Raw genomic sequence first — 112,449 nt, 5'->3', positions numbered from 1 at the left:
CGATGGCCTCCTCGATCTGCGCGACGATGTTGGGCTGGATGCCCTCCGCCGGCTCGTCGAGCAGGATGATGCGCGGGTCGGTGAGGAGCGCGCGCCCGATGGCGAGCTGCTGCTGCTGGCCGCCCGAGAGGTTGCCCCCGGCGCGCCCGCGGAAGTCCTTGAGCACCGGGAACATGTCGTAGACGAGCGCCTGCAGTTCGGCGCCGCGCCCGCTGGTGCGGGCGAAGCCGCCGAGCGCGAGGTTCTCCTCCACGGTGAAGCGCGGCAGGATTCCGCGGCCTTGCGGTACGTAGCCGATGCCGGCGCGGGCGCGCTCGTGGGTCTTCAGCCCGGCGAGCTCGCGCCCGTCGAGCCGGATGGCGCCGGCCGTCCTGTCGAGGAGGCCGAGGATCGCACGCATCAGCGTGGTCTTGCCCACGCCGTTGCGGCCGAGCACCGAGAGGAAGCCGCCGCCCGCCACCGAGAGCGAGACCCCGTGCAGGGACTGGGCGTTTCCGTAGAAGCCGTCGAGGTTCTGGATCTCAAGCACCGGCGATCCCCATGTGTCCGAGGTAGACCTCGCGGACCCGCGCGTCGGCGGAGATCTCCGCCACGGAGCCTTCCGCGAGCAGCGCGCCCTGGTGCATCACGGAGATCACGTCCCCGATCTCGCGCACGAAGCCCATGTCGTGCTCGACGACGACGATCGTGTGCTTGCCCTTGAGGCGCTGGCAGATGTCGGCGGTCTTCGCCGTCTCGTGGTGGGTCATGCCCGCGGTCGGCTCGTCGAGCAGGATCAGCTCGCTGTCCTGCGCGAGCAGGAGCGCGATCTCGAGCCATTGGGTCTGCCCGTGGGAGAGGTTGGCCGAGGGCTCGTCCAGCGCGTCGGCGAGGCCGACGAACTCCGCGAGCGCCTCGAGCCCGTCCCCGGCGGGCGTGCGCGCCCGCCGCAGGAGCGTCGCCAGCACGCCCGTCTCCCGGCACATCGCGACCTCGAGGTTGTCGCGCACGGTGAGCTGGCGGAAGACGCTCGGCACCTGGAACTTGCGGCCCACGCCGGCGCGGGCGATCTGGTGCTCCTCGAGCCGGGAGAGCTCGCGCCCGTCCAGCGTGATCGAACCGGAATCGGCCTTGGTCTTGCCGCAGATCAGGTCGAGCGCGGTGGTCTTGCCCGCGCCGTTGGGGCCGATGAGGCAGCGCAGCTCGCCCTTGGCGACCGACAGCCGAAGCCCGTTGAGCGCCTTGAAGCCGTTGAAGCTGACGCACACGTCGGTGAGCGCGAGATGCGGGGTCATGGGCGCTCTCCCGCTCCGGGCGCCGCGACGGGCGCGATGGGTTGCGCCGGCCGGGCGCGGGCGGCGGCGAGGCGCGCGCGTCCCATCTCGACGAGGCCGGCGAGCCCCTTGGGGAGGAAGAGGACGACGGCGACGAAGACGACGCCCATCACCAGCGTCCAGGACTCGAGGAAGGCCTCGCTCTCCGAGAGCGCGCCCTGCATCGCCGCGATGGCGATGGCGCCGAGCATCGCGCCGACGAGGCTCTGGCGGCCGCCCACGGCGCACCAGATGACGATGGAGAGCGAGAGCGACACGCCGAGGAAGGTCGGCGAGGCGAACTCCATCACCACCGTGTAGAGCATGCCCGCGAGACCCGCGACGGCGGCGGAGACCGCCATCGCCATGACCTTGTAGGAGGCGACGTCGTAGCCGAAGAAGCGCACCCGCCGCTCGTCGTCGCGGATCGCCTGCAGGATGAGCCCCGCCTTCGAGCGCGTCACCGCGAGGCAGGCGAAGAGCGAGAGCGTCAGGCAGGTCGCGACGAGGTAGTAGGTGGATTTCGAGTATGCGTCGAAGGTGATGCCGAAGAGGCTCAACTGCGCGAGGTCGGTGATGCCGTTGAAGCCACCGGTCCAGGCCTGCTGGTCGACGACGAGCAGGTTCGCCACGACGAGGCTCGCCAGCGTGATGATCGCCACGAACACGCCGGTCACGCGCCCGCGGAACATGAACCAGCCGAGCACCGCGGCGACGAGGGCCGGGGCGAGGAGCCCCGCCGCGATGGCGAAGGCGGTGGAGTGGAAGGGCACCCACAGCCAGGGCAGGGTCTCGACGTTGGTCCAGACCATGAAGTCCGGCAGCCCGTCCGAGCCCGTGTGCGTGGGCACCGTGCGCAGCTTGAGCGTCATCGCCATGCAGTAGGAGCCGATGCCGAAGCTCAGCGCGTGGCCGAGGTTGAGGATGCCGGCGTAGCCCCAGGCGAGGGCGAGGGACATCGCCAGCATGCCGAGCACGAGGTAGCGGGCGTAGCGGTTGAGGAGGAAGTCGTCGTCCACGAGGGCGGGGACGAGGAAGACGACGAGGCAGATCGCGGCGTAGGCGGCGATCTGCAGCCGGCCCTCGCGCAGGTGGTGTGAGGTTGCGCGCTTCGTCATGGCTCAGCTCCGGACCTTGGCGACGAACAGGCCCTGCGGGCGGAAGCGGATGATCACGACGATGGCGACGAGGACGAGCGCCTTGGCCACGGTGTCGTTCGTCACCCAGGCGAGCGAGCCGGTCAGCTGCCCGAGCAGCGCCGCGCTCACCACCGTGCCCAGCAGGCTCTGCACGCCGCCCAGCACGACGACGAAGAAGGCGTCGACCACGTAGGCCGTGCCCATCTCCGGCGAAACGCTCTTGAGCGGCGCGACGAGGGCGCCGGCGAGGCCCGCGAGGCCCGCTCCGTAGGCGAAGGTGAGGGAGTAGACGCGGTCGGCGTCGACGCCGAAGCAGGTGGCGGTGTCGCGGTCCTGCACCACGGCGCGCAGGCGCCGGCCGAAGTCGGTCTTGTACATCAAGGCCCAGGTCAGCGCGAACAGGGCCGCGACGACGACGAAGACGAACACCCGGTAGCCGGGGACCGTCACGCCCAGGATCGAGACCGTCGCGGTGAGCACCTCCGGCATCTCGACGTAGCGCAGCTCGCCGCCCGCGGAGAGGCGCACCACCTGCTGGAGGATGATGCCGATGCCCCAGGTCGCGAGGATCGTGTCGAGCGGGCGCCGGTAGAGGAAGCGGATCACCCCGCGCTCGACGGCCCAGCCGAACGCCCCGACGAGGAGGAAGACGAAGACGAGGCTCGACAGGAGCCCGAGGCCGAAGAACGTGTTCAAGGCCCAGGTGCAGTAGGCGCCGAGCATCAGGAACTCGCCGTGCGCCATGTTGATGACGCCCATCGAGCCGTAGATCAGCGCCAGGCCGAGCGCGACGAGCAGCAGGATCGAGCCGATGCCGAGCCCCGTCATCACTTGCTGAAGGAAGAATTCCAAGGCGACCTCCTCGCCGGGTTCACGGAAGGGGAGGGGGCGGCGCCGTGCGCCGCACCCTCGAGGGACGCTCCGGTCAGCCCTCGACGAGGCCGTCCACGGTGCAGACCTGCCCGGGATAGGCGGCGTAGGGATCGGGCCGCAGCCAGTCGGACGAGGAGCGCAGCACCTCGAACTGGCCGTCCGAGCGGGCGACCGCGATCTTGGGCCACAGCCAGGTGTGCAGGTTGTCCGGGTCGACGCGGATGCGGCCCTGCGGCGCCATCAGCTCCTCGCCGCGCACCGCCGCGCGGATGGTCGGCGGGTCGATGTCGCTCGCCGCGAGCTTCTCCACCGCCTGCTTGAACAGGTAGACCTGGAAGTAGGAGGGCTCCGAGACGAAGTGCGTGACCTTGTCCCCGCCCCAGCGGCGCTGGTAGGCCTCGACGAAGCGCTGGTTCTCCGGGCTGTCGTGGACCATGAAGTAGGGGGCCGAGGTGAAGTGCCCCGCCGCCGCCTCGCCGCCCATGGCCGCGACCTCGTTCTCGGAGGTGGTGAGGCTCGCCATCGGCATGGTCTCGGGATCGAGGCCGGCCGCGCGGTACTGCCGGTGGAAGGCCACGACGGAATCGCCCACGACGGTGGAGAAGATCACGTTGGGCCGCGTCGAGCGGATCTTGTTGATCACCGAGGAGAACTCGGAATGACCGAGCGGGACGTACTCCTCGTCCACGACCTCGCCGCCGAGCTCGGCGAGCAGCTTCTTGCAGTAGTTGTTCTCCTCCCTCGGGTAGATGTAGTTCGAGCCGATGAGGTAGAACCGCGGGCCGAAGGTCTCGAACAGCCAGGGGATGAACTCGTCCTGCTGCTGGTTCGGCACGGCGCCCGTGTAGATGACGTTCTTGGAGCACTCGCGACCCTCGTAGAGGGTCGGGTACCAATACAGGTTGTCGCGCCGCTCGAAGACCGGCAGCACCGCCTTGCGGCTCGCCGAGGTGTAGGAGCCGAACACCGAGACGCAGCGGTCGCCCACCACGAGCTTGCGCGCCTTCTCGGCGAAGGTCGCGGGATCGGAGGCGGGGTCCTCGACGATCGGCACGATGCGCATGCCGTTGATGCCGCCGGCCTCGTTGATCTCCTCGATGGCGAGGAGGGTCGCCTTGTTGAGCGATTCCTCGATGATGCCGGTCGTCCCCGTCAGCGAGAACAGGACGCCGACCTTGATCTCGCCGCCCTGGGCGCGCGCGAGGCCGGAATTCTTGCTCCAGATGTGCGGGAAGCCGGTGGCCGCGGCCACCGACGCGGCGGCGGCCCCTTGCAGAAACGTGCGCCTCTTCAACGTCATGTCACCCTCCGGTCGGACACGAAAAAAAGCCCCGTGCGGCCACGCGGTGCGTGGACGGCGACGGGGCTCCATTGCCAAGCTCGTATTGTGGGCGGCGGATCTGCCGCGGCGCGGGCGCGGGTCCTGCGCTGCGATGCGCGCGGACACGAAAAAGCCCAGCGAACCCGATCTCTCGGATTACGGCTGGGCTGCGACGCCTGCGATGTGAGCCGGCTCCGTTGCCGGCGGGGGACCGCTCTCGCGCGATCCCGGAAAAGACGCTAGCCGAGCAGTTCCTGCGAGTCAACGATGGCGTTGGCCACCGCGCCGATGGAGACGCGCCGAGACATCGCCTGACGGCGCATGAGCTGGTAGGCCTCGTCCTCGGTGACCGCGTTGCGATGCATGATGATGGTCTTCGCCCGCTCGACGCTGCGCATGTTGCGCAGGTTCTCGTCGAGCTTGTCGATGCGCCCGCGCAGGCGCTTCTCGTAGCGGAAGTGGTCGCGGGCGAGCGCCAGGGTGCACTGCACGCTCAGCGGGTCGGCGGGCAGGACGAGGGCGCCGTGCGCCGCGCAGTCGCGCATCAGGTCCGGCCGGAAGGGCGCATGCCGCGGCAGGAGGACGACGAGCGCCGATTCGGGCTCCCCGGGCAGCCAGGGCACGCGCCGCGGCAGGTCGTCGAGGAGAACGCAGAGCACCGCGTCGAACCCGAGCGGCAGCTGCGGCGGCGGCGGCCAGACGTGGTGCGGCTTGGCGCGCAGGCGCTGGAGCTCGCGCACGAGGTCGTCGCCGTGAGAATCGCGTTCGCAGACGACCGCGATGCTCACGTCGGCGAAGGGAAAGGCCGGCCCGATCCGCGCGGGCGCCTGGGCCCGCGCGGCGGGGGAGGGCGCGCGCGGGGCGTCCGCCGCGATCGCCGCGCGGCGGGCCGAGGACGGCGGGTTGCGATCGTGCATCGAGACCGGTCCTCAGGCGAAGGCGAGGCTGCGGGCGTAGCCGATCAGGTAGGGATCGGCGCGCACCCGGCTCGGCGACGAGTAGACGATGTCGAATTGGCCCTGCCGGTTGGCGCGCCCGATGCGCGTCCACAGGTCCGTGTGGCCGCACACCGGGTTGACGGCCACCTTGCCCTGTGGCGCGTCGAGCTCGACGCCGAGCGCGGAGGTGCGCAGGACCTCCGTGTCGAGCGAGTTCGTCAGCTCCAGCGTCTTGGCGAAGAGGTGCACCTGGAAGTAGGCCGCCTCCAGGCACATGTTGGTCGACTGGTCCTCGCCGTAGCGCTTCTTGTAGAGGTGCACGAAGGAGGAGTTGCGCGCCCCGCCGACGCCCTGGAAGTAGGGCGCGGCGGTGACGTGGCCCTCGCCGACGTCGTGGCCCATGGCCTGGATCTCGGCCTCGGTCGTGGTGAGGCTCGCGATGGGCATCACCTTCGGGTCGAAGCCGAAGTCGTGGTAGGTCTGGTAGAGGAAAACCGTGCTCTCGCCCACGACGGTGGAGAAGATCACGTCGGGCTGCGCCTCCTTGACCTCGCGCAGCAGCGGCGAGAATTCGCGGCGTTCGGCGTTGAGTCTGAGGTAGCGCTCGCCCACGACCTCGCCACCGCTGGCGCGCACGAGTTCGCCCATGATCCGGTTCGACTCGCGCGGGTAGACGTAGTCGGAGCCGATGAAGAAGAACCGCCGGCCGTACATCTCCATCAGCAGCCGGCAGAGCTCGACGCTGTTCTGGTTGGGTGCCGCCCCGGTGTAGATCACGTTGGGCGAGAACTCGAAACCCTCGTAGAGCGTCGGATACCACAGGAGCCCGTTGAGGCGCTCCACCACCGGCAGGACGGCGCGCCGGCTGCTCGAGGTGTAGCATCCGAAGATGGTGCTCACGCCGTCGTCCACCATCAGCTTCTTGGCGAAGCGCCCGAAGGCCCGTGATTCGGACCCCGGATCGTAGATCACCGGCTCGATCGGCCGCCCGTTGATCCCTCCCGCCGCATTGACCTCCTCGATCGCCGTGAGCGTGCCGCGAAGCTGCGTTTCCTCGATCACGGCCATGAAGCCGCTCTGGGAGAACAGGACGCCGACCCGCCACGGCTCAGTCGTCTGACTGGAGCTGCGCATTCTTGTCCCTCCATCTGGTTCGGCGCGGCCGTTCTGCCGTCGCGGCGGTCGCCGAAGATCGAACTCGGTCCGTGCACCCTTCCCGGCTTCTCCTCCCGTGCGCGCGCCGCGAAGGGCTCCCATCCCTCGCGGCCGCCGCCGACGACGCCGTCCCGCGCGGCGGGATCTCGGCGACGGGTCGGCGAGTGTGCGTGAGTTCCGTTGCGGAAGGCAACGGGTTCCGCGGTCTTCGCCACGTTCGGTGCTCCCGACCGCCGCGCCGCCGCTGGCCGGCGCGGCCGTCGAAAACGAAAAAGGGCCTTCGCATGGCTCCCGCGGGAGGCATGAGAAGGCCCTCTCGGCTTCGATGTCGCGCGGCCCCGTTGCCGCCCGTCGGCAGCGCTGCCGACAATCCGGTAGATTAGCCGACGTTCCCGACTTGTCAAATCCGCCGGGTGCGACTCACGCGGCCTTCGCGGCGGCGGCGGCATCGGCGGCGAAGCCGGCCTTGTGCGCGTAGCCCTTGACGATCGCCTCGCGCTCGGCGTGGCCGAGGACCGCGTCGATGTCCTCGAAGCCGTCCGGCGCCAGCGCCTCGACCGCGTCGATGACCCCTTCCGGCCCGCCGCGGCGATTGGCGCGCACGATCTCGGCGGTCTTGGGCAGGCGCTCCGCCTCGTAGGCGCGCAAGCCCGCCATCGGGTGGTCGCAGCCGGCGAGGCGATCGGCGAGGCAGCGCGCGTCGAGGATCGCCTGGCTCGCGCCGTTGGAGCCCACGGGGTACATCGGATGTGCGGCGTCGCCGAGCAGCGTCACGCGCCCGTGCGTCCAGCGGGGCAGGGGATCGCGGTCGCACATCGGGTACTCGAAGAACTCGGGCGTCGCCTCGATCAGCGCCGGGACGTTGAGGTGCCGGATGCGGAAGCGCTCGACGTGCGGCATCAATTCCTCGCGCCGGCCGGGGCGCGACCAGTCCTCGCGCCGCGGCGGGGGCGTGGTGCCGTCTCCCTGCCGCACCGCGACGGCCCAGTTCATCAGGACCATGCCCGGACGGTAGCCCTCCGCGATCGGGTAGACGACGAGCTTCTCCGTCATGCCGCCGGCGACGATCATCGAGCGGCCGGTTAGGAAGGCCGGCCATTCCGTGGCGCCGCGCCAGAGCATGATGCCGTTCCAGGTCGGCGGACCCTCGTGCGGGAACAGGCTCGCGCGCACGAAGGAATGGATCCCGTCCGCGCCGATCAACACGTCGCCGCGCGCGGTCCGCACGTGGCGGCCCTCGCGGTCGAAGAACCAGGCGACGACGCCCCCCTCGTCCTGCGCCCAGGCGCCGAGCCGGCAGCCGGTGTGGATCGCGTCCGCGCCCAGGCGCGCCTTCACCGCCTCGTGGACGACGCTCTGCAGGCGCCCGCGGTGGATCGAGAACTGCGGTACGTCGAAGCCCGCCTCGACGCCGCGGGGCTCGCGCCAGATCTCCTGGCCGAAGCGGTTGGTGTAGATCAGCTCGGCGGTGCGCAGCGCGACGCGGTCGAGAGCGGGGAGGAGGCCGAGCTTCGCGAGCTCCTTGATGGCGTGAGGGAGGGTGTTGATGCCGACCCCGAGCTCGCGGATCTCGGAGGACTGCTCGTAGACCTCGGCCTCGAGGCCGCGCTCCTTCAGCATCAGGGCCGTGGTCAGCCCGCCGATGCCGCCTCCGACGACGATCGCCTTCATCTCGCACCCTCATCCTTACGCAACGTTCGTTCGTGCCGCGCGATTAAAGCGCAGCCGCGCGCGGGAGTCCAAGAGAAGAAGCGCAACGTGGGAAACGGGTGCCCGTGACAAGCGCGCGGGGCCGCAATACGACTATGCGGACCGCGTCCGCTCCATGACGGGCGCACCGAAGCGGAAGGGGCAGGCGATGGCGGAACGCTCGTTCGCGCGCGAGGTGGAGGACCTGAAGCTCGGGGACGGCGAGGTCTTCCGGGGGGAGGGCATCCTCGCCATCACCAAGGCGCTCTTGCAGGCGGGCGTCTCGTATGTCGGCGGCTACCAGGGCGCGCCGATCTCTCACCTGATGGACGTGCTCGCCGACGCCGCGGACGTGCTCGACGAGCTCGGCGTGCATTTCGAGAGCTCGGCCTCGGAGGCGACCGCGGCCGCGACGCTGGCGGCCTCGGTCATGTACCCGATCCGGGGAGCCGTGACCTTCAAGTCGACGGTCGGCACCAACGTCGCCTCCGACGCGCTCGCCAATCTCGCATCGGGCGGGGTGACCGGCGGGGCGATGATCATCGTGGGCGAGGATTACGGCGAGGGATCCTCGATCATGCAGGAGCGCTCTCATGCGTTCGCGATGAAGTCGCAGATCTGGCTGCTCGACCCGCGCCCCAACCTCGAGACCATCGTGAAGATGGTGGAAGAAGGCTTCGAGCTCTCGGAAGTCTCGAACACGCCGGTCATGCTCGAGGTGCGCATCCGCACCTGCCACGTCCATGGGCACTTCAAGACGAAGGCCAACAGGAAGCCGAGCTTCACCCTGCGCCAGGCGCTGGAGAGCCCGAAGCGCGACGTGAGCCGCATCGTGCTCCCGCCCGCCTCCTATCTGCACGAGAAGGAGAAGGTCGAGAAGCGCTGGCCCGCGGCGGTCCAGTTCGTCAAGGACCGGAAGCTCAACGAGCACTTCGGCCCGGAAGAGGGCGAGACGGGCATCATCGTCCAGGGCGGCATGTTCAACAACACGATGCGCGCGCTCCAGATCCTGGGGCTCGCCGACGTCTACGGCAACTCGGCGATCCCGGTGCACGTGCTCAACGTCACCTATCCGCTGATCGACGACGAGCTGTCCGCCTTCTGCGCCGGCAAGAAGGCCGTGCTGATGGTCGAGGAGGGCCAGCCCGAATATCTCGAGCAGGCGCTCGCCCACATCCTGCGCAAGCGCGACATCCAGACGAAGCTGTCGGGCAAGGACGTGCTGCCGCTCGCGGGCGAATACACCACGCAGGTGCTCTTGAAGGGGCTCAAGGCCTTCTTCGCCGACCACGAGCGGCCGCTGCTGGGCAACGAGCCGCCGATCCCGGACCCGGAGCCGGTGCTCTCAGACCCGACGGTGAAGGCGCTGGCCGAGGTCGTGCCGCCGCGCCCGCCGGGTTTCTGCACCGGCTGCCCGGAGCGGCCGATCTTCGCGGCGATGAAGCTCGTCGAGAAGGAGCACGGCCAGCATCACGTCGCCGCCGACATCGGCTGCCACCTGTTCTCGATCCTGCCGCCCTTCGACATCGGCGCCACCACGATGGGCTACGGGCTCGGCCCGGCCTCGGCCTCCGCCTTCAACGTGGAGGCGGGCAAGCGCTCGATCTCGATCATGGGCGACGGCGGGTTCTGGCACAACGGCCTGAACTCGTCGATCGGCAACGCCGTCTACAACAAGCACGACGGCGTGATCATGATCGTCGACAACTACTACTCCGCCGCCACCGGCGGGCAGGACATCATGTCCTCTCGCGCGGAGAGCAAGCGGCGGGCGACGAACAACAGCATCGTCGACGCGGTGAAGGGTGTCGGCGTCGAGTGGGTGCGCCGGATCGACCACACCTACGACGTCGCCGAGATGCGCGACACGCTCGCCGAGGCGCTGACCACGAAGGAGAAGGGCCCCAAGGTCATCGTCGCTTCCTCCGAATGCATGCTCAACAAGCAGCGTCGGGTGAAGCCGCTCCTCGCCAAGGCGGCGAAGGAAGGCAAGCGGCTCGTGCGCGAGCGCTTCGGCGTCGACGAGGACGTCTGCACCGGTGACCATGCCTGCATCCGGCTGTCGGGCTGCCCGTCGCTGTCGATGAAGCACCTCGACGACCCGCTGCGGGACGACCCCGTCGCCTCGATCGACCACACCTGCGTCGGCTGCGGCAATTGCGGCGAGGTGGCGGAGGCCGCCGTGCTCTGCCCGTCCTTCTACCGCGCGGACGTCATCGTCAACCCGACGGGGCTCGACCGCTTCCTGGCGCGGGTGCGCCGTGCGGTGATCTCCTGGCTCGCCGCGCGCCGCGACCGGCGCCGCATCGCCTTCCCGTCCTGAGGCCGTGCCGATGACCCGTCACGAGACCTTCGCCGGCGCGCTCTCCACCGACCGCCCGATCACACTCGCCATCCTCGCCATGGGCGGGCAGGGCGGCGGCGTGCTCGCCGACTGGATCGTCGGCATGGCGGAGGCGCAGGGCTGGGTCGCCCAGTCCACCTCGGTGCCGGGCGTCGCCCAGCGCACCGGGGCGACGATCTACTACATCGAGATGGTGAAGGCCCCGCCCGGAGCCGAGCCGATCCTGGCGCTCATGCCCACGCCCGGCGACGTCGACGTGGTGCTCGCCGCCGAGTTCATGGAGGCGGGCCGCTCGATCCTGCGCGGGCTCGTGACGCCCGACCGCACGACGCTGATCGCCTCGACCCACCGCGCCTACGCGGTGGCCGAGAAGCAGAAGCCCGGCGACGGGGCGGCCGATCCGCAGGCGGTGGTGGCGGCCTCGGGCGTCGCGGCCAGGCGGGTGATCGCCTCGGATCTCGATGCACTGGCGGCGCGCAACGGCAGCGTCGTCTCCGCGGCCTTGTTCGGCTCGCTGGCGGGGGCGGACGTGCTGCCCTTCCCGCGTAAGGCCTTCGAGGACGCGATCGCGGCCGGCGGCAAGGGTGTCGCCGCGAGCCTGAAGGCCTTCGGCGCGGCCTTCGACCGTGCGCGCAATCCCGAGGCGCATGCCGAGCCGCCAGCGCCGGCGAAGCCCGATCCGCTCGCCGACGTCGGCCACGCGGGCTACGACGCGCTGCTGGCGCGGGTGCGCGCGGAGTTCCCGGCGCAGGCGCGGCCGCTGCTCGCCGCGGGCCTGCGCAAGGTGGTGGACTTCCAGGATCTCGCCTATGGCGGCGCCTATCTCGACCGCATGCGGGAGCTCCTCGCGGCCGACCGCGCCGCCGGGGGCGACGCAAAGGTCTACGCCTTCACGGCGGCCTGCGCCAAGTACCTCGCGGTCGCCATGGCCTACGACGACGTGATCCGCGTCGCCGACCTCAAGACCCGCGCCAGCCGCTGGGATCGCGTCGTCGGCGAGGTGGGCGTGAAGGCGGACGAGATCCTCTACACGACCGAGTTCATGCATCCGCGCATGGAGGAGGTGATCGGCACCATGCCCGCCGGCATGGGCCGCTGGTTCGAGGCGCGGCCCGGCCTCGTCGCGCGCCTCGACCGGTTCGTGAGCCGCGGCCGGCGCGTGCGCACGGGCACGATCCGCTGGTACCTCGCGCTCTACGTCGTGGCGGGCTTCAAGCGCATGCGCCTGAAGACGCTGCGCCACGCGCGCGAGACGGCGCACATCGACGCCTGGCTCGGCACGGCGCTGGAGGTGCTGCCGACGAACTACGCCCTCGCCGTCGAGATCGTCGGCGCGCGTCGCCTGGTGAAGGGCTATTCCGACACGCACGCCCGCGGCGAGGCGAAATTCGACCGCGTCCTCTCGGCGGTGCCGATGCTCGTCCACCGCACGGACGGCGCCGATTGGCTGCGGCGCCTGAAGCAGGCGGCGCTGATGGACGAGGCCGGCGGCGCGCTCGACGGCGCGCTGCGGACGGTGGCGACGCTGGAGGCGTGACTCGCGCCGGCCGTTCAGCCCGGCACGAACGCCAGGACGCGCACCGGGCTGCCCGTGCCGTTGACGAGCTTCAGCGGGGCCGCGACCAGGATCGCGCCCTTCGGCGGCAGGCGGTCGAGGTGGGCGAGGCTGGCGAGGCCGTAGCGGTTGGCCTGATGCATCAGGAAATGGGCCGGGAAGGGCGGGTTCATCTCCGTGGCCGCGCCGGCGTCCGTGCCCACGCACTCCGTGCCCCAACCCATGATGCCCTTGGAGACGAGGTACTCCATGCAGTCGACCGACGGGCCGGGCGAGTGCGGGCCGGTCTCGTCGGCGTTGAGGAAGGTCTCGGCGCTGTCGTTGCGGCGATGCCAGTCCGTGCGCATCAGCACCCAGCTGTCACGCTCGATCGCGCCGTGCTCGGCCTCCCAGGCCTTGACCCTCTCCGCCGTGAGCAGGAAGTCCGGGTTCTCGGCCGCTTCGCGCGAGCAATCGACGACGTTGACGGGACCCACGAAGTTGCGCGGCGGGATCGTGTCGGTCGAGCCGTCGCTCGTATGGTCGCGCCCGGAGATCCAGTGGATCGGCGCGTCGAAATGCGTGCCGGTGTGCTCGCCGAGCTTGAGCCAACGCCAGGCCCAGTAGGGGCCTTTCTCATTGTACCAGGAAATCTCGTGCATCTCGACGTTCGGCGTGTTCACGCCGATTTCGGGCGGCAGGTAGAGCACGGGCGTATCGGGCCCCAGCGGCGCGGAGAGGTCGACGACGGTGATGGACCCGCTCGCCAGCCCGGCGGCGAGGTCGGTGAGCGTCTGGCGTGCGGTCATTGGGGCCTCCCGGTGCCTCGTCGTTGCGCTCGCCGCTCCGGTGGCGTCCGGGCGGCGGGGCATCGTACGTGGGAGGTTCGCGAATGCAAGGAACGGCCGCGCTCGCGCGGCGGCGCGGACGCGCCTCAGCCGCCGCCGAAGCGCGCCCGCAGGTCGGCGCAGACGTCGCCGCGCGCCACTTCCGGCGTGAACCAGGCGATGTCGTAGGGCGCGTCCGCCGTGCCGAAACGGGCGACGAGGTCCGCCGGCTCGTCGACGTCCGGCGCCGCCTCGACGAAGGCGATCGAGAGGACGGCGCGTTCCGGCGCGCGCGCCGCGAGGTAGAACGGCACCGCCTCCGCGCCGACGTGGCCGGCGCCGGCGATCAGCACGGCCGGGGAGGGGGCCGCGAGGAGCGAATCGGCGAGCACGGCGTCGCGCAGGCGCTGGGCGAGGGCGAATCCGGGCACCGCCGCCTCCGACAGGAGCCCGCAATGACCATCGACGATCGCACGCTCCATGCGCACGCGCCCCGCCTCCGGCAGCGGCCGATCGAGCCCGAGGCGGGCGCGCTCGGCCGGCGCGAGCGCGTCTTCCTCGCCCCGCGCGAGCGCCGTCGTCAGGGCACGCGCCGCGTCGCCCGCGTGCAGCGTCCAGCCGGCGTCGAGGGCGGCGGCGAGGATCGGGGCGTACATGGCGAAATCCGGCCAGCCGCTCGCCTCCCAGCCGAGCGCCTCGCCGAGCGCGTCGACGTCCTCGGCCCGGGCGTCGGCGAGCGGCCCGCCCGCGTCGCGGCGGACCATCTCCAGCACGAGCCCGCCGGCGGGGGCCCGCGCCGCGGCGATGCCCACCGCCCAGGCCTGGAGGGCGTGGTGGTCCGGGTTGTCGTGTCGCTCGCCGAGGAGGACGATCTCGGCGTCCACGATGCGCGCGGCGACGTCCGCCGGCGCCAGCGCCTCGCCGGTGCGGGCGTCGTGGATCGCGCCGGCCAGCGGTGCGTCCGCGGGCGTCTCTCCGACGAAGGCGGGCGGCGCGGGCGACGCCACGGCCATCGACGCGGCGAGGAACGCGGGGGCGAGGAGGGCGGTCTCTATGATGCGCATGCGGAACACCTAGCGCGGTGCGACACGTCCGGCGAGGGCGGTGCATCGTCGCGACGAGTCGGGATCGAACGGCCACGCTCGCCGTGCGTTGTACCCTCGTATAGCGAGAGAGGAGTGCGGATGGCCGCGACCGAGACGTCCAACGAGCGTATCCCCTACGTCCAGCCACCCATCGAGGACTATGCACTCATCGGGGATTGCCACGGTGCGGCGCTGGTCTCGCGCACGGGCGCGATCGATTGGCTCGCCCTCCTGCGCTTCGACGAGGATCCGGCCTTCTTCCGCCTTCTGGACGGTGGGCAGATGGGCGACCACGGCGGGGGCGCCTGGGAGATACGGCCCGACGGCGTGCGCGAGGTCCACCGAGCCTATGTCGAGCGCACCAACGTGCTGCGCACGACCTTCGTCTGCGAGACGGGCGTGCTCGAGGTCACGGACTTCATGCCGGTGGGCCGAAGCCGCGCGGCGGGCGCTCACGACTATGTCGACCTCAACGCGCCGGGATGGCTGGTGCGCCGTCTCGCCTGCACACGCGGGCGCATCGGGGTGACGACGTGTTTCTCCCCCCGGGGGCCGCGCTTCTCCAAGGCCCCACCGACGCTCGAGGTGACCGGCGGGTGCATCGCGGTGCAGGGCGGGCTCATGCTGTGGTGCGGCGGCGAGATCGCGCCGCGCGACGACGGAGTCGAGATTCGGCACGAGATCGCGGTGGGAGAGGTGGTCCCCACGGTCCTCACCCACGTGACCCCGCTGTCCGACCCGCGTCCGACGGTCGATCATCTGCTCTCGGTCACCTGCGCCTTCTGGCGGGAATGGGCCGCGTACGTTCGGTATCGCGGGCCGCACGTGGAAGCCGTGACACGCTCTGCGCTCGCGCTGAAATGCCTCACCTACGCGCCGACCGGCGCGCTGGTGGCCGCCGCGACCACGTCGCTGCCGGAGACCCCGGGAGGGGAGCGGAACTGGGACTATCGCTTCTCGTGGCTGCGCGATTCCTGCTTCTCGCTGTTCTCCCTCGCGGTGCTCGGCTTCAGCGGCGAGGGGACGCGGTTCTCCGAGTTCCTGACGCGGCGCTGCCTGCGGGAAGGCTCGGCGATGCGCATCATGTACGGGCTGGAGGGGCAGCCCTTCCTGCCCGAGCGCACGCTGGACGAGCTGGCGGGCTATCGCGGCGCACGGCCGGTGCGCGTCGGCAACGAGGCGGCCGAGCAGCGCCAGCTCGACATCTTCGGGGAGGTCCTCGACTGGGCGGACCTGCGCATGGCGCTCGGCGCGGATCTCGGGGCCGACGAGCGCGCGCTCGTGGCGTCCGTCGCGGATCACGTGTGCCGGATGTGGCACGAGCCCGATCAGGGGCTGTGGGAGGTGCGCTCCGGCCCGCAGCACTTCGTCCACGGCAAGGCGATGGCCTGGGTCACCCTCGACCGCGCGGCGAAGATCCTCGGCGACCGCCCGATCTGGCGCGAGAACCGCGAGGCGATCATCGCCGCGATCCTCGAGAAGGGCACCGCCGGCGATCCACCCTATCTCACGCAGGCCTTCGGCACCGACGCGGTCGACGCGGCGCTGCTGCAGATCCCGCTGCTCGGCCTGCCGATCGATGCGCGGATTCTCGAGGAGACGGTGCGTCGGGTCGAGACGGAGCTGAAGGTGGACGACCTCGTCTACCGCTATCGCGGCGACGACGGGCTCGAGGGCGAGGAGGGCGCCTTCATGATCACGAGCTTCTGGCTCGTGGAAGCCTACCTCACCGTCGGCCGTGGCGAAGACGCGCGCGCGCTGTTCGAGCGCCTCCTGGCGCGGGCCAACGACGTCGGCCTCTACGCCGAGGAGGTCGATCCGGATACGGGGACGTTCCTCGGCAACTTCCCGCAGGCCTTCACGCACCTCGCGCTGATCACGAGCGCGGCGTTGCTCCATCTCTACGAGATCGGCGGCGCGGAGGCGATCCGAGGGACCAACGCGGACCGCGCGCGCGCGCTCGTCGGGGCGACGGAGGGGGTGAAGGCGCTCGCCTACGCCCTCGTTCGCAATCGCTCGATGAAGCTGTTCTCCTCGCGCGAAAGCGTGCTCGCGCTGGATTGAGCCGGCGACGGCGGTTCGCCCGCGCGCGCGAGGCTTCCCTTCGCGGGGGCAGAAGCCATATGGGTGGACGGAGACGGACCGTCCCCGCGCACGCCCGCGCGCCGACCGATGCGAGAAGGATCGCCCTTGAGCGCCCGCCCCGATGCCGCCGCCGACACCGCCTCCCTCGACGCCGGGGCGTTCCGCGACGCGATGAGCCGCGTGCCGGGCGCCGTGCACGTGGTGACGACGCGCGGGCCGCAGGGGCGCGCGGGTTTCACGGCGACCGCCGTCACCGCCGTGTCGGATCACCCGCCGACGCTGCTCGTGTGCGCCAACGCCGGCAGCGAGAGCACGCGGGCGCTGGTGGCGAACGGCATCTTCTGCGTCGGCACGCTCGCCTGGGACGACGAGCCGCTGGCCAACGTCTTCGCCGGGCGCACGGAGCTGCGCGGCGACGCGCGCTTCGGGCAGGGGCGCTGGACGACGCTCGCCACCGGCGCACCGGTGCTCGAGAGCGCGCTCGTCGCCTTCGACTGCCGCCTCGTCTCCGCCGAGGTCGTGGGCACGCACCACGTCCTGATCGGCGAGGTGGTGGACGTCCGGGTGGGCCGGCACGCGCGCGCGCTCGTCTACCGCGAGCGCGCCTTCCACGGGCTGTGACGCCTATTCCGCCGCGTCGCTGCGCCCGCGGGCCTCGCGCAGCGCCGCCACCTCGCGCCGCAGCGCGCGGATTTCCTCGACGAGGACCGCGTTGACGTCCTGCATGGCGTTCGCCGCGGCGGCGACCTCGACGCTCGCCGCCTGCTCCGCCGCCCGCTCCGCGGCGCGCTCCTCCTTCGTCTCCTCCTCGTGCACGGCCTGCATGGCCGAGACCACGATGCCGATGAACAGGTTGAGCACCGTGAACGTCGTCACCAGGATGAAGGGCAGGAAGAAGGCCCAGGCGTAGGGGTAGACCTCCATCACCGGCCGCACGATGCCCATCGACCAGCTCTCCAGCGTCATCACCTGGAAGAGCGTGTAGGCGGAGGCCGCGATCGAGCCGAACCACTCGGGGAAGGAGCCGCCGAACAGCTTCGTCGCCATCACCGCGAAGACGTAGAACACGAGCGTGAGCAGCACGATCACCGACCCCATCCCCGGCAGCGCGCCGACCATGGCGCCGACGACCCGGCGCAGCGACGGCACCATGCTGACGAGGCGCAGGAGACGAAGCACGCGCAGCGCGCGCAGGACGGAGAATGCGCCCGTCGCGGGCACGAGCGCGATGGCGACCACAGTGAAGTCGAACACGTTCCAGGCGTTGCCGAAGAAGCGCAGCCGGTGGACGAGGAGCCGCGCCGCGATCTCGACGACGAACACGGCGAGGATCGCCCTGTCGAGCACGAGCAGCGCCGGCCCGACCCGCTCCATCACCGCGGGCACGGTCTCGAGCCCGAGCGTGACCGCGTTGACGAGGATGAGGACCATGATCACCCGCTCGACGCGGCGGGATTCGACGAAGGATTTCAGGCGGTCCACGGGGGTGAGTCTCCGATGCGCCGGGGAGGGGCGCGGCGAGGGGTGCGCGGCATCCGGGGAAGTGCGCATGCTGCGGCGTTTCGTCAAGCGGCTCTCGACGGCACTCGGCCCCGGCCCTCCGTGTTGACCCCCGCCCGCGATGCCCTTAACCAGGGGCCGCGGGAGCGCGTAGCTCAGCTGGTAGAGCAACGGACTTTTAATCTGTAGGTCCTGGGTTCGAGCCCCAGCGCGCTCACCACGCAGACCCCACCCCCGCATACGCCAACCCCCGTGCGACGCCCCGCAGCTCCGCGAGCCCTCGCATCCGCCCCGCCACCGGGTAGCCCGGCTGTGCGCCGCGGCCGATGTCGGTGAGGATGTCGTGGCCGTGGTCGGGGCGCATCGGGATGTCGGCGTCGGGGCGGCCGGCGGCGCGGCGGGCGGCCTCCTCGTCGAGCACGGCGGCGACGAGGGCGACCATGTCGACGTCTCCGTCGAGGTGCGCGCTCTCGTGGAAGGAGCCGCGCATCGATCCGTCCGACGGCGTGCCTTCCCGCGTGACGTTGCGCAGATGGAGGAAGTGCACCCGCGATCCGAGCCGGCGCATCATGCCGGGCACGTCGTTGTCGGCACGGGCGCCGAGCGAGCCGGCGCAGAGCGTGACTCCGTTCGCCGGGAGGTCGACGGCGTCGAGCACGCGGCGGTAGTCGTCCTCGGTGGAGAGGATGCGCGGCAGGCCCAGCAGGGGAAACGGTGGGTCGTCCGGGTGGCAGCACAGGCGCATGCCGAGCCGCTCGGCCGCCGGTGAGACCATCTCCAGGAACGCGATCAGGTTCGCGCGCAGGCGCTCGGGTCCGATCGCGGCGAAGCCGGCGAGATGGGCGCGGACGGTGTCGAGCGTCACCCGCTCCGCGTCGCCGGGGAGCCCCGCGGTGACGGCGTCGGCGACGCGTCGGCGGGTGGCCTCGCTCATCGCGGCATGGCGCTCCGCCGCGGCGGCGCACAGGTCGGAATCGTAATCCCCGGCGGCGCCCGGGCGGGCGAGGATGTGCAGGTCGAAGGCGACGAAGTCGAGCCAGTCGAAGCGCAGGCAGGTGCCGCCGTGGGGCAGCGGGTGGTGCAGCGCCGTGCGCGTCCAGTCGAGGACGGGCATGAAGTTGTAGCACACGACGGGGATGCCGGCGGCGGCGAGGTGCTCGAGGCTGGCGATCCACGCCGCGACGTGCTCGCGCCACGGCCCGCTCTGGCGCTTGACGTCCTCGGAGACCGGAAGGCTCTCGACGACCTCCCAGGCGAGGCCGGACGGCCCGCCGTCGGCGCGGCGTGCGATCGCCCGTTGGCGGGCTTCGATTTCGTCGGCGGTCCACGGGGCACCCGGCGGGACGTGGTGGAGCGCACTCACCACGCCCTCCACGCCCGATTGCAGCATGTCCTCGATCGTGCAGACGTCGCGGGGGCCGAACCAACGCCAGGTTTGTCTCATGGTGCGTGTCTCACGACGAGGCCTTCGTCCCGTGTCGGAGGCTCGGCCTGCGGCCGTCATCCGAAGGCGAGGCGCGGCAGGAAGAGGACGAGGTCCGGGAAGGCGAGGAGGACGGCGACGAGCGCCAGGATCGCGGCGAGGAAGGGCAGGGATTCGCGCACGTATTCCTCGACCCGGCAGCCGAGCAGGCTGCAGACCGTGTACATCGCCACCCCCACCGGCGGCGTCATCGAGCCGAGCGTGACGATCGTCATCATCAGGATGCCGAAATGCACCGGGTCGAACCCGACGCGCTGGACGATCGGCACGACGATGGGCGTGATCAGCAGGACGATGATGGTGCTCTCGAAGAACAGCCCCGCCACGAAGAGCGCCGCCAGGATCAGGCCGACGATCACGTAGGGATCGCTGAAGCCGTCGAGCAGAAAGACGGTCACCTGCTGGGGCACCTGCAGGAAGACGATGGCGTAGCCGATCATGCCCGACATCAGGATGATCAGCATGATGAGCCCGATGTCGGAGACCGCCCGGGCGAAGGCGCGCCCGATCGCCGCCGCGTTCATCGCCCGATGGGCGAGGACGCCGACGAGGATCGCGTAGACGACGGCGAAGGCGCCGACCTCCGAGGGCGTGAACACGCCGCCGCGGATCGACAGGAGCAGCAGCACGGGGAAGAGGAGGGCCCATTTCGCGTCGAGCGCCGCTCGCCCGAAGGCCCGCGCGGCGGGCGGCGCGCTCTGGTCGACGACGTAGCCGCGCTTTCGGGCGACGAGCCAGGCCGCGACCATCAGGAAGAGCATCATCAGGAGGCCCGGCACGACGCCCGCGAGGAAGAGCCGCCCGATCGAGACCTGGCCCACGTAGCCGTAGAGGATGAGCCCGATGCTGGGCGGGATCGTCGCGGTGATCAGCGAGGACAGCGCGATCACGGCGGCCGCGTAGCCCTTGGAGTAGCCCTGGTCGATCATCCGCGGGCCGAGCACGCGCGCCTGCATCGCCGCATCCGCCACCGCCGAACCCGAGACGCCGCCCATCAGCGTCGAGAGGATGATCGAGACCTGGGCGAGCCCGCCGGCGATCCAGGCGACGGTGACGTGGGAGAACTTGAACAGCCGCTCCGTGATGCCGCTCTCGTTCATCAGGTGGCCGGCGAGCACGAAGAACGGCACCGCGAGCAGCGGGAAGCTCTGCGAGACGGCGGCGATGCGCTGCACGCCGATCGAGGTCGGCATGATGTCCGACGTCAGGAAGAAGGTGAAGCCGGCGAGCCCGATCGCGAAGGCGACGGGCGCGCCGAGGAGGAGCAGGACGAGGAAGACGCCGCCGATGAGGAGCATGGGTCAGGGCTCCTGCCGCGCCGCGGGCTCGGCGTCGATGCGCGAGAACACGAGGAGCCGCCCGCGCGCCCGCTCCCGCCACGCCTCCCAGGCGTTGCCGAGGATGGCGAGGGTGAGGAACAGGCAGCCGACGGGCACGGCGATGGTCACCCAGGCGTAGGACAGGCCGCTGTCGCCGAAGAGCCGCTCGCGGTTGAGCAGCGTCAGCTTCGTGCCCTCGATCGCGATGATGGCCATGAACGCGATGAACAGGACCGCGAGCGCCATCTCGATGGCGAGGCGCACACGCGGGGAAAAGCCGCGTACCAGGAGATCGACCCCCAGATGCGCCCGCTCGCGCATGGCCCGCGAGGCCCCCACGAAGCACAGCCAGATGAAGAGCAGCTGCGCGAGGTCGACCGACCAGATCAGCGGCCGGTCGAAGAATCGCATCACCGCCGCCGCGAAGACGAGCACCGTGATGATGCCGAGGAGGACCGAGCCGACGACGAGCTCGAGCCGTGCGAGGCGCTGCGACATGGGCGTTCCTGGCTCCTGGGTCTCGCAATGCCGGCGTCGCTGGGAGGGGCGATCGGCGCGCACACGTCGACGGCGTGATCGTCCTGTCCGCCGCCGCCCCCGACCCCTCCCCACGAGGGCTGGTCGATTCACACACCTGCGGCACGTCGGATCGAACGGCGAACTCCGCCACACAGGGTGGAGGTATTCTCCTTCCCTGTAGGGGAAGGTGTCGCCGGCGAAGCCGGTGACGGATGGGGCGCGGCGCGAGCGACGCGTTCCGCGAAGCGGAAGTCGGCGTGCTCGCTGTCCCGCCGCATTTCGGCTTCGCCGAACGCGCGTGCCGCGCGCCCCATCCGTCTCGTCGGCTTCGCCGCCGATCCACCTTCCCCTACAGGGAAGGACAGGGCCGGCCGGCGTCCCCCGACCACCTCCCCGGCACAGGTCGCCGCCCGGAGCCGAGAGAGGGGCAGGAGATGTGAGCATCGGCCAGCCACGAGGGGAGGGGAGAACGGCGGCAGCCGGTATCCACGAAGGCGCGAGCATGCCTGCGCGGTGCGCCTCAATCGCCCGCGGCGATGGCCTGGAGCTCGTCGCGCAGGGCGCCGTAGCCGAGCTCGTCGTAGACCGACGCGGTCGCCTCGCGGAACGGCGTCGTGTCGATCTCGGCGACGTCGACGCCCTTGGCCTCGAGGTCGGCCTCGATCGCGGCGAGCGCGTCGCGGGTGCCGTACGAGGCGACGTCGCCGGCCTCGAGCGCCTCCTCGCGCAGGATGCGCTGGAAGTCCTCCGGCAGCGAGTCGAACCAGGCCGCGGAGGTGACGAGGCCGGTGATCAGGTTGATGTGGCCGGTCTTGGTGACGTGCGAGATCACCTCGTCGAGCCGCGCGCCGACGATGGCGGGGAGCTGCGCCTCGGCGGCGTCGATGACGTTCTGCTGGAGGGCGGAATAGACCTCGCCCCACGGCATCGGGGTCGGCGTCGCACCCATGGCGGAGATGGTCTCGATCCAGACCGGCGCGCCCGGCGTGCGCAGCCGCACCCCCGCGAGGTCGGCGGGCTCGGTCACCGGCATCTGCGTGAGCAGATGGCGCTCGCCCTGCCACCAGTTGAAGCTCAGCACCTGGTGGCCGGAGGCCCCGCGCAGCGCCTGGACCCATTCCTCGAAGCGGTCCGAGGTGACGACCCGGCGCATGCCGTCGTAGCCCGAGGCGAGGTACGGGGCGCCGAGCACGCCGAACTCGTTCTGGAACACGGCCAGGCGCCCGCCGTCGACGACCACCGCCACCGGCGCGCCGGCGCGGGCCTGCTCGAGCACGTCCTCGTCCGGGCCGAGCTGCGAGTTCGGGAAGAGCCGGATCTCGACCGCGCCGCCCGTCGCCTCGGCGACGCCGTCCCTGAAGGATTCGAGGCCGCGATAGAGCGGGTCGTTCACCGCGAGCGCGGTATTGACGTTGAGCGTGTAGTCCGCCGCGAGCGCAGGGGCGGCGGTGCCGACGAGGGCCGCGGTGAGGACCGCGGCGAGCGTACGATGCGTCATGTCTTCCTCCCTCCGCTGCTCCTGGACGGCAGCGTTCGATGTCTGTAGGCTAGTATGGTAGTCCACGAGGAGTCAACATGAACGGCCGGATACGTCTCGCGCCGGAGAGCTGGGAGGAGGGCATGCGCCCGCGCCAGCGCACGATCGGCCAGCGCATCTTCGAGGTGCTCAAGGCCGCGATCGTGCAACTCGACCTGCGGCCGGGCGACCTGCTCTCGGAATCCGAGATCGCCCGCGAGCTCGGGGTCTCTCGCCAGCCGGTGCGCGAGAGCTTCATCAAGCTCGCGGAGGCCGGCCTCGTCGAGGTGCGCCCGCAGCGCGGCACGTTCGTGGTGCTGATCTCGCAGCGCGAGGTCGAGAACGCCCGCTTCCTGCGCGAGGCGATCGAGGTCGCGATCGTGCGCAAGGCGGCCGCGGGCGCGACACCCGCGGGGATCGCGGCCGTGCACGAGACGATCGAGCGCCAGCGCGAGGCGCGGGCGCGGGCCGACGCCGCGCTGTTCCTGCGGCTCGACGAGGCCTTCCACTACGGGCTGGCGATGGCCGCCGACTGCACCCACGCCTGGCGCGTGCTGGAGACGCTCAAGGCGCAGATGGACCGCGTGCGCTTCCTCTCGCTCCCCGACGCCACTCCCGTCGACGTGCTCATCGCCCAGCACCAGGCGATCCTCGACGCCGTCGAGGCCGGTGCCCCGGAGGCGGCGGAGGCGGCGATTCGTGCGCACCTCGCGGAGATCCTGGTGTCGCTGCCCAAGCTCGCGGCGGCGATGCCGGATCTGTTCGAGGAGCGGGACGAGACGCGCCGTCCGGGCTGATCGGTGTCGACGGTCCGAAAGCGGTGGACACGCGGTTCTCCCTGGCCTACCCAGCCGCGTCGCGGCCCCGGATCGACGAGACATGTTCGGCAGGCGTAATCGGCCGTCCCGCGTTCAGCGCATCAAGACCTTCCTCTGGCCCGAGCGCGGCTTCCGCCGCTCCGGGCGGTACGTCGTCGCGCGGCTCTCCAGGCTGAAGACCTCGCCGCACGCGATCGCCGCGGGCTTCGCCTCGGGGGCGGCGGTCTCGTTCACGCCGCTGCTTGGGCTGCATTTCTTCCTCGCCTTCGTGCTCGCCTTCCTGACGCGCGGCTCGATGATCGCGGCCGCCTTCGGAACGGTCGTGGGCAACCCCGTGACCTTCCCGTTGATCTTCGCCGCGAGCTATTGGCTGGGGACGGTCATCACGAGCCTGGCGACGAGCGCGCCGCAGGACGCGTTCGAGGTGGTCGCCGAAGGCTTCGAGGAGGGCGCGGAGGCGCAGGCGGAGGCCGCCGCGGACGCGGTGCTCGACACCGCCGAGACGTTTCTGGAGCAGGGCTGGAGCTTCGCCGCCCTCGAGTACGTCTGGCCGACGCTGTCCACGATGCTGATCGGCGCCGTCCCTATGGCGATCCTGGCGTGGCTCGTCTCCTACGCCCTGGTGCGGGCCGGGTTGGGGGCCTATGCGGCGACGCGGCGGGGGCGCGGGCCGCGCGCCTGAGGTCGCCCGCGCCGGCGACGGCCGCGCGGCGCGACGACGATCGGCCCGTCGTCGTGCCCGGGCGACGGCCCGCGTTGCGGCATGGAGCGCCGTCCGACCCGGCGGCCTCGGGTCGGACGCTCTCCGTTCCCGATCCGTGGCGTCGATTTTTCCCGCGACCGGTCTCCACTCGTCCGGACGATGCTCTAGGGTGCGTGCCTGCGGCGGGGGGCGTGCGCGTGATGCGCGAGGAGGCGGGCGGTTGGCCGAGGACCAGGACCGGACGAGGGGACCCATCCTCGATCCTCGCGTCGGGGACGTCGAGGACGATGCGGCGAGCCCGCACGGGCGCTCGCTCGTCGCGCTCGCCGGGAGCATGCTCGTCGAGATCAACCTCCTCAAGCTCGCCCTGGTCACCGGGATCATGATCGTCCTGCCGTCGCTGCTCCTGGGCCTCGCGCCCCTCCTGGCGACGGGCTGGCTGCGGCTGCTGCCGCGCCAGTCGGCCGAGCTCGTGTCGGATCTGGCCGCGGGGCTGACGCTCGTCGCCGCGCTCGCCGCGGCGCTCCTGGGAGGGCGGCCGCTCTACCGCGCGACGGAGCGCAGCTTCTGGTCGCTCGTCTCCGTGGTCGTCCAGCCCGCCTGGGTGCTCGTGCGCGAGAGCCTGCGCCACCTCGTCGAGCGGGCCGCGCCGGGGCGGCTCGGGCCGGAGGCGCGGGCGCGCGCGGGTGTCGCGGCCACGCTCGCCGCCGGCCTCGTGCTCTCGGCCGCGGCGACCCTCGTCGTGCTCGAGGCCTGGCCGGCGACCCGGTGGGTGGGCAGCGTCGCCGATCTGCGGGCGCCCCAGCGGCTCGTCGCGCCGACCCTCGCCAACAGCGTGGTGATCGTCGGCGTGTTCCTGGCGCTCGCCTCCCTGGCCTGGAGCATCGCCGACGCCACGATGGAAGCCCCGCGTACCCGCACGGGCTTCGATCCCCCGGTGCCGGGACGGCGTCCCTGGCGGGTGGCGCACGTCTCGGATCTGCACACGGTCGGTGGGCCCTACGAGCGCAGGCTCGAGAGCGGGCGCGCCGGCCCGCGCGGCAACGAGGCCCTCGAGCGGACGCTCGACGCGCTGGTACGCACCGATGCAGCCGACCCGCTCGATCTCGTTCTCGTCACGGGGGACGTCACCGATGCCGGACGGGCCACCGAGTGGGCCGCGTTCCTCGACCGCGTCGCGCGACACCCGGCGCTCGCCGGCAAGATGCTGCTCCTGCCGGGCAACCACGACCTCAACATCGTGGACCGCGCCAATCCCGCGCGCCTCGAGCTGCCGGGCGGGGTGGGGCGAACGCTCAGGGAGATGCGCGCGCTCTCCGTGCTCGATGCGATCCAGGGTGAGCGGGTCCACGTGCCGGACCGGCTCCGGGGGGCGGTCGGCCCGACGCTGCGCGAGGCCTTGCGCCCGCACGAGGCGGCGATGCGCGCCTTCGCCGACCGGGGCGACATCCGCTCCGCCCGGCGCCTGTCGCGCCTCTGGCACGACCTCTTCCCCATGGTCGCGCCGCCGGAGACGCCCGACGGTCTCGGCGTCGTCCTGCTGAACTCCAACGCGGAGGCGAACTTCTCCTTCACCAACGCGCTCGGGCTCGTGTCGCACGCCCAGGCGCTGGCGATGTCCGCCGCGTTTCGCGCCCATCCGGACGCGCGCTGGATCGTGGCGCTGCACCACCACGTCGTCGAGTATCCCGGGCGGGCGCGGTTCGCCCTGCGGATCGGGACGGCGCTCCTGAACGGCAGCGCGTTCGTGCGCCGGCTGCGACCGGAGGCGGACCGGCTCGCCGTGCTGCACGGCCACCGCCACCTCGACTGGATGGGTCATTCCGGCCCGGTGCGGCTCGTCTCCGCCCCCTCGCCGGTGATGGGCGCGGACGACGCGGGCTACTTCTACGTCCAGCGACTCTCGCCCGCGCCGGACGGCGGGCTGCGGCTCCTCGCGCCGCAGCGCACGCCGGTCGGCGCGTCGTCGGCGCAGGCGACCGCGGACGCCGGGCTCCGCGCGCCGAATTCAGCGGGGGGGTGAGCGCCCGCTCCCGGCGCCGGCCTCGCGCGCGCCGTCAGGTCCGCGCCTTCTCGAACGCCGCCCAGGCCCTCTCGAAGGCAGCGAAGTCGAAGCCGGGGGCGCGCGCCGGGTCGAGCACCAGGCGCTCGGTCTCGCGCAGGCGGCGGATGCCGTCGTCGAGGCCGGCGACGACGTCGGGCGGGACCACGAGGGCGCCGTGACGGTCGGCGTGGACGAGATCGCCCTGGGCGATCTCGAGGCCGAGGACCGTCACCCGCTCGCCGAGGCTGCGCACGTGCACGAAGCCGTGGCTCGGCCCGACGCTGCCGGCGACGACGGGGAAGCCCCTCGGCAGGTCGCCGAGGTCGCGCACGACGCCGTTGGTCAGCGCGCCGGCCATGCCGAAGCCCTTGTGGATGGTGGTGTTGATCTCTCCCCAGTAGGCGCCGATGCAATCCGGAAAGTCGAGGTCCTCGACGACGGCCACGGAGGGCTTGGGGCCGTCGTGCATGGCGCGGTAGTAGGCCATGCGGCGCGCGCGGACGACGTCGGGCGGCTCCGTGCTCGGGGCGCGCGCCGCGATGCGGGCGGTGACCGCGAAGCCGACGATCGGCGGCTCGTCGGGGGCCGAGCAGATCATGGTGCCGCGGGTGAAGGCGGAGAAGCCGCGCCGGCCCTGCACCATCTCGATGGCGTTGCAGACCGTGGCGGTGTCGGCGCCGCGCAGGAGCGCGAGGAGATCGGGGTCCATCAGGCCTCCAGCCAGCGGCCGAGCGCCGCCGTGGTCTCTGGTGGTCGCTCCAGCGTCGGCAGATGGCCTGCGCCGGGGACGACGACGAATTGGGAGCGCACGAGCAGCGCGTGCATCTGCTCGTGGCGATCGCGCGGGCACAGCCGGTCCTCCTCGCCCATCAGCACGAGGGCGGGGCCGCCATAGGCGGCGAGCGCGTCGCAGCGGTCCGGGCGGTCGCGCAGGGCGGCGGACTGGCGGGCGAAGACCTCGGGGCCGAGCGCGAGCGCCATGTCCATGCACAGGTCGAGGACGGTCTCCATACCGGGCCCGTCCGCGAGGTAGTTCGGCTTCATCTCCTCGCGCATCACGCCGGCGAGATCGCCCGAGCGGGCGCGGGCGATCTGGCGTGCGCGGACGGCGCGCACGGCCTCGAGCTCCGCGCGGGGGTTGGTGTCGAGGAGCGCCAGCCGCTCGACCCGCTCCGGCGCCGCCGCGAGAATCGCCATGGCGACGATGCCGCCCATCGACAGGCCGGCCAGCGCGAAGCGGGGAGGGGCGAGCGCGAGCACGGCGGCCGCGAGCGCGTCGGTGGTGTCCGCCTCGACGAGGGGAGCGTGCAGCACCGCGCGCCCTGAGAAGGCGCCCATCACGGGGCCCCACAGGCGCGCGTCGCACATCAGGCCGGGCAGGAGGACGACCGGCGTCATCGCACCCGCCGCGCCCCCTCCGCCAGCGTCGCGAGCTTGGCGTAGGCGATCTCGGGATCGACCGCCCCGTAGCCGGCGAAGGTGCCGAAGCCGCAATCCGAACCCGCGATCACCCGATCGGCGCCGACGACGTCGACGAAGCGGGCGAGCCGCTGGGCCACGAGATCGGGGTGCTCGACGAAGTTGGTCGTGGTGTCGACGGCGCCGGGCACCAGAACCTTGTCGTCGGGGATCTCGCCGGCGCGATCCCGGAACACGGTCCATTCGTGACCATGGCGCGGGTTGGCGGTCTCGAACAGCACGTAGCGCGCGGGCACCCGCATCAAGAGCGGGAAGACCTCGGCCATGTCGATGTCGCAGACGTGGGGACCCTCGTAGTTGCCCCAGCAGATGTGCAGCCGGATGCGCTCGCGCGGCAGCCCGTCGAGCGCGTGCTCCAGTGCCTCCACGTGGGTGGCTGCGACCTTCAGGAATTCCTCGTCGGAGAGATGCGTGAACAGCATGTGGCGCGACAGCGCGAGGTCGGGGCAGTCGAGCTGCAGGTCGAGCCCGGCCTCGACGATGGTGCGGTATTCCTCGCGCATCGCCTCGGCCAGCGCCTCGAGATAGGCCTCGCGGGTCGGGTAGTGCGCGTTCTGCAGGAAGAGCGAGATCACGCCGGGCGAGGCCGCGTTCATGAAGCCGCGCGCCGCGCCGTGTTCGGCCATGGCGGCCTTGAGGTTGGCGATGTCCTTCTGGAGCTCGCCCTGGCCCTTCGAGCGCACGGGCGCGACGCATTGCGGGCGCGCGTAGGTCGGCGTGCCGCCGGACTTCGCGAGCCGCTCCAGGAAGGAGGGGAAGAGCTTGAGGTCGGCGGGGGCGTTGCGCGGGCTGTCGCCGTCGAAGCCCTCGTATCGGTCCTTCACGTAGGTGGCGTAGGAGATCTTCGAGGTCTCGCCGTCGGAGACGATCGTCACCCCCGCCTCCACCTGCCGGCGCACGGTCTCGGACACGGCCGCGCGCATGGTCGCGTCGAACACGGCCTCGTCGTAGGGCTCGCCCCGCTCGCGGGCGAAGAGCTGGTCGACCACCGCCTGCGAGCGCGGCAGCGATCCGACATGGGTGACGTCGAGGGTCATGGCGTGTCCTCCTTTCGTGTCGTCCTTGGTGCTCGACCTTCTCGGCCGAGGGCTGGTCCCATCGTGGATCTTCGGCACGACGCAGATGCGGGCCTTCTCCTTCCCTGTAGGGGAAGGTGTCGCCGGCGAAGCCGGCGACGGATGGGGCGCGGCGCGAGCGACGCGTTCCGCGACGCGGAAACCGCCGTGTCCGGCCTTGCACCGTCGGCTTCGGCTTCGCCGAACGCGCGTGCCGCGCGCCCCATCCGTCTCGTCGGCTTCGCCGCCGAGCCACCTTCCCCTACAGGGAAGGACAGGGGTCTCCGGCGTCCCCCGATAAGCGGCTCGGCACACGTCATCCAGGGCGGGGAGCCTCACCCCCGCCGCGTCGGGCCGGGCGGGTCGTCGGTGGCGCGGACGCGGTAGAGGCTCGCCTCTCCGGTCATCGAGGGGGCGAGCGCGTAGGCGAGGCCGGGCGGCAGCGCGCAGGTGTCGCCGGGGGCGAGCACGGTCGAGCCGGCCTCCCAGGTCAGCCGCCAGTGGCCGCGCATGGCCATCAGCACCTCGTGGCGCGGACTCGCTCGCATCTCCTCGGGGATCGAGCCGCGGGCGAGGAGCTCGACCTCGAAGCCGGGGCGGTCGCGGATGACGCCCTCGGCGCCGATCACCCGCGCCCGCGCGTCCTTGGCGAGCGCCATCAGGTCCCAGTAGCGGGCGACGTAGTCGCGCACCACCGCGGAGGGCGGCAGCTCGGGGAAGGCGGCGAGCTCCTCGTCGGTCAGGAGCGGCATCGGCGGCACGCCGTCCGGCAGGCGCTCGCCCTTCTTGGTGTCGTAGAGCTTGCCGTTCTTCCCCAGTACGAGGCCGTGATCTCTGGCGTCCTCGATCACCTGCGGCGCCCAGATCACGCCGCCGCCGGCGTCGTCGCCGCCGAGGATCGCCATGATCATCCCGTAGTCCGTGCCGATGTTCTCGAAGCCGCGGAAGATGCCGGTGGGGATGTCGAAGATGTCGCCCTCCTCGAGCACGACCTCGCCGGCGTTCCCCCAGCGCCCCCAGAAGAAGCGCCAGCGGCCCTTGAGGACGAAGAACACCTCCGCCGTGCGGTGGGAGTGCAGCGAGTTGCGGCACTTCGGCGGCTGGCCGGCGGCGCCGATGTTGAAGCCCGGCGTCTCGCGGATGTGGACGTGCTGGTCCGCGCTCTCGCTGACGCCGCCGCCGATGATGGTGAAGTTCTCCTTCTGGTTCGAGCCCGGCGTGTGGGCGTCGATGAAGGCGGTCCGGCACGGGCGCAGGTCGCCGTAGCGGACGATGCGGGATTCCAGTTCCGCGGGGGTCATAGGTCACCTGTGTGGAGGAGGATCTGCTTCCAGATCGCGATCTCGTCGAAGAGCGCGTACTCGCGGCGCAATCCGACGCCGTCGGGCCCGTAGGGTCCGTACTCGGCGTGCGCCATGCCCATCACGTGCACCCGCGCGCCGGTGGGCGGGCCGAACAGGCCGAAGCCGTCGTGCGTGCCGTCGAGAGACCAGCGCACCGCGGCACGCGGCGGCATCATGGCGCCGTCCATGCCGATACGGTGGTGGATCGTGAACGCGGCGGAGGGGAAGGCGGCGCGCAGCGACAGCCAGAAGTCGGCGATGGCGCGGGCGCCGACGCGGGTGCGCGCGCCGGCGTACTCGCCGATCGCGGCGCGGTCCCAGGCCGCGAGCACGTGGGCGACGTCCGCCCGCATGATGCGCTCGAGCGACCGGGCGTAGCGCGCGCCCCATTCGTTCTCGTTGCCGCGCCCGCGATAGGCCCCCGCGACGTCCACCTCCGGCGTGAACGGCCGGCGGGCGCGCTCGGGGCCGCCCTCGCGGGCGATCAGGTCGCGGGCGAAGAGGCGCGGGTCGCCGCCGAGCTGGCGCACGAGGCCGCCATTGTCGCGCACCAACCACTCGTCGTAGATCACGTCCGCCTTCGCGGCGCAGTCGGCGATGACGCGCACCTGGAAGCGTCGCCCGGTGGCCGGGCCGAACCAGCCGTCGTTCGCATGCGTCCCCGTCGAGACGATCCGGTGCGAGGAGAGGAACCCCGCCTCCTCGTCGCCGGAGAAGATCACGTCCTCGCCGAGCAGCTCCCGATCGGGGAATTCGGCCAGGGTCGCGAGGGTGGAGGCGATCACGCCGGCATTGCCGACGGCGACGCCCATGGGCGTACGGACCGGGATGTCGGCGGCGTAGGTGTGCTCGAGCGTGGCGATGCCGCGCTCCTCCCAGATCTCGCGCGTGACGCCGAGGATGTATCCGGGAAGGTCGCTCCAGCGGTTCGAGAAGCCCTTCATGACGGGGCGTATCCTTCTGGCAGGTGGGCGGAGCGGCGCACGACGAGGGGACCGTCGATGCGGACCTTGCCGGGGGTCTCGGCCCCCTCGATCTGGCCGAGGAGCGCGTCGACGGTGGCCGCGACCATGCGGTTCACCGGCTGGCGGATGGTGGTGAGGTCGTAGGCCGGCCAGGCGGCGATCGGCACGTCGTCGTAGCCGACGATCGAGACGTCCTGCGGGATGCGCAGGCCGAGGCCCTGGCGCAGCGCGTCCATGACGCCGAAGGCCATGTGGTCGTTGCCCACGAAGATGGCGTCCGGCCGATCGGCGTCCGCGCAGAGCGCGCGCGCGACCTCGGCGGCGGTGTCGCGGTTGTACATGCCGTCGATCATCGCCACCGGCGCGAGCCCCGCCGCATCCATCGCGGCGCGGAAGCCGGCGGCGCGGTCGCGGCCCGTCGAGGAACCCTGCCAGCCGGTGATGTGGGCGATGCGCCGGTGCCCGCCGGCGATCAGGAACTCCGTCGCCCGCCTACCCCCCGCGACATTGTCCGACGTGACTTCCGCCAGCCGCGGGTCGTCCTGGCCGCGGTTGAACATCACGACGGGAATGCCGAGCGCCAGCAGCCGGGCGGTGAGGTCGTTCGACATGGCGACCGAGGCCGTGACGATGCCGTCGACGCGGTAGTCGATCAGCTCCTGCACCACCTCCGCCACCTTCTCGGTGGAGTTCTCCGCCATGAAGACGAGGATGTGGTAGCCGCGCTCCTGGAGCGCGCGGGAGAGCCGCTCGAGCGCCAGCGGATAGAACTGGTTGTCGAGATAGGCGACGACGAGGCCGATGATGCGGGTGCGCCCGGTGATCATGGCCCGGGCGAGGCGGTTGGGGCGGTATCCCAGCTCCTCCGCTGCGGCGCGGACCTTGGCGATCGTGCGCTTGGAGGCGGAGGCGCCCGGCGTGAACACGCGGCTCACGGCGGACTGGCTCACGCCCGCGCGCCGGGCGACGTCCATCGCCGTGACGGTCGTCGCGGCGGCGGTGGGCTCCGCGATGGTGTCTCGCTCGGTCATTCGGCGGTCCACCCGCCGTCGACGAGGAGGTGGGTGCCCGTGACGAGGGCGCTCGCGTCACTGGCGAGGAACACGACCGCGCCCATGACGTCCTCGACCTCTCCGACGCGCCCCAGCTTGATCTTGGACAGGAGCCAGGCGCGGCGCTCGGGGTTCGCGAGCGTCTGCTCGGCGAGCGGGGTGCGGATGAAGGTCGGGCAGATCGTGTTGACGCGGATGCCGTGCGGCGCCCATTCGAGCGCCATCGCCTTGGTCATGCCCTCGACCGCGTGCTTGCTCGCGCAATAGACGGCCCGGTCCGGCCCCCCCACGTGGCCCATCTGCGAGGAGATCGTGACGAGGCTCCCGGGCCGTCCCGCCGCGATCAGCCCGCGGGCGACCTCGCGGGCGAGAAAGTAGGCGCCGCGCAGGTTCGCGGCCATGACGGCGTCGTAGTCCTCAGGGGTCGTCTCGAGCGCCGGCGCGTGGCGGGCGAGGCCGGCGGAGTTGACGAGGACGTCGAAGGGGCCGTGCGCTGCAACGGCATCCGCCGTCGCGTGTATGTCGGTGACGTCGAGGGGCAGGACCTCGGCGCGCCCGCCCTCCGTGCGGATGGCGTCGCGCACGGGCACGAGCGCGGCCTCGCGCCGCCCGGCGAGCCGGACCTCCGCACCGGCCTGCGCGAGCGCCGCGGCGGCGGCGAGCCCGATGCCGGACGAGGCGCCCGCGACGAGGGCGCGCCGGCCGTCGAGGCGGAAGGAGGGCGTGCGGGGGAGGATCATTCCGCGGCCGCTCCGTAGGCGACGTTCCGCCGGCCGTAGCGGCGCACACGCACGTTGCACTGCTCGGCATGGCCGACGAACCCCTCCAGCATGCACAGCCGGCTGCCGTAGGCGCCGATCGTCGCCGCCGCCTCGTCGGTGAGGATTCGCTGGTAGGAATGCGTCTTGAGGAACTTGCCGACCCACAGCCCCCCGGTGTACCGCCCGGCCTTGCGGGTGGGGAGCGTATGGTTCGTGCCGATCACCTTGTCGCCGTTGGCGACGTTGGTGCGCGGCCCCAGGAAGAGCGCGCCGTAGGCCCGCATGTTGTCGAGGAACCAGTCGTCGCGATCCGTCATCACCTGGACGTGCTCGTAGGCCATGTCGTCGGCGACCGCGAGCATCTCATCCCAGGTGTCGCACACGATCACGTCGCCGTAGTCCCGCCAGCTGATCCGCGCGGTCTCGGCGGTGGGGAGGATGGCGAGCAGCCGCTCGATCTCGGCCAGCGTCGCCTCGGCGAGCGCGCGGGAATTCGTGATCAGGCAGGCGGGCGAGTTGTAGCCGTGCTCCGCCTGGCCGAGCAGGTCGGTGGCGCAGATCTCGGCGTCGACGGTGTCGTCGGCGATCACCATCGTCTCGGTGGGGCCGGCGAAGAGGTCGATGCCCACGCGCCCGAACAGCTGACGCTTGGCCTCCGCGACGTAGGCGTTGCCGGGGCCGACCAGCATGTGGACGGGCTCGATCGTCTGCGTCCCGAGCGCCATCGCGCCCACCGCCTGGATGCCGCCGAGCACGTAGATCTCGTGCGCGCCGCCCAGATGCATGGCGGCCACGATCGCGGGGTGCGGCTCGCCCTTCACCGGCGGTGCGGAGGCCACGATTCGCGGCACGCCGGCGACCTGGGCGGTGAGCACCGACATGTGGGCGGAGGCGACCATGGGGAACTTGCCGCCGGGCACGTAGCAGCCCACCGACTGGACCGGGATGTTGCGGTGGCCGAGGATCACGCCGGGCAGCGTCTCGATCTCGACGTCGGTGATGCTGGCGCGCTGGGCCTGCGCGAAGCGCCGGATCTGCGCCTGCGCGAAGCGGATGTCCTCCATGTCGCGGGCGGAGACCTTCTGCATCGCCGCCTCGATCTGCGAGGGCGTCAGCCGGAAGCTCTCCGGAGCGTAGCCGTCGAACTTCGTCGCCAGTTCCCGCACCGCCGCGTCGCCGCGCGCCTCGATGTCGGCGAGGATCTCCTCGACGCTGGCGCGGACCTTCGCATCGTCCTCGGCGCGCTCGTCCGCCGGCTTGCCGGACTTGAGATGGGTGATGGCCATTTCTTCTTCTCCTTCGCCGAGGAAGCGTGTCGGGTGCGGGTGTCAGGGTGCGGGCGGGGTGCGCTCGCCGCGGTCGTAGGCCTCCCAGCCCTCGCCGGCGAAGACGTCGCGGCCGAGCTGGACGAGGACGGCAGCGAAGTCGACGAAGACCGGGTTGTCCGCGATGCGCCCGTCCTCGACGCGCCAGAAGTCCATGTAGGGAATGCGCACCCGCGTCCCCGTGGGCTTCATGCCCATGAAGGGACCCGAATGCGTCGCCTCGATATGGCCGAAGCAGGCGGCCCAGTCGCCGTCGGCGATGAACCTTTCGGTCACGTAGGTCCGCTCCGAGAAGGCCGCACGCAGGGGAAGCTGCCAGTTGCGGCGGAACTCCGCGACGCCGCGCTTGGTGCCGCAGCCCTGGTTGCCGCGCCACAGGAAGCCCTCGTGGAAATGCGCCCCCATGTCGTCGGAGCCCGCGGCGAGCGCGTCCTCCATGCGCCGGATGACCGCGAGGGTCTCGCGGGAACGGGCGAGATGGGCGTCGGCGTCGCTCATGCGGGGGTCCGATCCAGGCGTTCGCCCGTGCGTGCGTCGAAGAGGTGGCAGACGGAGGCGGGGACCCGCGCGGCGATCGGCGCGCCGATCTCGGCGGAGAAGTCCTTGGCGGCCTTGATCGCGACGAGGGCGCCGCCGGCCTGGACGGTGGCCATCGAGCTGTCGCCGAGGAGCTCCATCGAGTAGATGGGCGCCGCGATCTCGCCGCTCTCGACGACCTGCGCGTCCTCCGCGCGGAAGCCGAGCGTGACCGGACCGTCCCGCAGGCCGGCGAAGCCCGGGATGCGCACGTTCTCCCCCTCGAACACGCCGCCCGCGAGTGTCCCGTCCATCAGGTTCATGGCCGGGCTGCCGATGAAGCCCGCCACGAACGTGTTCGCCGGGCGGTCGTAGATCTCGAGCGGCGTGCCGACCTGCTGCACCTCGCCCTTCGACATGACGACGACCCGGTCGGCGAGCGTCATCGCCTCGATCTGGTCGTGGGTGACGTAGATCGTGGTCGTCTTGAGCTCGTGGTGCAGGTTCTTGATCTGCGCGCGCGTGGAGACCCGCAGCTTGGCGTCGAGGTTCGAGAGCGGCTCGTCCATCAGGAAGACCTTGGGCTTGCGCACGATGGCCCGCGCGAGCGCCACGCGCTGGCGCTGGCCGCCCGAGAGCGCGGCGGGCTTGCGGTCGAGGAACTCGACGAGCTCGACGGTCTTCGCCGCGCGCATCACCCGCTCGCGGTGCTCGGCGGCGGGAATGCCGCGCACCTTCAAGGGAAATCGGATGTTCTCGTAGACGCTCATCGTCGGGTAGAGGCCGTAGGACTGGAACACCATCGCGATGTCGCGGTCCTTGGGCTCGAGCTCGTTGACCCGTGCGCCGCCGATGAGGATGTCGCCCTCGGTGGCGTCCTCGAGGCCGGCGATCATGCGCATCGTCGTCGTCTTGCCGCAGCCCGAGGGGCCGAGCAGGACCAGGAACTCGCCGTCGGCGATGTGCAGGTCGAGCGCCTTGACGCCGACGAAGGAACCCCAGCGCTTGGACAGGTGCTTGAGCTCGATGTCCGCCATGATCGTCAGCCTTTCACCGCGCCGGCGGTGAGCCCGCTGACGATCTGGCGCTGGAAGAACAGGACCAGCAGGAAGAGGGGCGCCGTCACCGAGACGACGGAGGAGACGGCGAACATGACGTTGCCCTTGGTCTGGGTGGTCCCGAGGAAGCTCGCGATCTTGGGCACCATGGTCTGGTTCTCCTTCGACAGGAGCATCGCCGTGACGGCGAAGTCGTTGTAGGCGAGCAGGAACGAGAACAAGCCGGTGGTGATCACGCCCGGCCACATCACCGGGATGATCACGTGTCGGAAGGCCTGGAAGCGCGAGCAGCCGTCGACCATGGCGCTCTCGTCGAGGTCCTTGGGGATGTTGCGGAAGAAGGCGGTGAGCATCCACAGCGTGAAGGGCTGGTTGATGGCGACGAGCACGATGATCGCGGTGGGCAGATGCCCCCACAGGTTCCACTGGAAGAACGGCGGCAGGTAGCCCGAGACGAGGGTGATCGGCGGCATCGCCCGGAAGACCAGGGCGACGAGTAGCAGCCAGAAGGCGTAGCGATAGGTCGAGCGGCTGAGCGCGTAGCCGCCCAGCGTCCCGAAGGTGAGCGAGATGCACACCACCGCGACCACGACGATCAGCGTGTTGAGCGCCGCACGCCAGAACTCCTCCTGGATCCAGGCGCCCTCGTAGCCGTCCAGCGTCGTGCGCGCGCCGGTCTCCGCCAGGGTGAGCGGGCCGGTCAGCGCGTTCATCCAGTCCGCCTTGGAGAAGAAGTCGCCCTCGACCTTGAAGCTCCCCCACAGCGTCCACAGGAACGGGAAGGCGGCGACGACGAGCCAGACGGCGAGGAAGCCCATCAGCACGATGCGCACCGGCATCGGCCGGCGGTCGGCGAGGCGCGTGCTCATGCTCCGGCCCTCCCGAATGCGCGCCAGGTGCGCACCAGCACCGGCGAGAGCAGGACGACGACGCCCGCGATGGTCAAGACCGAGGTCGCGGCGGCCGACGACAGGAGCCGCGTCTCGCCGCCGAGATCCGAGTAGATGAAATAGCTCAACGATTGCGCATGCGCGCCCGCGTTGAAGCTGACGATGGGCTCGAAGACCCGGAAATTGTCCATGATCTTGATCAGCGCCATGAACGTCGTCAGCGGCAGGAGGTGGGGGACGACGACCCAGCGGATGCGCTGCCAGCGGGTGGCGCCGTCGATCATCGCGCTCTCCAGCGTGTCCTGCGGCACCGTCTGGAGGCCGGCGTAGTAGACGACGAAGGCGAAGGGCGCGCTCGACCAGATGCCGTAGACGACGAGCATCGCCCACATCAGCGGCGTCGAGGCCTTCACCGAGAGGTTCGGGTCCCCGGCGAGCGCCTGCAGCGCGGCGCCGAGCACGCCGCGCGCGTCGACCATCCAGAACAGGATCAGCGCGCCGACGAGCGGCGTGACGATCATCGGCAGCAGCGAGACGAAGATCGTCGGCCCCCGCGCCGGGCGGGGGAGGGCGTTGACCGCGAGCGCGATGGCGAAGCCGAGCAGGATCGAGGCGGGGGTGACGAGGAGCGTGTAGGTGAGCGTGAACGCCAGCGCGCCGTAGAAGGGCAGGTTGAGGAGTTGCCTCCAGAAGCCGCCGAGATCCGGCGCCCGCGCCCAGGCCGCGGCGACCTCGCCGAGCGCGAGATGGTTGCGGTCCGTGTAGATGGCGGAGCCGACGAAGCGCCCCAGCGGCTCCGCCTCGCGCAGCGCACGCGTCGCCTCCTGGTCGACGACGGTCGTCGTCGTGCAGCCGAACAGGGTGCAGTTCTCGACCTCGCGGATCACCTGCTCGTGAGGGGCGTAGACCGACTGCACCAGCACCGACACGATCGGGAACGCGATGAACAGGAGCATCGCGGCGGCCGTGGGCAGGAAGAACCAGAAGAAGGTGCCGTGCTTCATGGCCCTCTCCCCTCGCGGCTCGGGCGGCGGCTGCCGGGCGCCGCCACGGGCGCCCGGGTCGAGGCGTCGCAAGTTGGCTTCGGACCCGGCTTACTGGATGAAGCCGCGCTCGCGGGCCGCGGCGCTGTAGGCCGCCTCGATGTCGGCGAGCGTCGTCCGAGCATCCTCGCGACCGGTGAGGAAGTCGGCGATGTTGTCGCCGAGCGCGGTGTGCAGGATGCCCATGTAGGGGAGCATCGGGTAGGGCCGGGCGCCCATCGCCATCGTCTGGATCACGCCCTCGTTGACCGGGGCGGGCTCGTAGCCCTCGATCATCCACACCGCCTGCGGCATGGTCTCGTCGGTGAGGATCTCCGGGCTGATGCCGCGCTTCATGGCCACGAAGGTCGCCGCCGCGTCCTCGTCGGAGATGTTGCGCGCGACCGTCCAGCCGTCCCACCACAGCGTGGTGGCCGGGATGTCGCCGCCGCCCACAGTCATCGGGGCGCCGACCATCGTGTTTTCGTAGACCTCCGGGGTCGACCCCTCGGCGTCCATCAGCACGCCGGTGCGCGAGCCCCACATGTTCATGAGCGCGACGTTGCCCGCTTCCCACTCCGCCGAGGTGGCGTTCGAATCGTGTGTGAGGAAGTCGGGGTTCATGTAGGCGGTGAGCGCCTTCATCGTCTCGAGCGCGGCGACGCCCCGCTCGTTGTTCACCGAAACGTTCGGCGTGCCCGGCTCGAAGAACTCGCCGCCCATGCCGATGTACATGTTCACGAATTCCTGGGCGAGGTTCCAGCCCGCGGCGTAGGCGCCGCCGACGGGGTTCTGCATGATGCCGGCGGCACGGATCTTCTCGGCTGCGGCGAGCAGCTCCTCGTAGGTCCTCGGCGGCTCGACGCCGATCTCCTCGAGCACGTCGGCGCGGTACACGAGGTGCTGGGAGTTCGCCATGAAGGCGACCGCCACGACCGCGCCGTCCACCGTGATCAGCTGGCGGCGGGGGATGTCCTGGCCGTAGGAGGCGACGAGGTCGTCGAGCGGGCGGATGACGTCTTCGTTGAGGAGCGCGACGATGGAGGACGTCGCCACGATGGCGCTCGTGTACTCCGCCGGGTTGCCCTGCATGCCCGGCAGGTTGATCGTCTGGTGGTCCGCGGTGAGGTTCGCCCGCACCGTGAGCCCGTCGGTCGCGCACTCCGCCGCGTTGGCCGCGACCGTCCGGATCGCCGGGAACTCGTTGCCGACGATCGAGACCCGTCCCGAGGTCACCTCGCACGCCGCCGCCGCGAGCCCGGCGGAGCCGACGAGGCCAGCGGTCCCGAGAGCCGCGGCGAGTGTCACTGCACGCATCGAAATCGTCATGTCCCTCTCCCAGTCGCGTGCCCACGGGTGTCGGCCGGTCGCGGCGCCCCTCGGGTCAACGAACGAAGGTTCCAGTCTTTTGCATTCGTATGCAAGAAAAAACTTGCAGGGGCTCGGAATTTGTCCGAATCTGAGGCCCAGGGCGTGCTCGACGCTGCTGGAGGCCTTGCGTGACAACGGGTTTCGATCCTTCCGCCGCGCTCGACGGGGAGCGTCGGCGAGACGTCCTGCGCGCGCTTTCCGCCCTCGCCGAGGCGCCCGCGGACGGGCTCGAGGCGGCCATCGCGCGCGTCGCGCGAGACGATGCCGTCTGGCGCGTGGCGCATCCGATCGATGTCGTCGCCGGGCGCGCGGAGGGGCTCGCCCGTGTCTGGGCGCCGCTGAAGACGGCGCTGCCGGACCTCGAGCGGCGCGACGCGATCTTCGTCGCCGGGAGCTACGAGGGGCGGTCCTACGCCGCCGCCGTGGGCCATTACTGCGGGACGATGCGCGGGGACTGGCTCGGCATCCCGGCGACCGGCAAGCCCGTGTACCTGCGCTACGGCGAGGTCTGGCAGATCGACGGCGACGGCCGCGCCGTGCAGGCGACGCTCCTGTGGGACGTGCTCGACCTGATGCGCCAGGCGGGCGTCTGGCCGCTGCCGCAGCCGCTGGGTGTCCCCGAGGCCTGGCCCGCCCCGTTCACACGCGACGGCGTCCGGCTCGAGCCCTCCGACCCGGCGACGTCGCAGGCCAGCCTCGCGCAGACGCTCGCCATGCACCGCAGCCTCGCCGAGCACGACGACCGCGCGAGCCTGACCCGCGAGAGCCTGATCGCCATGCCGCAGCGGGACCATTGGCATCGACGAATGATGTGGTACGGCCCCGCCGGCATCGGCACGACGCGCGGACTCGACGGCTTCGTCGACGGGCACCAGCTGCCCTTCCGCGTCGCCTTCCAGCGCCCGCAGGGCACGTTCGAGGAGGTCACGGCCGAGCGGGCGCGTCACGGAGCGGGGCACTACATCCGAATCGGCGACGGGCCGTACTCGGTGACCGGCGGGTGGCCTTCGGTCTATGCCGTGCACGGCGGCGACGGCTTCTGTGGCCTGCCGGCGACGGGCCGGCCCGTCACCATGCGGGTGATGGACTTCTATCTCCACCACGAGGGGCTGATCCGCGAGAACTGGGTCCCGCTCGACATGCTCGACCTCCTGCGCCAGATGGGCTTCGACGCCCATGCGCGGATGCGCGAGACGCTGCGACGCGCCGGGGGCTGATCAGTCCCCGTCCGCCACGCCGGCCTTCCGCAGGCGCGCGCGGCGCGCACGCCAGCTCGGAAGCACGATCAGCACGAGCGCGAAGACGAGGAGCCCGAGCGTCATCGGCCGCTCCAGGATGAAGCCCGGCCCGCCGTAGAGCTGCATGGCGCGGGCGAAGTTGTTCTCGAGCATCGGCCCCAGGATGAAGCCGATGAGCAGCGGGGCGAGCGGGTAGTCGGCGAAGCGCAGGATCGTCGCCATGACGCCGAGCCCCACGAGCAGCAGCAGCTCGGTGGTGTTGTTCTGGCCGATGTAGGCGCCCATCAAGGTGAAGAAGAGAATGAACGGAATGAGGTAGGTACGCGGAACGGCGAGCAGTTTCGCGATGTAGGGAATCAGCGGCAGGTTGAGCACGAGCAGCACGACGTTGCCGATGTACATCGAGATGATCACGCCCCAGAAGATGTCCGGCTGGTCCGTCATCAGCCGCGGGCCGGGTGTCACGTTGAGCGCGATCAGCGCGCCGAGCAGGATCGCCGTCGTGCCCGATCCCGGGATGCCGAGCGTCAGCAGCGGCACGAAGGAGCCCGTGCAGGCGGCGTTGTTGGCGGCCTCCGGCGCCGCGAGGCCCTTGAGCGAGCCCTTGCCGAACTCCGCCTGGTCCGCGCCCTTCGCGATGTTGCGCTCGACCGCGTACCCCAGGAAGGAAGCGATCGTCGCGCCCGCGCCCGGCAGCACGCCGATGAGGAAGCCCTGGATCGACTGGCGCCCGATCACCGGCGCGATCCGGCGCGCTTCCGCGCGGGTGATGCGCAGGCCCGTGATCTCGCTCGAGCCTCCGCCCTCGCCGCGCTTCGAGCGCTTGGGGTCGAGCACGAGGTAGAGCGCCTCCGGCAGGGCGAACATCGCCATCGCGAGCGTGATGAAGCCGATGCCCGACTGCAGCTCGAGGATGCCGCCGGTGAAGCGGGTCGCGTTGAACAGCGCGCCCTGGCCGACGGTCGCTATCATCAGGCCCAGCACCGTCATCATCAGGGCCTTGGCGACCTGGCCCGTTCCCGCGAAGGCGGCGATGGCGGAGAGGCCCACCACCATCATCGCGAAATACTCGGCGGAATGGAACAGGAGCGCCACCGAGGCGAGCATCGGCGCCAAGATCATCAGGAGCACGGCGCCGATCGTGCCGCCACAGAAGGAGGCGATCGCGGCGACGGTCAGCGCCTTGCCCGCCTCGCCGCGGCGCGCGAGCGGAAAGCCGTCGAAGCTCGTCGCCACCGTGGAGGCGACGCCCGGCGCGTTGATCAGGATGGACGAGGTCGAGCCGCCGAAGATCGCGCCGTAATAGACCGCGGCGAGCAGGATCAGCGCCGCGGACGGATCGCCGATCGAGATCGCGATGGGGATCATGATGGCGATGATCGACATCGGCCCCAGCCCCGGCAGCATGCCGATGAGCGTGCCGATCAGGCAGCCGCCGACGACCATCATCAGGATGTGCGGCTGGAGAACGACCTGGAGGGCGGCGAGGATCGGGTCGAGCATGGCGCGCCCTCAGAGGAAGCCGGGGAAGGGCCGCAGGAAGATGCCGAGCACCTCCTGCACGAGGTACCAGATCACCATGGTCGCGGTCGCCGACACCGGCACGAGAACGTGCCAGCGCCGCTCCCCGAGCAGCGCGCCGCCGACCGTCAGGAACAGGATCGTCGCGGCGATGAAGCCGATTTCGTGCAGCCCGAAGGCGTAGAGCACCATCAGTCCGACCAGCGCCAGCGCCTGCCCGAGTTTGTACTCGTGCAGCCGGCGGTAGTCGATCTCGCCGTCCTTGGGCGCACTGTCCTTCGAGCCGACGATCACGGCGAGCGCGAGCGCGGCGCCGGCGACCGCGAGGATCTTCGGGAAGGAGCTCGGCCAGACCGGGTTGCGCTGCATGAAGGGCGGCACCGCCTGGTCCATCAGGAAGAAGGCGGTGTAGCCGTACGCGCAGCAGATCGTCAGGAAGACGACGGCCACCCAGCGGTCGAGCGCCATGACGCGGGCTCCCGGAAGCGACGAGGGCGGGGAAGGGCGGCCCGCGCGGGGCCGCCCCGGACGGGTGCGATCAGAGGAAGCCCATGCGCTTCATCAGATCGCCCATCTCCTTCTCCTGCGCCTCGAGGAAGGCGGTGAACTCGTCGCCGCGGTTGAAGATGTTCACCCAACCGTTGCGGGCGCGGACCTCCTCCCATTCCGGCGTGTCGTACATCGCCGCGAGCACGTCCTGGTAGGCGGTGAGCCGATCCTCCGGCAGGCCCGGCGCCGCGAAGAACCCGCGCCAGTTGATGAAGGTCGCGTCGATCCCCTGCTCGCGCAGCGTCTGCACGTCGGCCGCCGCCGGCACGCGCTCGGGCGCGGTGACGGCGAGGATCTTGATCTCGCCGGCCTCGGCGAGCGCCACCGCCTCGGAGAATCCGGTGGAGAGCGCCTGGATTTCGCCCGACAGCAGCGCCGCCATGGCCTCGCCCCCGGCGTCGTAGGGAATGTAGTTGACCGCCAGCGGATCGACGCCCGCCGCTTGCATCGCGATCGCCGCGACGAGGTGGTCCATGCCGCCCGGCACCGAGCCGCCGCCGAACGACACGCTCGCCGGGTTCGCCTCGAACGCCGCGAGCAGGTCCGTCATGTCGTCGATCTCGCTGTCGGCGCGCACGACGAAGGCGGCGTAGTCGCCGATCGTGCCGGCGACGGGCGTGAGATCGCGGAAGGTCGTGTCGATCTCGCCGTTGAGCCCGCGGATGATCATGGGCGCCGAGTTGATCAGGAGCGTCCCGTGGTTCGATTGGGCGTTCTCGATGAGGTAGTTCATCGCCACGCCGCTGCCGCCGCCGGACATGTTCTCGTAGGTCGCCGTGCCGACGAGGCCCGCGGCGGTCAGCGCCTCGCCGGTCCCGCGGGCGGTACCGTCCCAGCCGCCGCCGGCGCCGCCGGGCACGATGAAGTGGATGCGATCGATCTGCTGCGCCTGCGCGGTTCCGCCGAGCGCCAGAGCCGCGAGCGAGACGCCGAGCGCGGCCGACAGCGCGGCGCGGCGGGTGAGGGTGAGGATTGCCATGGTCGTTCTCCCGTCTTCATGTCGATTATCGTTGGCGCGGCGAGCCCCGCGGGGGCCGCTGCGAAGGGTCAGGCTCGCATTCCTGCGGCCGTGTTGTCCATCATCGATGCGGCTCACCTCCTTCCGTGGGCGTGTTTCGCGGACCCGTATACGTCCACCGGTAGGCGGGCGGGGTGGGACCCTTGTTGCGCCCGCCCTGCTCCATCTGCTCCCAGGCGTGGGCGAGGCAGCCGACCGCGCGCGAGAGGCAGAACAGCCCCCGTGCGAGCGGCGGCGGGAAGCCGAGCTCGCAGAAGATCACCGCGGTGGCGCCGTCGATGTTCATCGGCACCGGCTTGCCCGCGGTCCGTGCGAGATGCGCCTCGACCGCGCGCGCCACGTCGGCGAAGACGCCCTCGACCACGCCCGCCGCCGCGGCCTCGTCGACGAGGCCGAGGAGGCGCGGCGCGCGAGGGTCGACGGGCTTGTGGAAACGGTGGCCGAAGCCCGGCACGAAGCGGCTCCTCTCGGCGCGGAAGCGGTCGACGATCGCCGGCGCCGCGTCCGGCCCGCCCGCGGCGCGGATCGCGCCGTAGAGCGTCGCCGCCTGCTCGCCGGCGCCGCCGTGTACGTCGTCGAGCATGTTCACCGCCGAGGCGAGCGCGCCGTTGAGGCCGAGGCCGCAGGTCACGGCCATGCGTGCGGTGGCGATCGAGGGCGCCTGCGGTCCGTGGTCAACCGCCGCGACGAGGGCGGCCTCGAGCAGCCGCGCCTGCGCCTCGGTCGGGAGGTCCCCGCGCAGCATCAGCCAGATCATCTGCGGGAAGGTGGCGGCCCCGATCAGACCCTCGATCGGCCGGCCCCGGATCGCGATGCGTCCGGGCTCCATGTCGATGATGGCCGTCGACCACCAGTCGGACACGTCGTTGCGGACGCTGTCGTTGCGGACGTCGCTCATGCCGCACCCTCCCGCTCGAGCCGGTCGATCGCGTCCGGGTCGTAGCCGAGTTCGGCGAGGATCGCCTCGCGATGCTCGCCGAGCCGCGGCGGCGGCGCGTCGACGGACGGCGTCTTCCCGTCGATGCGCACCGCGGTACGCATCAAGGTGATGTCGCGCCCCACGCCCGGCGGGTCGGCGAAGGCGCCGAGCAGGCCGCGGTCCGCGACGAGCGGGTGAGCGAGGATCTCCGGCACGGTGAAGACCGCGCCCGCGGGCACGCCGAGGCCGTTGAGCTCGCGCGCCCAGTCCCGCGCCGGGCGCGTCGCCAGCACGCGCTCGAGCTCTTCCTTCAGCGCGGCGCGGTTCGCCTTGCGGTCCTCGCGGGTGCGGAAGCGCGGGTCGTCGAGCAGGTCCTCGCGGCCGAGATGACGGGCGAGGGCGCGCCATTGCGCGTCCTTGTTGGCGGCGATGTTGAGCGGCGCGTCCGCGGCGCGGAAGGTGCCCGACGGCGCGGAGGTGACGTTCTCGTTGCCGACGGGCGCCGGCGCGACGCCGGCGACCAGCCAGTTCGAGACGACCCATCCCATGGAAGCGAGCACGCTCTCCACCATCGAGACGTCGAGGAAGGCCCCGCGCGGCTTCGCCTGCAGCGCGGCGGCGACCGCGAAGGCGGCCGTGAGCCCGCCGATCGTGTCCGCCACGGGAAAGCCGACGCGCAAGGGCGCGCTCTCGGCATCGCCCGTGATCGCCATGACGCCGGCCACGCCCTGGACGATCTGGTCGTAGGCCGGCCTGTCGGTCCACGGCCCGTCCTGGCCGAAGCCGGAGATGGCGCAGTAGACGAGGCGCGGGTTCTCGGCCTTCAGCGCCTCGTATCCGACGCCGAGCCGGTCCATCACGCCGGGGCGGAAGTTCTCGACGAGGACGTCGGCACCCTCCACCAGCCGGCGCAGGACCTCGCGTCCTCCCTCCTGCTTCAGGTCGACCGCGATCGAGCGCTTGCCGGCGTTCTGCGCGAGGAACGACACGCCCATCAGCGCGGCGTTGAGCGCGGGGTCCGCCCCGAGCTGACGCGCGAGGTCCCCGGTGCCGGGCGCCTCGACCTTGATCACGTCCGCGCCGAGATGCGCCAGCTGATGGCAGCAGAACGGCCCGGCGAGGACGTTCGTCAGGTCGAGCACGCGGATGCCTGCGAGCGGCTTCATGCCGTCTTCCTCCCTGCCGCCACGCTAGACGAGGGGCACCGGATGTCACAAGACGTCCACGGTGGCATTCCGTCAGGCGGAACGGCAGCGGGGAGGGAGCGATGCGCGAGGAGCGGGTGGAGAGCGTCGAGCGGGCGCTGTCGATCCTGGAGGCCTTCGGCTCGGAGCGCAGGGCGATGAGCCTCGCGCGGCTCGCCGAGGAGACCGGCCTGCCCAAGCCGACGATCCTGCGCCTGTCCGCCTCGCTGATCCGGTTCGGCCATCTGCGCCGGGACGCCGACGGCACCTTCCGGCTCGGGCCTTCGCTCTGGCGGCTGGGCACGCTCTACCGGCGGACCTTCGGGATGGGCGACGCCGTGCGCCCCGTGCTGCGGGCGCTCGTGGCGGAGACGGGGGAGAGCGCGTCCTACTACGTGCGCGAGGGCGACGAGCGCATCTGCCTCTACCGGGAGCTGTCACCGCGCGGGGGCGGGCAGCGGCTCGACGAGGGCCAGCGGCTGACGCTCGGCCGCGGCGCGTCCTCCTGGGTGCTGCTGAGCTGGGCCGACCCGCGGGCGCGCGACGGGCTCGAACGGGTGCGGGTCTCGCGCGGGGAGCGCAACCCCGGCCTCGTGGCCGTGGCGACGCCGGTGCTCGCCGAGGACGACCGGCTGCTCGGCGCGCTCACGCTCTCGGGTCCGCGGGAGCGGATGGACGAGGCGGCGCAGGCCCGCGCGGCGGCGCTGCTGCCGGAGGCGGCGGCGCGGATCCGGATCGGGTAGCGGGCTCCGGGGTCGGTGCGCCGCTCGAGCGCACGGCGCGCCAGGCGCTGGGGCTCGCGCCGGTGACGCGCAGGAACTCGCGGTTGAAGTTCGATTTCGTGCCGAAGCCGCTCTCCAGCATCGCCCGCGTGACGTCCGCTCCCTCCGCGAGGAGCGCGCAGGCGTGCGCGACCCGGTGCGCGTTGACGAAGCGCGAGACGTTCTCGCCGCGCACGCGGTTGATCGCGCCCGACAGCGCCTTCGCCGGTACGCGCAGGCGCCGCGCGAGGCGCGCGAGCGTCAGGTCCGGATCGAGATGCGGCGCGTCGCGGGCCATCAGCGCCTCGAGCCGGGCGACGAGCGCGGCGTCCTGCTCCCCGGCCTGCGGATCGCGCGACGGGGGAGGGGTGTCGTCCGCGGGCGATTCGGTCTCGGGCGGCGGCGGGCGCAGGTCGCCCGAGAGCGTCAGCGCGCCGATGGCGACGAGCGCGAGCGCCGTGAACAGGCTGATGATCGGGTCGCGCCAGGCGCCCGCGAGCAGCGCCTGGTCCGCCGCGATCAGCACATCGCTCGCCGCCGAGCCCAGGAGCAGGACGCCGATGGTGCGCCAGATCAGCCGCGGCACCTCGCCGCTCTCGAGCCGCGCGCCCGGCAGCGCCGAGCCGCGGCGCGCCGCGAGGAGGAGGGCGAGCCCGTAGCCGGCGAAGGTCGTCACGACGACGAGGTCGATCGCAGCCGGCGCGAGGACGACGCTCGCCGCGGCGGTGAGCGGAACCGCACCGTGCGCCGCGTCCCGCGGGCCGAGCGGGCGCAGCGCCGCGGCAACGAAGGCGAGCCAGGCGAGGGGAGGCAGGAGGGACGCCGTCACCGGCTGGAGCGGGCGCAGGGCGGCTACCCCGTAGTGCTGCACGAGGGCGACGAGCGCGCCCTGCGCCGCGCCGGCGGCGACGAGCGCGAGCAGCAGCGGCGTGCCCTCGCGACGGGCGAGCGCCCGCACGAGGAGGAAGAGAAGCACCAGCGCGGCGACGAGGGGAACGGGCAGGACGAGCATCGGGACGGCGGCGAAACTCCGGACGGACGCGCCATCCTAGACCGCGAACCGGTTCGCGGACAACCTCGAACCGGTTCTCGGACGCGCGTTCGGACGGGTTTCGGCATGCCGGAGGGATCACCACCACCCGACCCCGGAGCCAAACGGATGCTTCATCGCACGATCCGCCTCGCCGCCGCCGCACTGCTCGCCGCCGCGAGCGTCGGCGCCGCCCGAGCCGCCGACACGTCCCCCTTGGGCACGTCCCCCTTCGACACGTCCCCCTTGGGCACGGCCCCCTTCGCCGCCCCCGCCGCGCACCACGACGCCCCGCTCGTGGGCGACGTCTTCTACCCTGCCGGCCCCGGCGGCACCCCTGCCCGCATCGCCGAGAACGCCGTCTTCGTCGGTCTCGACGCGCGCGTCGGCGCCGCGCCGGCGGAGGGGACGCACCCCGTCGTCCTCCTCTCGCACGGCATGGGCGGGCACGTGCGCTCCCTGGCCTGGCTCGCCGCGGGGCTGGCCGCGCGCGGCGCGATCGTGGTGGGGGTGAACCATCCGGGCAGCACCTTCGGCGATTTCGACCATGCGCGCGCCCTCGACCATTGGACCCGCGCGCAGGACCTCTCGGCGGCGCTCGACGCGCTCCTGGCGGACCCGACGTTCGGGCCGCGGGTCGATCTGGGACGCGTCTACGCGGCCGGCTTCTCGTTCGGCGGCTTCACGGCGCTCTCGATCGGCGGGCTGCGGGGCGACCTCGCCGCCTACGTCGCCTTCTGCGACGGCGCCGCGCCGGACGTCGCGCATTGCCGCGAACTGCGCGCCGCCGGCATCGACCTCTCCGCCCGCGAGGCGGACCTGTGGGACGCGTCGTACCGGGACCCGCGCGTCGTCGGCGTCGCCGCCATCGATCCGGGCCTCCATGCCGGGCTCGGACCAGCGCACGCCGCGGACCTCGTCGAGACCGTCGTGCTGATCGGGCTCGGCGCGGCGGGCGACCGGCTGATCGCGACCGACTTCACACCCGAGGGCTCCGGCTTCGCCACCGCCGTGCCGCAGGCCGACGTCGTGATGCTCGCACCGGCCGACCACTTCACGGCGCTGCCCGTCTGCAAGCCGGAGGGGCCCGCGCTCCTCGCGGAGGAGGGGGACGACCCGGTCTGCACCGACCCGCCCGGCACCGACCGCGCCGCGGTCCACGCCGCCATTGTCGCGGCGATCGCCGACGGGTTCGGCCTTCCGCCCGCGCGCGCCGCCATGCCCTGAGCGGAGCCCTCCCGCCGCACTCCTGCGGCGGGAGCCCTGGACGAAGCGGCGGCGCGCCTCCATGTCAGGCTCCCAACGACGCTTCCCGAATCTCCCCCGGAGCCCTCATGAGACCCGCCGCGCACGCCCACCCGGCGCCGCCGCCGATCGGCGCCGACGACGCCGTCATCCGCGTCGAGGGCCTGGAGAAGACCTACGCATCCGGCTTCACCGCGCTCAAGAACGTCGACCTCACCATCCGCCGCGGCGAGATCTTCGCGCTGCTCGGCGAGAACGGCGCCGGCAAGTCGACGCTCATCGGCGCGATCTGCGGCCTCGTGCGCCCCAGCGCCGGGCGCATCCTCGTGGACGGCCACGACGCGGTGGCCGACTTCCGCTCCGCCCGCACCAAGATCGGCCTCGTTCCGCAGGAACTCCACGTCGATTCGTTCGAGCGTGTGATGGACACGGTCTCCTTCTCCCGCGGCCTGTTCGGCAAGCCGCGCGACGCCGCCTTCGTCGAGGGCGTGCTGCGCGATCTGTCGCTTTGGGACAAGCGCGACGCCAAGATCATCGCGCTCTCGGGCGGCATGAAGCGGCGCCTGCTCATCGCCAAGGCGCTCGCCCACGAGCCCACCATCCTCTTCCTCGACGAGCCGACGGCGGGCGTCGACGTCGAGCTGCGCCGGGAGATGTGGCGGATGGTGCACCGCCTGCGCGAGCGGGGCGTCACCATCATCCTGACGACGCACTACATCGAGGAAGCCGAGGAGATGGCCGACCGGGTGGGCGTCATCCACCAGGGCGAGATCCTGCTCGTCGAGGAGAAGACCGCGCTGATGCGCAAGCTCGGCCGGCGCGAGCTGGCGCTGCACCTGCGCGAGCCGCTCGCCGCCATCCCCGACGCCGTCGCGCGGCCCGCGCTCTCCCTCGATCCCGAAGGGCGCACGCTGACCTACGTCTTCGACAGCCAGAGCGAGGACACCGGCATCGCCGACCTGCTGCGCCGCCTGGCGGAGGCCGGCATCGAGGTGCGCGACCTCGCCACCTCCGAGAGCTCGCTCGAGGAGATCTTCGTCTCGCTCGTGAAGGGGCGCCCGTCATGAACCTCAACGGCATCCGCGCCATCTACCTGTTCGAGATGAACCGCTTCCGGCGCACGATCATGCAGAGCGTCGCAGCGCCCGTGCTCTCGACGTCGCTCTATTTCATCGTCTTCGGCTCCGCGATCGGCTCACGGATCGACACGATCGAGGGCATCTCCTACGGCGCCTTCATCGTGCCGGGGCTGATCATGCTCACGGTCATCACCGAGAGCCTGACGAACTCGTCCTTCGGCATCTACCTGCCGAAGTTCCAGGGCACGATCTACGAGCTGCTCTCCGCACCCGTCTCGGCGGTGGAGACCGTGATCGGCTACGTCGGCGCGGCGGCGACGAAATCGGTGCTGATCGGCTGCCTCATCCTGGCGACGGCCCGCATCTTCGTCGACTACACGATCGTGCACCCGCTCTGGACGGCGGCTTTCCTGGTGCTCACCTGCACGGCGTTCAGCCTGTTCGGCTTCATCATCGGGATCTGGGCGGACTCGTTCCAGCGCCTCCAGCTGATCCCGCTGATGGTGGTGACGCCGCTCGCCTTCCTCGGCGGCACGTTCTACTCGATCACGATGCTGCCGGAGCCGTGGGACACGATCGCGCTGCTCAACCCGGTGCTCTATCTCGTCAGCGGCTTCCGCTGGAGCTTCTACGGTGTCGCCGACGTCGCGCCGGCGGTGAGCCTGGCGATGACCTTCGTGTTCATGCTCGTCTGCCTCGCGATCGTGGCGTGGATCTTCAAGACCGGATGGCGGCTCAAGAGCTGAGCCGAGCCGCCCGGGAGGGAGGGGCCGATCCGAAATCCACGCATCCGCGGCCTCGGGGATCCGCCTTGCGCCGGAATTTCGCAGCGCTAAGATGCGCGATCGGAGGAACCCCGAGAGAGGCTCGATGATCGCCCGCCGCACCCTGGACAGCCTGCGTTCCCAGCGCTGGTACGCCGCCGACGACATGCGCGCCTTCGCGCATCGCCAGCGCACGCAGCAGATGGGCATGCGGCGCGAGGAGTTCATGGGCAAGCCCGTCGTCGCGATCCTCAACACCTGGTCCGACATGAGCCCGTGCCACGCGCATCTGCGCGAGCGGGCAGAGGCGGTGAAGCGCGGCGTCTGGCAGGCGGGCGGCTACCCCGTCGAGCTGCCGGCGCTCTCGGTCGGCGAGGTGATGGTCAAGCCCACGACCATGCTCTACCGCAACTTCCTCGCCATGGAGGCGGAAGAGCTCTTGCGCTCGCACCCGGTCGACGGGGCGGTGCTTCTCGGCGGCTGCGACAAGTCCACGCCGGGCCTGCTGATGGGCGCGATCTCGATGGACGTGCCGGTGATCTACTGCCCGGCGGGGCCGATGTCGAACGGGCAATGGCGCGGCGTGAAGACGGGCGCGGGCACCCACACGAAGAAGTACTGGGACGAGTACCGCGCCGGCCGCCTCTCGGCGCAAGACTGGGTCGACCTCGAGAGCCGCATGACGCGCTCGGCCGGCACCTGCAACACGATGGGCACGGCCTCGACCATGACCTCCATCGTCGACGCGATGGGGCTCACGCTCTTCGGCGCGTCCTCCATCCCCGCGGTGGATTCCGGCCATGCCCGCATGGCCTCGGCCTGCGGCGAGCGGATCGTGCAAATGATCTGGGAGGACGTGCGCCCCTCCACCATCCTCTCGCGCGAGACCTTCGTGAACGGGCTCGTCGCCTACATGGCGATGGGCGGCTCGACCAACGCCGCCGTCCACCTCGTCGCCATGGCGCGCCGCGCGGGGGTGGACCTGACGCTCGACGACATGGCCGCGGTGTCGGCGCGCATCCCCGTCCTGGCGAACCTGTTTCCCTCGGGCGACTACCTGATGGAGGACTTCTGGTTCGCCGGCGGGCTGCCGGCGCTCCTGAAGAAGCTCGAGGCGCATCTCGACCTCTCCCGCCCGACGGTGGAGGGCCGCACGCTCGGCGAGGCGCTCGCCGAGGCGCCCTGCTGGAACGACGACGTCATCCGCGATCTCGCCGATCCCGCCGTCCCGCTGGAGCGGGGCCGTACGCTCGCCGTTCTGCGCGGCAACCTCGCCCCCGACGGCGCGGTGATGAAGACCTCCGCCGCGAGCCCGAAGTTCCTGCGCCACGAGGGCCGTGCCCTCGTCTTCGACGACCCCGGCGCGATGAAGGCCGCGATCGACGATCCCGATCTCGACGTGGACGAGAGCACGGTGCTCGTGCTGCGCAACGCCGGCCCCGTCGGCGCGCCGGGCATGCCCGAATGGGGCAACCTGCCCATTCCAAAGAAGCTGCTCGTGGCCGGCGTGCGCGACATGGTGCGCATCTGCGACGGGCGCATGAGCGGCACGCATTACGGCACCTGCGTCCTCCACGTCTCGCCCGAGGCCGCCGTCGGCGGGCCGCTCGGCCTCCTGCGCACCGGGGACGTCGTCGTGCTCGACGTCCCCGCGGGGCGCCTCGACATGAAGGTGGACGAGGCCGAGCTCGCGCGCCGCCGCGCGGAGTGGACGCCCACCGCCTACCGCTACGACCGCTCCTTCGCCGCCCTCTACCAGCGCCACGTCTCCCAGGCGCACGAGGGCTGCGACTTCGATTTCCTGGCCGCGGGACCCGCCGTCCCCGAGCCGCCGATCTACTGAGGCCGCGATGATCGACATCACCAACCGCTTCAAGCGCCGCCTCGCGGCCGGCCCCACCGCGCCCCTCGGGAGCTGGCTGATGGCGGCGGCGCCCTCCACCGCCGAGGCGATGGGGCATGTCGGCTTCGACTTCCTCGTCGTCGACATGGAGCACGTGCCGATCGATCTCGGCGACCTCGCCCACATCCTGCGCGCGATCGGCTGCACGGGCGCCGCCCCCGTGGTGCGCCTGCCCTGGAACGACCAGGTGATGGTCAAGCGCGTGCTGGACCTCGGCGCGGAGACCGTGATGGTCCCCTTCGTCGAGAGCGCGGAGGAGGCGCGCGCCGCCGTGTCCTTCGCCCGCTACCCGCCGACGGGCGTGCGCGGAGTCGCCGCCGTGCACCGCGCCTCCCGCTTCGGGCGCGCGAGCGACTATCTCGGACGCGCCGACAGCGAGACCTTCGTGATCGTCCAGCTCGAGACGCCCCGCGCGATCGCGCGCCTCGCGGAGATCGCGGCGGTACCCGGCGTCGACGCGCTGTTCGTCGGGCCGGGCGACCTCTCCGCCGCGATGGGGCGGATGGGGCAGGTGGGGCATGCGGAGGTGCAGGCGCTGATCGCGCGGGCCGCCGAGGGCGCGAAGGCCGTGGGCAAGCCGATCGGAATCGTCGGGCCGAACCCGGACATGGTCGCGCGTTTCCTCGACTACGGCTACGCGTTCGCCGCCGTCGCCTCCGACGTCGCGATGATGACCGGGCGCGCGGCCGATTGGCTCGGAACGCTGCGCGGCGCGAACGCGTCCCCCGCAGGCGGCCCCGCGGCCGCCTACTGACGCACGACGCGAGGAGCGCCCGCGATGACCGAGATCCTCACACTCACCAACGGCGAGCTCGCCCTCGACCTCGCGCCCGCGGTCGGGGGAGCGATCACGGGATTCCGGATCGGCGACGTGCCGATCCTACGCGAGACGACGCCCGAGATGTTGGCGAGCGGGGACGCAACGCTGACCTCCTCGTTCCCGCTCGTGCCGGTCTCCGGACGCATCGACCAGGGCCGCTTCACCTTCTGCGGGCAGGAACACCGGCTCGTGCCGAACTTCGGCGAGAGCCCGCATTACCTCCACGGCTTCGGCTGGCGCAGCGCCTGGGAGATCGGCCCGCGCTCCGAGAGCGCGGCGACGCTGGTGCTCGACCACGATCCCGAAGGGGAGGGCGCCGGGCTGTGGCCCTGGCGCATGCGCGCGGAGCTGACCTACGCGCTCGAGACGACCTCCCTCGTCATGACGCTCACGGTCGAGAACCGCGACGCGCGCCCGATGCCCTGCGGGCTCGGCTTCCACCCCTACTTCCCCCGCCGCCCGGGCGCGGGCCTGCGCTTTCGCGCGGCGAGCCTCTGGATCGCCGACGAGCGCGAGATTCCGGTGCGCCGCGACGCGCCGACGGGCGACTTCGACTTCTCCGTGCTCAGGGAGGTCGAGAGCGTCACCCTCGACAACGCCTTCGCCGGCTTCGGCGGCGAGGCGCAGATCGTCTATCCCGATCGCAGGCTCGCGCTCGCCATCACGGCGGACGCGGTCTTCGGGCACTGCGTCGTCTTCGTGCCGCCGGGCAAGGACTTCTTCTGCGTCGAGCCGGTCTCGCACATGCCCGACGCGATCAACCGCATGGCCGAGGTGAAGGACCACGGCCTGCGCATCCTCGCGCCCAACGAGCGCCTCGTCGCGAGCGCCCGCATATCCGTGGAGCGCCTGCCATGACGAGCGCCGCGCACGAAGCCTGCCTCGTCCTCGACTGCGCGGCCCTGCTCGGCGAGAGCCCGCTGTGGGACGCGCAGGAGGAGGCGCTCTGGTTCGTCGACATCGAGGGCCGCGCCATCCACCGCTACCATCCCCAGAGCGGCGCGCACGCCATGGCCGCCGTGGGCGAGGACATCGGCTGCATCGGGCTGACCAGGGGGCGCGCGCTCGTCGCCGGCATGCGCTCGGGCGTGTTCCTCCTCGCGCGCGACGGGTCCGTTCTGAGGAAGCTCGCCGACAATCCAGAGGACCGCGCCTGGTCGCGCTTCAACGACGGGCGCGTCGATCCCGCCGGGCGCTTCCTCGTCGGCACGATCGACGAGGAGCGCGGCGGGCGCGCGGGGCTCTACCGGCTCGACCGATCGGGGCTGACGAAGCTCCTCGACGGGCTGATGACCTCGAACGGCCTCGCCTTCTCCGCCGACGGCCGCACCGTCTTCCACGCGGACACGCCGCGCTACACCGTCTGCCGCTACGCCTACGACCCCGCGACCGGCACGCTGGAGGAGGGCGAGGTGTTCTGCCGGCTCGACCGCGACGCGGCGGACCGCGCGCGACCGGACGGCGCCGCGCTCGACGTCGACGGCTGCTACTGGACGGCGCTCTACGAGGGCTCCCGGATCCAGCGCTGGTCCCCGGACGGCGTGCTCCTCGCCGAGATCCCGATCCCGGCGCGATGCCCGACCATGGTCGCCTTCGGTGGGCGCGACCTGAAGACCCTCTACGTGACGACCGCGCGCGCGGGGCGGCCCGAGGCGGAACTCGCGCAGACGCCGCACGCGGGCGGGCTCTTCGCGGTGGACGTGGACGTGCCCGGGCGGCTCGAGCCGCTCTTCGATCCGGATCTCTGAGATGGCGAGCGACACGCGAACGGGTCTCCACGATTACGGATCGGTGCGCTACCGCTCGCTGAAGGGCCGCGCCGTGGTGATCACCGGCGGCGCCTCGGGTATCGGCGCGGAAATGGTGCGCGCCTTCGCCGCCCAGGAGGCGCAGGTCGCCTTCCTCGACATCGACGAGGCGGCCGGCCGGGCGCTGGCCGGGGAGACCGGAGCCGCCTTCGACGCCTGCGACATCACCGACATTGCCGCCCTGCGCGCCACGCTCGCACGCATCGAGGCGCGCTACGAGGGCGTCGCGGCGCTCGTCAACAATGCCGGCCGCGACGACCGCCACGCCATGGAGAGCGTCGAGCCGGACTACTGGCGCCGGGCGCTGGCGCTCAACCTCGACCACCACTTCTTCGCCACCCAGGCGCTCGCGCCGGGGATGGCGGAGCGGGGCGGGGGCTCGGTGATCATGCTGGGCTCCATCTCCTGGATGCGCGGGCGCCCGGGCATGGTCGGCTACACGACGGCGAAGGCCGCGCTCAACGGCTTGACCAAGACGCTGGCGCGCGAGCTCGGGGCGTCGGGCATTCGCGTCAACTGCCTCGTCCCCGGCGCGATCCTCACCGAGCGCCAGGAGAAGCTCTGGCTCACGCCCGAGCTGAACCGCCAGTTCCTCGATCTCCAGGCGCTCAAGTTTCGGCTCGACGCGAGCCACGTCGCGCGCATGGCGCTCTTCCTCGCGTCGGAGGAGAGCGCCGGCTGCACCGGTGCGAACTTCGTCGTCGACGCCGGCCTCACCCAGAACTGAAGGCACCCTCCCCATGCACCTCGTCGCTGTCGACGACGGCTTCGACCTGTATCTCGGCGCGCGCCTCGTGCTGCGCCACCGGCCCGACCGTCCCTGCCTCTTCGTCGGGCGCGGCGAGCCGCGGATCGCGATGTACCGTGGCAATTTCGAGATCGAGGATCACGTCGAGGAGCGCGTCGGCCTGCGCCACGCGGCGATCGCGGGGCGCCTCGTCGCCTTCTCGACGAGCTCCGAGGCGAAGCCGCGCCTCGTCGCGGCGATCGAGGGCGACGCGGAGGCGGGCGCCCTCGTCTTCGTGGAGGCGGACGCGGCGATCGACCGTTTCTGGCTGCGCGTCGAGGCGGAGGAGGGCGAGCGCGTCTACGGGGGCGGGGAGCAGATGTCGTATTTCGACCTCTCCGGCCGCGAGTTCCCGCTCTGGACCTCCGAGCCCGGCGTCGGGCGCGACAAGAAGAGCGAGATCACCTTCCAGGCGGACAAGACCGGCGGCGCCGGTGGCGACTACTGGCACACCAACTACCCGCAGCCGACCTACCTCTCGACGCGCCGCTACGCGCTCCACGTCGAGACGACCGCCTATTGCGCCTTCGACTTCCGCCGCCGCTCGTTCCACGAGATCGAGGTCTGGGCCGTGCCCGCGCGCATCGAGCTGTTCGGCGCGCCGAGCCTCGAGGCGCTCGTCTCGCGCCTCTCCGAGCGCTTCGGCCGCCAGCCGCCGCTGCCCGAGTGGGTGATGAACGGCGCGATCATCGGGTTGAAGGACGGCGCCAACTCGCTCCAGCGCCTCGAGAAATACCTCGAGGCGGGCTGCGCGGTCTCGGCGCTGTGGTGCGAGGACTGGGTCGGCATCCGCGACACGTCCTTCGGCCGGCGCCTGTTCTGGGACTGGCGGGCGAACGAGCGCTGGTACCCGGGCCTGCGCGACGCGATCGTGTCGCTGAACGCGCGCGGCATCCGCTTCATGGGCTACGTGAACCCCTATCTCGCCGTCGACGGCACGCTCTACCCGGAGGCGGAGGCGGCCGGGCACCTCGCGCGGAATCGCGCCGGCGACACCTACCGGGTCGATTTCGGGGAATTCGACTGCGGCGTCGTCGACTTCACGTCGCCCGCGGCCTGCGCCTGGTTCGAGGAGCGCGTGATCGGGCAGGAAATGCTCGATGCCGGCCTGTCCGGCTGGATGGCGGATTTCGGCGAGTACCTGCCCGTCGACGTCGTCCTCTCGGACGGCTCCGACCCGATGCTGATGCACAATGCCTGGCCCGTGCTCTGGGCGGAGGTGAACGCGCGCGCGGTGGAGAACCGCGGCATGACCGGCGAGGCGCTGTTCTTCATGCGCGCGGGCTTCACCGGCGTGCAGCGGCACTGCCCGCTGCTCTGGGCGGGCGATCAGTCGGTGGACTTCTCGCGGCACGACGGGCTCGTCACCGTCATCTGCGGCGCGCTGTCCTCGGGTCTCGTCGGCAACGCCTACCATCATTCCGACATCGGCGGCTACACGAGCCTGTTCGGCAACGTGCGCACGGCCGAGCTGATGATCCGCTGGGCGGAGATGGCCGCTTTCACGCCGGTGATGCGCACCCACGAGGGCAACCGGCCGCGCGAGAACATCCAGTTCGACGACAGCCCGGAACTGCTCGCGCACTTCGCCCGCGCGACGCGGATCTGGACGGCGCTCGTGCCCTACCTGCGCACGCTCGTCGCCGAGGCGAGCGAGACCGGGCTGCCCTGCCAGCGCCCGCTCTTCCTGCATTTCGAGGAGGATGCGCGGACCTTCGACGTGCAGGACGCCTACCTCTACGGCCGCGATCTGCTCGTCGCGCCGGTCTGGCGCGCGGGCGAGCGGGAGTGGACGACCCGGCTGCCGGCCGGCGCGCGCTGGGTCCACCTCTGGTCCGGCGAGCGCTTCGAGGGCGGGGCGGACGTCACCGTCGCGGCGCCCTTCGGCGAGCCGCCGGTGTTCTGGAGGGAGGGCAGCGGCTTCGCGGAGCTGTTCGAGGGCATCGGCCGGGAGTTCGCGACCCGCTGACCCGCTTCGTCCCCCGGGGGAGGAGTCCGCGCGGCACGCGCGGGCGGTGGGGCCGTTCGGGCGCCTCGTCGCCCGTCAGGGCCAGCGGACCGTCGGCGGCATCGACGAGAGGATCGAGGCGACGTTGCCGCCGGTCTTGAGGCCGAAGATCGTGCCCCGATCGTAGAGCAGGTTGTACTCGACGTAGCGCCCGCGGCGGATCTGCTGCTCGTGCCGGTCCGCCTCGGTCCAGGGCGTGGCCATGTTCGCGCGCAGGATCCGCGGGTAGATGTCGAGGAAGGCGAGGCCCACGCCCTTGGTGAAGGCGAGGTCCCGGTCCGGGTCGCCGGACCAGTGGTAGTCGTAGAAGATGCCGCCGATCCCGCGGGGCTCGTTCCGGTGCGCGAGCCAGAAATACTCGTCGCACCAGGCCTTGTAGCGGTCGTAGTCGGCGATGTCGGCATAGGCCTCGCAGGCGCCGCGCATGGCGGCGTGGAAGGCCTCGCTGTCGGGGTCGTCCTGGGTGCGCCGGCGCTCCAGGACCGGCGTCAGGTCCGCGCCGCCGCCGAACCAGGGCTTCGTCGTCTTCACGAAGCGTGTGTTCATGTGCACGGTCGGCGCGTGCGGGTTCCAGGGATGGGCGATGAGCGAGATGCCCGCCGCCCAGAAACGCGGATCGGCGTCCGAGCCCGGGATCTGACCGCGGAACGCGGGCGCGAACTCGCCGTGCACGGTCGAGACGTGGACGCCCACCTTCTCGAACACGCGCCCACGCATCATCGCCATCGTGCCGCCGCCGCCGTCGGCGCCGGAATGGTCCGTGCGCGACCAAGGCGTGCGCTCGAATCGACCGGGCTCGGCGGGCGCGTCGGGGTCGAACGGCCCCGTCGCCTCGTCCTCGATCGCTTCGAAGGCCGCGGTGATCCGGCCCTGCAGCTCGGCGCACCAGGCGGGCATCGCCGCCTGGAGCCGCTCGACGTCGGTCGGGTTCCAGGGCGCCTGGGCAGGCGTCGCGTCGCTCATTCCCGCTCTCCCGTCAGGCCAGGCGCCCGCTCGCGTGGGCGAGCATCGTGTAGACCTTGCCGGTCTCGGAGGTCAGGTAGGTGCGGGTCAGCACCTGGTCCCGGTCGTCGCGGGCGACCTCGGTGAGAAGCCGCTCGAACTCCTCGACGTAACGGTCCACCGTCTGGCGGAATTCCGCGTCGCGCCTGTACTTGCGGCGGATCTCCTCGAAGGTCTGGCGGCCCTGCTGCGTGTAGAGCCGCGCCTCGAACTCGGCCATGACGCCCGGCTCGTAGCGGTTCCAGAAGTCGACCGCCGCCTCGTGCACGATCATCCGGGCGATGTCGACGGAGATCGAGTTGAGGCTGTCCAGCGCGTTGCCGCCGCGGGCGCGCTGGGGTGCGGCCTCCGTGCGGGCGTCCTGTCGCGGCTGGGGCGCCGGCTCGCGGACGCGCTCGGGCTGGGGTGCGGGCGCCCGCACCGGCGCCTCGTCCTCCGAGGCGCGCTCGAGGAGATCCGAGAGCCAGCCGGCGCGCCCGGCGTCGCGCGGGGCGGGCTCGTCGCGCTTGAGCGACATCTTCTCGCCACGCGCCTGGCCGTTCCCGCCCGGACCGCTCGACACGCCGGTCGGGCCGGCGGCGCCGCGCAGCCCGGGCGCCGTGGCGAAGGGCTCGACCGCCGGGCGGGCGGGCGCGGCACTCGCCGCCGCGGCGCTCACCGCCGCCGTCTGCCAGGTGGACTGCGCCGCGCTCACCGTGCCGCCGGCCGCGCCGCCGGCGACCGCGCGATGCGCCCCGGCCGCGCTCGCCTGCGCCGCCTCGGCGGAGATCGTGTCCACCGCCTTGTTGGAGCGGCTGACGAGCGAGGCGAGTTCGTTCAGGGCCTTGATCTGGTCGGAGACGACGCGGCGCATGGCGGCGGCGTTCTCCTCCGTCTCCTTCGGCAGCTCGAGCACGCCGCGGCGCAGCTCGGCGCGCGTGCTCTCCAGCTCCTCGTGGATGCGCGCCGTCATGGCGCGCAGCTCGTCGGCCGCGTCGCGGAATCGCCCGGCGGCTCCGTCGAGCGCCGCGTTCATGTCGGCAGCCACCTCGCCGTAGGCGTCGCGGATGGCGAGCGCCGTGCGGGTGCGCTGGTCGCCGGTCGCGGCGCGGATCTTCTCGAACTCGCCGTCGATCGCCTTCGTCGTGCTCTCCGCGGTGGCGGCGAGGACCTGGCCGATGTCGCGCGCGCGGGTTTCCGCCTGTGCCAGCGAGCCCTCGACAAGCCCCGAGAAGGCGCGCGTCGCCCGCTCGATCTCGTCCGAGCGCTCCTCGATGCGCGCCAGCAGCGCCTCCAGCGTCTGCGAGCGCGCGCCGAGCGCGCCGTCGAGGCGGCTCTCGAGCCGCTCGAGCGCCCCCGTCGCCTCCGTGAGGGCGGCGAGCTGGTCGCGGGTCGAATCGGAGACGCTGCGGCCGCGCTCGTCGAGCAGCACGGCGAGCTCGCCCGCCTCGCGGATCGCGCCGCCGGAGACCGCGCCCAGCGCGGCGACTTGGTGCTCGACGCGCTCGGCCGCGTCGCGGGTCTGGTTCGCGACGTCCTGAATCAGGCGCGCGATCTCCTGCGCCCGCCCGCCGAGCGCCTGCTCGACCTCGCCGAGGCTGCCCGCCGTCGCGCCCGCGACGTCGCGCAGGGCGCGGTTGGCGTCGTGGAGGCGCAAAAGCACGCCGCCGAGTTCGGTGCGGATGCGCTCGTTCGTCGAGACGAGCGTGGTCACCGCCTCGCGGGTGCCCTCGTCGAGGCTGGTACGCAGTGCCTGGTTGGACCGACCCCACGCCTCCTCCAGCGCGGCGCCCTGGCTGCGCAGGCCGTCGAGCAGGTCGCGGCTCTGCGCGCCGAGCGTGTCGGTCAGCTGGCGCGACAGGGCCTCGACGTCGCGGCCGATGGCGTCGGCGCGGGCGCCGAGCGCCGCGACGAGCGCGCCGCCGCGGCCGTCGATGAGGCCCTCGAGGTCGCCGAGGCGATGCCCGAGCGCGCCCACGAGCGCGTCGCCGCGCTCCTCGATGAGGTGCGCGACGGCGCCGGTGCGCTCGTCGAGCGAGCGCGTCAGCGCGCTGGCGCGCCCGTCGAGCACGCCGGTCATGCGGTCGATGTTCTCGCCCATGGACACGATGATCGCATCCGAGCGCTTGTCGAGGATCTCGGCGATGGTCGCGCCGCCGCGGTCGAACAGCGCCGAGACGCGGCCGACCTTGGTCTCGAGCTGGCCGAGCAGCGCCTCGCCGCGCTCGTCGAGCGTGGTGCCCAGCCGCGCCTCGCCGTCCGCGAACAGGGTCTCGACGCGCCCGATGCGCGCCTCGAGCCCGCCGACGAGGGCCTCGCCGGTCTTGGCGAGGGACACGCCGAGCGCCGCGCCGCGCTCGTCGAAGAGCGTGCCCATGCGCTCGATCCGGCTCTCCAGGCCGCCGACGAGGGCGTCGCCGCTGCGCTCGAGCGCCTCGCCGAGGCGCGCGCCGCGTTCGTCGAACAGGGCCTCCACGCGGCCGATCCGCTCCTCCAGGCTGCCGATGAGACTCTCGCCGCGCTGGTCGAGCCCGGCGCCGAGACGCTCGCCGCCGGACGCCAGCAGCTCCTCGATCTCGCCGACCCGGGCGCCGAGGGTGGCCACGAGCCGCTCGCCGCGCTCGTCCAGCAGGCTCGCGAACAGCTTGGAGCGCGCGTCGAGGAGCGTCGCGGTCTCGTTCAGCTTGCCGCCGAGCGCGTCGACGAGCCCGCCGCCGCGGTCCTCGACGAGGCCCGCGAAGGTCGCGGTGCGGTCGTCGAGCAGGCCGGCGAGCGAGCCGGTGCGCTCGTCGAGGAGGGCGGTGACCTCCTCCATCCTTGTGCCGAGCGTGTCGAGCATGCGCCGCCCCTGCTCGTCGAGCAGCGTGGCGAAGGCACCCGTGCGATCGTCGAAGAGCGCGCGGATCTCGCCCATGCGGGCGCTGAGCGTGCCCACCACGGCCTCGCCGCGCTCGTCGATCACCGAGGCGAGCGAGCGGCTCGACTCGGAGAGCAGCGAGGCGATCTCGCCCATCCGGTTGCCGAGCGAGGCGGCGACCTCGCGGGTGCGGGCGTCGAGCGCGTCGGCCGCCTCGCGGCCGCGCGCCTCGAGCGTGCTGGCGATCAGGGCACTCTTCTCGTCGAAGACGCGGGCGAGCCCGTCGGTGCGGGCGTCGAGGGTCTGCGCGACCTCGCGGGCGCGGGTGTCGAACAGGGTGGCGAGCGCCTCGCCGCGGGCGGCGAGCGTCTCGTCGATGGCCCTGCCGCTCGCGTCGTAGATCGCGGCGAGCGAGTCGGCGCGGGCCTCCAGCGTCTCGTCGATGGCACGGCCGCGAGCGTCGAGCGTCTCGGCGACGGTCTCGAGGCGGCCGACGACGCGGGTCTCGAGATCGGCGACGCGGCTGTCGAGCGTCTGCGCGATCTCCTCGGCACGCCCGCCGAGCACGGCGTTGATCTCCGCGGCCTTGCCGGACAGCGTCTCGGAGAGCGCGGCCGAACGGGCGGCGACGATGTCGCCGATCTCGGCGGCCCGGGTCTCCAGCGAGCGGGCGACCTCTCGTCCGCCCTCGGCGAGGACGCGGGCCATCTCGCCGGTGCGCAGCACGAGCGCTTCGTTGAGCGCGCTCGAGCGCGCACCCAGGCTCTGGTCGACCCTGGCGACGAGCTCGTCGAAGGTGGCGGTGACCTCGAGCGCGCGCTTCTCGGAGCGGGCCTCGAGCGAGGAGAGCTGCTGCTCGATCGTCTCGGTCGCCGCCCGGGCGCTCTGCGCCAGCGTCTCGGCCAGCGCCGCGCCCTGGACGTTGATGACGCGGTCGATCTCGCCGAAGCGGTCGACGACGACGTTCGCGAAGGTCTCCACGTCGCGCCCGAAGCGGTCGGCGAGGTCCCCGCCGCGCTCGACGATCGTCGCCTCCAGGCGGCCGAGCTTGTCGGAGATCGAGCCGTCGATCTCCTGGGCCGTGGCCCCGAGCCGCTCGGCCAGCGCGCCGCCACGCTCCACGATGACGCTCTCGAAGCCGGCGAGGCGCGCGGCGAGCAGCGTGTCGAGCTCGCCGCCGCGGGCGCCGACGGTCTCGTTCAGGCCCTCGCCCGTCTTCTGCAGCGCCTCGTTGATGCGCAGGCCCTGCGTGGTGATCGCGCGCACCACCTCGCGGCCGGTGTCGGCGAGATCCTGGCGGGTGCGGCTCGCACCGTCCTCGAGGGCGCGCGCGAGCGCCTGCTCGTGCTCGGCGACGCTGCGGCCGAAGGCCTCCCGATGGTCGCCGAGCGCCGCGGAGAGCGCCGCGGCCGCCTCGTCGAAGGCGGTGCGGAAGGCGTCCGTTCGGCTCGCGAGCGTGCCCGCGACCTCCTCGGACGCGCGCTCGATGGCGCTCGTCGCGGCGCCGGCACGCGCGTCGACGAGGTCGGCGAGGCGATCTCCCGTCGCCTCGAGCCGCTCGGCGAGCACGTCGCCGCGCTCGGCGAGGGAGGCGACGAGCGCGCCCGCCGCGTCCTCGATGCGCGCGCGCGCGGCGTCGCCGCCGGCCGCGATGCTCGCGCCGGCGCTCTCGAGCCGCGCGCCGATCTCGTCGCCCCGCGCCGCGATGTCGGCGGAGACGGTCTCCCCCGTCCTGGCGAGTCGCGCGTCGAGTTCGGCGCCGCGGGCGACGAAGCTCTCTTCCAGCGCCTGCGCGGTGCGCTCGAATGCGCCGCGCATCTCCTCGCCCTGGCGGGTCAGCGACGCGACGACCGTCTCGCCGGTGAGCGAGAGGCTCCGCGTGACCGCGTCCGCGCTCTCGCCGAGGCCGGCCGTGAGCGCATGGGCGCGATCGTCGAGGGCGCGGGTGAGGTCGTCGCCGGTCGCGGCGACGCCGGCCTTGATGTCGTCGGCCGCGCCCGCGAGGCGCGCGACGAGCTCGTCGCCGCGCAGGCCGATGTCCTCCACGACCCGCTCGCCGGCGCGGCCGAGCGCCATCGTGATCGAGGCGCCCTGGGCGTCGAGCGAGCCGGAGACCCGCTCGCCCGTGGCACCGATCGCCTCGACGATGCGCTGGCTCGCGGTCTCGAGATCGGCCGAGAAGGCCTGGTGCGAGCCGGCGATGGCGCCGCGCACGCGCTCGGCGTTCGTCACGATCGCCTCGCGCTGGGCAACGAGCTCGTCGACCAGCGAGCGGATGCGGATCTCGTTGTCGGAATAGGCGCGCTCGAGCGTCGCGATCTCGGAGCGCACCAGCGTCTCCAGCTCGCCGGCCCGGGCCAGCGCGCGCTCGATGCCGTCGCCGACGGCGGCGACCTCGCGGCGGACGGCCTGCGAGACGGTCTGCACGGCGTCGGTGGAGAAGGTCTCGGGCTGGCCGAGCCGCATCGCCACCTCGCGGATCGAGCGGGCGACGAGCTTCATCTCCTGCGAGCGGACGGTCAGGATCGCGGCGGTGAACAGGAAGGTGACCGGCGCGAGGACGAGGACGAGCGCGACCGCGAGCTCACCCGGCGCCCAGGGACCCACGAGCGCGTCGAAGCCCGCCTCGGCGGCGGCGACGGCGACGAGGCCGAACATCCAGGCGAGCGAGGCCGCGCCCGCCCAGGCGTAGGGCTTGCGGGAGGGCCGCGCCTGGAGCGCCTGCATCAGCGCGCCGACGTGCGCGCGGTCGTCGTTGGCCACGCGGGACGTGTCGGGGCCGAAGGCGAGGGGCTCGCCGCGCGGTGCGGTGGGCTCGGCGACGGCGGTGCTCGCGGGCTCCTGGGCCGCCCCGGCGGAGCCGGAGGTGCGCATCAGCTCGTCGTCGCGGATCTCGGGAAGGCGCAACTCCTCGGCGAAGCTCGCGCGGACCTCGGCGATGCGCGCCTCGTCGGCGGAGGGCGCGCGCTCGGCGTCCGCGGGCTCGTGCGGCGTCTCACGGGCGGTCTCCGCCGTCTCGGCCGGAGCCCCGTCGGCGCGCGCGGGGTCGCTCCCGGACTTTTCCAGGTTCAGCGCCTGCTCGATCGCCGACAATGCGGCCTCGGTCCGATCCTGGAGCTTCTTCTCAGTCGCCATGTCGCCGCCTCGATAACGCAACTTCCGCGGCGGAGGGCGCACGCCGGAATAGGCGCCCGCCCGCCTCGCACGACCTCCGGCCCGCCTCCTGGCCATCGACGCACGACCGCGATCTTGCGGGCGACTGTAGACACGCGCGCGGTCCGAGGAAACCCGGCCGCGGGGCCGTTCTTAGGTTTTCGTTAACGCTATGGTTACCGGCTCTTGGAATGCTCGGCCGACACCACGCGCAGGAGCCCGCGAAGCCTGTGGACACGCCACTTCTCGACCGCGCGCATCTCGACGCGCAGACCTTCGGCGACGCGGATCTCGCCCGCGAGGTGCTCGGCCTGTTCGAGCGTCAGCTCGACCGGCTGCCGCCGCTGATCGCGCAGGCGCCCGAGCCCGGCGCGCGGGTCGACGCCGCGCACACCCTGAAGGGCTCCGCCCGGGGCGTCGGCGCGCTGCGCGTCGCGGGATGCGCCGAGGCCTGCGAGCACGGTTTGCGCGCCGGGTGCGCGATCGCCGGCGAGCTCGCGGGGTTGGCGGAGGCGGTGGCGCTCACCCGCGAGGCCATCGCGCGGACCGTTGCGGAAATGGCGGAGGCCCCCCGCTGAGCCGCCACGCTCACGCTTGACAGCGCGCGCGTGAGCGCACACTTCCCAGGCTCGAACCGCCGCTGCGAGGCGCCGCAGCCCCATCCCGGAGACCCCATGGCCAAGATCACCTTCATCGACGTCGAGGGCGAGGCGCGCACGGTCGAGGCCGAGCCGGGGTCCACCGTGATGGAGGCCGCGGTCCGCAACGGCGTGCCCGGTATCGAGGCCGAATGCGGGGGAGCCTGCGCCTGCGCAACCTGCCACGTCTACGTGGAGGACGCCTGGCGCGAGAAGGTCGGCGATCCCGAGCCGATGGAGGAGGACATGCTCGACTTCGCCTTCGACGTGAAGCCGAGTTCGCGCCTGTCCTGCCAGATCCGCGTGCGCGACGACCTCGACGGCCTCACCGTACGCACCCCCGCCCGCCAGGGCTGAGACCCGTCCTCAGGCGGCCGCTCGGCGGGCGATCAGCCGGTCGAGGGAGACCGCGCCGGGACCCTTGGCGATCAGCGCCAGGAAGCAGGCGGCCCACAGGCCGTGCGTCACCCACGCGCCGGGATAGACGAAGACCTGGATGACGATCGTCATCGCGAGGAGCGCCAGCGCGGAGACGCGCGTGGCCAGCCCCAGCACGAGCAGCACGGGGAAGAGGTGCTCCGCCGCGGTGGCGAGATACGCGGCGAGCGCGGGATCGATCACCGGCAGGGCGTATTCGTGCTCGAACAGGAAGAACGTCGAATTCGCGAGGCCGAAGCCGTCGACCTTGGTGCGGCCGGACTGCCAGAAGACCGCGGCGGGGAAGATCCTCAGCGCCAGCGCCGGGACCGACCAGGGCAGGCGTGCCATCGCGCCGGTCGCGCGGGAGACGAAGCTCGCGAGGCCGCCGGGAGCGGGCGCGGCGGGCGCGGCGGGCGAGACGGTGTTCTGCGACGGGGCGGTCATGACGGCTCTTCCGTTTCGGTCTCGAGGGGGGTGACGCCGGCGAACAGGCCGTGCGCGAGGCCGCGGGCGAGCGCCCGGGCCGGATCGAAGGCGGCGCTGGCCACGAGCGCGGCGGCGACGGCGTCGGCATAGCTCTCCCCGCGCCCGCTGGCGGCGAGGAACGCGGCCTCGCCGGGCTCGGCCGGAGCGACGCGCACGTCGAGGTCCGGGCGCGTGACGAGCGCCGTCTCGCCGTCGCGGGAGGCGAGGGGGCCCGGCGTCGCGCCGGGCTGGTTCATCGCCCAGATCGCGACGATCGGATGGGCCGAGGCGACGATGCGCAGCGCCGGATGCAGCGCGAGGCCCCATCGCTCCGGATCGCGCTCGGCCACCGCCGCGAGGTCCGCCGCCGCGAGAGGGCGCGCGTCGGCGGCGTGGTAGGCGTGGGTCCGCGCCGCCTCGAGGCGGGAGACGTCGGCCAGCCAGGGCAGGGCGGCCGCGGGTGGGAAGCCCGCGAGAAAATCCGGGAAGGCGTCGCCGTAGAAGGTCATGATCGGCGAGAGCGGCGGGCTCCGTGCCACGAAGACTCGCGCCGCGCCTCGGAAGAAGGCGTCGCCGACGAGCCGGCGCACCACGGGAAAGCGCGTCGCCAGAGCCTCGACGAGGGCGACCGTCACGTTGTTGCGATGGACCGCGAAGCGCCGTGCCACCTGCGCGGGGTCGCGCGCGGTCAGGCCCTGCGGGAGCGCGGTGCCGCCCCCCAGGATCGCGGCGCGCGCCTGTTCGGCGAAGCGGGCCATCTCACCCGGCGCGGACATGGGCGGTCTCCCCGCGGTGACGATCGGGAGACGCATGACGCCGCAGCAGGGTGCGCGCCCGGGCCGCCTCCGCGTAGAGGACCGGGAAATCGGGGACGTCGTTGTCCCACTCCACCAGCGTCGGCAGCGGGCCGGTGCGGCTGATCACGTCCTCGAACAGCGCCCAGACGGGGTCGGCGACCGGCGTGCCGTGGGCGTCGATCAGGAAGGGCGCGCCGTCGATCTCCTCCCGTGCGTGGCCGCCGAGGTGGATCTCGCCCACGGCATGGAGCGGAAAGGCGTCGACGTAGGCCCGCGGCGTCGTCCCGTGGTTCGTCGCCGAGACGAAGACGTTGTTGACGTCGAGCAGCAGTCCGCAGCCGGTGCGTCGGGCGATCTCGGCGAGGAAGGCGGTCTCCTCGAAGGTCGAGGCCTCGAAGGCGAGATAGGTCGAGGGGTTCTCGAGCAGCATCCGCCGCCCGAGCCGCTCCTGGACCCGGTCGACATGATCGCAGACGAGACCCAACGTCTCGTCCGTGTAGGGGAGGGGCAGGAGGTCGTCGAGATAGGCGCCCTCGTGGCTCGACCAGGCGAGGTGCTCGGAGAAGCTCTCGGGCGCGTAGCGATCGCACAGGGCCTTCACCCGGGCGAGATGCGCCTCGTCGAGCGGGCCCGGCCCGCCGATCGAGAGGCCGACGCCGTGGATCGAGAGGGCATAGTCCGCCCGCAGGCGTGCGAGGCGCGCATGCGCCGGCCCGCCGGCGCCCATGTAGTTCTCCGCGTGCACCTCGAGGAAGCCGAGGGCGGGTCTCTCCTCGACGATCGCTTCGTAGTGCAGGGCCTTGAAGCCGATTCCGGCGTCCGGCGGCAGGGTCGGCATGACGCGCTCTCCGTGCTGGGGTCCGGACGGGGCGGCCGTCGGCCGCCCCGTCGGGGTGGCATCACGCCGGGCGCTGGATCTCGCTGAGCGAGCCGGGGCCGTGGGGCGTCTCGATGCTCTCGCAGGTGCCTGCCGGCACGAGCGACCAGGCATTGCCCTGGTAGTCCACGGTGGACGTGCCGGCGCAGGTCGTGCCGGGGCCGGCCGCGCAGTCGTTCTCGCCCGCGAGCGCGACGCCGAAGCACTTCTCCATGTCGCCGGACTGCGCGAAGGAGGGCGCGGCGGCGAGGGAGAGGGCGGCGGCGACGGTGCCGGCGAGGGCGAGCTTGGTCTTCGGGGACATGGTCGGTTTCCCTCCGGTTCGATGCTGGGTCGTCAGCGGAACGGGTCTCGATGCGGCTGTCCGCTCGGTGCCGCAACCCAGCTTCGCATCCAGTGCATGGCCCGTTACGCGGCTCACGCATCCGTGATCGACGCGGAAACCTCGCCGGCACTCGCGCGTTCGCCGCCCGACCCCACCGCGCTCCGGCGCGGCTTCCTCGAAGATGGAGATTTTTCATGACCATGTTCCGCACGACGCTCGGCACCGCCATGGCGCTCGCCGCCGCGACCGCACTCACGACGCTTCCCGTCCAGGCCCAGACGGCGATCGACACCGCCCCCGGCGCGACGACCGGAGCGCTCGGCATCTCGGCCGTCTTCGCCACCGCCGACGACCTCGACGACATCATGGTGTGGGGCGCCGACGGCGAGGAGATCGGGGAGGTCGAGGAGGTCGTCGTCGGCGCCGACGGCACCCACTACATCGTGCTCGAGGTCGGCGGCTTCCTCGGCATCGGCGACGACGACGTCGCGATCCCGATGGACCGCTTCGCCGCCCGTGGCGACGAGGGCCTCGTGCTCGTCTCGATGACCGAGGAAGAGCTCGAGCAGATGGCCGAGTACGAAGAGGGCGACGCCGGCTACACCGTCCTCGGCGGCACGGAGCCGATCCGGATTCGCACGATGGAGTGACGCGCCTCGCGCGATCCCCACGCGCGACGAGCGGCGCATCGCGCCGACGGCGGCCGCCCGGAACCCCGGGCGGCCGTCCGGTATTGGGCTACATGACACATCACATCACCAAGACGGCGCCCAACGCGGGCGCGCTCGCCGCGCTCCTCCTCCTCCTCGCCGCACCGGCGTCCGCGCAGGGGAACCTCGGCAACCCGCCCGACCGCCCGCCGGCGGTCGATTCGGCGGGTGCACGCTCCGGATCCTCCCAGGCTCTGCGCATTCTCGGCGACGACGTGCGGCTGCCGCCGGGCGCGGCCGACGGGCGCGTGCTCACCATCACCGACCTCGACGGGGCGCCCCTGCACGCGCCCTCGGGCGAGGTGATCGGGCGGGTCGACAAGATCGTGCTCGGGCCCGACAGGGAGCGCTGGGTGGTCTTCGACCACGGAGGGACGCTGGGCCTGGACGAGCGGACGGTGGCGCTGCCGATCGCTCGCGTCACGCGCCGCGGCGACGACTTCTACGTCCACGGCGTCACCGAGGAGGACATGCGCAATCTTCCCGGTGTCGACCGACGCTGGGACGAGTATTCGCGCATCGAGGTGGAGGGGCCGCTGGGCATCGACGCGCGCGACTGACGCGCGTGGCGGGCGAGGCGTCGGCGTTCAGTCTTCGTTCGCAAACGTCCCGTACGCTCCCGCCCATGGAGCCGACGTCCGAGACCCTCCTCGCCCGCTTCGCGTCCGTCGACCCCGTGGTGCTCGCCGCGGCGGCGGGCGCCTTCGCGCTCGCATGCCTCGTCTACCTCGTCCTGGGGACGCGGCGCCTGCGCCGAGAGCGCGACGCGCTCGCCGCGACGATGGCCGAGATCGCCCGGCGCCAGGCGGAGATGACGGGGCGGATGACCTCCTTCACCGAGGTGTTCGGCTCGCGCCAGGGCGACTTCGCCCGCATGCTCGCCGAGCGCATCGAGCGCGGCTCGGCGGCACAGGCCGAGAACCTGTCGAAGTTGAACGCCCGCCTCGCCGTGATCGACGCCGCGCAGAAGAACCTCGGCGCGCTCACAGCCCAGGTGGGCAGCCTGGAGAAGGTGCTGGCCAGCAAGCAGGCCCGCGGCGCCTGGGGCCAGGGCCGGATGGAGGCGATCGTCCGCGACGGCCTGCCCGCCGGCGCCTTCGCCTTCCAGGCGACGCTCTCCACCGGCGTGCGCCCCGATTGCCTCGTGCGCCTTCCGGGCGACGCCCGCGGCCTCGTCATCGACGCCAAGTTCCCGCTCGAAGCCTTCACCGCCCATCGCGACGCCGCCTCGCCCGAGGCGCGCGCGAAGGCCGCGCAGCGGGTGCGCGCCGACGTCGGGCGCCACGTGCAGGACATCGCCGGCAAGTACCTGATCCCCGGCGAGACGCAGGACGTCGCCCTGATGTTCGTGCCCGCGGAGAGCCTGTACGCCGACCTCCAGGAGCACTTCCCCGAACTCGTCGAGCGCGCCCACCGCGCCCGCGTCGTCATCGTCTCCCCGGCGCTGCTGGCGCTGGCGATCCAGGTCGTTCAGTCGCTGGCCCGCGACGCCCGCGTGCGCGAGGAGGCCCGCGTCATCCAGACCGAGGTCGCCCGCCTCGTCGCCGACGTCGTGCGGCTCGACGAGCGCGTGGCGAGGCTCGACCAGCACTTCCGCCAGGCCCAGGACGACGTCGCCGGGATCCGGACGTCGACGGAGAAGATCCGGCGGCGCGGGCGCCGGATCGAGGCGCTGGATTTCGAGGAGGGGGAGGGGGAGGGGGATTTGTTCGCGGCGGGGTGAGGGAATCAGCGGTTCCGGCGGCCGTAGACGTTGTCCTGCGGCCCGGACGTCCACGGCCGTATAGAGATCGTCGCCGTCACGCCGCAGGATGATTCGATCGCCGCGACCGTCGCTGACGATGAAGGAACCGGGCGCGCCGCGAAGCGGCCGGGAACGCAGAATCCGCACATTCGGCGCTTCGTCGAGCTTGGCGAGCGCGGCGCCCGCCGCCTTCGCTCGGTCCGGAGGGAGCTTTCGCAGGCCCGCCGCGAACGGCTCGGCCACCTCGAGGCGGATCGGCACGCCAGTGGGCGCCGTCAGCGGCCGAGCGCGTCGCCCAGGCAGGTCGCGCGCGCGTTCGGATCGGAGAAGGTCGGTCCTTCCCGAGACGCTGGAAGAGCCGCCCGCTCAGCGATCCGTCTGCAGATGCCGCTCGAGGTAGGCCAGCGCGCCCTGGCGATCGCTGGCGCTCGCGCCGGCGACGGCGCGGTCGTAGAGGTCGGCGATCCAGGCGTCGCGGGCGGGGTCCGCGGCGTCCCTGGCGAGCGTGAGCCACATCAGGCCGAGCGGGCGCTGGCGGGGCACGCCGTCTCCAGTCACGAGCATGTGGCCGAGCACCGCCTGGGCGGCGACGTGGCCCTTCTCGGCGGCGCTGTTGAGCCAGCGCGCGGCCATGCGGGCGTCGAGGGGGACGCCGTTGCCGTCGAGGTAGAGCCGGGCGAGGTTGTACTGCGCGTTCGCGTCGCCGAACCAGGAGGCGGCGTAGAAGAACATCTCGTGCGCGCGCACCGGGTTCTGGCGCACGTAGCTGCCGGGGATGCCCTCCAGGAAATACGCGCCGAGCGAGACGAAGGCGTTGGCCACGACGCCCGCGGACATCGCGTCCGACGCCTGCTCGGCGTGATGGTCGACGATCTTGGAGAAGTACTCGAAGGCCTTGAGGTCGTCGTGCGGGACGCCGTCGCCGGCCGCGTACATGCGCCCGAGCTTCCAGCGGGCCAGCGCGTCGCCCTGAACGGCGGCGTACTCGAGCGCGCGCACCGCGGCGAGCTTGTCGCCGGCATTGTAGTCGCGCATGCCCGAGCGCAGCGCGTCGTGGACGGAATCCCACGGCGACGCCGGCCCGACGCCGGACCCGTCCGCGGCCCCGGCGGGGGCCGCGAGCAGTGTCAGGCCGAGCGCCGCCGCCGCGGCGAAGGATGTCGCGCTAGAGATCCGCATAGCACTGCTTTTCGCCCTTGGCGCCCGGATGGGTCACCGCGCCGTAGCGGGCGGGGCCGACCGTCTGGGCGAACTTCCACACCACGCCGGAGCCATAGTTCGTCTCGCGCGGCTGCCAGGCCTGCCGGCGGCGGTCGAGCTCCTCGTCGGAGACGTGCACCGCCAGCACCCCGTTGATCGCGTCCATCTCGATGATGTCGCCGTCCTGCAGGAGGCCGATCGGCCCGCCCACGGCGGCCTCCGGCCCCACATGTCCGATGCAGAAGCCGCGCGTGGCGCCCGAGAAGCGCCCGTCGGTGATCAGCGCCACCTTGTCGCCCATGCCCTGGCCGTAGAGCGCGGCGGTGGTCGAGAGCATCTCGCGCATCCCGGGGCCGCCCTTGGGGCCCTCGTAGCGGATGACGAGCACCTCGCCCTCCTGGTACTTCCGGTCGCGCACGGCGGCGAAGCAGGCCTCCTCGCCGTCGAACACGCGGGCGGGGCCCTTGAACACCTGCTTCTCCGGCGGCATGCCGGCGACCTTCACGATCGCGCCCTCGGGCGCGAGGTTGCCCTTCAGGCCGACGACGCCGCCGGTGACGGTGATCGGCCGGTCCGCCGGCCGCACCACGTCCTGGTCGGGGTTCCACTTCACCGAGGCCATGTTCTCGGCCATGGTGCGGCCCGTGACGGTCAGGCAGTCGCCGTGCATGAAGCCGTGGTCGAGCAGCGTCTTCATCAGCAGCGGTATGCCGCCCACCTCGAACAGGTCCTTGGCGACGTAGCGCCCGCCGGGCTTGAGGTCGGCGATGTAGGGCGTGCGCTTGAAGATCTCGGCGACGTCGAACAGGTCGAAGTCGATGCCGCATTCGTGCGCGATCGCCGGCAGGTGGAGCGCGGCGTTGGTCGAGCCGCCGGACGCGGCGACGACGACGGCCGCGTTCTCGAGCGCCTTGCGGGTGACGATGTCGCGCGGGCGAATGTTCTTCGCCACGAGCTCCATCACCATCTCGCCCGCGGTCATGCAGAACTGGTCGCGGATCTCGTAGGGCGCGGGCGCGCCGGCGGAATAGGGCAGGGCGAGGCCGATCGCCTCGGAGACCGTCGCCATCGTGTTGGCCGTGAACTGCGCGCCGCAGGCGCCGGCCGAGGGGCAGGCGACCTTCTCGAGCTCGGCGAGGTCGGCGTCCGACATGCCGCCGACGGAGTGCTTGCCCACCGCCTCGAACACGTCCTGCACGGTGACCGGCTGGCCGCGGAACGAGCCCGGCAGGATCGAGCCGCCGTAGATGAAGACGGAGGGCACGTTGAGGCGCACCATGGCCATCATCATGCCCGGCAGGGACTTGTCGCAGCCGGCGAGGCCCACGAGCGCGTCGTAGCCGTGGCCGCGCATGGTCAGCTCGACCGAGTCCGCGATCACGTCGCGCGAGGGCAGAGAGGAGCGCATGCCCTCGTGGCCCATGGCGATGCCGTCGGTGACGGTGATGGTGCAGAACTCGCGCGGCGTGCCGCCCTGGGCGGCGACGCCCTTCTTCACCGCCTGCGCCTGGCGCATGAGGGCGATGTTGCAGGGCGCGGCCTCGTTCCAGCAGGTGGCGACGCCGACGAAGGGCTGGTGGATCTGCTTCTCGGTGAGACCCATCGCGTAGTAGTACGAGCGGTGGGGCGCCCGCGCGGGCCCCTCCGTGACGTGCCGGCTCGGCAGCTTCGACTTGTCGTACACCCGCTCGGTCATCGCCCTCGTTCCTTCCCACGAACGCCGTCTCGCCCGCCGTCCGGCCCAGCGCGAAGACGCGCGACCGGCGGCCTGCCTCTCTTACTCGAGGCCGGGCGCCCCCGCCAAGAACCGCCACGCTCCCTGGATGCCGCAGCAGGCGTCACCGGGAGGTTACCGCGCGGATGCCGGACCGCGTGGGAGAGTAGCTAAATCCTTGAGAAGACGTGCGTTTGTGACAGGCGGGAAAATGCTCCCGGAAAGTGGCGGGATCGCGGCGCGGGAGGCGGCGGGGAGCGGGGGGGCGCGCGTTCGGGGGGATGTGTTGCGAGGCGGCAACATTTCGTGAGGCGGGGGTGGCGGCCCGGCGACGAGGCGGACGAAGTCCGCCGCCGGTCTCTCCTCTCCCTCGTGGAGAAGGGTCGGGGGTTCGGGGCGTGCAGGACGATCGGGGCGCTCCCGGCAGCAATGCCCTCGGCGTCGGGACGCCACCGCTTCCCGCTCCGCGTCGTTCGTCATGTCGCGCGGTTCCCCATCGGGCCGGGTCGCGCGGAGCATGGAACCCCTGGCGGGGTCGCGCCGTCGTCGTCCGGGGTGTCCCGTGCGCGCCAGACCCTGACGCGCCATCCCCGGCGCAGCTTCCGGACCCGTTCATGAGCAAGTCGACCCTCGTCGCGGCGGCCGTCGCCGTCGCCCTCGTCGCCTGGATCGCCTCGGGCTATCTCCTCGGCGGAGCCGCGCCCGCGCCCGAGCCGGTGGCGCCGGGCGCCGCGCGCCAGCCCTTCCCGGTCGAGGTGCGCCGCTCGCAGGCCGAGCCCGTGACCCGCGCGCTCCTCGCCCAGGGCGAGGTCCTGCCCGATCGCACGGTGACGCTGCGCGCGGAGGTCGCCGGGCGGCTCGCCGAGATCGCGGCGCCGGAGGGCACGCGGGTCGCCGACGGCGCGCTCGTGGCGCGCATCGACGCGGGCGACCTGCCGGCGCGCCGCGACGAGGCGCAGGCGCTCGTCGACCAGGCGCAGGCGGACTACGACGCCGCGATCGAGCTGGCGGACCGCGGCGTCACCACCCAGGCGCGCCTGCGTGAGCGCTTCACGGCGCTGCAATCCGCCCGCGCGTCGCTGGAGCGCATCGCGCGCGAGATCGAGAACCTCACGATCGAGGCACCATTCGCCGGCATCGTCAACGAGGTCGTGATCGACGAGGGCGAGTTCGTCACCGTCAACGGCCCGGTGGCGACGCTCATCGACAACGACCCGCTCGTCGTCGCGATCGACGTCCCCCAGCAGAGCATACGCGACGTCGCGGTCGGCCGGTCTGCGCAGGTGCGCTTCGTCACCGGCGAGACCGCGGAGGGCGTGGTGTCCTACGTGTCGGCGGCGGCCGCGCGGGAGACGCGCACGTTCCGCGTCGAGATCCGCGTGCCGAATTCCGACGGATCGGTTCCCTCCGGGATCAGCGCCGAGACGCGCATCCCGATCGAGCAGGTGGCGGCGCACTTCTTCTCGCCGGCGCTGCTGTCGCTGTCGAGCGACGGGCGGCTCGGGGTGAAGACCGTGACCGAGGAGGGCGTCGTCGCCTTCCACCCGGTCGAGATCGTGCAGGCGCGGGCGCAAGGGGTCTACGTCTCGGGGCTGCCCGACGCGATCGCGCTGATCACGGTGGGGCAGGGCTTCGTCGCCGAGGGCGAGCGCGTGCGCGCCGTCGAGGCGCAGGAGACCGACGTGCCGGAGCAGCCCGGCGCCTCGCTGCCGCAGGACGCGCTGCCGCTCGGCGACGTGTCCGCACCCGCCGTGGAGGCCGGGCGATGAACGCGATCGTCGACGCCGCCTTCTCGCGCACCCGCACCGTGGTCATGCTGCTCGTCCTCGTCCTCGTGGTGGGGGCGGTCTCCTACGTCTCGATCCCCAAGGAGAGCTCGCCCGACGTGCCGATCCCGATCGTGTACGTCTCGGTGGCCTACGAGGGTATCGCGCCCGAGGACGCCGAGCGGCTGCTGCTACGCCCGCTCGAGAGCGAGCTCCAGTCGATCGAGGGGCTCGACGAGCTGAGCGCCACCGCGGCGGAGGGCTACGCCTCCGTCCAGCTCGAGTTCGAGGCCGGCGGAGACCCCGACGAGGCGCTCGACGCGGTGCGCGAGGCGGTCGACCGCGCGCGGCCGGAGCTGCCGGCCGGCGCGGAGGAGCCGATCGTCCAGGAGGTGAACGTCGCGCTCTTCCCGATCCTGACGATCGTGCTCTCGGGTCCGCTGCCGGAGCGGGCGCTCGTCTCGATCGCCAACGACCTCCAGGACCGGATCGAGGGCCTCGCCGGCGTGCTCGAGGTCGACATCGGCGGGGACCGCGAGGAGCTGCTGGAGATCCTCATCGACCCCGTCACGCTCGAGACCTACGGGCTGTCCTTCGAGGGGCTCGTCCAGCAGATCCAGCGCAACAACCGCCTCATCGCCGCGGGGGCGCTGGAGACGAGCGCGGGACGCATCGTGCTCAAGGTGCCCGGCGTCATCGAGGACATCGACGACGTGCTCTCGCTGCCGGTGAAGGTGGTGGGCGACACGGTCGTGACCTTCGCCGACGTCGCCGTGCCGCGGCGCACCTTCCGCGATCCGCAGGGCTTCGCGCGCATCGACGGGCAGGCGGCGGTGGCGCTCGAGGTGAAGAAGCGCATCGGCGCCAACATCATCGAGACCGTGGAGGAGGTGCGCGCCCTCGTCGCCGAGCGCCGGGAGGGCTGGCCGGCGGCGCTCTCGGTCTCCTACCTGCAGGACGAGAGCGAGCAGATCCGCACGATGCTGGGCGACCTGCAGAACAACGTGCTCTCGGCGATCGTCATCGTCATGATCGTCATCATCGCGACGCTGGGCCTGCGCACCGCCGTCCTGGTCGGCCTGTCGATCCCCGGCGCGTTCCTCGCCGGCATCGTGGCGATCTACTTCCTCGGCTACACGCTCAACATCGTCGTCCTGTTTTCGCTCATCCTCGTCGTGGGCATGCTCGTGGACGGCGCCATCGTCACGACGGAACTCGCCGACCGGCGCATGGCGGAGGGCGCGCCGCCGCGCGAGGCCTACGCGGACGCCGCCAAGCGCATGGCCTGGCCGATCGTCTCGGCGACCGCGACGACGCTCGCGGTGTTCGTGCCGCTCCTGTTCTGGGGCGGCGTCGTCGGCGAGTTCATGAAGTTCCTGCCGATCACCGTGATCCTGACGCTCGCGGCCTCGCTGGCCATGGCGCTCGTCTTCATCCCCGTGCTCGGCGGGCTGTTCGGCCGGCCCGGCGCGCAGAGCGCGCGCCAGCTCGCGGCGCTGCGGGCGGCGGAGGGCGGCCGTCTCGACGAGATCGGGGGCGCGACGGGCGCGTACCTGCGGGCGCTGCGCGTCGCCGTGCACCGGCCGGCGCTGACGCTGCTGACCGCCTTCGCGCTGCTGCTGGGCGCGGTGGCGGCATACGGCGCGTTCGGCCGCGGCGTCGAGTTCTTCCCCTCGGTCGAGCCCGACTTCGCGCAGATCCAGGTCCAGGCCCGCGGCAACCTCTCCATCTGGGAGAAGGACGCGCTCGTGCGCCGGGTCGAGGAGCGCGTGCTGGAACTGCCGGCACTGGAGCACGTCTACGCCCGCACGATCGGCGCCGGCGGGCGCCAGCTCGCCGAGGACGTGATCGGCGTGATCCAGCTCGACCTGCGCGACTGGGACGTGCGCCCGCCCGCGGCCGAGATCCTCGCCGACATCCGGGAGCGCACCGCCGACATTCCCGGCATCCGCCTCGAGGTGCGCGAGCAGGAGGGCGGGCCGGCGCAGGGCAAGCCGGTCGAGCTGCGGGTCACCGGCCGCGACGGCGACGGCCGGCTCGCGGCCGCCGTCGAGGTGGTGCGCGAGGAGATGGAGCGGCTCGGCGGCTTCGTGGACGTGGCGGACACGCGTCCGCTGCCGGGCGTCGAGTGGGAACTCGCCGTCGATCGCACCCAGGCGGCGCGCTACGGCGCGGACGTGACGCTGCTCGGCTAGGCGGTGCAGCTCTTCACCGCCGGGCTGAAGGTGGCCGAGTACCGGCCGGAGACGGCGGACGGGGAGGTCGACATCCGCGTGCGCTTCCCGACGACCGACCGCAGCCTCGCCCAGCTCGAGCAGTTCCGCATCCCGACCTCCCAGGGGCTCGTGCCGATCCGCAACTTCGTCGAGTTCCGCCCGGCTCCGCGCACCGGCACGCTCCAGCGCGTCGACGGCCGGCGCGTCGTGACGGTGAGCGCGGACGTGGCCGAGGGCCTGCTGGCGAGCGAGCGGACCGAGGCCCTGCGCGCCGCGCTCGACGGTGCGCGGCTGCCCGCGGGGGTGGAGATCGTCTTCGCGGGGCAGGACGAGGAGCAACGCGAGGCCGGGCTGTTCCTGGCGCAGGCCTTCGCGGCGGCGGTGTTCCTGATGCTGATCATCCTCGTCACGCAGTTCGACAGCCTCTACCAGGCGGCGCTCGTGCTCTCCGCGATCGTGTTCTCCACGGCCGGCGTGCTGCTCGGGCTCCTGGTGACGGGGCGGCCCTTCGGCGTCGTGATGGGCGGCATCGGCGTGATCGCGCTCGCCGGCATCGTCGTGAACAACAACATCGTGCTCATCGACACCTACAACGATCTCCTCGAGCGCGGTCTCGACCCCGTCGACGCCGTGCTGCGCACCGGGGCGCAGCGTCTGCGCCCGGTCCTGCTGACCTCGGCGACGACGGTGCTCGGCCTGATGCCGATGGTGCTGGGCGTCAACATCGACATCGTCGGGCGGAAGGTCCTCGTCGGCGCACCCTCCACGCAGTGGTGGACCGAACTCGCCAGCGCCATCGCCGGCGGCCTCACTTTCGCGACGGTGCTGACGCTGATCCTGACGCCGGCGATGCTGGTGATGGGGGCGCGGATGGGCGAGCGGTGGCGGGAGCGCCGCCGTGCGAGGCGCACGGCGGCGCAGGAGCCGAGCGGCCGAGGTGGGACTCCGCCGGAACCTCGGCACGGGTATCGCGCCGTCGCGGATCAATCCCGCGGGGGCGGACCCACGTAGGGCACGGAGAGGTCGTCGAAGGGGCGGCGCGCCGCCGAGATCACCACGGCGTCGAGCTCGCCCTCCATGGCGAAGAGGAGGTCGAGGACGTTGCCCCGCGCCCCGTCGCCGAGCGGCGCGTATCCGCCGAGCAACTCGTCCCCGAGCAGGAACAGCCCCTCACCGAGGACGACGGCGTCGAGGTCGTCGTCGGCGACGGCCGCGACCCGGTTGGAAGCGATGCGTGCCGTCAGGGTGCGCACGTCGAAGGCCGAGTAGAGCTGCATCGCGTCGGGCTCGATCGGCGCGCGCACCGCGCCGGCCTCCGGCAGGATCTCGAGCACCGAGAGCGGGATCGTGAGCATCGGCTCATCGACGTCGAGGAATTCGGCGAGCTGGACCACGACGGCCACCGCCCACCCGTCGGTGGTGACGAGGACGTCCTCGACGTCGCCGATGACCGCGCCGCTCGGGCCGACGAGGTCGGCGTCGAGCAGGTCGAGGCCACTCCACAGGCCGAAGGCGGCGGGATCGAAGTCGAGCCGGTCGAGCGGGATGATCCGTGCGTCGGCGAAGGCCTCGGCGGGCGTCGTGTCGGGCGACACCGGGGATTGGGCCTGGGCACCGCCGATGGCGAGGCCGGCGGTCAGCGAGAGGGCGGCGAGGCGGCGCATGGGGTCTCTCCGGGCGAGGTGGGCTCGCGGGAGGAACCGGGCGGGCGCCGCGACGGTTCCGCCGCTTCGCTCAACCCGCCGGCGCGAGGCCGGAGATGCGCAGGTATCCACGCTTGATGCGCCCCAGATCCTGCGCGACGCCGAGGAGCGCCGGCACGACGAAGAGGATGATCAGCGCCGCGACCATCAGGCCGAAGGACAGCGTGATCGCGATGGGGATCAGGAACTGCGCCTGAAGGCTCTTCTCGGCGATCAGCGGCGCCATCCCGCCCGACGTCGTGAGCGTGGTGAGCAGCACCGCGCGGAAGCGATCGACCGAGGAGGCGACGGCGGCCTCGGCCGGCGCCTCGCCCCCGGCGACGCGCTCGTTGTAGCGGTCGACGAGGACGATCGAACCGTTGACGAGAATGCCCGACAGGCCGAGCAGCCCCACCATCGACAGGAAGGCGAACTGGAAGCCCAGCAGCCAATGGCCGACGACGGCGCCGATGAAGCCGAAGGGGATCACCAGCATGACCAGGACCGGCTGCGACCAGTTCTGGAAGACGAGGGCGAGGATCACGTAGATCGCCGCCAGCGCGATGAGCGCGCCGAAACCGAGATCGCCGAAGGCCTTCGCCTGCGTCTCCGCGCGCCCGCGCACGGCGGTCTCGACGCCGTACTGGGACCGGAGCGCCGGGAGGATGCCGTCGACGACGTCGGCGCGAACCTCGCCCTCGGGCGTGACGTCGGCGTTGACGTCGGCGGTGACGGTGACCGTGACGCGCCCCTCCCGGCGCTGGATGAGCGCGAATGCGGCGCGCTCGTCGATCGCCACGACGTCGCCGAGTCGTACCTGCGCTCCCGTGGGGGTACGCAGCATCATGTCGAGCAGTCCCGCGACGGAGAGGTCGGCGCCCTCCTGGCGGACGCGGATCGCCACCTCCTCCTCGCCGGCGGCGAAGCGCATGGCGACCGAGCCCTGATAGACCGCGCGCACCTGCGCGACGATCGTCTCGGTGGTCAGCCCCAGCGCCGTGCCGCGCGGCGTGGGCGCGAGCACGATCTCGTTCTTGCCGAAGGGTGTGTCGTCGGCGATGCCGTAGACGCCGGGATAGTCGCGCAGCCTGAGCTTCAGCTCCTCGGCCGCGGCCTTGAGGGTCGGCAGTTCGGCGCCGGTGAAGGAGACGTCGATGTCCGAGCCCGGCGGGCCGGAGCGGCGGCCGGTGATGGAGATCTCGTCGAGACCCGGTATCGCGGGTACGGCCCGCTCGAAGGCGGCGACGACCTCGGGCGTGCGGATCGTGCGCTCCTCGCCGGGGGTCAGCTCGACCTCGACGGTCGCCATGTTGTCCCCGCGCTTCTGGCCGGCGAGGCCGAGTCGCGAGAAGGCGAAGCGCACCACGCGCTCCCCCGTTGCTGCGGCGATGTCTGCGTCGGCGGCCTCGATCGCGTCCTCGACGCGGGCGAGGGCCGCGATCATCGCGTCCTCGGACATCCCCGGCGCGAACATGATCTCGGCGGTGACGTACTCGGGCTCGGGCGTCGGGAAGAAGGTGAACTGCACCCGCCCACCGGCGATGAGGCCCACCGACAGGATCAGCGCCGCGACGGCGAGCGCGATCGTGGAATAGCGCCAGGCGTAGGCGACCTGCGCGAGCCGCCGGACCGGGCCGTTGCGGAACCGGTCGATGCCGCGCTCGAGGCCCGCGCGCATACGGCTCATGACGGAAGGCCGCGCCCGGCGCGCGGCACGCGCCTTCGCGCGCTCCTGCGCCGCCAGCGCGTGACGCAGGTGGGTCGGCAGGACGAGGAAGCTCTCGAACAGCGAGGCCGCGAGCGCGACCACGACGACGAGCGGGATCGCCACGATGATCTGGCCGACGACGCCGGAGATCATGAAGACGGGCAGGAAGGCCGCCTGCGTCGTCGTCGTCGCCGCGATCACGGGCACGAGCATGCGCATCGCCGCACCGTGGGCGGCCTGCGTGGGCGACTTGCCCTCCTCGGTGAGCGTCACCGCATGCTCGCCCACGATGATCGCGTCGTCGACGAGGATGCCGAGCACCAGGATGAGGCCCAGCAGCGAGATCGCGTTGATGGTCTGGCCGGTCGCCCACATCAGCGCGAAGGTGGCGAGCAGCGAGATCGGCACGCCCATCGCGACCCAGAAGGCGACGCGGGTGTTGAGGAAGAACAGGAGCACGACGACGATGATCGCCATGCCGGAGAGCGCGTTGAGCGAGAGCGTCTCGATGCGGTCGGAGACGACGCTCGCGCGCACGTCGAAGAGCTGCGCCTCGACCGTGGGCGGCAGGCGGGCCCGGAGCGCCTCGACGTAGTCGATCGCGGCGGCCATGCTCTGGAGGGTGTCGGCGCTCTCCGCGCGCTGGATGTCGAGGAGAATCATCGGCGCGCCGTCGTGCAGGAGGCGCACGCCGCCGTCGCGCAGCGCCTCGCGCACCGAGGCGACGTCGCGCACGAACACGCGCTCGCCCTCCGCCGTGGAGACGACCTCGATCGCGCCGATGCCCGACGGGCGGTCCGTGCGCGCGAGCGTGCGCAGCGTGCGCTCGCTCGCGCCCTCGAGGGTGCCGAGCGGCTCGGAGAGGTTCGCCGCCGCGATGGCGCGCGAGACGTCCGCGGCGGTGAGCCCGAGCCGGCGCATGGCGACGGCGTCGACCTCGACCCACAGCTCGCGCGCCCGGGAGCCGGTGAAGGTCACGCGGTCGATGCCGCGGTCGAGGAGCCCGTCGCGCGCCTCGCGGGCGAGCGCCTTGAGCGCGTCCTCAGAGACGGTGCCCGATAGCGCGAGGAGCGCCACGGTTTCGTAGAACTCCACGCGCGTGACGACGGGGCGCTCGGCGTCCAAGGGCAGGGTGGTGATCGAGGCGATCGCCTGCTCGACGTCCGAGAGCGCCTTGTCCATGTCGGCGCCCTCGGCGAACTCGGCGACGATCCGCGCCGAGCCCTCGACGGCGTAGGAGGTGATGTTCTCCACCCCGTCGAGGAAGCGCATCTCCGGCTCGATGACGTCGAGGACCGCGGTCGAGACGTCCTCGGGGCTCGCGCCCTGCCAGGCCACGGTGACGAAGATCGTCGGGATCTGCACCGTGGGGAAGAACTGCGTGTTGAGCCGCGTCACCGCCATCAGCCCCAGCAGCGCGACGCCGAGCGCGAGGAGGTTCGCGGCGATGCGGTGGCGCAGGAAGCCGTTGATGATGCCGACGATCCCGCCGCCGCCCTCGGGTACCGCGTCGCGATCGGGGGCGGGCGCGGACGCGCTCATCGCGGCGGCTCCGTGCCGTGCGCCGTGTCGCGGATCTCGACCAGCTGGCCCGAACTCGCCGCGGTCAACCGCGAGGACAGGATGCGGTCGCCCGCCTCGATCTCGCCCGAGCGTACGACGACGCCCTCGTCGCCCCAGGTGAGGATGTCGACCTCGACGCGGGCGAGGCGCTCGTCGGCGTCGACGACGAACACGCCGCCGTCGTAGAGCGCCGAGACCGGCAGCACGAGCGCGTCCTCGAAGACACGGTCGGAAAGCCGCGCCTCGACGAAGGCGCCGGGGCGCAGCACGTCGCTCTCGACCGGCGCATCGAATGCGGCGTAGACGGCGAAGGACGCGTCGGCCGCCTCGGACGCGACGCGGGCGATGCGCGCGGGACGCGCGATCTCGGTGTCGCCGGCGCGCCAGATCACGGTGACGGGCCGGCCGACGAGGCCGCCGTCCGGTGCGAGCCGTGCGTATTGCCCGTCCGACAGGAGGAAGCGCGCCTCCAGCCGGTCGGTGGCGACGAGGGTGGCGATGCGGTCGTTCTGCCCGACGATCTTGCCGATCTCGGCGCCGGCGTTCGAGACGAGCGCGTCGAAGGGCGCGCGCAGGACCGTGTCCTCGAGATTGCGCTCGGCCTGGGACACCGCGAAGCGCAGGCGCTCGAGCGAGGCGTCCAGCGCGGCGCGTTGCGCCTCGAGGATCGCGATCTGGTTCTCGCGCGTCTCCAGCGCCGAGCGCGCCTGCGAGACCCGCAGTTCCACGTCGTCGAGGGCGCGGGCGGTGGCGGCGCCGCTGTCGCGCAGCTGGACGAGGCGGGCGAGGTCGCGCTCGGCTATGGCGAGCTGCTCGCCCGCCCGGGCGATGCCGTCCTCCTCCTGGCGCGTGCGGGCCGCGAGTTCGGCGATGCGCGCCTGCGCCTCCGCGAGGTCGGCCCGCGCGCGGACGAGCGCGCCTTCGTAGGCGAACGGGTCGATCGTCGCGAGGGCATCGCCTTCGGAGACGCGCCCGCCGTCGACGAGCGCGTCCGAGACCGCGATCACCGGCCCGGAGACGAGCGCCCGCAGGTCGACGGAGCGGCCGGCGACGATGCGGCCGTACGCGGTGAGCGTCGGCTGCACGGCGGTGGGGGTCGCGACGAGGGCGGAGATCGCGCGCGCCCGCTCGCCCAGGCGCTCGACCGGCACGGTCGGCTTGGTGTCGCGCAGCCAGCCGAAGCCCGCGAGCGCGCCGACGACGAGCGCGATCGGCAGCACGACCATCACGAGGATCCGCAGGACCCGCCCGAGACGCGCCGCGAGGGAGGATGCACGGCGCCGAGGCGCGTCCTCGCGCAGCGGGTCCCGCTCGTGAGCGTACGGGGGGGCGTCGTCGACGCGGGCGTCCATCGTCTCGGTCATCCTCGTGGTCCGCGGGCGTGGACCGGACCCGACATCTCCCATACCGCCGTTTCGCAGGTGCGAACAGCGCGTGAAGAAACGTAAAGCCGCGCCGCCACCCGCCTCCGGCGTCTACGAGTCCACGACGTCGCGCGGATCGATCCCGAGCCGGCTCTCCGCCTGCTCCAGAAGACCGAGGTCGAGGGGGCGCGGGGAGAGGTCGAGGCCGTGCGACAGCGTCTCCACGATCGTCGCCAGCGCCTTGATGCGACCCGACTTCTTCTGCTCCGAAGAGATCGCCGTCCAGGGCGCGCGCGCGGTCGAGGTGCGCCGGATCATGTCCTCGACGGCGGCCTCGTAGTGCGGCCATTTCTCGCGGTTGCGCAGGTCCTCGTAGGAGAGCTTCCAGCGCTTGAGCGGGTCGCGCAGGCGCTCGATGAAGCGCTTGCGCTGTTCCTTCTGCGAGAGGTGGAGGAAGACCTTCACGATTCGCACCCCGTCGTCGCGCAGCATCCGCTCGAAGGCGACGATCTCGCCGTAGGCCCGGCGCCATTCGGCTTCGGCGGCGAACCCCTCGACCCGCTCGACCAACACACGCCCGTACCACGAGCGGTCGAACACGACGATCTCGCCGTTGCCCGGCAGGCGCGACCAGAACCGGTGGAGATAATGGTGGCGCTGCTCGGCGGGGGAGGGGGCGCCGATCGGCCATACCTTGAAGCCGCGCGGGTCCATGGCGCCCGCCATGCGCCGGATCGTGCCGCCCTTGCCCGCGGCGTCCCAGCCCTCGAACACGACGATCGCACGCTCGCCGATGTGGAGGTAGGCCTGCTGGATGCGCTTGAGTTCCGTCTGCAGGCGCGCCTCCTCGGCGGCGTAGGCGTCCTCCTCGATCCGCTCGCTCAAGTCCACGGCGGCGAGGGAGAATTCCTCGTTCACAAGGCGGTTCTCGTCGACTTTCATGCTATGCTCCCGTGGAACGTCGTCCAGGGAAGCCCCGTTTCGCTTCCGCCGCAAGGGCGCAGGCAACGGCGCGTCCGTCAGGAGGAGCGCGCATGACCGAGGAACGTTCCCCCGTCCGCTACGTGCCGCCGGCCCGGGTCAAGTGGGACTACAGCCGCGCCGAGCTGATCGCCGACGGGATCGTGCACGCGCTCGGCGTCAAGCTCGCCCTCGTCGGCGTCGTGCTGATCACGCTCTTCGCGGCCGATCGGGCCGGCGCGCTGGAGATGACGGGGATCGCGATCTACTGCTTCGGGCTCGTGACCGTGCTGAGCGTCTCGGCGGTGTACAACCTCCTGCCCGCGTCGCGAACGAAGTGGATCCTGCGCCGCTTCGACCACGCGGCGATCTACGTGCTCATCGCCGGCACCTACACGCCCTTCCTCACGCAGATCGACGCCGCCCACGCGGCGCCGCTCCTCGTCATCCTGTGGGGCGCGGCCGCGATCGGGGTGACGCTCAAGCTCGTGTTCCCCGGCCGTTGGGATCGCGCGGCGATCCTGCTCTATCTGGGCATGGGCTGGAGCGGCGTCCTCGGCGGGGAGGCGCTGCTCGCGGCGCTGACGCCCACGACCCTGTGGTTCATCGCCATCGGCGGGGCGACCTACACGGCGGGCATCGTCTTCCATCTGTGGGAGTCGCTGCGCTTCCACAACGCGGTCTGGCACGCCTTCGTGCTCGCGGCCTCGACCTTCATGTACGTCGCGGTCTTCGACGCGATGGTGCTCGCCAAGGGGTGACGCCCCAGGGGGCTGCCGCACCCGCGAATCCAGGAACGATCCCATCCGCTCCCTGTTGACCGGCCGAAGCGGCGCGCGAGCGCCGCGGCCTCGGGGAGCAGATGGAGAGGATCCCATGGCATCCAAGACCGCCGCCGACGTCCTCGTCGACACGCTGATCGAGTGGGGGGTCGACACGATCTTCGGCCTGCCGGGCGACGGCATCAACGGCATCGTCGAGAGCCTGCGCAAGCGCGCCGACGAGATCCGCTTCGTGCAGGTGCGCCACGAGGAAGGGGCGGCCTTCATGGCCTGCGCCTACGCCAAGTTCACCGGCAAGCTCGGCGTCTGCCTCGCGACCTCGGGCCCCGGCGGCATCCACCTGCTCAACGGCCTCTACGACGCCAAGCTCGACGGCCAGCCGGTGCTCGCCATCACCGGCCTGCAGTTCCACGACCTGATCGGCACCCACACCCAGCAGGACGTCGAGCTCGACAAGCTCTTCCAGGACGTGGCGGTGTACAACGCCCGCGTCATGGGCCCCGCCCACACCCGCAACGTCGTCGAGCTCGCCTGCCGCTCGGCGCTCGCCTATCGCGGCGTCGCGCACGTGACCATGCCCGTCGACACGCAGTCCCAGCCGGTGAAGGCGGACTACCGCTCGAAGCGCAACATCGCCGGCCACGTCTCCGACCGCATGGCCGAGAGCGCGCACATCCCCGGCGAGCACCAGATCGCCGAGGCCGCCGCGATCCTCAACGCGGGCGAGCGCACGGTCATCCTCGCCGGTCGTGGCGCGCTCGGCGCCCGAGAGCAGGTGCTCGCGCTCGCCGAGCGGCTCGGCGCGCCGATCGTCAAGCCGCTGCTCGGCAAGGGCGTGGTGCCCGACGACCACCCGCTGACGACGGGCGGCACGGGCCTCCTGGGCACGCGGCCGTCGCAGGAGGCGCTCGAGAGCTGCGACACGCTGCTGATCGTCGGCTCGTCCTATCCCTACATCGAGTTCTATCCGTCGCCGGGCCAGGCGAAGGCGATCCAGATCGACATCGACCCGCAGCGCATCGGGCTTCGCTACGACGTCGATGCCGCCCTCGTCGGCGATTCCGTGCGGGTGCTCGAGATGCTGATGCCGCGCGTCGACTACCGCGAGGATCGGTCCTTCCTGGAGGAGGCGCAGGCGGGCATGCGCGACTGGCGGGCGCTGATGGAGGAGCGCGGCACGCGGCGGGACACGCCGATGAAGCCGCAGGTCGTGGCGCACGAGCTCAACGAGCTCATCCCCGACAACGCGATCCTCACCACGGATTCCGGCACGATCACCACCTGGATCGCGCGCCACGTCGACATCCGCGGGGACATGATGTTCTCCTGCTCGGGCAACCTCGCCACGATGGCCTGCGGGCTGCCCTACGCCAACGCCGCCGCCATCGCCTACCCGAACCGGCCGGTGATCGCCTTCGTCGGCGACGGCGGGCTGTCGATGCTGATGAGCGAGCTGATCACGGCGAAGAAGTACGACCTCGACGTGAAGGTCATCGTCATCAAGAACAACACCCTCGGCCAAATCAAATGGGAGCAGATGGTCTTCCTGGGCAACCCGGAATACGGCTGCGAGCTGGAGCCCGTCGACTTCGCCACGATCGCGCGGGGCTGCGGCTTCGTCTCCTTCACGATCACCGACCCGGCGCAATGCGCGCAGACCCTGCGCCAGGCGCTCGCGACGCCGGGGCCCGTCCTGGTAGAGGCCGTCGTCGATCCGCACGAGCCGCCGATGCCCCCGAAGATCGAGCCCGGCCAGGCGGCGAAGTTCGCGCAGAGCCTCGCCCGCGGCACGCCCAACGCCGGCAGGATCGCGTTGACGGCCGCCTCGGACACGGTCCGCGAGATCATCTGAGGCGCGGGCCGTGACCGGTGCCGTCCCCATCGACGCGCTCGAGGCGCGCGCCTACCGCATCCCGACCGACGCGCCGGAGGCGGACGGCACGCTCGACTGGGACGCGACCACGCTCGTCGTGGTCACCGCGGTCGCCGGTGGGGTGCGCGGCATGGGCTACGCCTATACGGATGCGGCGGCCGCAGGGATCGTATCGGGCACCCTCGCCGGGGACGTCCTCGGCGAGGGTGCCATGGACGTGCCCCGGCTCTGGGAGCGGATGCGGCGGCGGGTGCGCAACATGGGCGTCTCCGGCATCGCCGCCTCGGCGATCTCGGCGGTCGACACGGCGCTGTGGGACCTGAAAGCCGGGCTGATCGGTCTGCCGCTCGCGGCCCTCTGGGGCGCGCGGCGTGAGCGGATCGCCATCTACGGCTCCGGCGGCTTCACGAGCCACGACGACGCCCGCCTCGCCGAGCAGCTCGGCTTCCGGGTCCGCGAGGACGGGTGCGGGCGCGTCAAGATGAAGATCGGCGCCGACCTGCGGGTGGAGGAGCGGCGCATGCATGTCGCCCGCGAGGCGATCGGAGACGCGGCCCTGATGATCGATTCCAACGGCGCCTGCACGCCGTGCGCGGCGCTCGCTTTGGCCGAGGTGGCCGATGGGTTCGGCGTCGACTGGTACGAGGAGCCCGTCACCTCGGACGACGTCGAGGGGCTCGCCCGCGTCCGCGCGGGGCTTCCCGCCGCGATCGACTGCGCGGCCGGCGAATACGTCTGGGGTCCCCACGACGCGCGGCGGCTGCTCGAGGCGCGTGCGGTGGACTGCCTGCAGCTCGATGCCACGCGCGCGCTCGGCTACACCGGGTTTCTCCAGGCGGCAGCGCTGGCGGAGGCCTTCGCGGTGCCGATCTCCGCCCATACCGCGCCGGCCCTGCACCTGCCCGTCTGCCTCGCCGCGCCTGGCTGCCGGCACGTCGAGTGGTTCCACGACCACGTGCGTATCGAGGCCATGCTCCTCGACGGCGCGCCGGTGCCGCGGGACGGCGCGATCGCGCCGAACGGCAGGCCCGGCCACGGCCTGACCTTCGAGGCGAAGGACGCCGATCGCTTCGCCGTCTGACCGCACCCGCGAGGAGACCCCCATGAACGCACCCGCCCGGATCGTCGCGAGCACCACCTCCGGCCGCATCGTCACCGAGGCCGCGCGCTTCGACGGCGACGCGGACGCGCTCGCGCGCGACCTCGCCGCGCACGTCGATGCCGAGGTGCGCTTCTCCGACGGCGACCGGGCGCTCTACGCCACCGACGCGTCGAACTACCGACAGGTGCCGATCGGGGTCGTCGTCCCGCGCTCCGTCGAGGCCGCGGCCGAGGCGGTGCGCATCGCCGCGCGCCACCGGGCGCCGATCCTCTCGCGCGGGGGAGGGACATCGCTCGCGGGGCAGTGCACCAACACGGCGGTGGTGATCGACTGGTCGAAGCATTGCGGGCGCGTGCTCGAGATCGACCCCGCCCGCCGCCTCACCCGCGTCGAGCCGGGCTGCGTCCTCGACGTGCTGAGGAACGCGGCCGAGCGCCACCACCTCACCTTCGGCCCCGACCCCGCGACCCACAGCCACAACACGCTCGGCGGCATGATCGGCAACAATTCCTGCGGCGTGCACTCCGTCATCGGCAAGCGCACGGCGGACAACGTCGAGGCGCTCGACGTGATCACGCCGCAGGGCCTGCGGCTCGTGGTCGGCAAGACCTCGGACGCCGATCTCGCGGCGATCCGCGCCCAGGGCGGACCCCGCGCGGAGCTCTACGACAAGCTCGACGCGTTCCGGACGAGGCACGCGCGGCTCCTGCGCGAGGGCTACCCCGACATCCCGCGCCGCGTATCCGGATTCGCCGATCTCGACAAGCTCCTGCCGGAGCACGGTTTCGACGTGGCGAAGGCGCTCGTCGGGACCGAGGGCACCTGCGTCGCGATCCTCGGCGCCACGCTCGACCTGATCGAGAGCCCGCCCGAGCGGGTGCTGTGCGTGCTCTCCTTCCCCTCGATCCACGACGCCGCCGACGAGGTGGTGGCCGTGCGTGCGCACGGCCCGATCGCGATCGAAGGCGTCGACGGCTTCCTCGTCGACGCGATGCAGCGCAAGCACCTGCACGAGGAGGAGATGACGGTCCTGCCCGAGGGCGACAGCTGGCTCGTCGTCGAGTTCGGCGCCTTCGACCGCGCCGAGGCCGAGGAGAAGGCGCACGCGCTCCGCCGCGTCTACGAGGCGAAGGGCGTGGCGGCGCGCGTCCTCGCCGCGCCGGCGAGGACGGCGAAGGTCTGGAGCGTGCGCGAGGCGGGCCTTCCCGGATCGGCCTACATCCCCGATCGCCCGGAGACCTGGGAGGGCTGGGAGGACACCGCGGTCCCGCCCGAGAGGCTCGGTGCCTACACCCGCGATCTCCAGGCGCTCTACGAGAAGTACGGCTACGTCTCGCCGATGTACGGCCACTTCGGCGACGGGCTCGTGCATTGCCGCGTCTCGTTCGACCTGAAGCACGAGGACGGGGTGGCCGAGTGGTCGCACTTCCTCTCCGAGGCGGCGGATCTCGTCGTGCGCTACGGCGGCTCGCTGTCGGGCGAGCACGGCGACGGGCAGGCGCGCGGCGCGCTGCTCGAGCGCATGTACGGCCCGGAGATGCTCGCCGCCTTCAGCGAATTCAAGGCGATCTTCGATCCCGACGGCCTGATGAACCCGGGCAAGATCCTCGATCCGTATCCGGCGACCTCCAACCTGCGGCTGGGGCCGCGCGATGCGCCGGAGGAGCCGAGGACCTTCTTCTCCTTCCACGAGGAGGGCGGCTTCGTCGCCGCCGCCGAGCGCTGCGTCGGCGTGGGCAAGTGTCGGCGGCGCGAGTCCGACGGCGGGGTGATGTGCCCGAGCTACATGGTCACGCGGGAGGAGGAGCACTCCACTCGCGGACGCGCCCGGCTCCTGTTCGAGATGCTGCACGGCGGCGCCATGTCGGGCGGCTTCGCGGCCGACGAGGTGGAGGAGGCGCTCTCGCTCTGCCTCGCCTGCAAGGGCTGCAAGAGCGACTGCCCCGTCAACGTCGACATGGCGACCTACAAGGCGGAGTTCCGGGCGCATCACTACGCGGGGAAGCTGCGCCCGAGGGCGGCCTATTCGATGGGCCTCATCCACCTGTGGGCGAAGCTCGGCTCGCGGATCGCGCGGCTCGTGAACCTGGCGATGCGGCTGCCGGGCCTCTCCGGGCTCGCAAAGAGCATCGGCGGCATCGCGCGCGAGCGCACGCTCCCCGCCTTCGCGCCGCGCACCTTCCGCGCCTAGTTCGAGGGCCGTGAGGACCGGCCGCACGGCGGCGAGCGCGTGCTGATCTGGCCCGACACGTTCAACGACCATTTCCGGCCCGACACGCTGATCGCGGCGACGAAGGTGCTGGAGCGCGCCGGCTACCGCGTCGAGATCCCGCCTCGGCGCCTGTGCTGCGGGCGCGCGCTCTACGCCGAGGGCTTCCTGCGCACGGCGCAGAACCTCTGGTTCGAGACGCTGACGTCGCTGAGGGACGAGATCGCCGCCGGCACGCCGATCATCGGGCTCGAGCCCGCCTGCACCACGGCCTTCAAGGACGAGCTCGTCAACCTCTTCCCGGACGACCCCAGAGCGCGGGCTCTTTCGGGGCAGGTGTCGTGTTTCTCGGATTTCGTGATGGCGCACGAGGAGCGCTTCGACCTGCCGCGGATCGAGGGCGAGGCTCTCGTCCAGATCCACTGCCACCACCATGCGGTCCTGAAGGATGCGGCCGAGCGGGCGCTCCTCGCGGCGCTCGGCCTCGATGCGACGGTGGCGCCGTCGGGGTGCTGCGGCATGGCCGGCTCCTTCGGCTTCGCGAAGGAGACCTACGAGACCGCGCAGGCCTGCGGCGAGCGGGCGATCCTGCCGATGGTGCGGGAGGCGGCCGACGAGACGGTGATCCTCGCCGACGGCTTTTCCTGCCGCGAGCAGATCGAGCAGGGAACCGGGCGCGAGACGCGCCACGTCGCCGAGCTGATGGCGGAGCGGATGGGGTTGTGACGCCTCACGCGCGCGGGCGCGGGCGTCAGGCGCGCCTGGCGGCTTCGAGCGCGGCCTCGGCGGCGGTCGCGAAGTCCGAGGCGGAGAGCCCCGGTGCGATCGCAGCCGCGTAGGTGACGCGGATCGTGCCCGCGCGTCGCGGGGCGCGGCTGCGCCAATAGAGTCCCGAATCGACCGCCATCGGAAGAGCCGGGACGCCGAGCGCCTTGTAAAGCAGCTCCGCGCCGCGCTTGAACACGATCGGCTCGGAGGGCGCGCGACGCGTGCCTTCCGGAAAGATCAGCACGGAGCGGCCCTCCGCGAGGGCGGCGCGGCTGTGCTCGATCATCTCGCGCAACGCCTTGCCGCCGCTGGCGCGGTCGATCACGATCATGCCGGAGCGGCGCAGGTACCAGCCGAAGACCGGGATCTGCAGCAGTTCCTGCTTGGCCACGATCGCGACGCCGGGAAACAGCACGAGGGCCGCGAAGGTCTCCCAGGTCGACTGGTGGTTCGCGACGACGAGACAGGGCTCGGCGGGCAGGTTCTCGCGCCCGCGCTCGACGTGGCGCAGGCCGACGAGGACGCGCAGGCCGAGGAAGGCGCCGCGCACCCACACCCGCGTCGCCGCCCGGATCGCCGGTCTCGGCGATCCGAGGAGGGCGAAGACGGGGATCGCGAGGCCGAACAGTCCCGTCCAGAGCGCGAGGGCGAGGTCGAAGGCGCGCGAGCGTGCCGCGACGGCCAGACGGCGCGGCGAGAGCCGCGAGGCGGGGAGCGCCGGGGGAAACGCGCTCCCGGACGTCACTTGCGTGCCTTGCGTGCCGCGTAGCGGGCGTCGCGCGCCGCCTTCTGCTGCGCCAGGAGATCCGCCTCGCGCTGCACGGCGTCGGCTTCCTCGGTCGCGGCGCGCTCGCGCGCCTCGGCCTCGCTGGCGAGGCGCTCGGCCTCCAGCCTCTCGGCCTCGATCTTGCGTGCCGCGTCGCGCTCGGCGCGGCGGGCGTCGCGCTCGCGGGTGACGGCCTCGCGCTCGGCACGGCGCTGCGCGGCGGCGGGGTCGTTCGACGGCGACTTCGCCTTGGCGCGCTCCAGCATGGCGCGCTTGGCGCTCGCGGCGTCGCTCTGGCGGTCGGTGAAGCTCTTCTCGCGATAGGCGCTCATGACTGGATCTCGCTCTCTCGCACGGCGAGCTCGGACGTCCCGGCCTTGACGCGGTAGGAGGCTTCGCCGGTCTGGTCCGCCGGCATCAGGCGCACGATCTCGTAGCTCTCGGCGCCGCCGAAACGTCCGTCGGGGACGGGGGCGCGCAGGAGCCGGACGCGCTGCCCGACCTTGTAGAGATGGGACATGTGTCTCCTTTCGGCGGCCGCCCTCGCGGCGCGGGCGCCAGTCATCGATCAGGACCGATCAAACACGAGAGCCGCCCCCGATGGGGGGGCGGCTCGAATCGCATGCGCAGGGGCGCCGGAGGCCTCACGCGGCCTGGATGTTGTCCACGGCGATCTTGCCGGTGCGGCGATCCTGAGCCGTGTCGAAGGCGACCTTCTGGCCCTCGACGAGGCCGCGCATGCCGGCGCGCTCGAGCGCGGTCGCGTGCACGAACACGTCCTTGGAGCCGTCGTCGGGCTGGATGAATCCGTAGCCCTTCTGGTCGTTGTAGAACTTCACGGTGCCATTCGTCATGAGTCGTTTTCCAGTCACATAGATGCGCGAACGCCGGTGCCCGAGGCCCGCGCGGTCAGGGTCGTCGAAATTTCGGAAGAGAAGTCGAACGCTCGTGCGGCTCTGCCTGCACGACACGGCACGTCAAGTCGGCCAAAAGATCGTACGCCCTACATAGACGATCGGGCGCCCCGGCGCAAGGGCCGAGCGCGCCCACGAACGCATTCGTGTTCGTTCGGCGCGTCCGCGCGGTGGTTCAACGCGTCGGGATCGGCTGCTCGCCGCGATAATCGTAGAAGCCACGCTTGGTCTTGCGGCCGAGCCAGCCGGCTTCTACGTATTTCACCAGAAGCGGGCAGGGCCGATACTTGGTGTCGGCGAGCCCGTCGTGGAGCACCTGCATCACCGACAGGCAGGTGTCGAGGCCGATGAAGTCGGCGAGCTGGAGGGGACCCATCGGATGGTTGGCACCCAGCCGCATGGCGGTGTCGATGGCGTCCACCGAGCCGACGCCCTCGTAGAGCGTGTAGATCGCCTCGTTGATCATCGGCAGCAGGATGCGGTTGACGATGAACGCCGGGAAGTCCTCCGCCACCGTCGTCGTCTTGCCGAGCTTGTCGATGAGGGCCTTGGAGGCCTCGAAGGTCGGGTCCTCGGTGGCGATGCCGCGGATCAGCTCCACGAGCTGCATCAGCGGCACGGGGTTCATGAAGTGGATGCCGATGAACCGCTCCGGCCGGTCGGTCGAGGCGGCGAGGCGGGTGATCGAGATCGAGGACGTGTTCGAGGCGATGATCGTCTCGGGGCGCAGCACCGGGCACAGAGCGGTGAAGATCGAGCGTTTGACCTGCTCGTTCTCGGTCGCGGCCTCGATGACGATGTCGGACGGCCGCAGCGCCTCCAGCCCCACCGCCGGGCGGATGCGCTCGAGCGCCGCCTTGCGCTCGGCCTCGGAGATCAGCTCCTTGGCCACCTGGCGCATCATGTTGCCGTTGATCGTCGCGAGGCCCGCGGTGACGCGGTCCTCGTCGACATCGTTGAGGAGGACGTCGAGCCCCGCGAGCGCGCAGACGTGGGCGATGCCGTTGCCCATCTGACCCGCGCCGATGACGCCGACCGTCTTGATCTCCATCAGAGCTTCCTCGTTCCTCGATGCGCGCCTCGACGCCGCGTCCCGGCTCGCGCGCGGATGGCGGCCGGGACCGGCCGCCAGACTGACACGAACCGGCGCGCTTGCCCACGGCCTTCGCCGCGGGCGCCGCGCGCCGATCATCACCGACGCGGCCCCGGCCCGGGGCCGCCCTCACTCGCCCAGCGCGCCGTCGAGCTCCGGCAGGATCTGGAACAGGTCGCCGACCAGGCCGTAATCCGCGACCTGGAAGATCGGCGCCTCCTCGTCCTTGTTGATGGCGACGATGACGCGCGAATCCTTCATGCCCGCCAGATGCTGAATGGCGCCTGAAATCCCCACTGCGATGTAGAGATCGGGCGCCACCACCTTGCCGGTCTGGCCGACCTGCCAGTCGTTCGGGGCGTAGCCCGCGTCGACCGCCGCGCGCGAGGCGCCCATCGCCGCGCCGAGCTTGTCGGCGATCGGCTCGATGTAGGTCTTGAAGTTCTCGGTCGAGCCGAGCGAGCGGCCCCCCGAGATGATGATCTTCGCCGAGCCGAGCTCCGGGCGGTCGGAATGCGCGATCTCCTCGCCCTTGAAGGACGAGAGGCCCGGATCCTCCGCCGCGCCGACCGTCTCGACGGCGGCGGAGCCGCCGGTTCCGACGGCCTGGAAGGAGGCGGTGCGCACCGTGATCACCGTCTTCGGCTCGGCGCATTTCACCGTCTGGATCGCGTTGCCGGCGTAGATCGGCCGCTCGAACGTGTCCGGCGCCACCACCTTGATGATGTCGGAGACCTGCATCACGTCGAGCAGCGCCGCGACGCGGGGCATGACGTTCTTGCCGGTGGTCGAGGCCGGCGCCACGAGGGCGTCGTAGCCGTCCGCGAGCGAGACGATCAGGGCGGCGATCGGCTCGGCGAGGAAGTGCTCGTAGGCCTGCGCGTCGGCGTGGAGGACCTTCTCGACGCCGTCGAGCGTCGCGGCCGCCTCGGCGACGGCGCCCGCACCCGAGCCGGCGACGAGGACGTGGATCGGCGAGCCGATGGCGGCGGCGGCCGCGACCGTCTTGTGCGTCGCGTCCTTGAGCGCCGCGTTGTCGTGTTCCGCGAGGACGAGGATCGCCATGATCAGAGCACTCCCGCTTCGTTCTTGAGCTTCTGCACCAGCTCCGCGACGGAGCCCACCTTGACGCCGGCCTGGCGCTTGGGCGGCTCGGCCGTGCTCACCACGGTGAGGCGCGGCGCGACGTCGACGCCGAGCGCCTCGGGGGAGGTCTCGTCGAGCGGCTTCTTCTTCGCCTTCATGATGTTGGGCAGGCTGGCGTAGCGCGGCTCGTTGAGTCGCAGGTCCGTCGTGACGATGGCCGGCAGCTTCAAGGACACCGTCTGCAGGCCGCCGTCGACCTCGCGCGTGACGTCGACCGTCCCCTCGCCGGGCTCGACCTTGGAGGCGAAGGTGCCCTGCGCCCAGCCGAGCAGGGCGGCGAGCATCTGGCCGGTCTGGTTGCAGTCGTCGTCGATCGCCTGCTTGCCCATGATCACGAGATCGGGGCTCTCGTTCGCCACGATCGCCTGCAGCATCTTCGCCACCGCGAGCGGCTCCACGGGGCCGTCGGTCTTCACGAGGATGCCGCGGTCGGCGCCCATGGCGAGCGCGGTGCGAATCGTCTCCTGCGCCTGCTGCGGGCCGATCGAGACGGCCACGATCTCCGTCGCCACGCCCTTCTCCTTGAGCCGGATCGCCTCCTCGACGGCGATCTCGTCGAAGGGGTTCATCGACATCTTGACGTTGGCGAGGTCGACGCCGGAGCCGTCCGGCTTGACCCGGATCTTCACGTTGTAGTCGACGACCCGCTTCACGGGCACGAGGATCTTCATGGGTTGACCGTCCTTGTCGTGGTGCGCTGCGACACGCGCCCCGCCGGCCGCCCGCGGGCGCGGCCTCGCGAGGCGTGAATACGAAGGCGAGCGGACCGTACAGAGGCGCGTTCTTCCTTGTCAACGCGCGAAAAAGGCCAATCGGTCCCCGGCGCGCGAGATCGCGGACGGCGGCTCGCCGCAGCGCGACGCGCCGTCTCGGGCGGGCTCGAGGCCGATGACCAGGCGCGTATCGAGGGCCTCGGCTGCGCGGGCGAGCGACGCGAGCGGCGTATCGGCCTTGGTCGAGAGAAGATCGCGCACGTCCCGGGGCGCGACGCCCAGCCTCGCCGCGAACTCGTCGGCGGAGATGCCCGAGGTCCGCAGGGCGAGGTAGACGGCGAGCTTCGCGCCGAGCAGCGGGAGCAGGGGAACGAGCTGCTCGCCGGGCTCGGGCGCGGTCGGCTCCGGCACGTCCCGGCCGCGATCCATCCGCGCACCCAGCACGACCTCGAGCGCGTCCGCCGCCAGCGCGAGCGCCTCCTCGACCGTGTCGCCCGCCGTGACGATCTCGGGAAGGCCACGGACGACGACGACGTGATCGCCGTCGACGGGCTCGATCGCGACGGGGTAGCTGAGCTGCATGGGAAGGCCTCCGTTCGCTAGACGGCGCGAGATCCCCTCACCGAGTCTTCCCCGGCACCCAAAGCACGTCGCCGTCGCCCTGCGCGTTCACCCAGCGGCTCGCCACGAACAGGAAATCGGAGAGGCGGTTGAGGTACTTCACGGCGGCGGCGGAGACGGGTTCGCCGGGCTTCTCGGCGAGGGCGGTGCACAGCCGCTCGGCGCGCCGGCAGACGGTGCGGGCGAGGTGGAGCGCAGCCGCGGCGGGGGTGCCGCCGGGCAGGACGAAGGAGCGCAGCGGCGCGAGCGCGGCGTTGAGCTGGTCGATCTCGCGCTCGAGCCGCTCGACCTGGCTCTCGACGATGCGAAGCGGCTCGTAGGGCAGGGGCTCGCCGGTGTCGGGGGTCGCGAGATCGGCGCCGAGATCGAACAGGTCGTTCTGGATGCGGGCGAGCATCCCGTCGAGTTCCGGCAGCGCCGCGGTGTGCAGGCGCGCCATGCCGATGCAGGCGTTCGTCTCGTCGACGGTGCCGTAGGTCTCGATGCGCAGGTCGTGCTTGGGGCGGCGCTCGCCGCTCGCCAGCGCGGTCGTGCCCTGGTCGCCGGTTCTCGTGTAGATGCGGTTGAGGACGACCACGTCCGCCTCCCTGCTCGTGTGGACAGAGCCCCGAGATAGGGCGTCGCGTCAGAAGGAGTAGCCGAGTCGGGCGCCGAAATTCGTCATGCTCGTCGGCTCGTCGCACAGGCCGTTGTTCGACAGGTGCTCGACCGAGGCGACGACGCTCCAGGTCTCGTTGAAGCGGTAGCCGAGCGACGCGCTCTCGCGCAGGCTCGGGCCGCAGCCGGCGGCGACGCCGTCCGCGCGCGCCGCGGTCGTGTAGGCGGCCGCGCGCGTCTCCTGCAGCGCGCCGCCGATCGACGCCTCCAGGAAGACCCGCGGACCGAGATCGATGTTCCAGCTCAGGCCGGCGAAGGCGAAGCTGACGCCGCCGTCGAAATCGAGGCTCGCGCCGAGGTGGGGGCGGGGGACGAAGTAGCTGGCGAAGAGGTCGGAGGGGGTGAGCGGCTTCTGGAACACCAGCTCCGCGTGAACGGCGCCGCTGCTCTCCTCGCTGAACGGGTCGACCGAGAAGACCCCGAAGCGCGCCTCGGACAGGAAACCGCCGCGCATGCCGGGCGGCGGCTGATATCCGCCCTGGCTCGAGCCGTGGACGTCCGCCGCGGACGCCGTGCCCGCGGCCAGGAGGCCGACGAGGACGGTTGCGGTGGCGGTGGCGACTCGCATGGGCTGCGGTACTCCTCGACGAGCGTCCTAGCGCCGAATCCCGACGAAGGAAAGGCGCATCGACCCGCAACGGGGGCCGCGTCGACGCACACCCTTCGCTTCCAGCCCCATTGTGGCGACAATCGGGCGAACACTCGTCCAAGCCGCGCTCGAAGGCGTGGCGGCGGTCAGGCCGCGCGCCACCAGATCACGCCCATGATCACGACGATCGCCACGAACTGCAGCAGGACGCGCAGGCGCATCAGCTGCTGCGAGCGGTTGGCGCTGCCGCCGCGCAGCATGTTGGCGAGCCCGAGCAGCAGCACGACGAGCACGAGCCCGATCGCGACAGCGACGATGACGTCGTCGAAACCCATGGATTGATCCCTCGTCGGCGCCGGCGGCGAGAACGCGCCGCCGGTCGCCCGCGCTTCGTTGGTGGAGGCCTCGATCTAGGGCGCGCGGCCACGCCGGGCGAGGTCCGCTCCCCCGCGTCTCAGGCGTCGGGCAGGGCGCGCGGCGCGGGGCTCACGACGCTCGCGCCGCCGCCGCGGACCTCGTAGACCGCGAGCGCGCGATCGTTGAGCCCGTCCGGCCGGAAGCGGAAGACGCCGTCGACGCCCGCGAAGCCCGAGCGGTTCGTCAGCACCGGCTCGGAGAAGCGCTGCGTCCCCTGCGTGCGGTTGAGCGCCGCCGCCAGCGAGACGGCGTCGTAGGCGAGCGAGGCGATGCGGATCGGCTGTTCGTCGAATGCCTGCGCGTAGCGGCTCGCGAAGCTCTGGAAGCCGCTCTGCTCGGGCGCGGCGTACCAGCCGCCCTGGAGCGCGGCGAGGCTCATCACCGAGGGCTCGTTCCACAGCCCCGTGCCGAGTGGCTTCACCCGGCTCGGGTCGAAGCCCGCGGCCTGGAGCGCGGCGCTCACCGCGACGAGCCCCTGCGGCGATTCGGGGATGAACAGCGCGTCCACCTGCGGCGCGGCGCCGGCCGCGACGCCGGCGATGCGCGCGACCGCCTGCTGCGGCTGTCCCGCCGGGTAGCGCTCCACCTGAACCACCCGCACGCCCCGGCGCGCCGCGGTCTCGCGGAACTGCGCCTCGACGACGTTGCCGTAGGTGGTCTGCGGGATCAGCGCCGCGACGGCACGCCGGCCGTTCTGGGCGGCGTAGTCGACGACGCGGGCGACCTCGGGCTGGGGCAGGAAGCCCATCAGGTAGACGCCGCGTGTCGCGACCGTGGCGTCCGTCGAGAAGGCGAGGACGGGCACGTTCGAGGACTGCGCGACCTGCCCCGCGGCCTGCACGGAGCCCGCGAAGAGCGGGCCGATCATCAGCTCCGCGCCCTGGGCGAGGGCGGCCTGCGCCGCCGCGCGCGCCCCTTCCGGCGTGCCGGCGGTGTCGTAGACGGTGAGCTGGATGTCCGGCGTGTTGAACTCCGAGAGCGCGAGGCGGGCGGCGTCGCGCATGTCCTCGGCGGCGGCCTGACCCTGGCCCGCGCCCGTCAGCGGCAGCAGCATCGCGACCGCGACGCTGCCCTCGCCGATGCGCTCGCCCGCCGGTGCGCTCGGCGCCGCCGCGAAGGGACTGTCTCCCCCCGCGAACGGCGTGGTGCAGGCGGCCAGAGCGAGCGTCGCGAGCCCCGCGAGGACCCCGCGCGCCGCCCGGCCGAAACCTTCCGTGCGCGGCGCCGAGACGGCGCGGCGCGCTGCGATCTCCCCGTTCGCGTTCATACGCTACCCTTTCCTCGTCTCCCGCGGTCGGCCTAGGATGGCGCCCGCGCGTCGCGTCGTTCCCGTTCCGCCGTTTCGTGACACGGCAGCGGCGACAACGCAATTTTAACTTAGATTCGCCGGGCCGCGACGGCCGATGCGTCGCCCGGCACGCCTCCAGCATCCGGACGGATCGTTTCATGCCGCGTCCCATCGACAACCGCACCCGCCGCGCCGCCAAGCCCGGACGCGGGGAGGGCGGCGTCTTCACCGCCTTCGGAATCGCCGCCGAGGCCGAGCCGCTCGCGCCGGGCCTCTACGTGGTGGCGACGCCCATCGGCAATCTCGGGGACGTGAGCCTGCGCGCCCTCTCCACGCTCGCCGCCTCGGACGTCGTGCTCGCCGAGGACACGCGGGTGACGCGCCACCTCCTGGCGCACTACGGCATCGCGACCCCGCTCGTGTCCTATCACGAGCATTCCGGGGAGGGCGTGCGCGAACGCATGCTGGCGCGGGTGCGGGAGGGCCAGGCGCTGGCGCTTGTCTCCGACGCGGGAACGCCGCTCGTCTCGGACCCTGGCTACAAGCTCGTGCAGGAGGCCATCGCGGAAGGGCTGAGCGTGGTGCCGATCCCCGGGCCGTCCGCGATCCTCTCCGCCCTCGTCGTCTCGGGCCTGCCGTCGGACCGCTTCTTCTTCGAGGGCTTCCTGCCCGCCAAGAGCGGGGCCCGGCGGGCGCGGCTCGAGGCGCTCGCGGGTGTTCCCGGGACGCTGCTCGTCTTCGAATCGCCCCACCGCCTGCCGGAGATGCTCGCGGACGCGGCCGCCGTCCTCGGGCCGAGGCCCGCCGCGATGGCGCGCGAACTCACCAAGATGTTCGAGACGGTGCGCCGGGGGACGCTGGAGACGCTGGCGCAGGAATTCGCCGAGGCCGGGCCACCCAAGGGCGAGATCGTGGTGCTGATCGGCGAGGCGTCGTCCGAGACGCGGCGCGAGGAGGCCGAGAGCGGGCTCGACGCGGCGCTCGCCCGCGCGCTCGCGGGCCATTCGATCAAGGACGCGGCGGCGCTCGTCGCGGCCGAGACGGGCCTGCCGAAGCGCGAGGTCTACGCGCGGGCGCTGGTGCTGGCGAAGGGCGGCTGAAGGCCCTCGATGCGGAACGAGCGAGCCCCGCGCGGCGTGCCGCGCGGGGCTCTCGGCTCGGCTCTCAGCCCTCGCCGGAGAGGACCGACTTCGCCTTCGACCACCAGCCGGCGCGCTTGGGCCGGTTCGGGTCGGGCGGGGTCAGCACGACGGTGACGGGCTCCGCGGGCGCCTCTTCCTCGGCGGGAGCCGGCTCCGGAGACTCGCTCGAAGTCTCTCCGTGAGCCTCCGCGGGTGCCGTGGCGGCCTCCGCGACCGCGGGCTCGGCCGGCGCCTCGGGCGCCGCCTCCGCCGCGGCCTCGGCCTCCACCTCGCCCTTGCGCGGACGACGCTTGCGCGGTGCGCGCGCCTTCTTCGGCTTCTCCTCGACCGGGTTCTCCTCGGCCGCCGGCTCCGCGACCTCCGGGGCTGCGGGAGCCTCGTCGGCGGCGGTCACGGTGTCCTCCGCGGCGACGGCGGCGGCGAAGGCGGGCTCGGTCGCGGCCGCCGGCTCCTCGCCGTCATCCGCCTCGGCGCTCTGCGCCAGGGTCTCGCCCTCTCCCTCGTCGCCGCCCGGCAGCACGTCGCGGCGATCGCGGCGACCGCCGCGGCGACCGCGACGGCGGCGCCCGTCACGGCGCGCCTCGCCCTCGGCGCTCTCGTCGCGCTCCGGAGCGGCGGTCTCCGCGCCCTGCGCCTCCTCCGTCTCCTCGCCGTCGTAGGCCTCGTCGTCGCGACCCTCGTCTTCGCGGCGATCGCCGGCCTCGAAGCCGCCCTCGCGCGCCTCGCCGTTGCCGCGCCCGCGGCGCCGGCGCCGGCGCCGCCGCTTGCGGCCGTCGCCGGACGCCTCGCGCTCCTCCCGGTCGCCGCGCTCGGCGCGCTCCGGCTTCTCCTCGGCCTCCTCGGCCTCCTCCACCTCGGCCTCGGTCTCGGCCTCGGGCTCCTCGATCTCGATGGTGCGCACCGTCTCGGCCTTGACGCCGGTGGCGCGGCCGGCGGCGCCGACGGCCGGCTCGCCCTTGTCGATGGCGTAGGCGGAGGCGTGCTCCAGCGTCTCGTCGACCACGATGGTGATCGCGACGCCGAAGCGCTCCTCGAGCTCGCGCAGGTGCACGCGCTTCTGGTTCAGGACGTAGAAGGCCACCGCGAAGTGGGTGCGGACATTCAGGTTGTGCGTCGCGCCCTTGAGCAGCGTCTCCTCGATGCCGCGCACGAGCGACAGCGCCACCGACGGCGTCGCGCGCACGAAGCCGGATCCGGCGCAGGTGGGGCAGATCACCGACGACGACTCGAGCACGCCCGTGCGCATGCGCTGGCGCGACATCTCGAGCAGGCCGAAGGAGGAGATCCGGCCGATCTGGATGCGCGCCCGGTCGGTCTTGAGCGCGTCCTTGAGGCGCTTCTCGACCGCGCGGTTGTTGCGCTTCTCCTCCATGTCGATGAAGTCGATGACGATCAGCCCCGCGAGGTCGCGCAGCCTGAGCTGGCGGGCCACCTCGTCGGCGGCCTCGAGGTTCGTCTTGAGCGCCGTGTCCTCGATGTTGTGCTCGCGGGTCGAGCGGCCCGAGTTCACGTCGATCGAGACCAGCGCCTCGGTCGGGTTGATCACCAGATAGCCGCCGGACTTCAGCGAGACCTGGTTGGAGAACATCGCGTCGAGCTGCGCCTCCACGCCGAACGCGGCGAAGAGGGGAGTCGGTTCCTTGTAGGCCTTCACCGCCTTCGCATGGCTCGGCATGAGCATGCGCATGAAGTCCTTGGCCTCGCGGTAGCCCTCGTCCCCCGAGACGATGACCTCGTCGATGTCCTTGTTGTAGAGGTCGCGGATGGCGCGCTTGATCAGCGAGCCTTCCTCGTAGACGAGCGAGGGCGCCGTCGAGGTGAGCGTCTGCTCGCGCACGTTCTCCCAGGCGCGCATCAGGTACTCGAAGTCGCGCTTGATCTCGACCTTGGTGCGCGAGGCGCCGGCCGTGCGCAGGATCACGCCCATGCCCTCGGGGACCTCGAGGTCCTGGGCGATGGTCTTGAGGCGCTTGCGGTCGTCCGCGCTCGTGATCTTGCGGGAGATGCCGCCGCCGCGGGCGGTGTTGGGCATCAATACCGAGTAGCGACCGGCGAGCGACAGGTAGGTGGTCAGCGCCGCACCCTTGGTGCCGCGCTCCTCCTTCACGACCTGGACGAGCAGGATCTGGCGGCGCTTGATCACCTCCTGGATCTTGTACTGCCGGCGGGGGGTGCGCGAGCGCTCCGGCATCTCCTCGAGCGCGTCGCCGCCGAGCTGCTCGACGTTGTCCTCGTCGTCGCCGCCTTCGGCGTCGTCGTCGGAGGCGTCCTCGGAGGTGCTCTCGTCCCCCTTGGCCTTGCGGGTGCGCGAGCGACGCTTGGAGCGCTTCTCCTCCTCGCTCTCGCGCTCGCGCTCGGCCTTCGCCTCGTCCTCGATGAGCGCCTGCCGGTCGGCGACGGGGATCTGGTAGTAGTCCGGGTGGATCTCGCTGAAGGCGAGGAAGCCGTGCCGGTTGCCGCCGTACTCCACGAAGGCCGCCTGCAGCGACGGCTCGACCCGGGTGACCTTGGCCAGGTAGATGTTACCGCGCAGCTGCCTGCGATTGGCGGATTCGTAGTCGAATTCCTCGACCTTCGATCCGCGGACGACCACGACCCGGGTCTCTTCCGGGTGCGAGGCGTCGATGAGCATCTTGTTCGCCATGAAAAACTCTCGACATGGCGCCGGCCGCCGCGTCGTCTCCCCGCGATCGCGCCGCCGGGCGCGCGCGCGGGCGCAGCATCCGGCGGGTCGGGGCGGGAGAGGGGGACGTCGGGCCGTGCGCCGCTGGGCGCCCGGAGCGGGCGCGCGTGGGTTGGGATGGTCGGGTGTGCCTGGAATCGAGCGTCGCGCGCGTCGCGCCGGCCTCGTCCGTCGCGGGGAGCGACGCGTCGACGGCACTGCGCGCGGGGATGAGCACGGCGACGAGAGGGAGATCCGTCCTCGCGCGTGCGTCCATGCCCGATGGTCCTCTTCGAATTCGATGGGCCGGACGACGCCGGTCATCGCGCTGGCGGCACGGCTCGCGCCGCGCCCTTGCGACCTCCGTCCGGATCTCGGTGTCCCGGATCCCGGTGTCTGGCGCTCCGCTCCGCGAAGGGCCTCGGCGCGCCGACGGAGGGCGACGAGGCCGTCTCCGCGCGACGCCGCCGGATTCGGCAAAGCCGGACGAGGTCTCTTCCATTACCGAGAAGGCCCTGCCTTTGGCAAGACGGCAGACACGTGTTGCACGAAAATCACGCACGAGGCGCGCGCAACCGCGCTGCGCAAGGAACCGTTAACCACGGACCGCCTATCGGGTAGGACGGCGTGGCCGCCGCCGAGCGACTCGGCGGATCGATCCTGGGAGACGGCGATGCGCGTGGCGCGGCCTGGACCGCGGGTCTCGACGAGCGCCGGGGCTCTCCGCGAGCCGCGGGTGGCTCGCGTGCGCGCCCCGAGACCGGTCCCCACCGTCGTCCTCCGCGCTCTCGCACTGCTGGCGACCCTCCTCGTCCCCCTGCTCGCGCCCGTGCCCTCCCGCGCGGCGGACGCCGCCGCCGACGTCGTGGCGATCGCCGCCGCGATCGAGGAGACCGGCGCCGAGACCCGCCTCGTCCTCACGCTGAGCGCCCCGGTCGAGCCGAGGGTCTTCGCCATCGACCGGCCGGAGCGCATCGTCCTCGACCTGCCGAAGGTGAACTTCCAGATCCCGGCGGAGGAGGGCGCACGCTCCGGCGGCCTCGTCGCCTCCATGCGCTGGGGCCTGTTCGCGGCCGATCGTGCTCGGGTCGTGATCGCGCTCGCCGGCCCCGCGACGGTGACCGACGTGGCGGTGACGGCGCGCGACGACGGCGCGCATCTCCTGACGCTGAGCCTCGCCGCGGTCGGCGCGGAGGTCTTCGCCGCGCGGGTCGCCGCCGACGCGGGGGCGTTCCGCACGGCCTCGCTGCGCCCTGCGATCGCGCCGGATCCGGCGCCCGCAGACACCCGCCCGACGATCGTGATCGACCCCGGCCACGGCGGCATCGACCCGGGCGCGATCGCGGCGGGCGGCGTCGAGGAGGCGGACATCGTGCTCGCCTTCGCCCTCCGCCTCCGCGAGCGGCTCTCCGAGAGCGGGCGCTTCCGCGTGCTGATGACCCGCGAGACGGACGTCTTCGTGCCGCTGACCGAACGCGTCGGCTTCGCCCGGCGCGCGCAGGCCGACCTGTTCGTCTCGATCCACGCCGATTCGATCTCGTCCGCGCCGCAGGTGAGCGGGCTGACCGTCTACACCAATTCCGACGAGGCCTCCGACCGCGAGTCGGCGACGCTGGCCGAGCGCGAGAACAGCGCCGACGCGCTCGCGGGCATCGAGACGCGGGAGGCGCGCGACGAGGTCGCCGACATCCTGCGCGATCTCGCCGCGCGCGAGACCCGGGGCTATTCGCACGTCTTCGCGACGACGCTCGTCGAGGGCATGGGCGGCGTCGCGCGGCTCAACAAGAACCCGCACCGGCAGGCGGGCTTCGTCGTGCTGCGCGCCCACGACGTGCCCTCCGTCCTCGTCGAGCTCGGCTACCTGTCGAGCCGGCGCGACATCGCGCTCCTCACCTCGGAGGCGTGGAAGGACGGCGCCACTGCCGCGATGACCGCGTCGATCGACCGTTTCTTCGCGCCGCGTCTCGGCGACAGGGCCGACGCCGCCGCAGTTTCACCATAGATCGCTGGTCTCTCGGGCGGCGATCGGGGGCGCCCGGCCGCGGCGATTCCGCCGTGTGTCCGGATGGGGTAGTCTTCGCGAGAACGGCCGGCGCTTTCTGCGGCACCGGCCCTGACGGATCGGATCCTGCATGCGCATCGTCCTGCGATTCTTCGGCATCCTGTTCAGCGCGGGCTTCGTCGCCTTCCTGGTCGGTGCGGCCGCGCTCGCGATCGGCTACCTGCACTTCTCGCACGACTTGCCCGACCACGCGCAGCTCGCGCGGTACGAGCCCGCGGTGATGAGCCGCGTCCACGCCGCCGACGGGACGCTGGTGGCGGAATACGCCAACGAGCGCCGGCTCTACCTGCCCATCGGCACGATCCCGCGCGAGCTGATCAACGCGTTCCTCTCCGCCGAGGACAAGAACTTCTATTCGCACCTGGGCATCGACCCGGAGGGCATCGCCCGCGCCGTGGTGACGAACGTCTCCACCGGCACGACGCAGGGCGCCTCGACCATCACCCAGCAGGTCGCCAAGAACTTCCTGCTCTCGAGCGAGCAGACCTACGAGCGCAAGATCCGCGAGGCGCTGATCGCGCTGCGCATGGAGGCCGCGTTCACGAAGGACCAGATCCTCGAACTCTACCTCAACGAGATATTCCTCGGAACGATCGTGCCCGGGCGCAACCTGCACGGCGTCGCGGCGGCCGCGCTCGATTATTTCGACAAGTCCGTGCACGAACTCACGCTCGCGGAGTCCGCCTACCTCGCGGCGCTGCCGAAGGCGCCCAACAACTATCACCCGTTCCGCCAGCGGGAGGCCGCGATCGGCCGGCGCAACTGGGTGCTCGACCGTATGCTCGACAACGGCTTCATCACGCAGGCCCAGGCCGACGAGGCGAAGGCGGAGCCGCTCGCGGTGACCACGCGGCGGATCTCGCCGAACCTGCTCGGCGCGGGCTATTTCGTCGAGGAGGCGCGGCGCCAGATCGCCTCGCGCTACGGCGACGAGGCGCTCTACGAGGGCGGCCTCTCGATCCGCACCACGCTCGACCCGCAGATGCAGGCGATGGCCCGCAAGGCGCTGATCGACGGCCTCGTGCGCTACGACGAGGAGCGCGGCGGCTGGCGCGGGCCGGTCGAGTCGCTCGACCTCGCCGCGGCCCCCGACTGGGGCGTCGCGCTCGCCGGCGTGCGCCCGCTCGCGGACGTGCAGCCCTGGGAGCTCGCCGTCGTGCTCGAGATCGCCGACGGACGCGCCACGATCGGCCTGCGGCCGGGGGTGGACATCGCCGGCGCGGTCGACCCCGCCCGCACGACGGGCACCCTGAGCGCCGAGGGCGTGCGCTGGACCGGCCAGTCGGTGGACGGCGCGCTCGACGTGGGCGACGTCGTCTACGTCGAGCGGCAGGACGCGGGCGGCTACCGCCTGCGGCAGGTACCGCAGGTGTCGGGCGCCATCGTCGCGATGGACCCGCACACCGGGCGCGTGAAGGCGATGGTCGGCGGCTTCTCCTACGATCAGAGCGAGTTCAACCGCGCCACCCAGGCGCTGCGCCAGCCGGGATCCTCGTTCAAGCCCTTCGTCTACGCGGCGGCCCTCGACAACGGCTACACGCCGTCCTCGATCGTGCTCGACGAGCCGATCACGATCCAGGCGGCGGGCGCCGAGGCGTGGTCGCCCACGAACTACGACGGCCGCCCCGCCGGCCCGCGCACCCTGCGCTACGGCATCGAGCGCTCGAAGAACCTGATGACGGTGCGCCTCGCGCAGGACGTGGGCATGCCGCTGGTCGTGGAGTACGCGCGTCGCTTCGGCGTCGTGGACGACATGCTGCCCGTGCTCTCGATGTCGCTCGGCGCCGGCGAGACCACGGTGCTGCGCATGGTCACCGGCTACTCGATGTTCGTGAACGGCGGCAAGCGCATCCGCCCGACGCTGATCGACCGCATCCAGGATCGCCACGGCGACACGATCTTCCGCCACGACACGCGCGAGTGCATGGGCTGCGAGGCGCAGGCCTGGCAGGGCCAGGACGAGCCGCAGCTCGTCGACGACCGCGAGCAGGTGCTCGACCCGCTCACCGCCTACCAGATCACCTCTATGATGGAGGGCGTGGTCGAGCGCGGCACGGCGACCTCGCTGCGCCGGGTCGGCAAGCCGCTCGCGGGCAAGACCGGCACGACGAACGAGGCGAAGGACGTGTGGTTCGTCGGCTTCTCGCCGGATCTCGCGGTGGGCGTCTACATCGGCTTCGACCAGCCCCGACCGATGGGCCGCGGCGTCACCGGTGGCGGCTACGCCGCGCCGATCTTCGGCGACTTCATGGAGATGGCACTCGCCGACGAGCCGGCGACGCCGTTCCGCGTGCCGCCGGGCATCAAGCTCATCCCGGTCAACGCCGGGAGCGGGCTGCGCGCCGGCGCGGGTGAGGGCAACGTCATCCTCGAGGCCTTCAAGCCTGGTACCGCCCCGCCGGACAACTACGCCATCGTCGGCTTCGGCCCCGACGGAGGCGACGGCACGCTGGTTCCCCCCGAAGCCCTCCAGTCCATCGGTGGAGGAACCGGCGGGCTCTACTGAGCCCGCCGCTCCGCCGCGTCAGCCCAGGACCTCGCGCACCGCGCCCACGGTCGCCGCCACGATCGTGTCGGCCTCGTCGCCGGTCAGGCACAGGGGCGGCGCGAAGCCGAGGATGTCGCCCTGGGGCATGGCGCGGGCGATCACGCCCCGGGCCGCCAGAGCGGCGGCGACCTGCGCGCCGACCTTCGCCTGGGGGTCGAAGAAGACGCGCGCATCCTTGTCCGCGACGAACTCCACGGCGGCCAGCAGCCCGTCCCCGCGCACCTCGCCGACCCTGGCGTGGCCGGCGAGCGCATCGGCCAGCGCGCCGCGGAAATACGCGCCGACGCTGCGCGCGTTCTCGACGAGGCCGAGTTCGTCGATGAGCGCGAGGTTCGCGACGCCCGCCACCGCGCAGAGCGGATGGGCGGAGTAGGTCCAGCCGTGGCCGATCGGGCCCATCGCGTCCGAGCCCTGCACCAGCACGTCCCACATCTCCTGCCCGACGATCGAGCCCGACAGCGGCGCGTAGGCGGAGGTGAGCCCCTTGGCGATGGTGATCAGGTCCGGCCGCATGCCGTAGTGCTCCGAGCCGAACATGGTCCCGAGCCGGCCGAAGCCCGTCACCACCTCGTCGGCGATGAGCAGGATGTCGTGGCGCTGGAGGATCGGCCCGATCTTCTCCCAATAGCCCTTCGGCGGCGGCACGATGCCTCCGGTCCCGAGCAGCGGCTCGCCGATGAAGGCGGCGATCGTGTCCGGCCCCTCGCGTTCGATCAGCGCCTCGAGCTCGGCGGCGCAGAAGTCGGAAAAGTCCTCCTCGGTCATCGAGAGGTCCGGACGGCGGAAGAAGTAGGGCGCCTGCGTGTGCAGGATCGGCGCCATCGGCAGGTCGAAGGCCGCGTGGAAGAGATCGAGACCGGTGAGCGAACCCGTCATCACGCCCGAGCCGTGGTAGCCGCGCCAGCGCGAGACGATCTTCTTCTTCTGCGGCCGCCCGCGCACGTTGTTGTAGTACCAGACGAGCTTGATGTTGGTCTCGTTCGCGTCCGAGCCGGAGAGGCCGAAATAGACCCGGCTCATGTGCGCCGGCGCACGCTCGACGATCATCTTGGCGAGCCGGATCGCCGGCTCGGAACCGTGGCCGACATAGGCGTGATAGTAGGCGAGTTCGTGCGCCTGCCGCGAGATCGCCTCCGCGATCTCGGTGCGGCCGTAGCCGACGTTGACGCAGTAGAGGCCGGCGAAGGCGTCGAGCGAGCGCCTGCCGTCGCGATCGACGATGGTGCAGCCCTCGCCACCCACCACGATGCGGTTCGGGCTCTCGCCGCGGGCGTGCTGGCCCATGTGCGTCGAGGGGTGGAAGAAGTGGTCGCGGTCCCAGGCGGCGAGCTGGTTGTCGTGGAGGTTCATGGGGGTTCTCCCGAAGTGATGATCGTCGTGCGCGCGGCGGCTCGTCAGCCGAGGTCGATGCAGGCGTATTTCAGCTCGGTGAAGGCCTCGAGCCCCGCGCGGGCGCCTTCGCGGCCGAGCCCGGACTGCTTGACGCCTCCGAAGGGGATCGGCGCGCCCGTGATGGAGACGCGGTTGATCGCCACCATGCCGACCCGCAGCGCCCGCGTCATGCGCAGGGCCCGTCCGACGTCGCGGGTGACGACGTAGGCGACGAGGCCGTATTCGGAGGCGTTCGCGCGGGAGACGACCTCCGCCTCGTCGCGGAAGGTGGTCACGGCCGCGACCGGCCCGAAGGTCTCCTCGCGCATGATCAGCGCGTCGTCGGGCACGTCGGCGAGGAGCGTCGGCGCGACGAAGCGGCCGCCGCGCGGATGCGGCGTCCCGCCGACGACGACGCGCGCGCCGCGATCGCGGGCGTCCGCGACCTGGGCGGCGATCTTCGCTGCGGCGCGCTCGTGCATCATCGGGCCGATCTCGACATCGGGCTCGAGCCCCGGTCCGACGCGCAGCGCGGCGATGCGTTCGGCGAAGCGGGCGAGGAAGCGCTCCGCGAGCGTCTCGTGCACGTAGATGCGGTTGGCCGCGAGGCAATCCTGGCCGGAGGTCGCGAACTTCGCGTCCATGGCGATGACGACGGCGCGCTCGACCTCGGCGTCCTCGAAGACGATCAGCGGCGCATGGCCGCCCAGCTCCATGACGAGGCGCTTCATCGTCGGCGCGCAGCGCGCGGCGATGCGCCGGCCGATCTCGGTCGAGCCGGTGAAGCTCAGCGCGGCGACGCGCCCGTCGTCCGAGAGACGCCCGACGATCGTCTCCGCGTCGCCCGTCACGACGTTGAGCACGCCGGCGGGAAGCCCGGCGCGCTCCGCGAGTTCCGCCAGTGCGAGGGCGGAGAAGGGGGCGTGGTGCGAAGGATGGGCGACGATGGTGCAGCCGGCGGCCAGCGCGGCCGCGGCCTTGCGGGTGAGCATGGCCGACGGGAAGTTCCAGGGCGTCACCACGGCGACGACGCCGACCGGCTCGCGGGTCACGATCGTGTGCGCCTCGGGCTTGTGGCTCGCGAACGTCTCCGCGCCCATGCGCTCGCCCTCCGCCGCGTACCAGTCGACGAAGGAGGCGGCGTAGTCGATCTCGCCGCGCGCCTCGGCGAGCGGCTTGCCCTGCTCGAGCGTCATCAGGAGGGCGAGGTCCTCCTTCGCCTCGAGGATCAGGCGATACCAAGCGCGCAGGCGATCGCCGCGCTCGCGGGGGAGGAGCGCCGCCCAAGCCGCCTGAGCCGCGAGCGCGGCTGCGACGGCGGCGTCGATTTGCGCCGCGTCGAGGGCGGTCACCCACCCGAGCCAGGCGCCGCTCGCGGGATCGGTGACGGCGAAGCCCTCGCCGGACGCGCCGGCGACCCAGCGGCCGTTCACGTAGGAGAGCTCGCGCACGAGGCGCTTGTCGGCGAGCGTGGCGAGCGCGGGATGACGGTCCGGGCGCGAGACGTGCGCGGTCATGGGAGCCTCCTCGATGGGCCGCAGGGCATGGCGATCATGCTAGCGACGCATCCGGGAGAGGGAGGCCGTATGCGGCCGGCGCGCGAGAGGGATGGTCTCGTGCGCGCGGCCGCCGGAGAGAGAGTCTCTCGTCGCGCGCGCCCGCGCCTACCGCCCGCCGCGCGGCGCGAGCGGCTTGCCGACCTGGGCGGCGGAGGCGGCGGCGAGGGCGCCGTCGTGGGCGATCTCCTCGCCGCTACGCGTGCCGCGTCCGGTGCGTGCCTCCTCCCCCGTCGCGCCCGGCTCGCGGTGATCGGGGATCGACCGGGCGTGGGCGACGGCCTCGTCGCCGAGGCTCGTCTCGCCCTCGGCCTCGCGCCGCGCACGGGCGCGCGCGAGGCGGCTCTCGTCGAGGTCCTGCTTCGGGATGGGGCGGGCTCGGTCCTGCTCGTTCTGCGTCATGGCGGTGGTCCTCTCGACTGGAAACGCGGTCCGTCTCCCGAGCCAAGATCCACCGCCCGGCTAATGTTCCGCGGCCGCGCTCAGCTCGTCGCCATGATCGTCGCCGCGACCGCGTAGAGGACGAGGATCGTCGCCGATTCGAAGCCGATGCCGCCCGGCCCCGCCTTCTCGCGGCGCACGAGCCCCATCAGCAGCACGCCCGTCATGACGATCGTCGCGGCGATCACGAACGTGTCGGCCGCGCCCATCCGGTGGTAGAGCGAGCCGTCCCGGTAGGCGACGTCGGCGAAGGCGAGGAAGATCGTGTCGAAGGCGTTACCGCCGATGATGCCTCCCACCGCGAGCGTGAGCGCGCCCCGGCGCACCGCGGCGACGGAGGTGACGAGCTCCGGCAGCGACGTCGCGACCGCCGTCAGCAGCCCGCCCACCGCCGTCTCGGCGATGCCGGTGCGCTCGGCGATGGCGATGCCGGTCTGGCTGATGCCGAAGCCGGCCGCCGCGACGAAGGCGACGAGGACGCCGAACTCCGCCCACAGGCGCCCGAGGGGGCGCTGCCCGTCCTCGGACTGCGCGCTCTCCTCGGCTTCCTTCTCGAGGTCCTGGGTATCGCGCGTCATGCGCGGGAACCACATCGGCTCCTCCTTGGCGAGCTTCACGAGCCGGATGCCGTAGGCGTAGCCGAACAGGATGATCAGCGTCGCGGGGTGGATGCCCAGAACCGTCCAGTCCGGCCCCGCGGCCGCGGCGACCGGCACGGCGAGGAGCGTCACGAGGAGCGCCCCCTGCGACAGGTTCGCGGCCGACGCCGCCGCGTGCTCCAGGTTGGCGCGGCGATAGAACAGGTCGGCCACCGCCAGGAACGCCGTCTGCACCGCGATCCCGCCGACCGCGTTGGCGATGGCGAGGCTGGGATAGCCCTCCCACGCGGCCACGACGGAGGTGAGGATACCCGGCAGCGAGGTCGAGCCGCCGA

The 112,449-nt window shown here is 72.0% G+C and carries 95 protein-coding genes, 1 tRNA gene and 1 pseudogene (2 of these 97 only partly in view); 34 read left to right on the top strand and 63 right to left on the bottom strand.

Annotation, left to right across the window (positions count from 1 at the left end):
- From urtE to AB9M23_RS06860, 8 genes are all read right to left on the bottom strand, one after another.
- A protein-coding gene (gene urtE, locus AB9M23_RS06895; protein WP_372423644.1) for an urea ABC transporter ATP-binding subunit UrtE crosses the window boundary here: on the bottom strand, positions 1-529 show its 5' portion. The gene continues 170 nt to the left of window position 1, outside the view; the window shows 529 of its 699 coding nt (coding positions 1-529); the start codon lies at positions 527-529; its stop codon lies off the left edge, out of view.
- Positions 522-1,274 (bottom strand): urea ABC transporter ATP-binding protein UrtD, encoded by a 753-nt coding sequence (gene urtD, locus AB9M23_RS06890; RefSeq protein ID WP_372423642.1) that lies wholly within the window; start codon positions 1,272-1,274, stop codon positions 522-524. The genes urtE and urtD overlap by 8 nt, the downstream gene beginning before the upstream one ends.
- Positions 1,271-2,410, bottom strand: coding sequence for an urea ABC transporter permease subunit UrtC (gene urtC / locus AB9M23_RS06885; RefSeq protein WP_372423640.1), 1,140 nt, complete (start codon positions 2,408-2,410; stop codon positions 1,271-1,273). Before urtC ends, urtD begins: the two co-directional genes overlap by 4 nt.
- 3 nt (positions 2,411-2,413) lie before the next feature.
- Positions 2,414-3,283 (bottom strand): urea ABC transporter permease subunit UrtB, encoded by an 870-nt coding sequence (urtB, locus tag AB9M23_RS06880; RefSeq protein WP_372423638.1) that lies wholly within the window; start codon positions 3,281-3,283, stop codon positions 2,414-2,416.
- A 73-nt stretch (positions 3,284-3,356) separates the two neighbouring features.
- Positions 3,357-4,604: a transporter substrate-binding domain-containing protein gene (locus AB9M23_RS06875; protein WP_372423636.1), complete on the bottom strand. Its 1,248-nt coding sequence runs from the start codon at positions 4,602-4,604 to the stop codon at positions 3,357-3,359.
- Between the two features lie 260 nt (positions 4,605-4,864).
- A complete protein-coding gene (locus tag AB9M23_RS06870; RefSeq protein WP_372423634.1) occupies positions 4,865-5,542 on the bottom strand; it encodes an ANTAR domain-containing response regulator in 678 nt (225 codons plus the stop codon).
- Positions 5,543-5,554: 12 nt separating this feature from the next.
- Positions 5,555-6,697 (bottom strand): transporter substrate-binding domain-containing protein, encoded by a 1,143-nt coding sequence (locus AB9M23_RS06865; protein WP_372423632.1) that lies wholly within the window; start codon positions 6,695-6,697, stop codon positions 5,555-5,557.
- A 441-nt stretch (positions 6,698-7,138) separates the two neighbouring features.
- Positions 7,139-8,389 carry a flavin-dependent oxidoreductase gene (locus AB9M23_RS06860; protein ID WP_372423630.1) on the bottom strand — a complete coding sequence of 417 codons (1,251 nt, stop codon included), beginning with the start codon at positions 8,387-8,389 and terminating at the stop codon, positions 7,139-7,141.
- 187 nt (positions 8,390-8,576) lie between these two features.
- Here AB9M23_RS06860 and AB9M23_RS06855 point away from each other — a divergent pair, with 187 nt between their 5' ends.
- Together AB9M23_RS06855 and AB9M23_RS06850 are read left to right on the top strand one after the other, a co-directional pair.
- Positions 8,577-10,730: a thiamine pyrophosphate-dependent enzyme gene (locus AB9M23_RS06855; protein WP_372423628.1), complete on the top strand. Its 2,154-nt coding sequence runs from the start codon at positions 8,577-8,579 to the stop codon at positions 10,728-10,730.
- Positions 10,731-10,740: 10 nt separating this feature from the next.
- Positions 10,741-12,288 (top strand): indolepyruvate oxidoreductase subunit beta family protein, encoded by a 1,548-nt coding sequence (locus tag AB9M23_RS06850; protein WP_372423626.1) that lies wholly within the window; start codon positions 10,741-10,743, stop codon positions 12,286-12,288.
- Positions 12,289-12,302: 14 nt separating this feature from the next.
- On the opposite strand, the gene AB9M23_RS06845 is transcribed toward AB9M23_RS06850, so the two are convergent.
- Together AB9M23_RS06845 and AB9M23_RS06840 are read right to left on the bottom strand one after the other, a co-directional pair.
- A complete protein-coding gene (locus AB9M23_RS06845) occupies positions 12,303-13,094 on the bottom strand; it encodes a cyclase family protein (protein ID WP_372423624.1) in 792 nt (263 codons plus the stop codon).
- Between the two features lie 125 nt (positions 13,095-13,219).
- On the bottom strand, positions 13,220-14,176 hold the full coding sequence (locus AB9M23_RS06840; RefSeq protein ID WP_372423622.1) for a ChaN family lipoprotein: 957 nt from the start codon (positions 14,174-14,176) through the stop codon (positions 13,220-13,222).
- Between the two features lie 120 nt (positions 14,177-14,296).
- Between AB9M23_RS06840 and AB9M23_RS06835 the strand changes: the two genes are divergently transcribed.
- Both AB9M23_RS06835 and AB9M23_RS06830 read left to right on the top strand, forming a co-directional pair.
- Positions 14,297-16,261: a glycoside hydrolase family 15 protein gene (locus AB9M23_RS06835; RefSeq protein ID WP_372423620.1), complete on the top strand. Its 1,965-nt coding sequence runs from the start codon at positions 14,297-14,299 to the stop codon at positions 16,259-16,261.
- A gap of 126 nt (positions 16,262-16,387) precedes the next feature.
- Entirely contained in the window at positions 16,388-16,903 is a 516-nt protein-coding gene (locus tag AB9M23_RS06830; protein ID WP_372423618.1) for a flavin reductase family protein, read from the top strand.
- 3 nt (positions 16,904-16,906) lie between these two features.
- On the opposite strand, the gene AB9M23_RS06825 is transcribed toward AB9M23_RS06830, so the two are convergent.
- Positions 16,907-17,764, bottom strand: a complete 858-nt coding sequence (locus tag AB9M23_RS06825) for an ion transporter (RefSeq protein ID WP_372423616.1) — start codon at positions 17,762-17,764, stop codon at positions 16,907-16,909.
- A gap of 162 nt (positions 17,765-17,926) precedes the next feature.
- Here AB9M23_RS06825 and AB9M23_RS06820 point away from each other — a divergent pair.
- Positions 17,927-18,002, top strand: a tRNA-Lys gene (locus AB9M23_RS06820).
- Here the strand turns inward: AB9M23_RS06820 and uxuA are convergent.
- The 4 genes from uxuA to AB9M23_RS06800 all read right to left on the bottom strand — a co-directional run bounded on the left by uxuA (position 17,997) and on the right by AB9M23_RS06800 (position 22,601).
- Positions 17,997-19,226, bottom strand: a complete 1,230-nt coding sequence (uxuA, locus tag AB9M23_RS06815; protein ID WP_372423615.1) for a mannonate dehydratase — start codon at positions 19,224-19,226, stop codon at positions 17,997-17,999. The genes AB9M23_RS06820 and uxuA overlap by 6 nt on opposite strands.
- A 56-nt stretch (positions 19,227-19,282) precedes the next feature.
- Complete coding sequence (locus tag AB9M23_RS06810) at positions 19,283-20,563, bottom strand: TRAP transporter large permease (RefSeq protein ID WP_372423613.1); 1,281 nt, start codon at positions 20,561-20,563, stop codon at positions 19,283-19,285.
- Positions 20,564-20,566: 3 nt separating this feature from the next.
- Entirely contained in the window at positions 20,567-21,082 is a 516-nt protein-coding gene (locus AB9M23_RS06805) for a TRAP transporter small permease (RefSeq protein WP_372423611.1), read from the bottom strand.
- Positions 21,083-21,623: 541 nt separating this feature from the next.
- Positions 21,624-22,601 carry a C4-dicarboxylate TRAP transporter substrate-binding protein gene (locus AB9M23_RS06800; protein ID WP_372423609.1) on the bottom strand — a complete coding sequence of 326 codons (978 nt, stop codon included), beginning with the start codon at positions 22,599-22,601 and terminating at the stop codon, positions 21,624-21,626.
- Positions 22,602-22,678: 77 nt separating this feature from the next.
- Between AB9M23_RS06800 and AB9M23_RS06795 the strand changes: the two genes are divergently transcribed.
- The 3 genes from AB9M23_RS06795 (at position 22,679) to AB9M23_RS06785 (ending at position 26,163) form a co-directional block, all read left to right on the top strand.
- The gene (locus AB9M23_RS06795) at positions 22,679-23,416 is read left to right on the top strand and encodes a GntR family transcriptional regulator (protein WP_372423608.1); all 738 of its coding nucleotides are present in this window, start codon (positions 22,679-22,681) and stop codon (positions 23,414-23,416) included.
- Between the two features lie 82 nt (positions 23,417-23,498).
- Complete coding sequence (locus AB9M23_RS06790; RefSeq protein WP_372423606.1) at positions 23,499-24,119, top strand: DUF2062 domain-containing protein; 621 nt, start codon at positions 23,499-23,501, stop codon at positions 24,117-24,119.
- Positions 24,120-24,360: 241 nt separating this feature from the next.
- Entirely contained in the window at positions 24,361-26,163 is a 1,803-nt protein-coding gene (locus tag AB9M23_RS06785; protein ID WP_372423604.1) for a metallophosphoesterase family protein, read from the top strand.
- Between the two features lie 34 nt (positions 26,164-26,197).
- On the opposite strand, the gene AB9M23_RS06780 is transcribed toward AB9M23_RS06785, so the two are convergent.
- From AB9M23_RS06780 to AB9M23_RS06720, 13 genes are all read right to left on the bottom strand, one after another.
- Complete coding sequence (locus AB9M23_RS06780) at positions 26,198-26,893, bottom strand: RraA family protein (RefSeq protein ID WP_372423602.1); 696 nt, start codon at positions 26,891-26,893, stop codon at positions 26,198-26,200.
- Positions 26,893-27,582 (bottom strand): alpha/beta fold hydrolase, encoded by a 690-nt coding sequence (locus tag AB9M23_RS06775; protein ID WP_372423600.1) that lies wholly within the window; start codon positions 27,580-27,582, stop codon positions 26,893-26,895. The genes AB9M23_RS06780 and AB9M23_RS06775 overlap by 1 nt, the downstream gene beginning before the upstream one ends.
- Positions 27,579-28,700 (bottom strand): cobalamin-independent methionine synthase II family protein, encoded by a 1,122-nt coding sequence (locus tag AB9M23_RS06770; RefSeq protein ID WP_372423599.1) that lies wholly within the window; start codon positions 28,698-28,700, stop codon positions 27,579-27,581. The genes AB9M23_RS06775 and AB9M23_RS06770 overlap by 4 nt, the downstream gene beginning before the upstream one ends.
- A 353-nt stretch (positions 28,701-29,053) precedes the next feature.
- Entirely contained in the window at positions 29,054-30,019 is a 966-nt protein-coding gene (locus AB9M23_RS06765; RefSeq protein ID WP_372423597.1) for a cupin domain-containing protein, read from the bottom strand.
- Positions 30,016-31,005 (bottom strand): nuclear transport factor 2 family protein, encoded by a 990-nt coding sequence (locus AB9M23_RS06760; RefSeq protein WP_372423595.1) that lies wholly within the window; start codon positions 31,003-31,005, stop codon positions 30,016-30,018. Before AB9M23_RS06760 ends, AB9M23_RS06765 begins: the two co-directional genes overlap by 4 nt.
- Positions 31,002-32,057 carry a LacI family DNA-binding transcriptional regulator gene (locus AB9M23_RS06755; RefSeq protein WP_372423594.1) on the bottom strand — a complete coding sequence of 352 codons (1,056 nt, stop codon included), beginning with the start codon at positions 32,055-32,057 and terminating at the stop codon, positions 31,002-31,004. The genes AB9M23_RS06760 and AB9M23_RS06755 overlap by 4 nt, the downstream gene beginning before the upstream one ends.
- Positions 32,054-32,818 carry an SDR family NAD(P)-dependent oxidoreductase gene (locus tag AB9M23_RS06750; protein ID WP_372423593.1) on the bottom strand — a complete coding sequence of 255 codons (765 nt, stop codon included), beginning with the start codon at positions 32,816-32,818 and terminating at the stop codon, positions 32,054-32,056. Before AB9M23_RS06750 ends, AB9M23_RS06755 begins: the two co-directional genes overlap by 4 nt.
- Positions 32,815-34,125, bottom strand: coding sequence for a histidinol dehydrogenase (gene hisD / locus AB9M23_RS06745; RefSeq protein WP_372423591.1), 1,311 nt, complete (start codon positions 34,123-34,125; stop codon positions 32,815-32,817). The genes AB9M23_RS06750 and hisD overlap by 4 nt, the downstream gene beginning before the upstream one ends.
- Before the next feature lie 42 nt (positions 34,126-34,167).
- Positions 34,168-34,662: an ester cyclase gene (locus tag AB9M23_RS06740; RefSeq protein WP_372423589.1), complete on the bottom strand. Its 495-nt coding sequence runs from the start codon at positions 34,660-34,662 to the stop codon at positions 34,168-34,170.
- A complete protein-coding gene (locus AB9M23_RS06735) occupies positions 34,659-35,717 on the bottom strand; it encodes an ABC transporter ATP-binding protein (protein WP_372423587.1) in 1,059 nt (352 codons plus the stop codon). The genes AB9M23_RS06740 and AB9M23_RS06735 overlap by 4 nt, the downstream gene beginning before the upstream one ends.
- A gap of 5 nt (positions 35,718-35,722) precedes the next feature.
- Positions 35,723-36,607 carry a carbohydrate ABC transporter permease gene (locus AB9M23_RS06730; RefSeq protein WP_372423585.1) on the bottom strand — a complete coding sequence of 295 codons (885 nt, stop codon included), beginning with the start codon at positions 36,605-36,607 and terminating at the stop codon, positions 35,723-35,725.
- Positions 36,604-37,632 (bottom strand): carbohydrate ABC transporter permease, encoded by a 1,029-nt coding sequence (locus AB9M23_RS06725; RefSeq protein ID WP_372423584.1) that lies wholly within the window; start codon positions 37,630-37,632, stop codon positions 36,604-36,606. Before AB9M23_RS06725 ends, AB9M23_RS06730 begins: the two co-directional genes overlap by 4 nt.
- Positions 37,633-37,722: 90 nt before the next feature.
- The gene (locus AB9M23_RS06720; RefSeq protein WP_372423582.1) at positions 37,723-38,979 is read right to left on the bottom strand and encodes an ABC transporter substrate-binding protein; all 1,257 of its coding nucleotides are present in this window, start codon (positions 38,977-38,979) and stop codon (positions 37,723-37,725) included.
- Between the two features lie 170 nt (positions 38,980-39,149).
- On the opposite strand from AB9M23_RS06720, the gene AB9M23_RS06715 reads away from it, so the two are divergent.
- Positions 39,150-40,238, top strand: a complete 1,089-nt coding sequence (locus AB9M23_RS06715; protein ID WP_372423580.1) for a nuclear transport factor 2 family protein — start codon at positions 39,150-39,152, stop codon at positions 40,236-40,238.
- On the opposite strand, the gene AB9M23_RS06710 is transcribed toward AB9M23_RS06715, so the two are convergent.
- The 5 genes from AB9M23_RS06710 to AB9M23_RS06690 form a co-directional block, all read right to left on the bottom strand.
- Positions 40,239-41,762, bottom strand: a complete 1,524-nt coding sequence (locus AB9M23_RS06710) for a tripartite tricarboxylate transporter permease (RefSeq protein ID WP_372423578.1) — start codon at positions 41,760-41,762, stop codon at positions 40,239-40,241.
- Positions 41,763-41,771: 9 nt separating this feature from the next.
- Complete coding sequence (locus AB9M23_RS06705; RefSeq protein ID WP_372423576.1) at positions 41,772-42,248, bottom strand: tripartite tricarboxylate transporter TctB family protein; 477 nt, start codon at positions 42,246-42,248, stop codon at positions 41,772-41,774.
- A gap of 70 nt (positions 42,249-42,318) precedes the next feature.
- Positions 42,319-43,308 carry a Bug family tripartite tricarboxylate transporter substrate binding protein gene (locus AB9M23_RS06700; protein WP_372423574.1) on the bottom strand — a complete coding sequence of 330 codons (990 nt, stop codon included), beginning with the start codon at positions 43,306-43,308 and terminating at the stop codon, positions 42,319-42,321.
- A gap of 100 nt (positions 43,309-43,408) precedes the next feature.
- Entirely contained in the window at positions 43,409-44,245 is an 837-nt protein-coding gene (locus AB9M23_RS06695; protein ID WP_372423572.1) for a citryl-CoA lyase, read from the bottom strand.
- Entirely contained in the window at positions 44,242-45,432 is a 1,191-nt protein-coding gene (locus AB9M23_RS06690; RefSeq protein ID WP_372423570.1) for a CaiB/BaiF CoA transferase family protein, read from the bottom strand. Before AB9M23_RS06690 ends, AB9M23_RS06695 begins: the two co-directional genes overlap by 4 nt.
- 101 nt (positions 45,433-45,533) lie before the next feature.
- Between AB9M23_RS06690 and AB9M23_RS06685 the strand changes: the two genes are divergently transcribed.
- On the top strand, positions 45,534-46,193 hold the full coding sequence (locus AB9M23_RS06685) for an IclR family transcriptional regulator (protein ID WP_372423568.1): 660 nt from the start codon (positions 45,534-45,536) through the stop codon (positions 46,191-46,193).
- On the opposite strand, the gene AB9M23_RS06680 is transcribed toward AB9M23_RS06685, so the two are convergent.
- On the bottom strand, positions 46,096-47,223 hold the full coding sequence (locus AB9M23_RS06680) for an AraC family transcriptional regulator (protein ID WP_372423567.1): 1,128 nt from the start codon (positions 47,221-47,223) through the stop codon (positions 46,096-46,098). The two genes, AB9M23_RS06685 and AB9M23_RS06680, sit on opposite strands and share 98 nt — an antisense overlap.
- Positions 47,224-47,370: 147 nt before the next feature.
- On the opposite strand from AB9M23_RS06680, the gene AB9M23_RS06675 reads away from it, so the two are divergent.
- From AB9M23_RS06675 to AB9M23_RS06635, 9 genes are all read left to right on the top strand, one after another.
- Entirely contained in the window at positions 47,371-48,468 is a 1,098-nt protein-coding gene (locus AB9M23_RS06675; protein WP_372423565.1) for an alpha/beta hydrolase family protein, read from the top strand.
- Positions 48,469-48,575: 107 nt separating this feature from the next.
- Positions 48,576-49,553 (top strand): ABC transporter ATP-binding protein, encoded by a 978-nt coding sequence (locus AB9M23_RS06670; RefSeq protein ID WP_372423563.1) that lies wholly within the window; start codon positions 48,576-48,578, stop codon positions 49,551-49,553.
- Complete coding sequence (locus AB9M23_RS06665; protein WP_372423561.1) at positions 49,550-50,311, top strand: ABC transporter permease; 762 nt, start codon at positions 49,550-49,552, stop codon at positions 50,309-50,311. Before AB9M23_RS06670 ends, AB9M23_RS06665 begins: the two co-directional genes overlap by 4 nt.
- A gap of 124 nt (positions 50,312-50,435) precedes the next feature.
- A complete protein-coding gene (gene araD, locus AB9M23_RS06660; protein ID WP_372423560.1) occupies positions 50,436-52,172 on the top strand; it encodes an L-arabinonate dehydratase in 1,737 nt (578 codons plus the stop codon).
- 7 nt (positions 52,173-52,179) lie between these two features.
- A complete protein-coding gene (locus AB9M23_RS06655) occupies positions 52,180-52,986 on the top strand; it encodes an HpcH/HpaI aldolase family protein (protein ID WP_372423558.1) in 807 nt (268 codons plus the stop codon).
- A gap of 24 nt (positions 52,987-53,010) precedes the next feature.
- The gene (locus AB9M23_RS06650; RefSeq protein WP_372423556.1) at positions 53,011-53,910 is read left to right on the top strand and encodes an aldose 1-epimerase; all 900 of its coding nucleotides are present in this window, start codon (positions 53,011-53,013) and stop codon (positions 53,908-53,910) included.
- On the top strand, positions 53,907-54,800 hold the full coding sequence (locus AB9M23_RS06645) for an SMP-30/gluconolactonase/LRE family protein (RefSeq protein ID WP_372423554.1): 894 nt from the start codon (positions 53,907-53,909) through the stop codon (positions 54,798-54,800). The genes AB9M23_RS06650 and AB9M23_RS06645 overlap by 4 nt, the downstream gene beginning before the upstream one ends.
- A gap of 1 nt (position 54,801) precedes the next feature.
- Positions 54,802-55,587: an SDR family NAD(P)-dependent oxidoreductase gene (locus tag AB9M23_RS06640; protein ID WP_372423552.1), complete on the top strand. Its 786-nt coding sequence runs from the start codon at positions 54,802-54,804 to the stop codon at positions 55,585-55,587.
- A 13-nt stretch (positions 55,588-55,600) separates the two neighbouring features.
- Positions 55,601-57,616 (top strand): alpha-glucosidase, encoded by a 2,016-nt coding sequence (locus tag AB9M23_RS06635; protein WP_372423550.1) that lies wholly within the window; start codon positions 55,601-55,603, stop codon positions 57,614-57,616.
- 75 nt (positions 57,617-57,691) lie between these two features.
- Here AB9M23_RS06635 and hemF read toward each other — a convergent pair whose 3' ends face one another.
- Together hemF and AB9M23_RS06625 are read right to left on the bottom strand one after the other, a co-directional pair.
- Positions 57,692-58,618: an oxygen-dependent coproporphyrinogen oxidase gene (hemF, locus tag AB9M23_RS06630; protein ID WP_372423548.1), complete on the bottom strand. Its 927-nt coding sequence runs from the start codon at positions 58,616-58,618 to the stop codon at positions 57,692-57,694.
- 13 nt (positions 58,619-58,631) lie between these two features.
- Complete coding sequence (locus tag AB9M23_RS06625) at positions 58,632-64,628, bottom strand: apolipoprotein A-IV repeat region-like domain-containing protein (RefSeq protein WP_372423546.1); 5,997 nt, start codon at positions 64,626-64,628, stop codon at positions 58,632-58,634.
- 209 nt (positions 64,629-64,837) lie between these two features.
- On the opposite strand from AB9M23_RS06625, the gene AB9M23_RS06620 reads away from it, so the two are divergent.
- Positions 64,838-65,224, top strand: a complete 387-nt coding sequence (locus tag AB9M23_RS06620) for an Hpt domain-containing protein (RefSeq protein WP_372423544.1) — start codon at positions 64,838-64,840, stop codon at positions 65,222-65,224.
- Positions 65,225-65,320: 96 nt separating this feature from the next.
- Entirely contained in the window at positions 65,321-65,641 is a 321-nt protein-coding gene (locus tag AB9M23_RS06615; protein WP_372423542.1) for a 2Fe-2S iron-sulfur cluster-binding protein, read from the top strand.
- 9 nt (positions 65,642-65,650) lie between these two features.
- Here AB9M23_RS06615 and AB9M23_RS06610 read toward each other — a convergent pair whose 3' ends face one another.
- The 4 genes from AB9M23_RS06610 to AB9M23_RS06595 form a co-directional block, all read right to left on the bottom strand.
- A complete protein-coding gene (locus AB9M23_RS06610; protein ID WP_372423540.1) occupies positions 65,651-66,148 on the bottom strand; it encodes a DoxX family protein in 498 nt (165 codons plus the stop codon).
- Positions 66,145-66,945, bottom strand: a complete 801-nt coding sequence (locus AB9M23_RS06605; protein WP_372423538.1) for an HvfC/BufC family peptide modification chaperone — start codon at positions 66,943-66,945, stop codon at positions 66,145-66,147. The genes AB9M23_RS06610 and AB9M23_RS06605 overlap by 4 nt, the downstream gene beginning before the upstream one ends.
- Positions 66,929-67,804, bottom strand: coding sequence for an MNIO family bufferin maturase (gene bufB / locus AB9M23_RS06600; RefSeq protein ID WP_372423536.1), 876 nt, complete (start codon positions 67,802-67,804; stop codon positions 66,929-66,931). Before bufB ends, AB9M23_RS06605 begins: the two co-directional genes overlap by 17 nt.
- A 61-nt stretch (positions 67,805-67,865) precedes the next feature.
- Positions 67,866-68,147 carry a BufA1 family periplasmic bufferin-type metallophore gene (locus AB9M23_RS06595; protein ID WP_372423535.1) on the bottom strand — a complete coding sequence of 94 codons (282 nt, stop codon included), beginning with the start codon at positions 68,145-68,147 and terminating at the stop codon, positions 67,866-67,868.
- A 215-nt stretch (positions 68,148-68,362) separates the two neighbouring features.
- Between AB9M23_RS06595 and AB9M23_RS06590 the strand changes: the two genes are divergently transcribed.
- The 3 genes from AB9M23_RS06590 (at position 68,363) to AB9M23_RS06580 (ending at position 70,601) form a co-directional block, all read left to right on the top strand.
- Positions 68,363-68,818, top strand: a complete 456-nt coding sequence (locus AB9M23_RS06590; protein ID WP_372423533.1) for a PRC-barrel domain-containing protein — start codon at positions 68,363-68,365, stop codon at positions 68,816-68,818.
- Between the two features lie 92 nt (positions 68,819-68,910).
- Positions 68,911-69,438 (top strand): PRC-barrel domain-containing protein, encoded by a 528-nt coding sequence (locus AB9M23_RS06585; RefSeq protein ID WP_372423532.1) that lies wholly within the window; start codon positions 68,911-68,913, stop codon positions 69,436-69,438.
- A 65-nt stretch (positions 69,439-69,503) separates the two neighbouring features.
- Complete coding sequence (locus AB9M23_RS06580; RefSeq protein WP_372423531.1) at positions 69,504-70,601, top strand: DNA recombination protein RmuC; 1,098 nt, start codon at positions 69,504-69,506, stop codon at positions 70,599-70,601.
- Positions 70,602-70,988: 387 nt separating this feature from the next.
- On the opposite strand, the gene AB9M23_RS06575 is transcribed toward AB9M23_RS06580, so the two are convergent.
- Positions 70,989-71,801 (bottom strand): tetratricopeptide repeat protein, encoded by an 813-nt coding sequence (locus tag AB9M23_RS06575; protein WP_372423529.1) that lies wholly within the window; start codon positions 71,799-71,801, stop codon positions 70,989-70,991.
- A complete protein-coding gene (ilvD, locus tag AB9M23_RS06570; RefSeq protein ID WP_372423527.1) occupies positions 71,788-73,518 on the bottom strand; it encodes a dihydroxy-acid dehydratase in 1,731 nt (576 codons plus the stop codon). The genes AB9M23_RS06575 and ilvD overlap by 14 nt, the downstream gene beginning before the upstream one ends.
- 632 nt (positions 73,519-74,150) lie before the next feature.
- Here ilvD and AB9M23_RS06565 point away from each other — a divergent pair.
- Both AB9M23_RS06565 and AB9M23_RS06560 read left to right on the top strand, forming a co-directional pair.
- Positions 74,151-75,305 carry an efflux RND transporter periplasmic adaptor subunit gene (locus tag AB9M23_RS06565; protein ID WP_372423526.1) on the top strand — a complete coding sequence of 385 codons (1,155 nt, stop codon included), beginning with the start codon at positions 74,151-74,153 and terminating at the stop codon, positions 75,303-75,305.
- Positions 75,302-78,529: pseudogene (locus AB9M23_RS06560) on the top strand (efflux RND transporter permease subunit). Before AB9M23_RS06565 ends, AB9M23_RS06560 begins: the two are co-directional and overlap by 4 nt.
- Here AB9M23_RS06560 and AB9M23_RS06555 read toward each other — a convergent pair.
- The 4 genes from AB9M23_RS06555 to AB9M23_RS06540 all read right to left on the bottom strand — a co-directional run bounded on the left by AB9M23_RS06555 (position 78,502) and on the right by AB9M23_RS06540 (position 84,777).
- The gene (locus AB9M23_RS06555) at positions 78,502-79,182 is read right to left on the bottom strand and encodes a hypothetical protein (protein ID WP_372423524.1); all 681 of its coding nucleotides are present in this window, start codon (positions 79,180-79,182) and stop codon (positions 78,502-78,504) included. The pseudogene AB9M23_RS06560 and the gene AB9M23_RS06555 sit on opposite strands and share 28 nt — an antisense overlap.
- Before the next feature lie 70 nt (positions 79,183-79,252).
- Complete coding sequence (locus tag AB9M23_RS06550; RefSeq protein ID WP_372423522.1) at positions 79,253-82,450, bottom strand: efflux RND transporter permease subunit; 3,198 nt, start codon at positions 82,448-82,450, stop codon at positions 79,253-79,255.
- Complete coding sequence (locus AB9M23_RS06545; RefSeq protein ID WP_372423520.1) at positions 82,447-83,835, bottom strand: efflux RND transporter periplasmic adaptor subunit; 1,389 nt, start codon at positions 83,833-83,835, stop codon at positions 82,447-82,449. The genes AB9M23_RS06550 and AB9M23_RS06545 overlap by 4 nt, the downstream gene beginning before the upstream one ends.
- Before the next feature lie 111 nt (positions 83,836-83,946).
- Complete coding sequence (locus tag AB9M23_RS06540) at positions 83,947-84,777, bottom strand: polyphosphate kinase 2 family protein (protein WP_372423518.1); 831 nt, start codon at positions 84,775-84,777, stop codon at positions 83,947-83,949.
- Between the two features lie 92 nt (positions 84,778-84,869).
- Here AB9M23_RS06540 and trhA point away from each other — a divergent pair, with 92 nt between their 5' ends.
- From trhA to AB9M23_RS06515, 5 genes are all read left to right on the top strand, one after another.
- Entirely contained in the window at positions 84,870-85,556 is a 687-nt protein-coding gene (gene trhA, locus AB9M23_RS06535) for a PAQR family membrane homeostasis protein TrhA (protein ID WP_372423516.1), read from the top strand.
- 115 nt (positions 85,557-85,671) lie between these two features.
- The gene (locus tag AB9M23_RS06530; RefSeq protein ID WP_372423515.1) at positions 85,672-87,429 is read left to right on the top strand and encodes a thiamine pyrophosphate-dependent enzyme; all 1,758 of its coding nucleotides are present in this window, start codon (positions 85,672-85,674) and stop codon (positions 87,427-87,429) included.
- Between the two features lie 10 nt (positions 87,430-87,439).
- The gene (locus tag AB9M23_RS06525) at positions 87,440-88,531 is read left to right on the top strand and encodes an enolase C-terminal domain-like protein (RefSeq protein WP_372423513.1); all 1,092 of its coding nucleotides are present in this window, start codon (positions 87,440-87,442) and stop codon (positions 88,529-88,531) included.
- Positions 88,532-88,553: 22 nt separating this feature from the next.
- Entirely contained in the window at positions 88,554-90,743 is a 2,190-nt protein-coding gene (locus AB9M23_RS06520) for an FAD-binding and (Fe-S)-binding domain-containing protein (protein ID WP_372423511.1), read from the top strand.
- A 39-nt stretch (positions 90,744-90,782) separates the two neighbouring features.
- Entirely contained in the window at positions 90,783-91,487 is a 705-nt protein-coding gene (locus AB9M23_RS06515) for a (Fe-S)-binding protein (RefSeq protein ID WP_372423509.1), read from the top strand.
- Positions 91,488-91,512: 25 nt separating this feature from the next.
- Here the strand turns inward: AB9M23_RS06515 and AB9M23_RS06510 are convergent, their stop codons facing one another.
- From AB9M23_RS06510 to AB9M23_RS06455, 12 genes are all read right to left on the bottom strand, one after another.
- A complete protein-coding gene (locus tag AB9M23_RS06510; protein ID WP_372423507.1) occupies positions 91,513-92,274 on the bottom strand; it encodes a lysophospholipid acyltransferase family protein in 762 nt (253 codons plus the stop codon).
- Positions 92,271-92,627 (bottom strand): DUF6481 family protein, encoded by a 357-nt coding sequence (locus tag AB9M23_RS06505; protein ID WP_372423505.1) that lies wholly within the window; start codon positions 92,625-92,627, stop codon positions 92,271-92,273. The genes AB9M23_RS06510 and AB9M23_RS06505 overlap by 4 nt, the downstream gene beginning before the upstream one ends.
- Complete coding sequence (locus AB9M23_RS06500; RefSeq protein WP_029029611.1) at positions 92,624-92,815, bottom strand: hypothetical protein; 192 nt, start codon at positions 92,813-92,815, stop codon at positions 92,624-92,626. Before AB9M23_RS06500 ends, AB9M23_RS06505 begins: the two co-directional genes overlap by 4 nt.
- A gap of 124 nt (positions 92,816-92,939) precedes the next feature.
- Positions 92,940-93,149, bottom strand: a complete 210-nt coding sequence (locus AB9M23_RS06495) for a cold-shock protein (RefSeq protein ID WP_029029610.1) — start codon at positions 93,147-93,149, stop codon at positions 92,940-92,942.
- A gap of 235 nt (positions 93,150-93,384) precedes the next feature.
- Complete coding sequence (locus AB9M23_RS06490) at positions 93,385-94,260, bottom strand: 3-hydroxybutyryl-CoA dehydrogenase (RefSeq protein WP_372423503.1); 876 nt, start codon at positions 94,258-94,260, stop codon at positions 93,385-93,387.
- Positions 94,261-94,431: 171 nt separating this feature from the next.
- A complete protein-coding gene (locus AB9M23_RS06485) occupies positions 94,432-95,367 on the bottom strand; it encodes an electron transfer flavoprotein subunit alpha/FixB family protein (protein WP_372423501.1) in 936 nt (311 codons plus the stop codon).
- 2 nt (positions 95,368-95,369) lie between these two features.
- Entirely contained in the window at positions 95,370-96,119 is a 750-nt protein-coding gene (locus AB9M23_RS06480) for an electron transfer flavoprotein subunit beta/FixA family protein (RefSeq protein ID WP_372423499.1), read from the bottom strand.
- 120 nt (positions 96,120-96,239) lie between these two features.
- A complete protein-coding gene (locus AB9M23_RS06475; RefSeq protein ID WP_372423497.1) occupies positions 96,240-96,743 on the bottom strand; it encodes a type II toxin-antitoxin system HicB family antitoxin in 504 nt (167 codons plus the stop codon).
- Between the two features lie 37 nt (positions 96,744-96,780).
- Positions 96,781-97,359, bottom strand: a complete 579-nt coding sequence (locus AB9M23_RS06470) for a cob(I)yrinic acid a,c-diamide adenosyltransferase (RefSeq protein ID WP_372423495.1) — start codon at positions 97,357-97,359, stop codon at positions 96,781-96,783.
- Positions 97,360-97,407: 48 nt separating this feature from the next.
- On the bottom strand, positions 97,408-98,007 hold the full coding sequence (locus AB9M23_RS06465; RefSeq protein ID WP_372423493.1) for an acyloxyacyl hydrolase: 600 nt from the start codon (positions 98,005-98,007) through the stop codon (positions 97,408-97,410).
- A 167-nt stretch (positions 98,008-98,174) separates the two neighbouring features.
- Positions 98,175-98,363, bottom strand: coding sequence for a twin transmembrane helix small protein (locus AB9M23_RS06460; protein WP_372423491.1), 189 nt, complete (start codon positions 98,361-98,363; stop codon positions 98,175-98,177).
- A 119-nt stretch (positions 98,364-98,482) separates the two neighbouring features.
- Positions 98,483-99,712 (bottom strand): penicillin-binding protein activator, encoded by a 1,230-nt coding sequence (locus tag AB9M23_RS06455; protein ID WP_372423489.1) that lies wholly within the window; start codon positions 99,710-99,712, stop codon positions 98,483-98,485.
- Positions 99,713-99,891: 179 nt separating this feature from the next.
- On the opposite strand from AB9M23_RS06455, the gene rsmI reads away from it, so the two are divergent.
- Positions 99,892-100,833 (top strand): 16S rRNA (cytidine(1402)-2'-O)-methyltransferase, encoded by a 942-nt coding sequence (gene rsmI / locus AB9M23_RS06450; protein WP_372423487.1) that lies wholly within the window; start codon positions 99,892-99,894, stop codon positions 100,831-100,833.
- Positions 100,834-100,897: 64 nt separating this feature from the next.
- Here rsmI and AB9M23_RS06445 read toward each other — a convergent pair whose 3' ends face one another.
- Positions 100,898-103,519 carry an Rne/Rng family ribonuclease gene (locus AB9M23_RS06445; RefSeq protein ID WP_372423485.1) on the bottom strand — a complete coding sequence of 874 codons (2,622 nt, stop codon included), beginning with the start codon at positions 103,517-103,519 and terminating at the stop codon, positions 100,898-100,900.
- 763 nt (positions 103,520-104,282) lie between these two features.
- On the opposite strand from AB9M23_RS06445, the gene AB9M23_RS06440 reads away from it, so the two are divergent.
- Complete coding sequence (locus AB9M23_RS06440; protein WP_372423483.1) at positions 104,283-105,539, top strand: N-acetylmuramoyl-L-alanine amidase; 1,257 nt, start codon at positions 104,283-104,285, stop codon at positions 105,537-105,539.
- A 130-nt stretch (positions 105,540-105,669) separates the two neighbouring features.
- Positions 105,670-108,105 carry a penicillin-binding protein 1A gene (locus tag AB9M23_RS06435; protein WP_372423481.1) on the top strand — a complete coding sequence of 812 codons (2,436 nt, stop codon included), beginning with the start codon at positions 105,670-105,672 and terminating at the stop codon, positions 108,103-108,105.
- 18 nt (positions 108,106-108,123) lie between these two features.
- Here AB9M23_RS06435 and AB9M23_RS06430 read toward each other — a convergent pair whose 3' ends face one another.
- The 4 genes from AB9M23_RS06430 to AB9M23_RS06415 form a co-directional block, all read right to left on the bottom strand.
- Positions 108,124-109,497 carry an aspartate aminotransferase family protein gene (locus tag AB9M23_RS06430; protein ID WP_372423479.1) on the bottom strand — a complete coding sequence of 458 codons (1,374 nt, stop codon included), beginning with the start codon at positions 109,495-109,497 and terminating at the stop codon, positions 108,124-108,126.
- Between the two features lie 44 nt (positions 109,498-109,541).
- On the bottom strand, positions 109,542-111,035 hold the full coding sequence (locus AB9M23_RS06425) for an NAD-dependent succinate-semialdehyde dehydrogenase (protein WP_372423477.1): 1,494 nt from the start codon (positions 111,033-111,035) through the stop codon (positions 109,542-109,544).
- Between the two features lie 147 nt (positions 111,036-111,182).
- Positions 111,183-111,476, bottom strand: coding sequence for a hypothetical protein (locus AB9M23_RS06420; protein ID WP_372423475.1), 294 nt, complete (start codon positions 111,474-111,476; stop codon positions 111,183-111,185).
- A gap of 80 nt (positions 111,477-111,556) precedes the next feature.
- On the bottom strand, positions 111,557-112,449 hold the 3' portion of the coding sequence (locus tag AB9M23_RS06415; protein ID WP_372423473.1) for a sodium:calcium antiporter. The gene runs 157 nt beyond the window's last position; 893 of the gene's 1,050 nt are visible here — the last part of the coding sequence; its start codon lies beyond the right edge, outside the window; the stop codon is at positions 111,557-111,559.

Origin of the sequence: Salinarimonas chemoclinalis (genome assembly GCF_041514305.1) — a bacterium.
Classification (GTDB): Bacteria; Pseudomonadota; Alphaproteobacteria; order Rhizobiales; family Beijerinckiaceae; genus Salinarimonas; species Salinarimonas chemoclinalis.
Note: the sequence above shows the minus strand (reverse complement) of the source record. Positions and strands in the feature narration are given on the sequence as shown.

Excerpts from the sequence above, each read along its gene's own strand:
- urtD (WP_372423642.1), bottom strand. The coding sequence starts at position 1,274 with ATGACCCCGCATCTCGCGCTCACCGACGTGTGCGTCAGCTTCAACGGC.
- urtC (WP_372423640.1), bottom strand. The coding sequence starts at position 2,410 with ATGACGAAGCGCGCAACCTCACACCACCTGCGCGAGGGCCGGCTGCAG.
- AB9M23_RS06875 (WP_372423636.1), bottom strand. The coding sequence starts at position 4,604 with ATGACGTTGAAGAGGCGCACGTTTCTGCAAGGGGCCGCCGCCGCGTCG.
- AB9M23_RS06870 (WP_372423634.1), bottom strand. The coding sequence starts at position 5,542 with ATGCACGATCGCAACCCGCCGTCCTCGGCCCGCCGCGCGGCGATCGCG.
- AB9M23_RS06865 (WP_372423632.1), bottom strand. The coding sequence starts at position 6,697 with ATGCGCAGCTCCAGTCAGACGACTGAGCCGTGGCGGGTCGGCGTCCTG.
- AB9M23_RS06860 (WP_372423630.1), bottom strand. The coding sequence starts at position 8,389 with ATGAAGGCGATCGTCGTCGGAGGCGGCATCGGCGGGCTGACCACGGCC.
- AB9M23_RS06855 (WP_372423628.1), top strand. The coding sequence starts at position 8,577 with ATGGCGGAACGCTCGTTCGCGCGCGAGGTGGAGGACCTGAAGCTCGGG.
- AB9M23_RS06850 (WP_372423626.1), top strand. The coding sequence starts at position 10,741 with ATGACCCGTCACGAGACCTTCGCCGGCGCGCTCTCCACCGACCGCCCG.
- AB9M23_RS06845 (WP_372423624.1), bottom strand. The coding sequence starts at position 13,094 with ATGACCGCACGCCAGACGCTCACCGACCTCGCCGCCGGGCTGGCGAGC.
- AB9M23_RS06840 (WP_372423622.1), bottom strand. The coding sequence starts at position 14,176 with ATGCGCATCATAGAGACCGCCCTCCTCGCCCCCGCGTTCCTCGCCGCG.
- AB9M23_RS06835 (WP_372423620.1), top strand. The coding sequence starts at position 14,297 with ATGGCCGCGACCGAGACGTCCAACGAGCGTATCCCCTACGTCCAGCCA.
- uxuA (WP_372423615.1), bottom strand. The coding sequence starts at position 19,226 with ATGAGACAAACCTGGCGTTGGTTCGGCCCCCGCGACGTCTGCACGATC.
- AB9M23_RS06810 (WP_372423613.1), bottom strand. The coding sequence starts at position 20,563 with ATGCTCCTCATCGGCGGCGTCTTCCTCGTCCTGCTCCTCCTCGGCGCG.
- AB9M23_RS06805 (WP_372423611.1), bottom strand. The coding sequence starts at position 21,082 with ATGTCGCAGCGCCTCGCACGGCTCGAGCTCGTCGTCGGCTCGGTCCTC.
- AB9M23_RS06800 (WP_372423609.1), bottom strand. The coding sequence starts at position 22,601 with ATGACGCATCGTACGCTCGCCGCGGTCCTCACCGCGGCCCTCGTCGGC.
- AB9M23_RS06795 (WP_372423608.1), top strand. The coding sequence starts at position 22,679 with ATGAACGGCCGGATACGTCTCGCGCCGGAGAGCTGGGAGGAGGGCATG.
- AB9M23_RS06790 (WP_372423606.1), top strand. The coding sequence starts at position 23,499 with ATGTTCGGCAGGCGTAATCGGCCGTCCCGCGTTCAGCGCATCAAGACC.
- AB9M23_RS06780 (WP_372423602.1), bottom strand. The coding sequence starts at position 26,893 with ATGGACCCCGATCTCCTCGCGCTCCTGCGCGGCGCCGACACCGCCACG.
- AB9M23_RS06775 (WP_372423600.1), bottom strand. The coding sequence starts at position 27,582 with ATGACGCCGGTCGTCCTCCTGCCCGGCCTGATGTGCGACGCGCGCCTG.
- AB9M23_RS06770 (WP_372423599.1), bottom strand. The coding sequence starts at position 28,700 with ATGACCCTCGACGTCACCCATGTCGGATCGCTGCCGCGCTCGCAGGCG.
- AB9M23_RS06765 (WP_372423597.1), bottom strand. The coding sequence starts at position 30,019 with ATGACCCCCGCGGAACTGGAATCCCGCATCGTCCGCTACGGCGACCTG.
- AB9M23_RS06760 (WP_372423595.1), bottom strand. The coding sequence starts at position 31,005 with ATGAAGGGCTTCTCGAACCGCTGGAGCGACCTTCCCGGATACATCCTC.
- AB9M23_RS06755 (WP_372423594.1), bottom strand. The coding sequence starts at position 32,057 with ATGACCGAGCGAGACACCATCGCGGAGCCCACCGCCGCCGCGACGACC.
- AB9M23_RS06750 (WP_372423593.1), bottom strand. The coding sequence starts at position 32,818 with ATGATCCTCCCCCGCACGCCCTCCTTCCGCCTCGACGGCCGGCGCGCC.
- hisD (WP_372423591.1), bottom strand. The coding sequence starts at position 34,125 with ATGGCCATCACCCATCTCAAGTCCGGCAAGCCGGCGGACGAGCGCGCC.
- AB9M23_RS06740 (WP_372423589.1), bottom strand. The coding sequence starts at position 34,662 with ATGAGCGACGCCGACGCCCATCTCGCCCGTTCCCGCGAGACCCTCGCG.
- AB9M23_RS06735 (WP_372423587.1), bottom strand. The coding sequence starts at position 35,717 with ATGGCGGACATCGAGCTCAAGCACCTGTCCAAGCGCTGGGGTTCCTTC.
- AB9M23_RS06730 (WP_372423585.1), bottom strand. The coding sequence starts at position 36,607 with ATGAGCACGCGCCTCGCCGACCGCCGGCCGATGCCGGTGCGCATCGTG.
- AB9M23_RS06725 (WP_372423584.1), bottom strand. The coding sequence starts at position 37,632 with ATGAAGCACGGCACCTTCTTCTGGTTCTTCCTGCCCACGGCCGCCGCG.
- AB9M23_RS06720 (WP_372423582.1), bottom strand. The coding sequence starts at position 38,979 with ATGACGATTTCGATGCGTGCAGTGACACTCGCCGCGGCTCTCGGGACC.
- AB9M23_RS06710 (WP_372423578.1), bottom strand. The coding sequence starts at position 41,762 with ATGCTCGACCCGATCCTCGCCGCCCTCCAGGTCGTTCTCCAGCCGCAC.
- AB9M23_RS06705 (WP_372423576.1), bottom strand. The coding sequence starts at position 42,248 with ATGGCGCTCGACCGCTGGGTGGCCGTCGTCTTCCTGACGATCTGCTGC.
- AB9M23_RS06700 (WP_372423574.1), bottom strand. The coding sequence starts at position 43,308 with ATGGCAATCCTCACCCTCACCCGCCGCGCCGCGCTGTCGGCCGCGCTC.
- AB9M23_RS06695 (WP_372423572.1), bottom strand. The coding sequence starts at position 44,245 with ATGAGCGACGTCCGCAACGACAGCGTCCGCAACGACGTGTCCGACTGG.
- AB9M23_RS06690 (WP_372423570.1), bottom strand. The coding sequence starts at position 45,432 with ATGAAGCCGCTCGCAGGCATCCGCGTGCTCGACCTGACGAACGTCCTC.
- AB9M23_RS06685 (WP_372423568.1), top strand. The coding sequence starts at position 45,534 with ATGCGCGAGGAGCGGGTGGAGAGCGTCGAGCGGGCGCTGTCGATCCTG.
- AB9M23_RS06680 (WP_372423567.1), bottom strand. The coding sequence starts at position 47,223 with ATGCTCGTCCTGCCCGTTCCCCTCGTCGCCGCGCTGGTGCTTCTCTTC.
- AB9M23_RS06675 (WP_372423565.1), top strand. The coding sequence starts at position 47,371 with ATGCTTCATCGCACGATCCGCCTCGCCGCCGCCGCACTGCTCGCCGCC.
- AB9M23_RS06670 (WP_372423563.1), top strand. The coding sequence starts at position 48,576 with ATGAGACCCGCCGCGCACGCCCACCCGGCGCCGCCGCCGATCGGCGCC.
- AB9M23_RS06665 (WP_372423561.1), top strand. The coding sequence starts at position 49,550 with ATGAACCTCAACGGCATCCGCGCCATCTACCTGTTCGAGATGAACCGC.
- araD (WP_372423560.1), top strand. The coding sequence starts at position 50,436 with ATGATCGCCCGCCGCACCCTGGACAGCCTGCGTTCCCAGCGCTGGTAC.
- AB9M23_RS06655 (WP_372423558.1), top strand. The coding sequence starts at position 52,180 with ATGATCGACATCACCAACCGCTTCAAGCGCCGCCTCGCGGCCGGCCCC.
- AB9M23_RS06650 (WP_372423556.1), top strand. The coding sequence starts at position 53,011 with ATGACCGAGATCCTCACACTCACCAACGGCGAGCTCGCCCTCGACCTC.
- AB9M23_RS06645 (WP_372423554.1), top strand. The coding sequence starts at position 53,907 with ATGACGAGCGCCGCGCACGAAGCCTGCCTCGTCCTCGACTGCGCGGCC.
- AB9M23_RS06640 (WP_372423552.1), top strand. The coding sequence starts at position 54,802 with ATGGCGAGCGACACGCGAACGGGTCTCCACGATTACGGATCGGTGCGC.
- AB9M23_RS06635 (WP_372423550.1), top strand. The coding sequence starts at position 55,601 with ATGCACCTCGTCGCTGTCGACGACGGCTTCGACCTGTATCTCGGCGCG.
- hemF (WP_372423548.1), bottom strand. The coding sequence starts at position 58,618 with ATGAGCGACGCGACGCCTGCCCAGGCGCCCTGGAACCCGACCGACGTC.
- AB9M23_RS06625 (WP_372423546.1), bottom strand. The coding sequence starts at position 64,628 with ATGGCGACTGAGAAGAAGCTCCAGGATCGGACCGAGGCCGCATTGTCG.
- AB9M23_RS06620 (WP_372423544.1), top strand. The coding sequence starts at position 64,838 with ATGCTCGGCCGACACCACGCGCAGGAGCCCGCGAAGCCTGTGGACACG.
- AB9M23_RS06615 (WP_372423542.1), top strand. The coding sequence starts at position 65,321 with ATGGCCAAGATCACCTTCATCGACGTCGAGGGCGAGGCGCGCACGGTC.
- AB9M23_RS06610 (WP_372423540.1), bottom strand. The coding sequence starts at position 66,148 with ATGACCGCCCCGTCGCAGAACACCGTCTCGCCCGCCGCGCCCGCCGCG.
- AB9M23_RS06605 (WP_372423538.1), bottom strand. The coding sequence starts at position 66,945 with ATGTCCGCGCCGGGTGAGATGGCCCGCTTCGCCGAACAGGCGCGCGCC.
- bufB (WP_372423536.1), bottom strand. The coding sequence starts at position 67,804 with ATGCCGACCCTGCCGCCGGACGCCGGAATCGGCTTCAAGGCCCTGCAC.
- AB9M23_RS06595 (WP_372423535.1), bottom strand. The coding sequence starts at position 68,147 with ATGTCCCCGAAGACCAAGCTCGCCCTCGCCGGCACCGTCGCCGCCGCC.
- AB9M23_RS06590 (WP_372423533.1), top strand. The coding sequence starts at position 68,363 with ATGACCATGTTCCGCACGACGCTCGGCACCGCCATGGCGCTCGCCGCC.
- AB9M23_RS06585 (WP_372423532.1), top strand. The coding sequence starts at position 68,911 with ATGACACATCACATCACCAAGACGGCGCCCAACGCGGGCGCGCTCGCC.
- AB9M23_RS06580 (WP_372423531.1), top strand. The coding sequence starts at position 69,504 with ATGGAGCCGACGTCCGAGACCCTCCTCGCCCGCTTCGCGTCCGTCGAC.
- AB9M23_RS06575 (WP_372423529.1), bottom strand. The coding sequence starts at position 71,801 with ATGCGGATCTCTAGCGCGACATCCTTCGCCGCGGCGGCGGCGCTCGGC.
- ilvD (WP_372423527.1), bottom strand. The coding sequence starts at position 73,518 with ATGACCGAGCGGGTGTACGACAAGTCGAAGCTGCCGAGCCGGCACGTC.
- AB9M23_RS06565 (WP_372423526.1), top strand. The coding sequence starts at position 74,151 with ATGAGCAAGTCGACCCTCGTCGCGGCGGCCGTCGCCGTCGCCCTCGTC.
- AB9M23_RS06555 (WP_372423524.1), bottom strand. The coding sequence starts at position 79,182 with ATGCGCCGCCTCGCCGCCCTCTCGCTGACCGCCGGCCTCGCCATCGGC.
- AB9M23_RS06550 (WP_372423522.1), bottom strand. The coding sequence starts at position 82,450 with ATGAGCGCGTCCGCGCCCGCCCCCGATCGCGACGCGGTACCCGAGGGC.
- AB9M23_RS06545 (WP_372423520.1), bottom strand. The coding sequence starts at position 83,835 with ATGACCGAGACGATGGACGCCCGCGTCGACGACGCCCCCCCGTACGCT.
- AB9M23_RS06540 (WP_372423518.1), bottom strand. The coding sequence starts at position 84,777 with ATGAAAGTCGACGAGAACCGCCTTGTGAACGAGGAATTCTCCCTCGCC.
- trhA (WP_372423516.1), top strand. The coding sequence starts at position 84,870 with ATGACCGAGGAACGTTCCCCCGTCCGCTACGTGCCGCCGGCCCGGGTC.
- AB9M23_RS06530 (WP_372423515.1), top strand. The coding sequence starts at position 85,672 with ATGGCATCCAAGACCGCCGCCGACGTCCTCGTCGACACGCTGATCGAG.
- AB9M23_RS06520 (WP_372423511.1), top strand. The coding sequence starts at position 88,554 with ATGAACGCACCCGCCCGGATCGTCGCGAGCACCACCTCCGGCCGCATC.
- AB9M23_RS06505 (WP_372423505.1), bottom strand. The coding sequence starts at position 92,627 with ATGAGCGCCTATCGCGAGAAGAGCTTCACCGACCGCCAGAGCGACGCC.
- AB9M23_RS06500 (WP_029029611.1), bottom strand. The coding sequence starts at position 92,815 with ATGTCCCATCTCTACAAGGTCGGGCAGCGCGTCCGGCTCCTGCGCGCC.
- AB9M23_RS06495 (WP_029029610.1), bottom strand. The coding sequence starts at position 93,149 with ATGACGAATGGCACCGTGAAGTTCTACAACGACCAGAAGGGCTACGGA.
- AB9M23_RS06490 (WP_372423503.1), bottom strand. The coding sequence starts at position 94,260 with ATGGAGATCAAGACGGTCGGCGTCATCGGCGCGGGTCAGATGGGCAAC.
- AB9M23_RS06485 (WP_372423501.1), bottom strand. The coding sequence starts at position 95,367 with ATGGCGATCCTCGTCCTCGCGGAACACGACAACGCGGCGCTCAAGGAC.
- AB9M23_RS06480 (WP_372423499.1), bottom strand. The coding sequence starts at position 96,119 with ATGAAGATCCTCGTGCCCGTGAAGCGGGTCGTCGACTACAACGTGAAG.
- AB9M23_RS06475 (WP_372423497.1), bottom strand. The coding sequence starts at position 96,743 with ATGCAGCTCAGCTACCCCGTCGCGATCGAGCCCGTCGACGGCGATCAC.
- AB9M23_RS06465 (WP_372423493.1), bottom strand. The coding sequence starts at position 98,007 with ATGCGAGTCGCCACCGCCACCGCAACCGTCCTCGTCGGCCTCCTGGCC.
- AB9M23_RS06460 (WP_372423491.1), bottom strand. The coding sequence starts at position 98,363 with ATGGGTTTCGACGACGTCATCGTCGCTGTCGCGATCGGGCTCGTGCTC.
- AB9M23_RS06455 (WP_372423489.1), bottom strand. The coding sequence starts at position 99,712 with ATGAACGCGAACGGGGAGATCGCAGCGCGCCGCGCCGTCTCGGCGCCG.
- rsmI (WP_372423487.1), top strand. The coding sequence starts at position 99,892 with ATGCCGCGTCCCATCGACAACCGCACCCGCCGCGCCGCCAAGCCCGGA.
- AB9M23_RS06445 (WP_372423485.1), bottom strand. The coding sequence starts at position 103,519 with ATGGCGAACAAGATGCTCATCGACGCCTCGCACCCGGAAGAGACCCGG.
- AB9M23_RS06435 (WP_372423481.1), top strand. The coding sequence starts at position 105,670 with ATGCGCATCGTCCTGCGATTCTTCGGCATCCTGTTCAGCGCGGGCTTC.
- AB9M23_RS06430 (WP_372423479.1), bottom strand. The coding sequence starts at position 109,497 with ATGAACCTCCACGACAACCAGCTCGCCGCCTGGGACCGCGACCACTTC.
- AB9M23_RS06425 (WP_372423477.1), bottom strand. The coding sequence starts at position 111,035 with ATGACCGCGCACGTCTCGCGCCCGGACCGTCATCCCGCGCTCGCCACG.
- AB9M23_RS06420 (WP_372423475.1), bottom strand. The coding sequence starts at position 111,476 with ATGACGCAGAACGAGCAGGACCGAGCCCGCCCCATCCCGAAGCAGGAC.